Genomic DNA, 95,334 nt, shown 5'->3' with positions numbered 1-95,334 from the left:
CGCCCGGGCCCCCCTGGGGCCGCCCCCGGGTGTGTTGGGCCCCCGGGGCGGGGGGGGGGGGGGGGCCCGCCCCCCCCCCCCCCCCCCCCCCCCCCCCGCCCGGGGGGGGGGGGGGGGGCCCCCCCCCCCCCCCGCCTCCAGTGCGTCCACCGTCTGCTAGCATCTGATCAGCAGTGCGCTCCGGCGCGCTGACTTCGCGTGTCCACAGCGCCGTCACCGGCGCGGCACCCGACCATCGGTCTCGCTCTCACGAGCGGGCGGTCGCGTGCCAGGGCACCAGGGACCACGACCGACGGTCGTGATCGACACAACCGCAACAGGTCCGCAGCGACGTGCGAGAGCACGGCTGCGCGCCGAGAAGACAGAAGGAGGACGGCACATGGCCGTCGTCACCATCCGCCAGCTGCTCGACAGCGGCGTCCACTTCGGACACCAGACCCGTCGGTGGAACCCGAAGGTGAAGCGATTCATCCTCGCCGAGCGCTCCGGCATCCACATCATCGACCTGCAGCAGTCGCTGGCCTTCATCGACCGCGCGTACGACTTCGTCAAGGAGACGGTCGCGCACGGTGGCACGATCCTCTTCGTGGGCACCAAGAAGCAGGCCCAGGGCTCCATCGCCGAGCAGGCGACCCGCGTCGGCCAGCCGTACGTCAACCAGCGTTGGCTCGGCGGTCTGCTCACGAACTTCCAGACGGTCTCCAAGCGCCTCGCGCGCATGAAGGAGCTCGAGGAGATCGACTTCGACGACACGACGAAGGGCTTCACCAAGAAGGAGCTCCTCATCAAGAAGCGCGAGCTGGACAAGCTCCACAAGACCCTCGGTGGTATCCGCAACCTCACGCGGACCCCGAGCGCGCTCTGGATCGTCGACACCAAGAAGGAGCACCTCGCCGTCGACGAGGCGCAGAAGCTCGGTATCCCGATCATCGGCATCCTCGACACCAACTGCGACCCCGACGAGATCACGTACCCGATCCCGGGCAACGACGACGCGATCCGCTCCGTCGGTCTCCTCACCCGCATCGTCGCCGACGCCGCGGCCGAGGGCCTGAAGACCCGCCACAACGGTGGCGACGACGAGGCTGCGGCCGAGCCCCTCGCCGAGTGGGAGCAGGAGCTCCTCGGTGGCGAGACCGCCGCGCCGGCCGCTGCGACCGCGACGCCCGCCGCTGCCGAGGCCGAGACCCCGGTCGAAGAGAACGACGCTGACGCGCAGGTCGCCGCGAAGGAGATCGGCGAGCCGATCGCCGACGACGCGAAGAACGCAGAGCCGACGGCCGAGGCCGAGGCCGCTGCGGAGACCACCCCCGCCGAGTGACCATCGGGGGCGTCGGGCCGATCGGTCCGGCGCCCCTGCTCCACTCTCCACAAACGCTCAGTCCAGAAAGGACTCCAGTCAATGGCCAACTACAGCCTTGCTGACGTGAAGAAGCTCCGCGAGGACCTCGGGGCCGGCATGATGGACGCGAAGAACGCGCTCGTCGAGGCCGACGGCGACTACGACAAGGCCGTCGAGCTGCTCCGCATCAAGGGCGCGAAGGCCGTCGCCAAGCGCGACGACCGCGCGACCTCCGAGGGTGTCGTCGTCGCGTCGACCGACGGTGGCGCCGCGACCGTCGTCGAGCTCGCGAGCGAGACCGACTTCGTCGCGAAGAACGAGAAGTTCACCACCCTCGCCGACAAGGTCGTCGCCGCGGTCGCCGCCGCCGGTGCCGCCGACGTCGAGGCCGGCAACGCCGCGCCGCTGGACGGCAAGACGGTCGCCGAGGTCATCGACGAGGCCGCCGCCGCGCTCGGTGAGAAGCTCGCGCTCCGCACGGTCACCCGTGTCGAGGGCGACGCGTTCGAGGTCTACCTGCACAAGACCAGCCAGGACCTCCCGCCGCAGATCGCCGTCGTCATCGCCTACTCGGGCTCCGACGCGGCCGAGGCCCGTTCCATCGCGCAGCACGTCGCGTTCGCGAACCCGACCTACCTCACGCGGGACGAGATCCCGGCCGAGGCGATCGAGAAGGAGCGCGCGACCGTCGAGGCGATCACGCGCGAGGAGGGCAAGCCGGAGGCCGCCCTGCCGAAGATCGTCGAGGGTCGCCTCAACGCCTACCGCAAGCAGGTCGCGCTCCTCGACCAGGACTACGCGAAGGACAACAAGCTGTCCGTCGCGAAGGCCGCCGAGAACGCCGGCATCACGATCCAGGGCTTCGCCCGCGTCAAGGTCGGCGCGTAACGAACCCGTGACGGGGCTCGGAACCACCAGGTTCCGGGCCCCGTTTTCGCGCGCCGACACGCGCGAGCACCGACTGGAGGCGCGACCCGCCTCCGCCGGACCGGCTGCGGCCGGGTAGATTCCCACGAGACATTCGACGAAGGGTGCGACCACATGACGAACGAGAAGACCGGACGCCGCCGGGTCCTGCTGAAGCTGTCGGGGGAGGCGTTCGGTGCTGGTTCGCTCGGTGTGAACCCGGACGTCATCAGCACGATCGCGAAGGAGATCGCGGTCGCCGCGCAGGAGGTCGAGGTCGCGATCGTCGTCGGCGGCGGGAACTTCTTCCGCGGCGCCGAGCTCTCCCAGCGGGGCATGGACCGCGGGCGCGCCGACTACATGGGCATGCTCGGGACGGTCATGAACGCCCTCGCGCTGCAGGACTTCCTCGAGCAGGCCGGAGCCGCCACGCGGGTGCAGTCGGCGATCAGCATGACCCAGGTCGCCGAGCCGTACATCCCGCGGCGCGCCGAGCGGCACCTCGAGAAGGGGCGCATCGTCATCTTCGGTGCCGGGGCGGGCCTGCCCTACTTCTCGACCGACACGGTCGCCGCGCAGCGTGCCCTCGAGATCGACGCACAAGAGGTCCTCGTCGCCAAGAACGGCGTCGACGGCGTCTACACGGCGGACCCGAAGAAGGACGCCACGGCGGAGAAGCTCCATCACGTCACCTACCAGGACGCGCTCCTGAAGGGCCTCAAGGTCGTGGACGCCACCGCGTTCTCGCTCTGCATGGACAACGGCATGCCGATGCACGTCTTCGGCATGGAGGGCGACGGCAACGTCGCCGCCGCGATCCGGGGCGAGCGCATCGGCACGGTGGTCAGCAACTGACCCCGTCCGCTGACTAGACTCGACGCCAGTACCGAAGGAGTAAGACCGTGATCAGTGATGTCCTGACCGAAGCCACCGAGAAGATGGCGAAGGCGGTCGAGGTCGCCAAGGACGACTTCTCGACCGTCCGCACCGGCCGCATCAACGCGGCGCTCTTCCAGAAGATCCCGGTCGAGTACTACGGCACGCCGACGCCGCTCGCGCAGCTCGCGTCGCTGCAGACCCCCGAGGCCCGCACGCTCATCGTGACGCCGTACGACAAGACGGCGCTCAAGGAGATCGAGCGCGCGATCGCGACGTTCCCGAACCTCGGCGCCAGCCCGACGAACGACGGTGACATCGTCCGCGTGACGATCCCGGAGCTCACACAGGACCGCCGCAAGGAGTTCGTCAAGCTCGTCCGGAGCAAGGGCGAGGACCACAAGGTCGTCATCCGCAACATCCGCCGTAAGGCCAAGGACGACCTCGACGCGCTGAAGGGCGAGATCTCGGACGACGAGATCTCCCGTGGCGACAAGGACCTCGAGGCCCTGACGAAGAAGCACGTCGACCAGATCGACGACTCGCTGAAGAAGAAGGAAGCCGAACTCCTCGAGGTCTGATGCACCGTCCGGACCAGGGCGGTGACCGCCCCACAGCAGAGAAGCGTTCCGCCAAGGGGCTGCGTCAGGACTTCGACGCGCGCGCACGAGCCGCACGCACCGACTTCGAGGCGCAGCTCCGGCAGCGGAAGGCCGACTTCGGCGCCCGCAACGAGGCGCTGACGGCACGCACCGGACGCAACCTGCCGGCCGCGATCGGGATCGCCCTGGCGTTCGCGGTCGTGATGCTCGGCTCGTTGCTCATCTGGAAGCCGTCGTTCATGGTCGTCGGGGCGTTCCTGCTCGGCGTCGGCGTCTACGAGCTCGCGAGCGCCATGCGGTTCGCCGGGCGCGACGTGCCGCGCATCCCGAGCGTCATCGTGAGTGTGGCGATCGTTCCGGCGGCGTTCATCGGCGGTCAGATCCCGGCGCTGTTCACGCTCCTCGGCGGCATCGTGTTCATCAGCCTCTGGCGCCTGGTCGAGGTCGCGATCGCGCGTCCGAAGCCGGCCGTGGGGAACGTGGTGCGGGACCTCACGAACGGCTTGTTCGTACAGGCCTACATCACGCTCCTCGGCGCCTGCGTGGTGCTGCTGGCGGCACAGCCCAGCGGGCAGCTCTGGGTGATCGGCTTCATCCTCGTGGTCGTCGCGGTCGACACCGGCGCGTACGCCACCGGGCTCAACCTCGGCAAGCACCCGATGGCGCCCCGGATCAGCCCGAAGAAGACGTGGGAGGGATTCGCGGGCTCGGTCGCCGCCAGCATCATCGTCGGCATCCTCGTCTCGTGGCTCATGCTCGGGCTGCCCTGGTGGACGGGCATCATCCTCGGCGTGCTCATCTCCGGGTCCGCCACGCTCGGCGACCTCACCGAGTCGATGATCAAGCGCGACCTCGGCATCAAGGACATCTCGTCGTTCCTGCCCGGGCACGGTGGACTCCTGGACCGCATCGACAGCATCCTGCCGTCCGCCGCCGTCGCCTACGTGCTGTACCTCGTCGTCAACCACTGAACGGACCCCTGGCCCACGCCCCAGCGCGTCCAGGTCACACCATGGTCCGGTCCTGGCAGAATGTCGCCGTGGCCACCACCTTCCCGAACGCAGACCGCTCCGCCCTCGGATACGACGTCGACGAGGTCGAGCGCTTCCTCGAGGACGCCCGCCGCGCCTACACGGCGAACGACACCGCTCCGGCGATCGAGGCCGCGAAGATCCGGGCCACCGCCTTCTCGATGCGCAAGGGTGGCTACTCCACCGCGCACGTCGACGCCGCACTCGAACGGCTCGAGGACGCCTTCGCGGCTCGTGAGCGCGAGCGGGAGATCGCGGACATCGGGCAGAAGGCCTGGTACGCCGAAGCCCGGTCGAAGGCCTCCGACGTCGTGGCGCGTCTCGAGCGTCCGGACGGACAGCGGTTCGGTCGCGTCAGCTTCCTCGGCACCGGGTACCACCCGAAGGACGTCGACGCCTTCGCGAAGCGGCTCGAGGGCTACTTCCGCGACGGCAAGCCGCTCAGCCTGACCGAGGTCCGCTCGATCGTCTTCCGACCGAAGCACGGCGGCTACCGCGAAGCGCAGGTCGACGCGCTGCTCGACGCGGTCGTCGAGGTCATGCTCGCTGTCCGCTGACGACGCGCTGGTGGCGGGTGCTTCGCTTTCCGTGATCGTTCCGTTATCCTGGTCGAACTCATGGGCAGGCACACGGCAGACATCAGCTCCGACCGCGATACCCGCGAGCACCTCGGCCTCACGGCCGCCGGTGAGCGCCGCGCGGCACTGAACCGAACCCGCACGGCGGAGAACTCGGTCCTCCCGGCGAACCCGACGGTGGTCACGGCATCGGTGCCGACCGCTCCGGCCGTCGCCCCCAAGTCGGTCGCGGCGAACCGCGTGTCGGACACGACGGACGCGCAGGCGTCGGTCGCCCACACGGTGCCCGCCACCCCTGCCGACCCCCGCATCGTCAAGCAGCGTCGTGCCCGCGCCGTCGCCGCAGCCGCGAAGCCGTCGTCGTCTCCGCAGAGCATGAACACCTTCGTGCGCAAGCGCGCTGCAGTGCCGGTGCTGTCCTTCTTCGCGGTGTCCGGCATCGTCGTCGGCTCGCTGTTCAACCCGCTGCAGCCCGACGTGGCCCAGGCAGCGGTCTCCGCTCCGGTGCTCGTCAAGGCGCCGGCTGCCCCGCAGGAGTACACGGCGCACGGCACCTACGCCGCGTTCGACGTCTCCCGCGACGCGTACGGCGTGACGCTCCCGAAGCCCAAGGTCGTCGAGAAGCCGAAGACCGAGACCGAGACCACGGATGCCGACGCGGACACCGCCACGGACGACACCGCCTCGGTGAGCGCCTCGAACACCCTCGCGGCGACCGCTGCGACGCCGGACCCGGGCAGCGCCCAGGCCATCGCGCAGGAGATGGTGGCCGCGCGCGGCTGGGGGACCGACCAGTACAACTGCCTCGTCTCGCTCTGGAACAAGGAGTCGGGCTGGCGCGTGAACGCGTACAACCCGAGCGGTGCCTACGGAATCCCGCAGGCGCTCCCCGGCAGCAAGATGGCATCGGCCGGCGCTGACTGGCAGACGAACCCGGCGACGCAGATCACCTGGGGCCTCAACTACATCTCCGGCGTCTACGGCACGCCGTGCGGTGCCTGGGGCCACAGCGTCGCGAACAACTGGTACTGATCGGCTGAACGCAGGTGCCGCGGAGCAACCGGCCGCGACGCCCTCGGGGCCGCGGTCCCGAGCAGGACGACGAGCCCACCGGTCTCGACCGGATGATGAGCTCGTGGAAGCGCACCGAGGTGCGTCGCGGGCGTGAGTACCTCGTGCAGCCCATCTCCGCTGCCTCGGCGCAGAAGGAGTACATCTGCCCGGGCTGCGGGGGCACCGTGCTGCCCGGCGTGGCGCACGTCGTCGTCTGGCGTGCCGACGGTGTCCTCGGGGACGAGGCCGACCTGGCGTCCCGCCGCCACTGGCACAACCACTGCTGGAGCATCGCATGACCACCGAGATCCGGTCGAACACCGAGCTGCCGGCCCGACGCACCGACATCGAGCTCGTCACGGACGACCACCTCACCCTGGTCGGAGAGCTCGCCGAGCCGCTGGAGCACGCTGCTCGCGGCACGATCGTCACGCTGCACCCGCTGCCGACCGCGCACGGCTTCATGGACTCGCACGTGCTGAAGAAGGCGGCAGCTCGGCTCCCGGCCCTCGCGGACATCGCGGTGCTCCGGTTCAACTTCCGCTCGGTGACGTCCCCGCGCGGCACGTCCGAGGGTGTCTTCGGCGACGGCGTCTCCGAGGGGTTCGACCTGCGTGCCGCCGTCACGGACGTCGTTCACCGCGGTCTGCCGACACCGTGGCTCGTCGGGTGGTCGTTCGGCACCGAGGTGATCCTCAAGCACGCGCTCGAGCACGTCGAGGCCGGCCGGGTCGCCGGTGTCGTCCTGCTCTCGCCGCCGCTGCACCGCACCACCGACGACGAACTCGCCCGCTGGGCGGAGGTGTCCGTCCCCGTCGTGGCCCTCGTCCCCGAGCACGACGACTTCCTGCAGCCGGAAGAGGCGGCACGTCGGTTCGCCATCGCGCCGAACGTCCGTGTCGTCCCGGTCGAGGGGGCGAAGCACCTCTGGGTGGGGGAGAAGTACGTCCGCATCGTGCTCGACGCGATCGCGGACCTCGTCGTGCCGGGCAGTGCACCGCTGCCGACGCACGTCACCGACTGACGGACGGGCCGGGTCGCGGGGAACGGGTCGCGTCGATGACGCGGGCCGGTCCAGGAGGCGCGGGTCGCGCCTCCTGGACCGGCCGACGCTCAGCGCGTGGTCGCGTCCTCGTCGTCGGTGACCGTCGCGTCGTCGGTGACCGACTCGTCGTCGGGCTCGATGACGAGCTCGGCCGGCTCCGCGGTGTCGACCGACGGTGCCGTGCCGAGCAGGCCGGTCGCGTTGGTCAGGACCCCGCGGAGGTTCTCGAGGTAGCCGGCGACGGCGTCGCGTTCGGTCCGGATGGCCGCGAGGCGGTCCTCGGACTCGGCGATGATCGCGGCGGTGCGCTCCTCGGCGTCGGCGATCATCTTGTGCACGCGGTCCTGGGCGTCCGCGACGATCGTGCGTGCGTGCTCCTGCGCGTCCGAGGTGCTGGAGCGCTCGAGGTCGTCGGCCTCCTGCTGGAGGCGCTCGGCCCGTTCGCGTGCCTCGGTCGCGCGGCGCGTCGCCTCGGCGAGCTGCAGGTTCGCCTCGTCGAGGTACTTCTGCGTCTCGGTGACGGTGTCGTGGTGCTTCTGCAGGTAGTCCTGCTCGGCGTCGTCGCGGCGGGCGGCGAGTTCCGACTCGAGGGTCGTGCGGGCCTCGTCGCGTTCGCGGGCGATCTCGGCACGGACCTCGTCGCGCTCGCGGGTGAGGTCGGCACGGGCCGTGTCGATCTCCTGCCGGAGCGCCGTGCGCTCGGCCTCGAGCGTGCCGAGCTCGGCGGTGCGGCGGTCGGCGATCTCGGTGTCGACCTCGGCGTGTTCGCGTTCGCGGCGGGCGGCGAGTTCGTTCTCGTGCTCGCGGGCGGCGCGTTCCGCGGTCGTCTCGGCCTCGGCGCGCTCCCGCTCGATGCGCGTCGCGTGCTCGTCGAGTTCGCGGGCGATGCGGTCCGCGGTCTCCTGCACGAGCCGGGCGTTCTCGGTACGGGTCTGCTCCTCGTCGACGCGGAGCTGGGCTCGTGCCGCCTCGATCTCCTGTTCGAGCGCGGCGCGGGCCGAGGCGAGTTCGCGGTCCCACTCGGCGCGGGCGGCCGCGAGCTCCTCGTCGAGGACACGGCGGCGGTCGGCGAGCTCGGTGTCGAGTTCGGCGCGACGGCGGTCGACCTCGGCGGCGAGGTCGGCGCGTCCGGTCTCGAGCTCGAGCGCGTGGGCCTGCTGCTCGTCGTCGCGTTCACGGTGCCAGGCGGCGCGACCCTCGGCGATCTCGCGCTCGAGGGCGTCGCGGCGGGTGGTCTCGTCGCGGTCGAGGTCCTCGACACGGCGGGCGTGGTCGGCCTCGAACACGCTGCGGCGGTGCTCGGTCTCGCGGTCGAGGTCGGCGGCGGCGCGACGGGCCTCGGCGGACTCGCGCTGGGTGATCTCGCGGAGCTCGGCGACCTCGTGCTCGACCTGGGCGCGCAGCGCGTTCGTCTCGCGGATCGCGACCGAGCGGACCTCGGCCGCCTCGGTCACGGCGGCACCGCGGATCGCGGCGGCCTCGTTGCGGGCGTCCTGCGTCAGGAGCCCGGCCTCGGCGCGGGCGCGTTCGACGGTGTCGGCCGACTCGGCGCGGGCACGGGTGAGCTCGTTCGTCGACCGGGTGCGGGCGTCCTCGAGCGTGTCGCGGGCTTCGTCCTGCGCCTCGCGCAGGGTGCGGTCGGCCTCGGCACGGCTCGAGGCACGGAGCCGCTGCGCGTCGATGTCGGCCTGGCTGATGAGCCGCGTGGACTGTTCCTCGGCGACGCGGAGGGTCGACTCGAGACGGGTGCCGAGGCCGCTGTACGTGGGGGTGCCGGCTTCGTCCAGCTCGCCCTGCAGCTCGGAGACGCGCGCCTGCAGGAGGCGGATCTCCTTCGCGGCGTCGGCCCGGTCGTTGTTCGACTTGATGAGCTCGCGGCGCAGATCGTTCAGCGAGCGGTCCACGTCTTCGCGGCGGTACCCGCGCAGCTCGGTCCCGAACTCTGCCTCGTCGTTCGCCACGTGTTCGCTCCTGGGTGCTCGGCGGAGGGCACAGGGAAGGCCCGGCACGATTGTAGTGGCGTGCGGAGACGGTGGGCTGTGACCGCGGACAGCGGTGGGGGATGCGCCGTCCAGACTCCCTCGCTATCCTGGAGCGCTGATTCGCGCGCCGACACCCCCACCCCGGCGCGGTAGGGAGAAGATCCGTGCGATTCGTCCTGGCGATCGTCAGTTTCGTCATCGGGCTGCTGCTCGTCGCCCTCGCGGTCGGCCAGCGGACCGTGTTCGAGCCACCGTCGTCGCTCGTCGCGGCATCGTCCTCGAAGAGCTCCGCCCCGGTGACCGTGATCCCGGGCTCGACGCTCAACGCCAACCCCGGCTACCAGCGCATCAACGTCTCCGGCTCGGGCAAGGTGTTCGCGGCCTACGGCAAGACGAGCGACGTCGACGCCTGGATCGGCGACGCGAAGCACACGACGATGCGGTTCGACGCCGAGCAGGCGAAGCTCGTCGGCCGCACGACCGGCTCCGAGTCCACCGTGCCGGACCCCGCGGGAAGCGACCTCTGGTACCAGGAGTACGACAGTGCCGGACAGTTCACCGTCCGTCTGCCCGAGGACGTCAGCGTGATCATCGTCGGCGACGGCACGGCCGCGGCCCCGAGCGACGTCTCGGTCACGTGGCCGCGCGACACCGCGACGCCGTCGGTCGGTCCGCTCCTCGTCGCCGGTGGCGTGTTCCTGGTCGGCGGCATCGTCCTGCTCGTCTGGGCGTTCGTGCACCAGCGTCGTGGCCGCGGACCCCGCCGCCGCAGCGGGGGCTCCCGTCCGCCGCGCGTGCGTGCCTCGCGCCGTGCTGCGGCCGCCGGCGCCCAGGTACCGGTCCGCGGTCGTCGCGGGCGCCGGGCGTTCGTGGCGATCCCGGTCCTGCTCGTCGGGGCCCTCGGTCTCGCGGGATGTTCGTCCGACTACTGGCCGCAGGGGGCGTCCGCGGCCAGCCCGACGCCCACCGCGACGGCGACCGGGACGGCTGCGCAGACCGAGCCGACCGCCGCCACGAAGCAGCAGATCACCCGGATCGTCCAGCGCGTCGCGTACGTGGCCAAGCGTGCCGACGACGCTCGCGACGCGAAGCTCGCCGAGCAGCGCTTCACGGGTGCGGCGCTCGACCTGCGCGCGGCGAACTACACGATCCGCGGCAAGGACTCGGACGTCGACGCCCCGCCGACGATCTCGGGGGAGCAGGTGTGCGTGGCGTTGCCGCAGCAGACCGACTCGTGGCCGCGCACCGTGTTCGCGGTCGTCGCCGAGGACTGCGACGCGAAGTCGGCCCCGCAGGCGCTGACGCTCGTGCAGGACTCCGCCCGCGACGACTACAAGGTCGCCTACGACGTCTCGCTCGAGGCCGCGGCGAAGATCCCGAGCCTCGCGCCCACGTCGATCGGTGCCGCTCTGCTCGCGTCGAACACGAAGCTGCTCGCCATCGCACCCGACGAGATCGCGAAGGCGTACGGCGACATCCTCTCGAAGGACAAGGACAGCTCGTACGCGTCGCTGTTCCAGGCGGACGGCGACGGCCTCCGGTCGACCATCGGCAAGGCCTACAAGGACAAGAAGTCCGAGTCGCTGCCGGACACCGCGAAGATCGAGTACTCGTCCGAGGTGCCCGACGACAGCGCCGTGGCGATCGCGACGGACGGTGCCGGAGCGCTCGTGTCCGCCGACCTGAACGAGGTCGAGAAGGTCACGCCGACCGCGGCCGGCGCCGAGGTGAACACCGAGGGTGCTGTGAAGGCGCTCTCCGGTGTCGACTCCAGCACGAAGGGCATCAGCGCGACCTACGGCGTGCAGCTGCTCTTCTACGTGCCCCCGGTGGGCACCGATGACAAAGTGGTCCTGCTCGGGTTCACGCAGGGCCTGACAGCAGCGAGTGAGGTGCAATGACCAACGTCCCCCCGACCCCGTCCGGTCTCCGCGGAGCCGTCGACCTGTCGTCCCTGGTGGACCGCGCCCAGCGGCCGCCCCAGCCCGGCGGGGCCGCTGCCGGCGGCCCCGGGTCCGGCGTCGCCGCCGGTGCTCCCGGCAGCGAGACCGGTGCCGACCTGACCGTCCCGTCGCTCGTCCTCGACGTCACCGACCAGACCTTCCAGGACGTCCTGCAGCTCTCCACGATCGTCCCCGTGATCGTCGACATCTGGGCCGAGTGGTGCGGGCCGTGCAAGCAGCTCTCGCCGATCCTCGAGCAGCTCACCGCCGAGTACGACGGCCGCGTGCTGCTCGCCAAGGTCGACGCCGACACGAACCCGCAGCTCGTGCAGGCGTTCCAGGCGCAGTCGATCCCGACCGTGGCCGCGCTCATCGGCGGACGCCCCCTCGGGCTCTTCGTCGGTGCGCTGCCCGAGGCGCAGGTCCGTGACGTCTACGAGCAGGTCCTGGCCGCTGCCGCCGAGAACGGTGTCTCCGGCCGCGTCACGGTCGACGGAGCGGCCCCGGCCGACGCCGTCGAGCAGGGTGAGCCCGAGCCGGAGCCGCTGCCGCCGCACCACCAGGCCGCGTACGACGCGATCGAGCAGGGCGACTACGCCACCGCGATCCAGGAGTACAAGACCGCGATCGCGCAGGACCCGCACGACCAGATGGCCGTCGCCGGGCTCGCACAGGTGTCGCTGCTCGACCGGCTGAACGGTCGCACCGCTGACGACATCCGGGCTGCTGCGGCCGCCGGGCCCTCCGACGTGCAGGCGCAGCTCGCGGTCGCCGACCTCGACATCTCGGGCGGGCACGTCGACGACGCGTTCGGCCGGTTGCTCGACCTCGTCCCGACGGTGTTCGGGGACGAGCGCGAGGCGCTCCGCGTGCGGCTCGTCGAGTACTTCGAGCTGATCGGCACCGAAGACCCGCGCGTGGTCGCCGCGCGCCGGCGTCTGGCGAGCGCGCTGTACTGAGCGCCGACGCGCCGACGCGCCGGCGCCGGGCGCGCGGGGCGCGCCGGGCGCGCCGACGCGAGCGTCGAACCACGAAACCGACGTCGAACCACGGTCACACCCTGGTTCGACGTCGGTTTCGTGGTTCCACACCGTGGTCCTGCACCGCGGTCGTGGTCGCGTCCGGGACGCGACCGCACGACGGACGGGAGGCGCGGTGCCGACTGGCACCGCGCCTCCCGTCCGTGTCGTGCGCGCGGCTAGCGCGCCAGCTTCAGCCAGACCGCGCCGAGCGGCGGCACCACGAGGTGCGCGGACGCCGGACGCCCCGCCCACGGGGTGTCCTCGGCCGTGACCACGCCGAGGTTCCCCACGCCCGACCCGCCGTACTCGGAGGCGTCGGTGTTGAGGACCTCGTCCCAGGCACCGGCCGCCGGCAACCCGAAGCGTCGCTCGACCGGCACACCGGAGAAGTTCACGAACACCGCGAGCCGGTCGTCGCCGTCCTTCCGCAGGAACCCGAGCGTCGAGTGCGGTGCGTCGCCACCCTCGATCCACTCGAAGCCGTCGGCCGTGGCGTCGTGCGTCCAGAGCGCCGGCGTCTCGCGGTACACCCGGTTGAGCGAGGACACGAGGTCCTGCACACCGCGGTGCCCCGGGTCGTCGAGGAGCCACCAGTCCAGCCCGCGTGCCTCGGACCACTCGCTGGGCTGGGCGAACTCCTGCCCCATGAAGAGCAGCTGCTTGCCGGGGTGCGCCCACATGAACGCGAGGTAGGCCCGCACGTTCGCGAGCTTCTGCCACTCGTCGCCGGGCATCTTGCCGTAGAGCGATCCCTTGCCGTGCACGACCTCGTCGTGGCTGATCGGCAGGGTGAACTGCTCGCTGAACGCGTACACGAACGAGAAGGTGATCTCGTCGTGGTGGTAGCTCCGGTACGCCGGGTCGCGCTCGATGTACTGCAGGGTGTCGTGCATCCAGCCCATGTTCCACTTCTGGCCGAACCCGAGCCCGCCCGCGCTGGTCGGCTGCGTGACGCCCGGCCACGAGGTGCTCTCCTCGGCGATCATCACGATGCCCGGGTAGCGCTTGTACGCGGTCGCGTTCGTCTCCTGCAGGAACGAGATCGCCTCGAGGTTCTCGCGTCCGCCGTGGATGTTCGGCAGCCACTCGGTGCGGGAGTAGTCGAGGTACAGCATCGAGGCGACGGCGTCCACGCGGAGCCCGTCGATGTGGAACTCCTCGAGCCAGTAGAGCGCGTTCGCGACGAGGAAGTTGCGGACCTGCGGCTGCCCGAAGTCGAACACGTACGTGCCCCAGTCGAGCTGCTCGCCACGGCGGGGGTCCGGGTGCTCGAACAGCGCGTAGCCGTCGAACTTCGCCAGGGCCCACTCGTCCTTCGGGAAGTGCCCGGGGACCCAGTCCATGATCACGCCGATGCCGGCGGAGTGCAGCCGGTCGACGAGGTACCGGAGGTCGTCGGGGGAGCCGAACCGGGCCGTCGGGGCGTAGTAGCCCGTGACCTGGTAGCCCCACGATCCGCCGAAGGGGTGCTCGGCGAGCGGCAGGAACTGCACGTGGGTGAAGCCCGTGTACTGGACGTGGCCGATGAGCTGGTCGGCGACCTCGCGGTAGGACAGCCCCGGACGCCACGAACCGAGGTGGACCTCGTAGACGCTCATCGGACGGTCGTGCGTGGTCGTCCGTGCCCGGTGCTCCATCCACTGTGCGTCGCCGTCGGACCACTCGTGGTGCGACTCGTCGATCACGGAGGCGGTCAGCGGCGGGACCTCGGTCCGCCGGGCGAACGGGTCGGCCCGCTCCACCCAGCCGGAGTCGGTGAGGAGCTGGAACTTGTACCGCTGACCGACGAGGGCGCCGGGCCAGAACAGCTCCCAGACTCCGAGGTCGGTCAGGCGACGCATCGCGGTGGTGCGGCCTTCCCAGCCCTCGAAGTCACCGATCACCCGGGCTGCGGTCGCCCGCGGGGCCCAGAGCGTGAACGAGACGCCGTCCACGCCGTCGACCGTGGTGACGTGCGCGCCGAGGTGGTGCCACAGCTGCTCGTCACGGCCCTCGCCGAAGAGGTGCAGGTCGAGCTCGCCGATCGTCGGGGGGAACCGGTAGGCGTCGTCGGTCGTCCAGGTGATGTCGTCGCTGTCGGTCGACGGGTCCGGGTCGTAGTCGGCCTCGACCCGGTACCGTCCGAGCTCGCCGGGGGTCGCGCCGGCCCAGAGGCCGTCGCCCTCGTGCGTGAGCTCGACGTCGTCGCCGTCCGGTCGGACGATCCGCACGGCGGTCGCGAGGTGGCGGACCACCCGGACGCTCGTGCCGCCGTCGACGGGGTGGGGTCCGAGGACGTCGTGGGGCTGGGACCAGCGGGCCTCGGCGACCTGCTGGCGGAGCCACTCCTCGACGGGGGCGGGACGCGGGCCGGCCGTCTCCGGCGTGGTGTCGGTCGGTCGGGAGGCGCGGGTCGACCCCGCCTCGCTCGTCGCGGCGAGCGGGCTGCCGTCTTCGCTGGTGGGCGCGTCCGCCCCGTCGCCGGGGCCGTCCGTGTCGCCCGCGTCGGCCGACGTCGTGACGCCGGTCGCGCCTCCTGTGCCGTCACCGGCGGCCGCGGAACGCTCGACGGACTCGACCGCCTCGACCGTGACGTGCCGCGGGTGGGCCGCGTCGGACGCGTGTCCGGCGAGCGTGGCCGATTCGGCGACGTCGCGGTCCGGCGCTTCCCGTCGGGCCGGGGGTGCACCGGGCAGGTCCTCGCCGGGCGCCGAGACTCGCGGCTCGTAGCGGGGGGCAGCGGGCTCCGGGGAGGCGGACGGACGCGGTCCTCCGGCTGCCGGCGGCTCCGGTGCGACGTGCTGTGCCGGGTGCGTCGGGCGCGGGGTGTCGGCCGGCATGCGGCGGGGCAGCACGGGGGGCGGGGGCGGCGGCACCGGCGGAACGCTCGGCCCCTGCCCCCGGTCGTTCGGCGCTGCGGTCGGTGCGTCGTCCTCGGGGTGGGTGTCGGTCATCGGTGGGGTCCCTCCACGACGAGCAGGTGCACGGGTTCCTGGAACGCGTCCAGGCGGACGTAGTTCGACGATCCCCAGACCCAGCGCTGCCCGGTCACGACGTCGCGGACGTCGAACGCCTGCTCCGGGTCGAGGCCGAGGGCGGCGAGGTCGAGGTGGACCGTGGTCTCACGGGCCGAGTGGGGGTCGACGTTCGCGACGACGATCACGGTGTCGTCGCGCCCGGAGCGGATGAACCGTCCGGGCAGGTGCTTGGAGTACACGACGATCGCCGGGTCCTCGGCGTCGTGCACGTGCAGGTTCCGGAGCTGGCGGAGCGCCGGGTGCGCCTGCCGGAAGCGGTTGAGCATCGTGACGTACGGCGCAAGGCTCGCACCCTCGGCCTCGGCCAGGGCGAAGTCACGAGGCTTGTACTCGTACTTCTCGTTGTCGATGTTCTCTTCCGAGCCGGGGCGTGCGACGTCCTCGAACAGCTCGTACCCGGAGTACATCCCCCACGTCGGCGCACCGGTGGCCGCGAGCGCCGCACGGATCTTGTACCCGGCGCGGCCGCCGAACTGCAGGTACTCGGTGAGGATGTCGGGCGTGTTCACGAACAGGTTCGGACGCAGGTACGCGCTCGTCTCGTGCGAGAGCTCGTCGAAGTAGTCGGCGATCTCGTCCTTCGAGTTCCGCCACGTGAAGTACGAGTACGACTGCTGGAACCCGACCTCGGCGAGGGCCCGCATCATCGCCGGGCTCGTGAACGCCTCGGCGAGGAACACGGTGTCGGGGTGCTCGTCGCGGATCTCGCGGATGACCCGTTCCCAGAACCAGAGCGGCTTGGTGTGCGGGTTGTCCACGCGGAAGATGCGGATGCCGAGGGCGATCCAGTGGCGCAGGACCCGCAGAACCTCGGCGACGATCCCCTCGGGGTCGGTGTCGAACTGGATCGGGTAGATGTCCTGGTAGCGCTTCGGCGGGTTCTCGGCCGTGGCGATGGAGCCGTCCGCGCGCACCGTGAACCACTCGGGGTGCTCGGTGACCCAGGGGTGGTCGGGCGAGCACTGCAGGGCGAAGTCGAGCGCGACCTCCATCCCGGTGTTCTTCGCCGTCTCGACGAAGTCGCGGAAGTCGTCCTCGGTGCCGAGGTCCGGGTGGATGGCGTCGTGCCCGCCGTCGGGGCCGCCGATGGCCCACGGGCTGCCGGGGTCGTGCGGGCCGGGGGTGAGCGTGTTGTTCGGGCCCTTTCGCGCGGTCGTGCCGATGGGGTGGATCGGCGGCAGGTACACCACGTCGAAGCCCATGCGGGCGACACCCGGGAGCCGTCGTGCCGCGGTGCGGAAGTCGCCGCTCTTCCACGAGCCGTCGGGGTTCTTCTTCGCGCCTTCGCTGCGGGGGAAGAACTCGTACCAGGCGCCGACACCGGCGCGGGTGCGCTCGACGTCGAGCAGCTGCGTGGGCGAGTGCGTCCGGAGCGAGGTGAGCGGCGCTTCTTCGACCTCGCCCGTGATGCGCGGGTCGTCGACGGCGGCGAGTCGCTCGGCCGGGTCGAGGTCGGTGTCGCGGATGCGCGCCGCCGCACGCGTGGCGGCGGGGGAGTCGGTCTCGTCGGCGAGTCGGTCGAGGAGCGCCGCCCCGTCGAGCAGGGTGGCCTCGGTGTCGACGCCCGCGGCGATCTTCAGGCGGGCACCGTGCAGCCAGGACGACCAGTCGTCGGCGTAGGACTCGACGTGCCACGTCCACACGCCGGTGTGGTCGACCTGGACGGTCGCTTCGTAGCGGTCGGTGCCCGGGGCGACGAGCACCATCGGGACCGTCCGGGTGCCGCCGTCCGGTCGTTCGAGGACGAGGTCGGCGCCGATGACACCGTGCCCTTCGCGGAAGACGGTCGCACCGAACGTGATCACCTCGCCGTCGAACGCCTTGCCCGGGAACCCGTTGGGCGTCGTGGGGGCGAGCTCGGTGATCGGGATGCGCCCGATCTTCGGTCGGCGGGGTCGGTCTGCAGTGGCCACGGAGCCGACGTTACCCGGCGAGCGCCTCCGCGTTCCCCGGAACGTGCCGTCCGTGGAGACCCGGGCGCGCCGTGGCGCTGTGGAGGAGCACCGCGCGACCGTCGTGCCGGAGCCGACCCGCGCCTCCTGGACGGGCCGCCGTCAGGCGATCTCGAACACGTGGATGCCCGGCCCGTACGCCGTGAACACCTGACCCGCGGGCCGGAGCCGCTCGTGGTCGCGGTGCTTCTCGCTGGACCAGGCGAGCCGGTACCCGAGCACGTCCTCGCGCACGGGCAGCGTCATGTCCCGCGTGCGCCCGCTGCCGTGCACCACCACGAGGACGCGGTCGAACGGCTCGTGCTCCGGCGTCGACTCGACGAAGTACTGCAGTGCGCGGTGGATCGGCTGGTCCCACCCCTCGGCCGTCATCGGGTGGCCGTCGGGCCCGTACCAGGACATCCGGGACGCGCCGGGGGTCTCCTGCCCCTCGACGCCGAACCGGGTCGGCCGGAGCGCGGGGTGCGCGGCGCGGAGCCGTGCGAGCGCCGAGACGGCCTCGGTCATCGCCTCGGCGTCCTCGTCGTCCGACCAGTCGACCGGGGTGAGGTCCTCGGACACCACGTAGGCGTTGTTGTTGCCGTGCTGCGTCCGGCTCCGCTCGTCGCCGGCGGTGAGCATCGGCACGCCCGCGGAGAGCATGAGCGTCGCGACGAGGTTCCGCATCGACCGGCCCCGTGCCGCCCGCACGCCGCGGTCGGCGGTGTCGCCCTCGATGCCGTGGTTGAACGAGCGGTTGTCGTTCGAGCCGTCGCGGTTCTCCTCGCCGTTCGCCTCGTTGTGCTTGCCGTCGTACGACACCAGGTCGAGCAGGGTGAAGCCGTCGTGGGCGGTGACGAAGTTGATGCCGGCGAGCGGCCCGCGTGCCGTGTCGAAGAGGTGGCGCGAGCCGGTCAGGGCCCCGGCGAGCGCGCCGATGCCGGTGGCGGGGGCGCCGTGGCGTCGTTCCTCGGCGATGTCGGTGAGCCAGAACTGCCGCACGGTGTTCCGGAAGCCGTCGTTCCACTCGCTCGTGCGCGCGCCGAACGAGCCCGTCTTCCACCCGTCCGGTCCGACGTCCCACGGTTCGGCGACGAGCAGGGTGTCCTGCAGGTCCGGGTGGTTCCGGATCCGCTCGAGCAGCGGGTGCGACGGGTCGAACAGGTGGTCGGCGTCGCGGCCGAGCGCCGCCATCAGGTCGAACCGGAACCCGTCGACCTGCACCTCGCGCGCCCAGTAGCGCAGGCTGTCGACGATGAGGTCGGCCGTGGCCTCGACCGAGGTGTCGAGAGTGTTGCCGCAGCCGGTGGTGTCGTAGTACGAGGCGCCGTCGGCGGTCCACCGGTAGCGGTTCGCCCCGTCGATGCCCCGGAGCGAGGTCGTCGGGCCGCCGAGGCCCTCTTCTGCGGTGTGGTTGTAGACGACGTCGAGGACGACCTGGATACCGGCGGCGTGCAGGAGCCGGACCATGCCCTTGAACTCGCGCAGCACCGCGGAGGCGCCCTCGGCCCGCGCACCGGGGGAGGCGTGGGCGGCGTGCGGCGCGAAGAACCCGAGCGTGTTGTAGCCCCAGGCGTTCTCGCGTCCGGCGTCCCGCAGCCACCGTTCGGTGTCGAAGGCGTGCACGGGCAGCAGCTCCAGCGTGGTCACGCCGATCCGGTGCAGGTGCGCGATGGTGCTCTCGTGGGCGACGCCGGCGTACGTGCCGCGGAGGTCCTCCGGGACGGCCGGGTTCGTCGCGGTCAGGGTCCGGACGTTCGCCTCGTACACGACGACCCGGTCGAGCGGCGTCGTCGGCTTGACCACCCCGCCCCAGTCGAACGCGTCGTCGACCACGACACCCGTCCAGCGTGGTCCGACGCCGCGCACGATCCCACGGGCGTACGGGTCGAGCAGCGGACGCACCGCGTCGAACGCGTCGCGCGGACCGGCGGGACCGTCCACGAGCAGGTGGTACGTGTCCCCGGGTTCGACTCCCGGCACGGCACCCGCCCAGACGTCGCCGGACCGCGTCAGCGGGAACGTGCCGCGGCCGTCGACCACGACCGACACGGCCGTCGCCGTCGCCGACCGCACCGAGAACCGCGGGACGTCGGCGGTCAGGAGGAACCCCGGGGTCTCGTCGATCGCCGTCTCGTGCATGGCACCAAGGGTACGAGGACCGACGAGTATCCTGGAAACGCTCGTTCAGGGGGTGCAGATGCCGGTCTACCTCGACCACGCCGCGACGACGCCGATCCTGCCGGAGGCGCTCGCCGCGTTCACCGCCGCGCTCGGCACCGTCGGCAACCCGTCGTCGATCCACAGCGCGGGGCAGCAGGCGAAGATGCTGCTCGAGGACGGCCGCGCCGCCGTCGCCGCCTCGCTCGACGCCGACCCGGTCGAGGTCGTCTTCACCTCCGGCGGCACCGAGAGCATCAACCTCGCCGTGAAGGGCATGTTCTGGGCGCGGCAGCAGGACCGTCCGCGCCCGCGCATCGTCGTCCCCGGTGGGGAGCACCACGCGACGGTCGACACCGTCGAGTGGCTCGAGCGCCACGAGGGCGCGGTCGTCGACGTGGTCCCGTTGGACGCGCAGGGTCGCGTCGACCTGGTGGCCCTGGAGGCGCGGCTCGCCGACGCCTCGGACGTCGCCCTGGTCACGTTCCTGTGGGCGAACAACGAGGTCGGCACGATCGCGCCGGTGTCGCGGATCGTCGAGCTCGCGCACGCCGCGGGCGTGCCCGTCCACAGCGACGCGGTCGCCGCGTACGGCCAGGTACCGGTGTCGTTCGCCGCCTCCGGGCTCGACGCGTTGAGCGTGTCGGCGCACAAGATCGGCGGCCCGGTCGGCATCGGCGCGCTCGTCCTCGGCCGTCGTGCGACCGTCGAGCCGCTCATCCACGGGGGCGGGCAGCAGCGCCAGGTGCGGAGCGGGACGCAGGACGCCCCGGCAGCGGCGGCCTTCGGGGTCGCGGCCTCCATGCCGCACGCGGACGTCCGGGCACTGCGGGACCGGCTCGTCGCCGGGGTCCGGGCAGCGGTGCCCACCGCGGTGCTGATGGGGGACCCGGTCGACCGACTCCCCGGCAACGCGCACTTCACGTTCCCGGGCTGCGAGGGGGACTCGCTGCTCTTCCTGCTCGACGCCGCCGGGGTCGCGGTGTCGACCGGCTCCGCGTGCCAGGCCGGCGTGCCCGAGGCCTCGCACGTCCTGCTCGCCATGGGCCTGTCGGAGCAGGACGCCCGCGGTGCGCTCCGGATCACGCTCGGGCACACCACGACCGATGCCGACGTCGACGCGTTCCTCGCCGCCCTGCCGGACGCGGTGGCACGCGCCGGAGCCGCGGGGATGGCGTCGAGGGAACCGCTCCTGGGACGCTGACCGGTCCACCGGGGCCGAGCCGCGCCTCCTGGCCGGTCCGACGCGTCCGCCCTGGCCGGTAGGATCGGTGATCATGGTCGAACTGGACTTCACCGAGCAGCTCTCCGCCCTCCGCGAGACCTTCGGCAACATCCGCTCGGTGGTCGACGTCGACCGCCTGCAGCGTGAGATCGCCGACCTCAGCGAGCAGGCCGGGGCCCAGGACCTCTGGGACGACGTCGAGCACGCGCAGCAGGTGACGAGCGCGCTCTCGCACCGGCAGTCGGAGCTGAAGAAGATCACCGACACCGAGCGCCGCATCGACGACCTCGAGGTGTTGGTCGAGATGGCGAACGAGGCCGACGACCAGGACTCCGCCGACGAAGCTGCTGCCGAGCTCAAGGCGATCCAGAAGACGATGGGCGACCTCGAGGTGCAGACGCTCCTCGACGGTGAGTACGACGACCGCCCCGCGGTCATCACGATCCGTGCCGGTGCCGGTGGTGTCGACGCCGCGGACTTCGCCGAGATGCTGCTGCGCATGTACCTCCGCTACTCGGAGCAGCACGGCTACAAGACCACCGTGATGGACACGTCCTACGCGGAAGAAGCGGGCATCAAGTCCGCCACGTTCGAGGTCGACGCCCCGCACGCGTTCGGCACCCTGTCGGTCGAGGCCGGCACCCACCGCCTCGTCCGGATGTCGCCGTTCGGCGCCGCGGGCAAGCGGCAGACGTCGTTCGCCGCGGTCGAGGTCATCCCGCTCATGCCGGAGACCGAGTCGATCGACATCCCCGAGAACGACATCCGCGTCGACGTGTTCCGCTCGTCGGGCCCCGGTGGGCAGTCGGTCAACACGACGGACTCCGCGGTCCGCCTGACCCACATCCCGACCGGCACCGTCGTCTCGATGCAGAACGAGAAGTCGCAGATCCAGAACCGTGCGGCCGCCATGCGCGTGCTGCAGTCGCGCCTCCTGCTCCTCAAGAAGGAAGAGGAGAACGCGAAGAAGAAGGAACTGGCCGGCAACATCACGGCGAGCTGGGGCGACCAGATCCGCTCGTACGTGCTGGCGCCGTACCAGATGGTCAAGGACCTGCGGAGCGAGCACGAGGTGAACAACCCCTCAGCCGTGTTCGACGGTGACCTCGACGGGTTCATCAACGCGGGCATCCGCTGGCGCAAGCAATCCGACGATTCCTGAGCCGCGCGCCTCGGTTGATTTCCGGGCGACGCGACCTACCCTGATCCGGTCATGATCAAATTCGACCAGGTCACCAAGGTGTACTCGGGCAACCCGAGCCCCGCCCTCGACGCCATCTCCCTCGAGATCCTCAAGGGGGAGTTCGTCTTCCTCGTGGGCGCGTCCGGGTCCGGCAAGTCCAGCTTCCTCCGCCTCGTGCTGAAGGAGGAGAAGCCGTCGCGCGGGCAGATCCACGTGCTCGGGCAGCGGCTCGGCGCCCTGTCGTCGCGCAAGGTCCCGTACTTCCGTCGAAACCTCGGCGTGGTCTTCCAGGACTTCCGGCTCCTGCCGAACAAGAACGTGTTCGACAACGTCGCGTTCTCGCTGCAGGTGATCGGCAAGAGCAAGGGCTTCATCAGCGAGGCCGTCACCGACGTGCTGAAGCTCGTGGGCCTCGCCGGCAAGGCGACCCGCATGCCGCACGAACTCTCCGGCGGTGAGCAGCAGCGCGTGGCGATCGCCCGAGCCGTCGTCAACAAGCCGGCGATCCTCCTCGCCGACGAGCCCACCGGCAACCTCGACCCGACGACCTCGGCCGGGATCATGGCGCTCCTCGAACGCATCAACCAGGGAGGCACCACCGTGCTCATGGCGACCCACGACGCCAGCATCGTCAACCAGATGCAGCGCCGCGTCATCGAGCTCTCGAACGGGACCATCTTGCGCGACGAGCAGTCCGGCGGCTACCAGACCCAGGCTGTGCCGATCCAGCGCGCGGGCGTCTCGAACACCACCGGCATCCAGACCATCCCGGGGATCATCCGATGAGGCTCGGGCTCGTCATGTCCGAGGTCGGCTCGGGCCTGCGGCGCAACGCGTCCATGGTCGTGTCCGTCGTCCTCGTGACCTTCATCTCGCTCACCTTCGTCGGCACCGCGATCCTGCTCCAGATGCAGATCAACCAGATGAAGGGGTACTGGTACGACCGGGCGCAGGTCGCGGTCTACCTCTGCACCGACACCGACACCACTGGTAACTGCACGGGCGCCAAGGCCACCGACGACCAGCGCAAGCAGGTCCAGGAGCAGCTCGACTCGTCGACCCTCAAGCCGTACATCGAGAAGACGTACTACGAGGACCAGGACCAGGCGTACGACCGGTTCAAGCAGCAGTTCAAGGACTCGCCGGCGACGGAGTTCGTCAAGCCCGAGTACCTCAACGAGACGTTCTGGGTGAACCTGAAGAACCCGTCGCAGGCGGACGTCCTCGTCGAGAGCCTGTCGAAGGTCGCCGGCGTGCAGAGCGTGGTCGACCAGCGCGGGTACCTGCAACCGATCTTCAACCTGCTCAACGCCTCGTCGTACACGGCGATCGGGATCGCGGCGCTCATGCTCGTCGCCGCCGTGCTGCTCATCGCCACCACGATCCGGTTGTCCGCGTTCAGTCGACGGCGAGAGCTCGGCATCATGCGCCTGGTGGGGGCGTCGAACCGGTTCATCCAGACACCCTTCGTGCTCGAGGGGGTGATCGCCGCTGCCATCGGGGCCGTCCTGGCCGGTGGCGCGATCACTGCGGTGGTCTGGTTCTTCGTGCGGAACTACCTCGCGCAGCGGTTCTCGGGCACGGCGTTCATCGGCATGGGGGACGCGGCCGTCGTGGTGCCGTCGGTGATCGTGATCGGCATCGTGCTGGCGGGACTGTCCGCCTTCGTCGCGATCCGCCGCTACCTGAAGGTCTGACGCGTCGGCGGTCGTGCTGGCCGAGTCTCGGGCCGGCGGACACTTTCGTGCCTCCGGTGCCGCGAAAGTGTCCGCGTGGCCGAGTCTCGGCGGCAGCCGACACCGGCCCGGCGCGGGCGGCGCGCCGGGAAGGTGCGGTGGGTGCCGCGCGTTGGGTAGTCTGTAGGGCTGCGCATCAGCAGCGACCGCACGGAAGGAGACACGCATGGCGAAGGAACGCGGCGAGAAGATCGTGGCGACGAACCGTCGCGCGCGTCACGACTACCTGATCGAGGACACGTACGAGGCCGGCATGGTGTTGTCCGGCACCGAGGTGAAGTCCCTCCGCGAAGGGCGCGCCTCGCTCGTCGACGGGTACGCCTTCATCGACGGCGGTGAAGCCTGGCTCGACGCCGTGCACATCCCCGAGTACACCGAGGGCACGTGGAACAACCACGCTCCCCGGCGCAAGCGCAAGCTGCTCCTCCACAAGCAGCAGATCGTGAGGATCTCGCACAAGACGGCGCAGGGCGGCTACACGCTCGTGCCGCTGCAGATCTACTTCCACGACGGCCGGGCCAAGGTGGAGATCGCGGTCGCGAAGGGCAAGCGGGAGTTCGACAAGCGCCAGGCCCTGCGCGAGAAGACGGACAAGCGCGAGGCCGAGCGGGCCATGCGCACCCGGAACCGCGTCGGCGAGTAGCGCGGTCGCACCTCGGTCGGCTAGACTGAGGGACTGCTCCGATCGGAGCATTGGCAACTCAAGAGCGTGACAGCGGTTCGCACGTCCGGCCCGCATGGGGATGATCGGTTTCGACATTGCCTGTGTGCCGACGGGAAGCGGGCCGAGGACCCACGGTCATCTCGTCAACGATCCGTGGAAAACAACAAGTGCCAATTCCAAGCGCACTGACTTCGCTCTCGCTGCGTAAGCAGCCCAGCACATGAAGTCCGTCGGCCAGGTGATCGTCTTCTAACCTGAGTTCCGGCGTCATCCAGAGGACTTGCTGCACGGTTGCGCCTCAGGGCCGTGCGGGACTTGCACTGAGACTGGGCCCGTCGTCCTAGAAGCCGGTAGCAAAGGACGGGGCCGAGCAGAACGAACCATCCGGATACGCCCGTAGAAGACGTCGAATTGCAGCGATGGACGGGGGTTCGATTCCCCCCATCTCCACCATTCGCCGGACGCCGCACCGCTGTCACGCACTGCCACACCGAACGCCCCGACACCGTCCCCGGACGATGCCGGGGCGTTCGCTGTCCCGCCACCTCCGAGGACTACGATCCGCAGCAGGCGCGGGAACACGCCCGTGCCCACGAACGGGAGGTCCACGTGGTGCAGGAGATCGCGATCCGAGTCCGTCTGCGCGAGCAGGAGCGAGTGGTGCTCGCCGACTACGAGCGGGCGGTGGGCTCGGTCGCGACCGTCGCTGCGCTGGCCGCGTGGCTGCCGACGCCGGACGCCCGGTTGGTCATCCGTGGGCGTGGGGCCGAGCCGGTCCGCCTCGAGACGGTGACGTACGGCGCGGTGATCGAGATGCTCGTCGTGCTCGACCAGCGGTCCGCAGCCGTCGAGCGAGGGGCCGCCGCGATCGCCGCGCTCATCGAGTCCGTGCGGCACGAGCACGTCGAGGACGACGTGTCCGGTGTGGCCGGCGAGCTCGACCGCCTCGACCGTTCGGCGCCGCGGGGTCGTTCGGTGGTCGAACGGTCGCTCCGTGCCTTCCTCGAGGGTGCCCGCGCCGACGTGCTCGCCCGGAAGACGACGACCCGCGTCCGGGCAGCCCAGGCGCTCGTCCGGCTCGCCGAGGACGGTGCGTCGATCGTCGTCGAGCGGGTGGAGGACGCGCTCGCGCCGACGCTCGAGGAGCACGAGGTCGACGTCCTCGCCGACACGGGGAGCGCGGTGGTGGTCGAGCCCGTCGACGGGGTCGAGTCGCCCGAGCCCGAGCCGGACAAGAAGGGCAAGCAGAAGTCCGACAAGAAGAAGTCCGGCAAGAAGCAGGACGCGAAGAAGAAGTCGGACAAGAAGTCGGACAAGAAGCCGGACGACAAGAAGAAGTCGGACAAGAAGAGCAAGAAGAAGCACGACAAGAAGTAGCCTGAGGGCTTGTACAGCACGTTTGTTTCCATTGTGTTAAACAATCCGACCAAAGTGCTGTCACGGTGCCAGAGTCGATGAGCGCAGCCCCCGTCCGAGGGGCGGCGCTCATCGACAGGAGCAACAGTGGCTACAACGACACAGGCGCTGCCGGACTCCGGCCTCAAGCGCAACGTCGGCTTCATCGGGCTCATCTGGGCCTCGACGGGGTCGATCATCGGCTCCGGCTGGCTCTTCGGTTCGCAGGAGGCCCTGAAGACCGCCGGGCCCGCCGCGATCATCTCGTGGCTCATCGGTGGCGTGGCGATCCTCGTCCTCGCACTCGTGCACGCCGAGCTCGGCGGCATGTTCCCGATCGCGGGTGGAACAGCGCGGTTCCCCCACATCGCCTTCGGCGGCATCGCCGGAGCCTCCTTCGGGTGGTTCTCGTGGCTGCAGTCCGTGACGGTCGCCCCGATCGAGGTCGAGGCGATGATCAAGTACGCGCAGCACTGGCAGTTCGCCCACCCGTGGCTGCACACCGTGGTCATCGAGGGGGAGACCCAGCAGCTGCTGACCGGCGCCGGGATCGCGGTCGCGATCGTCCTGATGGCCGTCGTCACGGTGATCAACATGCTCAGCGTGAAGATCCTCGCGAACACGAACTCCGCGGCGACCTGGTGGAAGGTCGCCATCCCCCTGCTGGTCATCATCGTCCTGGCGTTCAGCGGGTTCCACGGCTCGAACTTCACGGCGGCGGACGGCTTCATGCCCGAGGGTGCGAAAGGCATCCTCGCCGCGGTGTCGACGTCGGGCATCATCTTCGCGTTCCTCGGCTTCGAGCAGGCGGACCAGCTCGCCGGCGAGGCCAAGAACCCGAAGCGCGACATCCCGCGCGCTGTCATCGGCTCGGTGCTCATCGGGCTCGTGATCTACCTGCTGCTGCAGATCGTGTTCCTCGGCGTCCTGCGCTCCGACGCGATCCAGGGCTCGTGGGCGACCGCGGACTTCACGAAGTACACCGGACCGTTCGCCGACATCGCGATGGCGGCCGGCATCACCTGGCTCGCCGTGGTCATCTTCATCGACGCGATCATCTCGCCCGCCGGCACCGGCCTCATCTACGTGACGGCCACGAGCCGCATCTCGTACGGCCTCAGCCGCAACGGGTACTTCCCGAAGGCCTTCGAGTGGACGACGAAGCAGGGCGTGCCCTGGGTCGGCCTGATCGTGGCGTTCGTCGTCGGGTGCGCGTGCTTCGCGCCGTTCCCATCGTGGCAGGGGCTGGTCAGCCTCATCACGAGTGCGTCCGTCCTGATGTACGCGGGTGCACCGTTGGCCCTCGGCGCGTTCCGGAAGCGGATCCCCGAGGTCGAGCGCCCCTACCGGATGCCGGCCGCGACGCTGCTCTCACCGATCGCGTTCGTCGTCGCGAACCTCATCATCCTCTGGACCGGGTGGGACACCGACTGGAAGCTCGGGGTCGCGATCCTCATCGGTGCCGTGGTGATCATCCTGAACAACGTGTTCCGCGGCGCCTCGAGCGTCCGCCCGCGCTGGGACTGGAAGGCGGCCCAGTGGCTGCTGCCGTACCTGATCGGCATGGGGCTCATCGTGTTCCTCAGCGACTTCGGCCCGCTGACGCACCCGGTGTTCCCGCTGTGGATCGACATCGTCGTGGTGGCGGTGTTCTCCCTGGTGATCTACTACTGGGCGATCAACTCGGCGTCCGACCGCGACGAGATCCTCCGCACCGCCGAGGACGTCCGAGACGTCGAGGAGAGCGGCGTCGTGGAGCCCGTCCACCACTAGGACCCGCGCCACGGGGCGCGCGGTCTCAGAAGTCGAACAGGTTCTGCCGGATGCCTCCGGCGCCGTACTCCCGTCGCAGGAGCCCACGGCGCCGGAGCACCGGCACGAGGTCGCCGAGCATCCGGTAGACCTGCGCCGGGTGCAGGTCGCCCGAGAAGATGATGCCGTCGTTGTCGGCGTCCTCGCCGAGATCCTCGATGAAGTCCGCGAACTCGTCGGCGGTGCCGACGAAGCCCTCGCGCGAGGACACCCGGCCCTTCCGGGCCTTGCGCTCCAGGAGCGTGCGCAGCGGTGCGTCGGGGGTGTCGCCGACGAGGCCGCGGATCGTCCCCGCCGAGACGTGGTCGCCGAACGTCCCCGCCGGGATCGGCGCGTCGAGGTCGAGCGCGAGCAGGTCCGTCTCGGAGTCGCTCGACCACGCGATCGCCGCGGTGCGGAGGTCGTCGTCGGACGGGTGCCGGGAGGCGTCGACGACGCGGTCCGCCTCGGCCGCCGACGACACGATCTCGGGCTTGAGGACGAACAGGATACGCAGGGCGTCGGCAGTGCGTCCGGCGTCGGCCGCGGCGGAGAGCACCCGCGCGCGGTAGTCCCGCACGGCTGCCGCGGACAGCGGTGCGAGCGCGAGCTGCACGTCCGAGTGCGTGCCGGCGAACCCGAGCCCCCGGCCGGAGCCGCCGGGGGAGACCACGATCGGGTCGGAGTCGAGCGGGAGGGCGTTGAGCGGGCCGTCCGCGGTGAAGTAGGCGCCCTCGTGGTGGAACGCGTCGAGGGCGTCGCCGTCGGCGAAGTGCCAGTCGGAGCGGTCCCCGACGTACCCGGAGCCCCACGAGTGCCAGAGCCGCCGCACGAGCTGCAACCACTCCTCGGCGCGGTCGTACGCGGCGTCGTGCGGGAGCGGGGCGAGCCCGGCGTGCCGAGCGCTCCCGGTGTCGGTCACGACGTTGACGCCGAAGCGGTCGCCGGAGAGGTGCGCGAGCGTCGCGAACTGCCGTGCGGCGAGGTACGGCGGGGTGAACCCGGCGTTCACGGTCGGGGCGATGCCGATGTGCGAGGTCGCGGCGAACAGGTACGGCGCGAGCAGGAGCGGGTCGTGCTTCGGGCCGCCGTACGCCTGCCGGATCCGCAGGTCGAGCGTCGACGGGTTGCCGAGCGAGATCGCGTCCTCGGCGATGACGAGGTCCATGCCGGCCTGCTCGAGGGCGCGGACGGACTGCTGGTACAGGTCGGGCTTCGTCCAGTCGTGCCCCCAGTCCCAGTCGGACCGGCCCCACGCCTGCGGGCCGAACCCGCGCGAGAAGAAGTACCCGAAGTGCTGCAGTCCGGCCATTGCCTAGAGTTCCTCCGCGATGACGTGGTTGCCGGGAACGGCGTGTTCGAGGGAGGCGAGCTCCGAGTCGGAGCCGACCCGCGCCTCCTGGCCCGCCCTCGCGCCGCGCAACGCCGCGAACCCGCGCGACAGGTCGCGGACCAGGTCCGCGACGTCCTCGATGCCGACCGACAGGCGGATGAGGCCGTCGTCGATGCCCTGGTCGGCGCGCTCCCGGGGCGTCTTGCCGGCGTGCGTCGTGGTGGCGGGGTGCAGGATCAGGGAGCGGACGTCACCGAGGTGGGTCATCCGGCTGAACAGCTGGACGCTGTCGATGAAAGTTCGCGCGGCGGCTTCGCCGCCGTCCAGCGTGAACGCGAAGACGGACCCGGCACCGCGCGGCAGGTAGCGCTGGGCGAGGTCGTGGAACGGACTGGAGGCGAGACCCGCGTAGTCGACGCTCGTCACCTCCGGCTGCTGCTCCAGGAAGGACGCGACGGCCAGCGCGTTCGCGCTGTGGCGTTCCACGCGCAGCGACAGCGTCTCGATGCCCTGGCGGAGCAGGAAGGAGTTGAAGGGGGAGGGCGTCGGGCCGATGCGCGAGGCGACGACGTCGCGTGCGAAGACGACGAACGCGCGGCTGCCGTAGCGCTCGACGTAGCTCTCGCCGCCGAGCGACCGTTCCGGGCTGGTCAGGTGCACCCAGCGGTCCGGAGTCGCCGACCAGTCGAAGGTGCCGCCGTCGACGACCACGCCGCCGAGCCCGGCACCGTGGCCGGAGAGGAACTTCGAGGCCGAGTGGACGACGATGTCGGCGCCGTGGTCGACCGGGCGCACGAGGTACGGCGTCGCGAGGGTGTTGTCGACGATGAGCGGCACACCCGCACGGTGCGCGGTGTCGGCGACGCCGGTGATGTCGAGGACGTCGTTCTTCGGGTTCGGGATCGTCTCGGCGAAGAACGCCTTCGTGTTCGGTCGGACGAGTCGCGCCCACTCGTCGAGGTCGCGCTGGTCCGCGACGAAGTCGACCTCGATCCCGAGGCGTCCGAGGTTCTGCACGAGCAGGCCCTTGGTGCCCTCGTAGATGCTGCGGGCCGCGACGACGTGGTCGCCGGACTGCAGGATGCCGAGGAACGCGACGGTGGCGGCGGCCTGCCCACTGCCCACCAGGATCGCCTCGACGCCGCGCTCGAGCAGCGCGACCCGGCGCTCGACGTCGGCGTTCGTGGGGTTGCCGAGCCGTGTGTAGGTGTAGCCGTCGTCGGTCCCGGCGAAGCGGTCGCGGGCCTGGTCGAAGTCGTCGAACAGGAAGCCCGAGGACATGTGGATCGCGGGGACCCTCGCACCGTGGCCCTGGTCGGGCTGGAACCCGCCGTGCACCTGCTCGGTCGCGAAACCGTGCGCCTCGTCCGTCAAGGGACACCTCCTGCCGTCGTCGTGCCGGTACTCTCGCAGGCTTCCCTCCCTGGTTCCCGTTTGCGGCGTTCCGTTACGGCGGGCGGCGGGCGCGTTCGCGCGGCGATCGCGACACTGCACCCGTCGATCGACGCGTGTGACGTCGGAAGGTGCGCACGCACCGGACTGGAGGCGCGGGTCGGCGCCGACCCGCGCCTCCCGTCCGGTGTCAGTCGCGGTGCGCGACCGTGGCGACCACCGCGGCCAGGCGTGCGGGCAGCCCGGGCGCGAGGCCCTCGGGCAGTGCGTCGAGGGCGAACCACCGGACGTCGTCGCTCTCGTCGCTGACGGTGGTCGCCCGAGCGGGATCGACCACGGCGACGAAGCCGACGTCCCAGTGCGCGGCGCAGGCGAAGCCCCCGTGCAGGTCGTGCCGGTCGAGGTCGGCCACGGAGGCGTCGAGCAGGTCGAGGTCGGCGATGCCGGACTCCTCGCGGGCCTCGCGACGGGCGGCATCGGCGAGGTCGCGGTCGCCCGGTTCGAGGTGTCCACCGAACTGCGCCCAGAACCGGCCCTTGCGGTGCAGGCACAGCAGCACGCTCCCGAGGTCGGGCGAGAACACGAAACACGACGCGGTGAGGTGCTCCGGGCCGCCGTCGCGTCGGAGTGCCGCGTCGCCGTTGGCCCGCACGAACGCGAGGAAGCGGTCGCGGTGCGGAGCGGTCGTCGCGGCGAGGGCGGTGGTCACGTCGTCGAGGTGCACCGTGCCATCGTCGCATCGGTCGTTGCGCGCGCGGGGTTGCGACGACGTCGATGTCGTACGACAGCGGGCTCGTCGTTGCCGCGCGTGCGCAACTGTTGCGCGCGCGGGGGTGCGACGACGTCGATGTCGTACGACGGCGACGATGTCGTTCCGAGTCGGCCACGGCCCACGGCCCACGGCCCACGGCCCGCCGCCCACCGCCGCACGCGTCAGAACAGCGCGCGGACCCCGTCTGAGACCGTCGCCCACACCTCGAGCAGCGGACCGCGCGCGAGCCACACCGCGGCGGCGTTCACGGCGACGAACAGCACGAACCACACCGTCGCCGGCACCCGCATCTCGGCCGCGGCGATGTGGAAGTCGGTCTGCACACGGGCCCCGGTCGCGAGCCACCGGGCGACCTGCACCACCGAGCGCAGCCCGTCCACGACGAAGAACGCACCGACCGCGGCGACGACGAGCACGGTCGTCTCGGACGGGCGCAGGGCGACCCAGAGCGCGAGCGCGTCGAAGCCGAGGACCACGAGGATCCCGAACCAGTTCCGCACGAACGCGAGCGCGACGAGCCCGACGACGCCGAGGACCACGACGGGCACCCACCTCGACCCGTGCAGCACCCCGGTCACGAGCAGCACGCCGGCCCAGAGCGGCGCGCTGTAGCCGGCGTAGAGGTTGACGATCCGCACGAGCCACCGGATCGCGCCGGGGACGCGGCCGAGCTGGACCCAGGCCTCGCCCGAGCCGTCCGGGTGCAGCTCGATGCGCTGGATGCGTCCGCCGAACGGCACGACGACGACGGCGTGCCCGACCTCGTGCGCGATCGTCGCGGCGATGCGCGCCACCCGGCCGACGAACGGCACGAACGGCAGGACCGCGCCCACGAGGAGCGCGGCGACGACGAGGGGCGGGGCTGCGGTGGTCAAGGGACCAGGATTGCAGCACCGCCCGGGACGAACCCGGCAAGACCCTGGGGGAGCAACGACGGCACCAGCGTCGCGGCGATCACGATGACCGTCGCGACGATGGCGAGCGCCGTGAGGACGGCGAGGAACACCGTCAGGCGGTTGAAGCGCGTGTGCCTGGCTATTCGACCGTCACCGACTTGGCGAGGTTCCTCGGCTTGTCCACGTCGCACCCCAGCTGGAGCGCGAGTTCGCGGGCGAGCATCTGCAGCGGGACGACGGCCTCGAGCGGACCCCACGGTGCGGTCGCGCGACCCCAGGCGAGGTCGCCGACGATGCGACGGCCGAGTGCGGGGATGTCCGACCCCTCGCCGCCGATCGTGATGACGAACCCGCCGCGGGCACGGACCTCGGCGATGTTCGCCTGCAGTCGGTGGTCGCCGTGGTCGATGACGACGACCGGGGTCCCCTCGTCGACGAGGGCGAGCGGGCCGTGCTTCAGCTCGCCGGCCGGGTAGGCCTCGGCCCAGCGGTAGCTGAGCTCCTTGAGCTTGAGCGCGCCCTCGGCCGCGTAGGGCAGCCCGGCACCGCGGCCGAGGAAGAGGAAGCCGGTCGCGTCCTTGACGCTCGAGACGAGCAGCGGGATGCGGTCGGCGGCGATCGCGGCGGCGTGGTCGATGCGGGCGGGGAGGTCGGAGAGCTCGCCGACGAGCGCGGCCGCGCGTTCGCCGTCGATCCGACCCGAGGCGACGAGCGCGGAGATCACCGCGGCGACGCCGACGACGACCTGCGCGGTGAACGTCTTCGTCGCGGCGACACCGATCTCCGGGCCGGCGTGGCAGTCGAGCACGGCGTCCGCCCGGCGGGCCAGGGACGAGTGCACGTTGTTCGTGAGGGCGAGCACCGGGTGCCGGTCCTCGAAGCGGTCGAGCGCGCGGAGGACGTCGGCGGTCTCGCCGGACTGGCTGATGGCGACCACGAGCGTGCCCGGGCCGAGCACCGCCTGGTCGGCCTCGCTCGCGACGACGATGTCCGTCGGCACGCCGCCGATGCCGCGCAGCGCGGTGGCGATCACCTGCCCGGCGTTGAGCGAGGTGCCGCACGCGACGATCGCCAGTCGGTGGAACCCGGGGAGCCCCAGGCCGACCCACATGCTGCCGTCGGCGGCCCGGCGGGCGACCCGGTCGAGGATCGAGGCGACGACCTCGGGCTGCTCCTCGATCTCCTTCGCCATGTGGTCCGGGTGGTCGCCGAGGTCGAGCGCGGTCGCGGCGAACGGGGACGGCGTCGGGAAGGGCACGGGGACCGTGACGCCGGAGGACGACCACGTCCAGGCCTCGCCGAGTTCGACGACGTCGCCGTCGCGGAGTGCCACGAAGGTCTCGCACCACTCGGCGATCGCCCCGATGTCGCTCGCAACGAAGTCGCCGCGGGCGGACCGTGCGACGACGAGGGGGGAGCGCTCGGCGGCGACGACCATGCGGCCGTCCCGGGCGTCGAGCACCACGATCGCCCACGAGCCCTCGAGCTGCGCGGTCGCGATCTGCACCGCGAGCATGAGGTCCGGGTCCACCGCGAGCGCTCGCTCGACGAGGTGCGCGATGACCTCGGAGTCGACGTCCGACGAGAACACGTGGCCCTGGCGCTCGAGCGTCGCACGGAGCCGGTCGGCGTTCTCGACGATGCCGTTGTGCACGATGCTGATCCGGCCGGAGCAGTCGGCGTGCGGGTGCGCGTTCGCCTCCCGCACGACGCCGTGCGTGGCCCACCGGGTGTGCCCGATCCCGACCCCCGTCAGCGCGTCGCCGGAGCGTGCGGCGACGAGCGTGCGCAGGTCACCGACGCGCGACACGGACCGGATGGTCTCGGTGCCGCCGTGGGCGGTCCGGACGGCGATGCCCGCCGAGTCGTACCCGCGGTACTCGAGTCGTTCGAGTCCGTCGAGCAGGTAGGGGGACGCGTCGTCGGTGACGCGGGCCGCGATGATGCCGCACATCTGGTTTCCCTTCGGGTGGGAGGAGCAGCTCGGGTGGGGGAGGGAGGGGCCTTGCGGCACCGACCGCCGTCGGGTCTGCCGTGCGTCCGGTCCGCCGGCCCGGGCCGCCGCCCGTCCTCGGATCAGGCGAGGACGGACGACGGCGTTCGTGGGCCGACGGTTCGGGTACCGGACGGGGTACCACGGGCGGGCTCCCGGAGGAGCACGGCGGTCGGTGCACGAGAAGCATCACCCGCCGGTCGGTGACACGGCAACGGTCGTCGCCCGCTCTTGCGGTTCACCGCGAGCGGTCCCCCGTTCGGAGGACAGGGCGTGCGGAGTCCCGCAACCCGCATCCACGGCCCGCACCGACGACGAACGGGAGGCGCGGTGCCAGCTGGCACCGCGCCTCCCGTCCGGTGGTGGGTGGTGGGTCGCGTCTCGACTACGTGAGCAGCGCGACCAGGTGCGAACGCGAGCGCGCTCCCACCTTGCGGTAGATCTGCGTCAGCCGCAGCTCCACCGTCCGCTGCGACATGAAGAGCGACGAGGCGATCTCGCGGTTGCGGTACCCCTCCGTCACCTTCTGCACGACGGCGCGCTCCTCCGCGGTGAGCGAGGTGAGCACCGCCGAGGCGTCCGGCGCGCTGCGCGGCGTCCCGGGCATCTGCGCGGACAGCACCGGCCCGGACCGGAGCGACGTCGGCGAGCCGAAGACCGGCATCGCGACCGTCGCGGCCGGGGTGGCCAGCGGACGCCGGAGCCCCGCCGCCTCGTACGCCGCCGCAGCGGCCGCACCGAGGCGCGGACGCTCCGTCGGGGTCCCCACGGCAGCGAGCGCCGCGAAGGTCCGAGCACGTTCGAACTGCGAGTCGTGCGGCTGGAACAGCTCCAGTGCACGGCGACGCGCGGTGTCACGGGTGGTGTCGTCCGCGACCAGCGCGAGGCTCCGTGCCAGGACGAGGGCGCCCCAGCGCGACGGGCGGGCGTGGTGGTCCGCCGCCAGCCGTGCGGCGATCGCCCGGGCGTCGTCGATCCGGTCGAGTCGCGTGTACGCCTCCACCAGGTCGCCGAGGTGCCGGAGCAGCGCCGGGTTCCGCAGGGAACGACCGATCGCGTCCGCCGCCTCGAGCGATGCCGCCGCCTCGTCGAGCCGACCGTCGAGCAGCAGCACCCGGCCGCGGAGGGCGTGCAGCTTGGCGGTCGCACCCCACAGTCGGTTCGTGGAGCGCTGCGCGAGGCACCGGTCGATGACCTCGAGCGCCTCGGGGGAGCGCCCCTCGGCGAAGTGCCGCCAGGCCAGGGCGATGGCACGGGACGGCTCGCGGAGCCGTTCGACCACCGACGACCCGGCTTCCCACACGTCGATCGCGCGGAGCGCCTGCCGGAAGTTCCCGGAGCGCACCTCGTTCTCGGCGGACAGGTAGCGCGCGGCCTCGGTCCAGACCGGCATGGCCTGCTGTCCCCGTGCGAGGACGAGGGCGAACACGCGGCGTGCGCTCCGGTACCGCTCGGCGATGCTCAACGCGTGGGCGAGCAGCAGCAGCGCCGGGTCGGACATGCCGACCAGCGTCGCGGTGGACAGCCCGTCGTGCAGGGCCGTGTCGGCCGGGAGGGTCCCGTCGACCGCGGCGATGAGCTCGTGCACGGTCCCGGTGATCTCCAGGGTGTGCGCGGACGCGGACCCCTTGAGCGGCTCGGCCCGGGCGAGGAGGTCCCTGGCGTGGTCGAGCTCCCAGGCCTCGGCCCGGAAGGAGGCGACCATCGCGAGGAGTCCGCTGAGCGCGTCCGCCTCGGCGGCGTTCTCGGGGTCGACCGGCACGAGGAGCTCGTCCGCGTGCACGGCGTCGCCGCTGAGGTACTGCACCGAGTACGACAGCCGGAGCCGCCGGGTCTCGTCCGCGGTCGCTCGGAACGGCCGGATCGCGGCGAGGTACCGCGCGGCGAAGCCGAGCAGCCGGTTCGCGAGCAGGGCCTCGGCGACACCGAGGAGCGCCGCGTGCTCGTCCTCGTGCCCGGAACCGATGTGCAGGGCGCGTTCGGTGAGCACGACCGCGGCCTGGGCGTTGCCGTCCACGACGTACGAGCGGGCTGCACGGAGCAGTGCGACCACGTCCGGGACGTCGTCGACGAAGCTGCGGTGCCACGCGGCCGCACGCGGGTCGGACTCGGCGCTCGCCGCGGCGAGTTCCGTGTGCGCGGCCCGACGGTCCCGTGCCGGCATCCGCCAGTACAGCGCGGAACGGACCAGGGGATCGCGGACCGAGACGGTCTGCCCCTTGACGGTCGTGAGTCCGGCGTGTGCCAGGTCGTCGAGCTCGTCGCGGTCCCAACCGGTGGTCTTCGCCACGGGGACGAGGGCCAACCGCGCCAGGACGTCCAGATCGCGTCCTGCTGCGGAACCGAGCACCAGGGCCGCGATGGCCTCGGTGGTCGGGGTCGGTCGGAGCGGCAGCACGAGCGGCTCGGAGCCGTTCAGCTGCTCGCGACTGAGCACGGCGAGCTGCTCGCGCAGTGCGCCGGGGTTGCCACCGGTCTCCTCGGCGAGGACGGCGAGGACACCCTCGTTCGCGTCTTCCGGAGCCATGTCACGGGCGAGCACGAGTGCTTCGTCCGAGGGCAGCGGTTCGATCCGGAGCGTCGGCAGGGCCGCGAGCGGTCCGGCCGGCGGCACGGTGCGGACCGTGGCGACGACGCGCAGTGCCGTACCGGCGAGCCGCGACGCGAGGAACGCGATGAGCTCCTGGCTCTCCACGTCCATGCGGTCGAGGTCGTCGATCAGCACGAGCGTCGGCGGCAGGGTGAGGGCGTGCACGGCGTCGAGGAAGTCGTGCGCTGCCGCCAGCCCCGGCGTCTGCCGGTCGACGGGTGCGCTCCCCTGGAGGAGGTGCGCGATGTGGGCCGTCGCACGGGGATCGTCGAGTGCGGTGAAGAGCGAGGTCACGCCGGCCAGGGGCCAGTGGGACTCACTCCCGTTCACTCCGACGCGTACGACGGGGAGGGAGACGCGGTTGGACACCGCGTCGAGGACGCTGCTGCGTCCGGAACCAGGGTCGCCGACGACGACCATCGCGGACTCACGAGGGAGTACAGCGAGGGTCGCGATCCGGTCGACCTCGAGACGGCGACCGGTGAGTGCCATGACTCACCGGCCTCCGGGCCCGGAAGCGGATGCAACGGAGGAGAGGGACCGGTCGGAGGCACGGCGGGTGACCGCGCGCAGAGCCGGACGTGGGGCACGCAGGGAAGAACGCGTGCCGGAGCAGTCGGAAACGGAATGCGGATGACGAGTGAGGGTGCACTCGGTTCCGCTCGGGAACGATGAAGTCATCGTCTGTATCACCCCTCGGGTTAGGGTCTTCGGACGAAGCACGACCGGTCTGGCATCCCGTTCGGAGCTAGGGACTCCGAAGCGGCACCTGACCTGTCGCCTGAAAGCAAGATAACTCAGGTTCTGGCTCGGATGGCCGGTCTCCGCAATCCGATGTCCACCCGCGGTGTCCCCAGTCCGGGGGGCCACGTGCCCCCCTCGGGGGGCGTTCCCGGATCGGCTCCGGCGATCCGCGGTACGAAACCGGGGTACAGCCGGTGTCCGCCGCAGGGCCGACCCGCGGGGTGGTCGTCGGTCGAGCGTTCGTGCCGACTCGGAACGACAACGCCGATGTCGTACGACGTCGATGATGTCGCTCCCGCGCGGCCGCAACGGTTGCGCGCGCGGGACTGCGACGAGGCCGCTGTCGTACGACGTCGACGATGTCGCACCGCGGCGCGTGCAACAGTTGCACGCGCCGGGCGTTCGGGGCCGTCAGCGGCGGATGACCTCGACCACGGCGTCGTGCACGAGTCCGTTCGTCGCGAGGGCGCTGCCGTGCCAGGGACCGGGATCGCCGTCGAGCGAGGTGAACCGGCCACCGGCCTCCTCGACGATCGGCACGAGCGCCGCCATGTCCCACGGCTTGAGGTCGGGTTCGCCGGCAACGTCGAGGACGCCCTCGGCCACGAGCATGTACGACCACATGTCGCCGTAGGCCCGGGTGCGCCAGACCCGACGGGAGAGCGTCACGAGGGCGTCCAGGCGGTCGTCGTCGTCCCACTGCTGGATGCTGTTGTAGCTCAGGCTGGCCTCGGCCAGGGAGTCGACGCCGGAGACGTGCAGTGGTCCGTCGAAGGAGTGCGCGCCGAGCCCCTCGGCCGCCCACCAGCGCTTGCCCAGGGCGGGGGCGCTCACGACGCCGAGGACCGGGCGCCCGTCCACCGCGAGCGCGATGAGGGTGGCCCAGACCGGGACGCCGCGGAGGTAGTTCGCGGTGCCGTCGATGGGGTCGACCACCCACTGGCGGTGGCCCTCGCTGACGGCCTCGGCGCCGGTGCCGGCGGTGGTCTCCTCGCCGAGGAAGGCGTCGTCGGGACGCTCGGCACCGAGCCGCTCGCGGAGCGCTCGTTCGACCGCCTGGTCGGCGTCGGTGACGTGCGTGCTGTCGGCCTTCTTCGACACGTGCAGGTCGGCGGCACGGAACCGCTCGAGGCTGATCGCGTCGGCGGTGTCGGCGAGGGAGCGGGCGAAGTGCAGGTCGGCGCTGAGGTCCACGGTCGCCAGCGTAGCGGGGGCTACGCCGCCACGACCTCTTCCTCCTCGAGGGCGGTGACCTCGCGCTCGCGGGCGATGCGGGCCCGGCGGGCGACGAGACCGTGCACGACGACGCAGAGCAGCACGGCTGCGGCGAGCCAGAGTGCCAGCACGAGCGACGACCGACCGAGCGAGGCGCCCGGGAAGTACTGCAGGTCCTGCGCTGCCTGGAGCCAGGCGGCGCCGCTCCAGAACGTGTTGAGACCGGCGAAGAACCCCGGCTGGAACGCCGGCTGGAAGATGCCACCGGACGACGTGAAGTTCAGCATCACGAACAGCATCGTGAGGATCGGGGTCGTCCACCGACCGAGCAGCGGGTGGAGGCCGACCCCGAGCGCGACGATGATCGCGTCGTACATCCAGGCGAACAGGAAGATCTCCCACCGGTTCGTCGTGATGATGCCGTACAGCGGACCGGCGATGAGGATGCCGATGCCCGCGACCACTCCGGCCGTCGCGAGGCCGGTGACGGCGGTCCACAGCGGTCGCAGCCGGGTGGCGAAGGCGGCCACCGCGATCGCGGACGCGTAGCCGCCGACGCTCAGGGCGACGAGCAGGAAGAACAGGCCCTGTCCGGTGGTGTCCTCGTCGCCGGAGGGCACGACGTCCTGCACCGTGAAGGGCAGGTGCGACCGGTAGGCGATCGGCATGAAGATCTTCTGGGCCGCGCTGGCGGTGGTCTCCGACGCCGCGGTCGAGACGTAGAGCGTCGCCCCGGTCGCGGTCGGCGCGTACACGGCAGCGAGGTCGCGGTCACGGACCTGGCGCTCGGCCTCGGCGGTGGAGGACACGACGTGGGTGACGAGTGCGCCGTCCGACTCGTCCGTGACGGTCTGCGCGAACACCTGCGTCGCCGCACCCTGTCCGACGATGCCGACCGGGAGGTCGTGCGGCGTCGGGGCGTGGAAGGCGCCGAGGTAGGCGAGACCCATGCCGATCGCGAGGAAGAGGGGCACGAGGATGTGCGAGCCGAAGCTCAGCAGGGTGCGGCCGAGTCCCTGCGGACGGAGCGTCGACGGGCCGTTCGGCTGACGCGGGGCCCTGGAGGCCCGAGGGGCGGCGTGCGAGTGGTTGTGGGGGGAGGTGGTGTGCACGTGCGACGTCGTTGTCGTCATGGGGGAGGACGGGGCGTCGACGGCGGGGGTCGGCGCAAAGTTGTACTTTGCAACTTCAGACACGAAGGGCAACTGTACAACGTCGGTGCACACCTGTCGACCCGGGTGCTGCGCGAGGCGCGAGGCGCGAGGCACGCCGGCGCGGCGCGCTACTCCGTGCCCGGGTCCTCGGCGCCCATGCCGGTCAGCAGCGCGCGGAACGAGTCGAGCCGCTCGACCCCGGTCGACCCGAGCTCGCCGGCCTGCACCCGGTCGACGATCTCCCAGTCGTGCGCCTGGGAGAGGGGGATCCCGTCCGCCGGCTCGCGGACGGGCACGGCGTGCGAGGCGAAGGCACGGAACACGTTCGCCGGGTCGACGTGTCCGAGCCCGAACGACCGGACACCCGGGGTGTCGATGATCCACCCGCCGTCCCGCACCTGCAGCGCGATCGACGACGACGAGGTGTGCCGTCCCCGACCGGTCACCGAGTTGACGACCCCGGTGGCCCGGGAGGACCCGGTCAGCGCGTTCACGAGCGTCGACTTGCCGACGCCCGAGTGCCCGACGGTCACGGTCACCTTGTCGTCGAGGACCTCGTGCAGGGCGTCGAACGGCACGTCGTCCGAGCGGCTCGTCACGATGCGCAGGTCGAGGCAGGCGAAGTGCGCGAGGAACTCGGTGGGATCGGCGAGGTCGGTCTTCGTGATGCAGAGGATCGGGTCGAGGCCGGCGTCGAACGCCGCCACGAGGTACCGGTCGATCAGTCGGGTGCGCGGCTCGGGGTCGGCGGCGGCCACGACGATGAGCATCTGGTCGGCGTTCGCCACGATGACGCGCTCGACCTCGTCGGTGTCGTCGGCGCTCCGGCGCAGCAGCGTGGTGCGCTCGGCGACCTTCACGATGCGCGCGAGGGAGCCCGGTTCACCGGAGACGTCGCCGGCGAGGTGGACCGTGTCGCCGGTGACGACGGACTTCTTCCCCAGCTCGCGGGCCTTCGTGGCCGTGATGACCCGGTCCCCGACGAGCACGCCGAAGCGCCCGCGGTCGACGTTCGTCACCCACCCCGTGGGGGCGTCCTCGTACGTCGGACGGACCTTCGTGCGGGGGCGGTTGCCCTTCGGGTTGGGCCGGACCCGGACGCTCGACTCGTCGTACTGCCCGTACGGCTCGTCCGCGTCGGAGTCGTCGCCGTCGACGTCGTCCCACCAGCTCATCGCGTCAGACCCCCGCGTCCCCGGTCGCGACCAGGGCCGCCCACAGCTCGGGGAACTGCGGCAGCGTCTTCGCGGTCGAGCCGATGTCGTCGACGGCGACGCCGTCGACGACGAGGCCCACGACCGCGCCGGCCGTCGCCATGCGGTGGTCGTCGTACGCGGCCCAGTCGCCGCCGTGGAGCGCGGCAGGCTCGATGCGGAGGCCGTCGTCGAGTTCGTGCACCGTGCCTCCCGAACGGTTGACGTCCAACGCGAGCGCGGCGAGACGGTCCGTCTCGTGCCCACGCAGGTGGCCGATCCCGGTGATCGCGGACGGGCCGTCGGCCAGGACCGCCAACGCGACCAGGGCCGGCGCGAGCTCGCCGCCGCGGCTGAGGTCGAGTTCGAGACCCGGGAGGGAGGCGCCACCCCGGACTCCGACGCCGCCGTCGAAGACGAGGTCGTCGCCGTCCCGCGTGACGGTCGCGCCCCACAGGGGGAGGAGCCGCTCGAGGTCGGCGCCCACCTGGGTCGTCGCCGTCGGCCAGGTGCGGATGCGGACGGTGCCGCCGGCGACGAGCGCCGCCACGGCGAACGGCGCGGCGTTCGACAGGTCGGGTTCGATGGTGACGTCGCGGGCGGCGATGGGTCCGGGGTGCACGACCCACTCGCCGACCGCGGGCTCGTCGACCCGGACGCCGCGGGCACGGAGGGCGGCGACGGTCATCTCGATGTGCGGCATGCTCGGCAGGCGCTCGCCGACGTGCGTGAGGTGCAGGCCCTCGTCGAAGCGCGGGGCGGAGAGCAGGAGCCCGGAGACGAACTGCGACGAGGCCGAGGCGTCGATCGAGAGCGATCCGCCGCGGACCGAGCCGGTACCGGTGAACGAGAACGGCATCGCGCCGCCGCCGTCGTCGGTGACGTCCACGCCGAGGTCGACGAGCGCCTGGATGATGGCGTGCATCGGCCGCTTGCGCGCGTACGGGTCGCCGTCGATCGTGACCGGCCCGACCGCGAGGGCGGCGAGGGGCGGCAGGAAGCGCATCACGGTGCCGGCGAGTCCGCAGTCCACCCGGACGTCGCCGTGCATCGGCGCCGGTGTGATCCGGAGGTCGGGGCCGTACGGGTTCGGGGCTGCGCCGGGCGCCGGCGGGACCTCGTCGATCCCGACGCCGAGCTGCCGGAGCGCCTCGACCATGAGCGCCGAGTCGCGCGAGTGCAGCGGCAGCCGGATGGTCGACGGACCGTCGGCGAGGGCGGCGAGCACGAGTTCGCGGTTGGTGAGCGACTTCGACCCGGGCAGCGACACGTCGCCGCGCAGCGGACCCCGCGCGTGCGGGGCGATCCAGGGCTCGGTCCGGGACTGGGAATGCGTCGTGACTGCCATCGGTTCACAAGGGTACTGAACGCACCGGGAGGATCAGTGGCGACAGCGACACTTGCACGACCGCGGACGACTCTGCCCGCCGTGCCGACGACGCTCGGGAGCACCGTCGGCCTAGACTCGACGGCGATGACGACCGACGAACCGCACGCAGCACCGCACGACCTGGTCGAGGAGACCGAGGCGCAGCTCGACGCGGTGTCCGGAGAAGCAGCTCTGCGCGAGGACGAGGCCAGCGACGACGAGGCCGGCGCGGTCGACGTCGTCGACGCGAAGACCGTCTCCGAGGCCGAGCTCCGTTCCCTCTTCGAGGACCAGGCGCTGCCCTTCATGGACCAGCTCTACGGTGCCGCGATGCGGATGACCCGCAACCCGGCCGACGCGTCCGACCTCGTGCAGGAGACCTTCGTCAAGGCCTTCGCCGCGTTCCGCCAGTTCAAGCAGGGCACGAACCTCAAGGCCTGGCTGTACCGCATCCTCACGAACACGTTCATCAACACGTACCGCAAGAACCAGCGCAACCCGTACCAGGGCACGATCGACGAGCTCGAGGACTGGCAGCTCGGCGGCGCGGAGAGCGTGACGCAGTCGATCTCGGCGCGCTCCGCCGAGGCCGACGCCATCGACCACCTGCCGTCCTCCGCCGTGAAGGACGCGCTGCAGGCCATCCCGGAGGACTTCCGGATGGCCGTCTACTTCGCCGATGTCGAGGGGTTCTCCTACCAGGAGATCGCCGACATCATGAAGACCCCCGTGGGGACGGTCATGAGCCGCCTCCACCGTGGCCGCCGGCTCCTCCGCGGGCTCCTGGCCGACCACGCACGTGAGACCGGCATCGTCCCGGACGCAGCGTCGACGGCGACGATGCGCGGACGAGGCCGGAAGGTTGCCGCGGCGTCGAGCCGCGTCGAAGGGAAGGAAGCGCGATGAGCGGCTGCGACTGCTCGAAGGCAAAGGCCGAGCTCGAGGAGTTCCTGCACGGGGAGCTCTGCCGCGAGGACGCGGCAGACATCCGTGAGCACATGGACGACTGCGAGGACTGCACGACCGAGCACCGCGTCGGCGTCGTCCTCATCGAGACGGTCCGTCGTGCGTGCAAGGAGACGGCACCCGAGGAACTCCGCACCGAGATCCTCGCCCGCATCCGCCTGGAGCAGGCCACCCACTGAACGTCCCGGCGGGAACGTCCCGGCAGCCGTCGTCACACGCACGGGGCTGTCGGTAGTGTCGCGGGCATGACCCTCTCCGTCGAGTCGATCACCACCTGGTCCGACACGGACGTCGCCGACGTCGCCGCCCTCGTCCGACTGCTCGGCCACGAGGTCGACGACGCCCCCATGCGCGCCCGCCTCGAGCGGCTCACGCCCGAGGCCGGACACCGCACCTGGGTGGTGCGGGACGACGACGGTCGTGCGATCGCGGTCGCCGGCGCGCAGGTCACGTGGGCGTACGCGAGCGACGAGCCGACGGCGCAGCTGCTGCTGATGGTGGTCGACGAGTCGGCCAGGAGGCTCGGCACCGGTTCGGCGCTCATCGGCACGTTCGAAGCATGGGCGGTCGAGCAGGGCGCGCGTCGCCTCAGCGCCGTCAGTGCTGCGGCCACGGACAGCGCGCACCGGTTCTACCAGAAGCGCGGGTACCACGACGCCGGGGTGCGCTACACGAAGATCGCGTAGCGCACCCCGGCGTCGGGCGTCAGCCCAGCGCTCGCGTGATGACGTCGGTCGCTTCCTGTGCGGAGCGCTTCGACGACCCCGTGGCCGGCGCGGCACTCGCAGGACGCGCGGCGACCGACAGCGGCCGACCGTCGAGGTGCGGCGACAGGTTCATGCACACGAACGGCCAGGCGCCCTGGTTCTCCGGCTCTTCCTGCGCCCACACGACGTCGGCGCCCGGGTAGCCCGCGAGCACCTGGAGGATCTGCTCGAGGGGGAGCGGGGCGAGCTGCTCGAGCCGGACGAGGGCGACGTCGGTGGCGCCGCGCTTGTCGAGCTCGGCGCGCAGGTCGTGGTGCACCTTGCCGGAGTGCAGGACCACCCGGCGCACCGCCGACTTGTCGGTCACGCGGTCGTCGTCGAGGACCTCGGAGAAGGTGCCGCTCGTGAACGCGTCCACCGGGCTCGTCGCCTGGCGGAGACGCAGCATCGCCTTCGGGGAGAACACGATGAGCGGCTTCTGCGGCCGCTCCCACGCCTGACGTCGCAGCAGGTGGAAGTACGACGCCGGGGTCGACGGCCGGGCCACGACCATGTTGTCCTCGGCGCAGAGCTGCAGGTACCGCTCGATGCGCGCCGACGAGTGGTCCGGTCCCTGGCCCTCGTAGCCGTGGGGGAGCAGGAGCACGAGGCCCGAGCGCTGTCCCCACTTCTGCTCGGCGGAGGAGATGAACTCGTCGATGACGGTCTGGGCGCCGTTCGCGAAGTCGCCGAACTGCGCCTCCCACAGGACGAGGGCCTCGGGACGCTCGACCGAGTACCCGTACTCGAACGCCATCGCCGCGTACTCGCTGAGCAGCGAGTCGTAGATGTACAGGCGGGCCTGGTCCTCGGTGAGGTTCGCGAGCGGCAGCCACTCCTGGCCGTTCACCCGGTCGTGGAAGACGGCCTGGCGCTGTACGAAGGTGCCACGGCGGGCGTCCTGCCCGGCGAGCCGGACCGGCTTGCCCTCGACGAGGATCGACCCGATGGCCATGAGCTCCGCCATCGCCCAGTCGACGCCGCCGTTGCGGGTCATGTCGGTGCGCTTGGACAGGAGCTGCTGGAGCTTCGGGTGCACTTGGAAGCCCGCGGGCGGGTTGCTGTGCGCGTCGCCGATGGCCCGGACGAGTTCCGCGGACACGGCTGTCTCGTGCACCTCGACCTCGGAGTCGTCGCGCTGCGCTGCCGGTCGTTCGAGGCCCTGCACGGCGCCGTCATCGTCGACCGTGATGACCGGGATCGTGCCGGTCTGTGCCTCATGCGTCTCGGCGAAGGCGCGTTCCAGGCGGTCCTGGAAGTCGCGGTGCGCCTCGTCGTACTCCTCTTGCGTGATGTCGCCGCGGCCGACGAGGGCCTCGGTGTAGAGGGTGCGGACGGAGCGCTTCGCCTCGATGAGGTTGTACATGAGCGGCTGCGTCATCGACGGGTCGTCGCCCTCGTTGTGTCCGCGGCGGCGGTAGCAGATGAGGTCGATGACGACGTCGCGGTGGAACTCCTGCCGGTAGGCGAAGGCGAGCTCGGCGACGCGGGCGACGGCCTCGGGGTCGTCCCCGTTCACGTGGAAGATCGGCGCCTGGATCGTCTTCGCCACGTCGGTGGAGTACACCGAGCTGCGGGCCGACTCCGGCGGGGTGGTGAACCCGACCTGGTTGTTGATCACGAGGTGCACGGTGCCGCCGGTGCGGTAGCCGCGCAGCTGCGACATCTGCAGGGTCTCGACCACGACGCCCTGACCGGCCATCGCGGCGTCGCCGTGGACCAGCACGGGCAGGACGCCGAACGTGCCGGGGGCCTGCCGGTCCTGCTTCGCGCGGACGATGCCCTCGAGCACGCTGTCGACGGCCTCGAGGTGGGACGGGTTCGCGGCGATCGTCACCGGGATGGCGGTGCCGTCGCTGGCGCGGAACACGCCCTCGGTGCCGACGTGGTACTTCACGTCGCCCGAACCCTGGCCGGAGACGGCGCCGGGGAGCGACGACCCCTCGAACTCGCGGAAGATCTGGCCGTAGGTCTTGCCGGCGATGTTCGTCAGCACGTTGAGCCGGCCGCGGTGGGCCATGCCGATCGCGACTTCTTCGAGGCCGGCGGTCGCCGCGCGCTGGATGAGCGAGTCGAGGAACGCGATGGTGGACTCGCCGCCCTCGAGCGAGAAGCGCTTCTGGCCGACGTACTTCGTCTGCAGGAAGGTCTCGAACGCCTCGGCCTCGTTGAGCTTGCCGAGGACGCGGAGCTGGTCGTCCTTCGACGGCTTCGAGTACGGGACCTCGATGTGGGCCTGCACCCAGCGACGCTGTTCCGGGTCCTGGATGTGCATGTACTCGATGCCCACCGTGCGGCAGTAGGCGTCGCGGAGGATCCCGAGCACGTCGCGCAGCGGGGCGTTCGTCGTGCCGGCGAGGCCGCCGGTGACGAACTCGCGGTCGAGGTCCCAGAAGGTCAGCCCGTGGCTCTCGATCTCGAGGTCGGGGTGGGTGCGCTGCCGGTACTCGAGCGGGTCGATGTCCGCCATGAGGTGCCCGCGGACACGGAAGCTGTTGATGAGCTCCTGCACGCGTGCCGTCTTGTTCACCCGGTGCGCGAGGTCGACGTTGATGTCGTTCGCCCACTGGATCGGCTTGTAGGGGATCCGGAGCGCCGCGAAGATGCCCTCGTAGAAGCCGTGCTCGCCGATGAGCCGCTCGTGCACCTTCTTGAGGTACTCGCCCGACCCGGCGCCCTGGATGACGCGGTGGTCGTAGGTGCTCGTGAGCGTGATGGTCTTGCCGATGCCGAGCTCGACGAGGGTCTTCGCCGCCGAGCCCTGGAACTGCGCCGGGTACTCGAGGGCACCGGCGCCGATGATGGCACCCTGCCCCTTCGTCAGGCGCGGCACCGAGTGGACCGTGCCGATGCCGCCCGGGTTCGTCAGCGAGATCGTCGTGCCCTGGAAGTCGGCCGGCGTGAGCTTGTTGTCACGGGCACGCTTGACGAGGTCCTCGTAGGCGGAGAGGAACTGGCCGAACGTGAGGGTCTCGGCGCGCTTGATGCTCGGGACGAGCAGGGAGCGCGAGCCGTCCTTCTTCGGGACGTCGATCGCGATGCCGAGGTTGACGTGCGCGGGAGCCACCACGAAGGGCTTGCCGTCGCGCTCCTCGTAGAAGACGTTCTGACTCGGGAAGTCCTTGAGTGCCTGCACCATCGCCCACCCGATGAGGTGCGTGAACGAGATCTTGCCGCCGCGGGCCCGGCGCAGGTGGTTGTTCACGACGATGCGGTTGTCGATCATCAGCTTCGCCGGGATCGTCCGCACGCTCGTCGCGGTCGGGACCGTGAGCGAGGCGTCCATGTTCGAGGCGAGCGTCTTCGCCATGCCCCGGAGCGGGGTCGCCACGTCCTCGTGGGTCTCCTCGTGGTCGTCGGCCTCGTCGTTGGCCTCGGCCGGGATCGGCTGCGGCGTGGGCTGGCGCGACGTGGTCTTCGCCTGGATCGGCCCGGACTTCGCCTCGCCGGGGGCGTCACCGGTCGCGGGCTGCTGGGTCGTGGACTGCTGCTGCTCCGAGGCGGCCGGAGCAGCGGGGGCGGAGGGGGACGGAGCCGGTGCGGACGCGTCGCCGCCCTGGGTGCGGTGGTAGCTCTCGAGGACCGGCCACCAGGACTTGTCGACGGACTCCTTGTCGGCGACGAACTGCTCGTAGAGCTCGTCGACGAGCCACTCGTTCGCCCCGAATTCGCCCGCGGTCTCGTCCGTTCCGGTCAGATGGCTCGACACAGCCGATCGCCCACTCTCCGTCGATAGATGCTCGTGTGTGTCGTGCGTGGCAACCCTGCCTCGCACAGGTCCCAAGCCTAGCCGCTCGCAGATGACCGTTCGGTGTCAGGCGGAGGCGGGTCGCGCCTCCCGACCGGGTGTCGCGCGTGTCGCACCGGAGGCGTGCCGAGCCGCCCAGACCGGCCACCCTGCGGAGCCGTACAGTGGGGCCCATGAGGTTCTACGAGACGCGGCCGACACACGACCTGACCTACTCCGACGTCTTCCTCGTCCCCAGCCGGTCGGCGGTGACGAGCCGGTTCGACGTGGACCTCTCGGCGAACGACGGGTCGGGTGCGACCATCCCGATCGTCAGCGCCAACATGAACTCGGTCACCGGACCGCGCCTCGCCGCGACGCTCGCCCGGCGCGGCGGCCTCGGCGTCCTGCCGCAGGACATGCACCTGCAGGACCTCGACGCCGCGATCCGCTGGGTCAAGGACCAGCCGGTCGACTTCGACACCGCCTACGACATGGGCGCGCACACCACGGTCGCCGAGGCCCTCGAGCAGCTCCTGCCCGTCGCGGGACGGGGCGTGGTCGTCCGCGACGCCGCCGGCGAGTACCTCGGCTGCGTCCCCGCCGGGCGCCTCGGCGACGCGGGTCCCGACGCCACGCTCGGCGACCTGCTGCACGGCGCCTCCACCGCGATCGACGCCGAGGACGCCGGTACGCCCCGGCACGTGTACGACGTGCTGACCGCGGCCGAGGTCGACTTCGCGCCCGTCATGCGGCACGGCAAGGTCGTCGGCACGGTCAGCCAGACCAGCGCGATCCGCTCCGACATCTACCGGCCCGCCGTCGACGCGTCCGGACGCCTGCGGGTCGCCGCTGCGATCGGCATCAACGGCGACGTCGCCGCGAAGGCACAGGCCCTCGCGGCCGCCGGCGTCGACGTGCTCGTCCTCGACACCGCGCACGGACACCAGGAGGGCATGCTCCGCGCCCTCCGCACCGTCGCCGCCCTCGGCCTCGACATCCCGCTCGTCGCGGGCAACGTCGTCACCGCCGACGCGGTCGCCCACCTCGTCGAGGCCGGCGCGACCATCATCAAGGTCGGCGTCGGACCCGGCGCCATGTGCACCACGCGCATGATGACCGCCGTCGGTCGCCCGCAGTTCTCCGCCGTGCTCGAGACCGCCGCCGCGGCCCGGTCGCTCGGCGCGCACGTGTGGGCCGACGGCGGCGTCCGGTACCCGCGCGACGTGGCGCTCGCCCTCGCCGCCGGCGCGTCCGCCGTGATGATCGGCTCGTGGTTCGCGGGCACGCTCGAGGCGCCCGGAGTCCTCCGTCGCGACGTCGCGGGCAAGGCGTACAAGGAGAGCTGGGGCATGGCCAGTGCCAAGGCCGTCCGGGAGCGCTTCGAGCGCCTCGACCCCTACGAGCGGGCCCGGAAGGCGCTCTTCGCCGAGGGGATCTCGTCGTCGACGATCTACCTCGACCCGGAGCGGCCGAGCGTCGAGGACCTGCTCGACATGATCACCACCGGTGTCCGCAGCTCGGCGACGTACGCGGGGGCGTCGTCCCTCGCGGAGTTCTCCGAGCGGGCGCTCGTCGGCATCCAGTCGGCCGCCGGCTACGAGGAGGGCAAGCCGCTCCCCGTCAGCTGGTAGCGCAGCGCCGCGGCGCAGGCGGCGGCGCCGACGCGCCGCGCGCGGGGGCGGCGAGACTCGGCGCCGCGGACAGTTTCGTGGCACACAGGCCGCGAAACTGTCCGCCCAGCCGAGTCTCGGGTGGCGACCACGGACGGACGGGAGGCGCGGTGCCGGCTGGCACCGCGCCTCCCGTCTGCCGGTGCGCGCGTCTACCGCCGTCGGGTCGCGTCCTCGACGGTGCCGACGAGCTCCTCGAGGATGTCCTCGAGGAAGAGCACACCGAGCGTCCGGCCCTCGGCGTCGAACGCCCGCGCCACGTGCCGACCGGCGGCGCGCATGGTCGCGAGGGCGTCCTCGAGGTCCATCTCCGTGTACAGCGAGATGAGCTGCCGGATCCGCTTCGGCGGCACCGGGTCGTCGTACTCGTCCGGTCGGAGGTCGATGACGTCCTTCACGTGCACGTACCCCGTGGGGGAGCCGTCCTCGGCCACGAGCACGTACCGCGAGAACCCGCGCTGGGCCACGGCCCGCTCGACATCACCCGGGGTGGCGTCCTCGGGAAGGGTGACGAGCTCGGCCATCGGCACGGCGACGTCCTTGACCTTCTTCTCGGTGAACTCGAACGCCAGGGCGAGCTTGCCGTCGTCGGTGAGGGTGCCCTCGCGGCGGGACTGCTCGACGATGGTCTGGACCTCCTCGACGGTGAACGCGCTCACGGCCTCGTCCTTCGGCTCGACCCGGAAGAGCCGGAGCACGGCGTTCGCGACCTCGTTCAGGCCGACGACGACCCAGTGCAGGGCGTGGCCGATGTACCAGAGCGTCGGCACGAGGAGGAGCGCCGCACGGTCGGGCATCGAGAACGAGATGTTCTTCGGGACCATCTCGCCGAACACCACGTGCAGGAACGACACGAGCAGCAGCGTGAACACGAACGCCACGACGCCGATGACCTCGACGCTCCAGCCGGTGAGGTGCAGCGGGACCTCGAGCAGGTGGTGGATCGCCGGCTCGGAGACGTTGAGGATGAGCAGCGAGCACACCGTGATGCCGAGCTGGGTGGTGGCGAGCATGCGGGTGGCGTGCTCCATCGCCCAGAGCGTCATCTGTGCGGCGCGCGAGCCCTCTTCTGCGCGCGGCTCGATCTGGGAGCGGCGTGCGGAGATGACGGCGAACTCGGCCGCGACGAAGTAGGCGTTGCCCATCAGGAGGACGACGAGCCAGAAGATGCCCCACCAGTCGGAGCTCATCGGGTGCCGCCCTTCGCAGAGGCCTTCGAGGCCGTGGCCTTCGTGGCCGGGATGATGATGCCGGTCGCCGGGGTCTCCGGCGGTGTGGGCGTCCAGCGGATCCGGTCGATGCGGCGCCCGTCGAGGCGTTCGACGCGGAACACGCCGTCCTCGAGCGGTACCTCGTCACCGACGGCCGGGAGCCGCCCGAGGGTCGACATGATGAACCCGCCGACGGTCTCGTACGGGCCGTCCTCGGGGACCTTCACACCGGCGCGGTCCTCGAGCTCGTCCGGGCGGAGGAGCCCCGGGAACGTCAGCCAGTTGCGCGACCGGACGACGTCGATCCGTGCACGGTCGTGCTCGTCGGACACCTCGCCGACGATCTCCTCGATGAGGTCCTCGAGCGTCACGACCCCCGCGGTGCCGCCGTACTCGTCCACGACGATCACCATCTGGTAGCCGCGACCGCGGACCTCGGCGAGCAGCGTGTCGCCGGGCATGGTCTCGGGGACGCGCTCGGCGTCGGTCATGAGGGCGCCGACGGGGACCTCGGGGCGCTTCTCGCGGGGCACGGCGACGGCCTGCTTCACGTGCACGATGCCGACGACGTCGTCCGCGTCCTCCTCGATGACGGGGAAGCGGCTGAACCCGGTCTTCCGGGCGAGCGCGATGACGTCGTCGGCGGACTCGGACACGCGGATCGTGGAGAGCCGGGGGCGCGGGGTCATCACGTCGCTGGCGCTCAGTTCGGAGAACGAGATCGTCCGTTCGAGCAGCGTCGCGGTGTCCTGCTCGAGGGAACCCTCGGACGCGGACCGACGCAGCAGCGAGGTGAGCTCCTCGGCGCTGCGCGCACCGGACAGTTCCTCTTGCGGCTCGATGCCCATCGCCCGGAGCACGGCGTTGGCGGTGCCGTTCAGCACCGCGACGGCCGGCTTGAACACCGTGGTGAACGCGATCTGCAGCGGCACGACGAGCTTCGCGGTCTGCAGGGGGAGCGCGAGCGCGAAGTTCTTCGGCACGAGCTCACCGAGGATCATCGACAACAAGGTCGCGATGACGAGCGCCACGATCGAGCCGACGGTCTCGACGATCGCTTCGGGCAGCCGCATCGCGAGGAACGGCGCTTCGAGCAGCTTGGCGATCGACGGCTCGAGCAGGTAGCCGGTCAGCAGGGTCGTCAGCGTGATGCCGAGCTGCGCGCTGGAGAGGTGCGTCGAGGTGACCTTCAACGCACCGATGACGGGTACGAGGCCGGTCTCACCGCGGTCTCGTCGGGCCTCGACGTCGGCGCGGTCGAGGTTGACCAGCGCGAACTCGGACGCGACGAAGACACCGGTGCCGAGTGTCAGCAGGATGCCGCCGATCAGCATGACGATGTCGATCGGACTCATGATTCACCTCCCGCAGGGCGCGAGGCAGTGCAGCTCACCGAGTGAGCGGCGGATGAGTGAGGCGAAGAACTGTTCGGGGGATCGTCCACAGTGAGGCAATCGTACTGCCTGGCGCGCGGCCAAGCCGAGAGAACGTACAGAACGGCCTACGCCGTGACGCGCGCGCGGTGGTACTGCTGCGGCTCGTAGTCCACGGAGACGCCGAGCTCGACGGCGGCACGGAGCGGGAAGCCCGGGTCGCGCAGGAACTCGCGGCCCACCATGACGACGTCCGCCTGGCCGGTCGCCACGATCTGCTCGGCCTGGAACGCCTCCGAGATCATGCCGACCGCGATCGTGCCGATGCCGGCGTCGCGCTTGATCGCGTCGGCGAAGGGCACCTGGTAGCCCGGGCCGACCGGGATCGGCGCGCTCGCGACGTTGCCACCGGTCGAGACGTCGGCGAGGTCGGCACCGTGTTCGGCGGCCCAGCGCGCGACCTGCGTGGTCTCCTCGAGCGTCAGGCCGCCCGAGGTCCAGTCGGTCGCCGAGAAGCGGACGACGACCGGGAAGCCCGCGCCGACCTCGGCACGGACGGCGTCCAGCACCTCGAGCAGCGCGCGGGCGCGGTTCTCGAGCGAGCCGCCGTACGAGTCGGTCCGGTGGTTGCTCAACGGCGACAGGAACTGGTGCAGCAGGTAGCCGTGCGCGGCGTGGATCTCGACGAGGTCGAAGCCGGCCTCGACCGAGCGTCGAGCGGCAGCGGCGAACGCCAGGGCCACCACGCGGATGTCCTCGGTGGCGAGCTCGCGCGGCTCGGCGTACCCGTCGAATGCGACCGCGGACGGTGCCACGGTGTTCCAGCCGCCCTGGTCCGCCGGGACGGAGCCGTGCGTCGACTCCCACGGGCGGAACGTCGACGCCTTGCGGCCGGCGTGCGCGAGCTGGACGCCCGCGGCGGCGCCCTGCGAGTGGATGAAGTCGACGATCGGGCGGAACGCGTCGCGCTGCTCGTCGTTCCACAGCCCGAGGTCCTGCGGGCTGATCCGCCCCTCCGGCACGACGCCCGTGGCCTCGACCACGACCGCGCCGGCACCGCCCTTGGCGAAGCCGCCGAGGTGCACGAGGTGCCACGGCGTCGGCACGCCGTCCTGCGCCTCGACCGAGTACTGGCACATCGGGGAGACCCAGATGCGGTTGCGGACGGTCAGGTCGCGGATGGTGATCGGTTCGAACAGGGCGTGCGTCACGCGGGCTCCTTCTCGGCGGTCGCCCTGGTCGCGAGTTCCTGCAGGAACGCGCGGAGTCCGGCGGGCGACGTGTAGTGGTGGCCGACCGCCCCGATCGCTTCCGCGCCGGCGGCGTTCTCGGCCCTGTTGTCGACGAACACCATCTGCGCGGCGTCGATTCCCAGGCGCGCGCACGTGTCCAGGTAGATCGAGGCGTCCGGCTTCAGGACGTGCTCCTCGGCGCTCACCACGACGGTCTCGAACAGGGACCCCATCGGGGACCGGCGGTACGGGTCACCGAAGTCGAACCCGGCGTTCGACAGCAGGGCGACCCGGGTGCCGGCGTCGTGCAGCTCCTCGACGATCGCGAGGGTCTCCGGCTCGACCTCGAACCAGCCGGTGAAGTCGATCGCCCAGAACCGGTGGATGTCGGTGATGCGCCAGGTCCGGCCGGTGCGCTCGGCGATCGCCCGCCAGTAGTCCACGACGGAGAGGTCGCCGCGGTCCAGGTCGTGCCGGAGCTCCTGGTAGACGGGGAAGAGCTCGTCCGCCGGCACACCGGTCGCCGCGACGAGGGCGTCCCGCGAGGCGTGCGGCGTCCGGCTGATCACCTCGCCGTAGTCGAAGACCACCACACGACCGGGCAGGAACAGACTCATGCGCTCCACCGTAACGTGGCGTCTCGTGAACGACTTCGTCCCCTTCGCCCCGACCGACGCCGCCGCCTGGACCACCGCCCCGCACGGCGACTCCACCAAGTACCGGCGGGGTGTCCTCGGCGTCGCGACCGGCTCCGACCAGTACCCGGGTGCCGCCGTGCTCGGCGTCGACGCCGCCGTGCACACCGGCGTCGGGATGGTCCGGTACGTGGGACCGTCCCGCGCGTCGGACCACGTGCTCGCGCGGCGTCCCGAGGTCGTCGCCGGGGTCGGACGGGTGCAGGCGTGGCTCGTCGGCTCCGGGATCTCGGCGGGCTCGCTCGGCGACCTGGACGACGTGACGGCGGAGGGGTTCCGGCACGCCTCGGACGACGGGGTCCCCTTGGTCGTCGACGCCGGGGCGATCCCGCTCGTCGAGCTCGGGCCCCTGGCGGTGCTGACGCCGCACGCGGGGGAGCTCGCCGGCGTCCTGCACGAGTCGCGGGAGGCCGTCGAGCAGGACCCGGCCGCGGCCGCGCTCCGTGCCGCCGCGCAGACCGGGAGCGTCGTGCTCCTGAAGGGGTCCGCCACGCACGTCGCGACACCCGACGGGTCGGTGCGGCTCGTGGCCTCGTCGGCGACGCCGTGGCTCGCGGCCGCCGGTGCCGGTGACGTCCTCGGCGGGGTGCTCGGGGCGCTCGTGGCGGCTCGGCAGGGTGCGGCGGAGGCGTCCGGGTCGTCGCTGTCGCCGTCCGACCTGGCGCACCTGGCCGCTTCGGCTGCGGTGGTGCACGGGATCGCGGCGCGACGGGCGTCCGGGGGTGGGCCGTTCACGATGGCGGCGCTGGTCGAGCAGCTGCCGGGCGTGGTGCGCGACCTCGTCGTCGAGGGCGACGCGCGGGGGTAGCCGCGAGCGGCGACGGACGGGAGGCGCGGTGCGGGCCGGCACCGCGCCTCCTGGCCGTCGGGTGGTCACGTCCGGGGCGTGACGCGCGTCGTGCGCGTCAGCTCGCGGGGGTGGCGTGCACGAGGAACTCGACCGCACCCGCGTCGTCGACCTGCACGAAGCCGAGGCTCGGGGCCTGCACGCCGAAGTCCGAGAACGTGATCGGGATCGAGCCGGAGACGTCGACGCCGTCGCCGTTCAGCCCGACCTCGAGCGTCGCGGTGACCGACTTCGTGACGCCGTGCAGGGTGAGGTCCCCGGTGGCCTCGACCTTCGTCGTGCCGGTGCCGGAGCCGGACGGGACCGCGTCCGCGATCGGCTCGGTGAGCGTGAAGGTCGCAGTGGGGAACGCCGACGTGTCGAGCGCGGAGTCGCGGAAGTAGGAGTCGCGCTGGGCCGAGTCCGTGGCGATGTCGGCGACCTGCACGGTGATGGTCGCTTTCGTGATGGCGGCGCCGTCGACGGTCGCGCTGCCGGTGACGCTGTCGGTGCGCCCGGTGACGGTGACGTCCGAGCCGTTCAGGACCTCGTGGACGCGGTACCCGGCCTCGGAGTCCCCGCCGACCGTCCATGCGCCGGACAGGTCCGCGGCGTCGAGCGTGGACGGGGCGCGGCTCGCGGCGACGCTCGGGGCGGCGGAGGCCTTGGCGTTCTCGCTGCTCGCGTAGAGGTTCGTGCCGACGATCGCGGCGACGACGCCGATGACGACGACCGCGGCGACGACCGCGATCCAGATGACGGCTCTGCGGCGCGTGCGCGGGGTGTCGGAGGTCACGAGGGGAACGGTGACACGTCATGCTCGGGGGGAACCTGTGACGGACGTGCCGCTACGCTCGTCCGGTGCAGAGGACGGTGCAGCGGCCGGTGTGGGCTTCGCGGTGGTTCGAGGTCGCGGTCTTCGTCGTGGCGTTCGTCGCCGTGCACGCGGTCCTCTGGTGGTTGACGACCGTGTCGGGCAACCTGCCGCTCGGCGACGTGACGATCACCTACCGGCGGTGGATCGAGACCGGCCACCTGTCCGGGTTCTGGGTCGGGATCGACGAGGACTGGGTGTACCCGATCCTCGCGATCGTGCCGATGGCGGCAGCAGCGGTCGGGGGTGTGGCCTCGATCGGCACCGGGTGGATCGTGCTCATGATCCTGCTCGACGCCGTCGCTTGTGCGTTCCTGTGGCGCTTCCGCGGGCTCGGCGTGCGCGTCGTGTGGTGGTGGCTCGCCTTCCTGCTCGCTCTCGGACCGATCGGCCTCGGGCGCATCGACACCGTCGCGACCGTGCTCGCCCTGGTCGGGGTCGCCTTCGTCGCGTCGCGGCCGGCCGTCGCGTCGGTGCTGTTCACCGCCGGCGCATGGACGAAGGTGTGGCCCGCGGCGCTCGTGGGCGTGCTCCTGCTGCTCCGCCGTGGCCACCGCCGCGGGGTGCTCGTCGGCGCACTCGTGCTGACTACGCTCATCGTCCTCGTCGACGTCCTGTACGGGGGTGCGGCCCACCTGCTCTCGTTCGTGGGGCAGCAGAGCGGCCGTGCGCTGCAGATCGAGGCGCCGCTCGCGACCCCCTTCATGTGGGCGGCGGCGCTCGGCGTCCCCGGTGCCGCGGTCTACTACGACCAGCAGATCCTGACGTTCGAGGTGTCCGGCGCGGGGACGCACGCGGCAGCCGCGGTGTCGACGCCGCTCATGGCCGTGGTCGTCGTCGGTGGGGTGCTGCTCGCGCTCTGGGCCGTGCACCGCGGCGCGCACCGGGCCGAGGCCGCGCCGCTGCTGGCACTGCTCCTGGTGGCCGCGCTGGTCGCCGCGAACAAGGTCGGGTCGCCGCAGTACATCGGGTGGTTCGCCGTGCCGATCGTGTGGGGGCTCGTCGCCGGGCGTCCGAGCGCCCGGCGCTTCCTCCCGGTCGCCGTCGCCGCGATCCCGATGGCTGTGCTGACGCAGGTGATCTACCCCGGGTTCTACGACCAGGTGCTCACCGTGCAGCCCTGGGTGCTCGTGGTCCTCACGCTCCGGAACGCGCTCGAGGTCGGGGTGCTGGTCTGGAGCGTCGTCGCGATCGTCCGGCTCGGCGTGCGGGCCCGTGCCGCCGCTGTGCCGGGCGTCCCGGCAGGGGGCAGGATGGACGCATGATCGTCGCGTTCTCCGTCGCCCCGTCCGGTGGTCCTTCCGCGAGCTCGGACGGGTCCGTGCACGACGCCGTCGCGGCTGCCGTGCGGATCGTCCGCGAGAGCGGGTTGCCGAACCGCACCTCGTCGATGTTCACCGAGGTCGAGGGGGAGTGGGACGAGGTCATGGACGTCGTCAAGCGCGCCACCGAGGCCGTCGGGGCGTACGGCACGCGGGTGTCCCTCGTGCTCAAGGCCGACATCCGCCCGGGGTACACCGGCGAGATCGACGGCAAGCTCGAGCGGCTCGAGGCTGCGCTCGACGACTGAGCGACACGCCGAGCGCCTCCCACGGATGTCGGTGGTCGGGTGTGTCCTGTCGGTGTCGGACGGAACGCGTCCGCACGACGACGAGGAGCACGTGATGATGCACGACGGCTGGTGCCCCGACTGCGACCTGCGGACGGTCGTCATCGACTCGGACGAGCACGGCGACACCGCCTGGGCGAGCTGCACCGAGTGCGGCGCCGGGTGGGTCCACCGTGACGAACTCCCGGGGCTCGTCGTCACGGCCCACGCGGAGCCGGAGCGTCGCGCCGCCTGACGTGGGTCGAATCGATTCGGCCGGGCGACTTCCGTTCGGCCTTTGGAGCGGTCTACACTGCTGAGACCGGTCGCTCTCGGTGGCCGGTCGTCCACATTCGCCGCTGAACCAGGACCACCCTCCGCCCGTTCCCGGTCGCACCGTCAGCGACGTCGACGCGACGGAGGCACGGTGCGGCGACCACGCGCACCGACGGTCCCAGCCGACTCACGCGAGTCGACGTCCGGAACCCGTCCCGCTCCTCCCGTCCCGAAACAGGCACCATGTCCCAGCTCACGCCTGCGCGTCGCGCACTCGCGCTCATCGCCCTCGCCCTCGGCGGGTTCGCCATCGGTTCGACCGAGTTCGTCGCGATGGGGCTCCTGCCGAACATCGCCGAGGCACTCCTGCCGCGCCAGTACGGCCTCGACCCGGACGCCGGGATCGCGCACGCCGGCTGGCTCGTGAGCGCGTACGCCCTCGGTGTCGTCGTCGGTGCTCCCACGATCGCGGCGATGTCGGCGAAGTTCCCGCGCAAGGGCCTGATCCTCGTGCTGCTCGTCGGGTTCGTCCTGGCGACGGTCGCGAGCGCGATCCTGCCGTCGTTCGGCCTCGTGCTCGTGGCGCGGTTCGTCGCGGGACTCCCGCACGGTGCGTACTTCGGCATCGCGTCCATCGTGGCGGGCGACATCATGGGTCCGGGCAAGCGCGGCAAGGGCATCGCGATGGTGCTGCTCGGTCTGTCGGTCGCGAACGTCGTGGGCGTCCCGGCGATCACCTGGGTCGGGCAGGTCGCCAGCTGGCGCATCGCGTACGGCGTCGTCGCCGTCCTGTTCGCCCTGACCTTCCTCGCGGTGTGGGCCTTCGTGCCGCGCAGCGCCCGTGACGAGCACGCGACGATCGGCCGCGAGCTGCGGGCGTTCCGCGTGCCGCAGGTCTGGATGGTCATGGGCCTCGGAGCAGTCGGCTTCGGCGGCTTCTTCGCGGTCTACTCGTACATCTCGCCGCTCGTGCAGAACGTCACGGGGCTGTCGGAGTCGTTCGTGCCGCTCGTCCTCGTGGTCGTCGGCATCGGCATGGTCATCGGCGGCGTGCTCGGCGGGCACCTGGCCGACCACAGCGTCAAGCGCACGATCTACGTCGGCATGTTCGCGCTGATCGGCGCCCTGCTCGTCACCGTCCTCACCGCGCAGTGGGTGTGGGGGGTCTTCCTCGGGGCGTTCCTGCTCGGTGCGACCTCGTCCGCGATCCCGCCGGCCGTGCAGTCCCGCCTGATGGACGTCGCCGGAGACGCACGGACCATCGCGGCGGCGCTCAACCACTCGGCGTTCAACATCGGCAACTCGATCGGTGCGGCCCTGGGCGGCGCCGTCATCGCTGCCGGGTTCGGCTTCAAGGCGCCGGGGTGGCTCGGCATCGTGCTGGCGCTGCTCGGTGTCCTCATGACGATGGTGAGCTACGGCGCCGAGCGCCGCAGCACCCGCCGTGCGTCGCTCCGGTCGTCGTCGCCGTCCACCGGCCCGATCACCGCGCCCGTCCCGCTGGGCTGACGCGGGTCCCACCGGCCAGGAGGCGCGGGGCGGCCCCGTGCCGCGCCTCCAGCCCGTCGACGGTGCGGCAGACCGCCGATCGTGAGCAGAAGAGGTCGGGTCCTGTGACGGGACCCGACCTCTTCTGCTCACGAAGCGTGCGGCGCGTGGCGCGTGCGACGCGCGGCGCGCTACAGACCCAGCGGGCTGCCGTCCTGGACGATGATGCCGTCGGTGATCGCGCGCTTCCGCAGCGCCACCTTCGTGCCGACGTCGAAGCCCGCGACGCGGTACTTCTCGCGGATGCGCTTGAGGTAGCTCTTCGCGGTCTCCTCGGAGATGCCGAGCTGGTACGCGACGCTCTTCACCGGCTCGCCGCCGCCGTACAGCGCCATGACGCGACGCTCCTGGGCGCTGAGCTTCGGAACGCCACCGACGTCACCGCTGTTGATCGCCAGGTCGAGCTCGGCGGAGACGTACTGCTCGCCGCGCTGGGCGGAGCGGATGGCCTCGACGATCATCTCGGCATCCTCGCTCTTCACGAGGTAGCCGAGGGCGCCGGAGGCGAGGGCCTCGCGGACGACGTTCGGCTCCGAGTAGGTGCTCATCACGACGGTCTTCACACCGGCGGTCTTGAGCGTCGAGATCTTCAGCGAGACCGGGATCGAGTCCTTGAGGTCGAGGTCGAGCAGCACGACGTCGACCGGGAACGCCGGGCTCGTGAGGAGCTCGGGCCAGGTGGTGACGGCGGCGACGAGCGTGATGTCGTCGGCTGCGTTCCGGATCCACTCGGTGAGCGCGCCGAGGAGCATCCTGTGGTCGTCGACGAGTGCGAGTCGGATCGGTTCCTCTGGAGTCGCCATGGTGGCGTCCTTTCTCGGGGGCGGTCGTGGGCCGATCCTAGGGGGACGAACCACGGGGCACGGGCAGGCTGGTCAGGGTGTCCGGCAGTCGGGCCAGCCGGTTCCGTGCGACGACTACATCGACGGATGTCGGTCGACGACGCAGTGCGCGACGACGTGCAGCACGCCGTCGCGGACGGAGTCCTGGTACGGGCCGATCCGCTGCAGGGCGCTCCACGCGGTCGGGCCGAGTCGACGCCGGGGGACACCGCGCGACTCGAAGACGACCGGGACGTCCATCGTCTCGTCGGTGACGGGGTGCCCGTCCGAGCCGACGGGGCCGAGCGTCACGGACACGACGGGCGATCCGGCCTGGGTCTGCTTGCCGTCGCCGACCATCTGCCAGAGCGTCTGCAGCAGCCCGTCGCGCTGCGCGGGGGAGAGGTGGCCCGCGAGCGACTGCGGATCCGCGACGCTGACCGAGCGGCCGAGGTTGTCGGACTCCGTGATCGCGTGGTACAGCCAGGTCTCGCGGCGGCCCTCGATGAGGTGCAGACGCAGCTCGGTGGCGAGCGAGGCGGCGACCGAGGCGGACGCGTCCGAGAGCGGGAGGGGGTCGCTGCCGTTGGCGACGGCGTCGAGGAGCTTCTCGGCGGCGAGGTCGAGCCGGGCGAGTTCGTCGGACGCGAGCATGCCCACGGCGAACTGCGGTGCCTGCACGTTGCTCTGCACGAGGACCCGGTCGAGTTCACGCTGCACGAGCTGGCGGAACCGGTGCACCACGAAGAGCGCGATCGACGGCGGGACGGTCACGAGCGCCACGGTGGACACGATCGCGGGCAGGGTGTCGCTCGTGATCGGCGTCGAGGCGACCGCCATCCCGACGAACGCGAGGCCGAGGACGGCGATGGCGGCGGCGACTTCGCGGGCCGGGCGCAGGGTCGCGACGGGCAGGAGCGCGAACCCGGCGGCGACGGACGCGGACGCCGAGTGGGCGATGTCGTGCTCGGGCCAGATGCCGATGAAGTCGAGGGTCACGACGCAGCCGAGGACGACGCAGATCAGCGCGAAGGCGAGTCCGGTCAGTCGTTCGCCGTAGGTGAGCAGGCTGAGCCCGACCCCGACGGCGGCGACGAGGTAGAGCGCCCAGGCCGCCGCGGGCAGCCACGGGTCGGTGAACTCCGTCCAGCGGATGAGGAAGAAGACGATCCCCGCGACGGCTTCGATGCCGGTGAGGACCGCGGCGCCGAGTCCGAGGTAGCCGGCGCCGAGCGAGGCGCCGGGCTTGGCGGCCTGCCGCAGCGAGCGCGCGCCGGTGGAGGTGGAGGGGAGGCCGCGCGCCTGCCGACGTTCGCTGCCCCGGTACCGCTCCCGCGCCTCCCGTCGGGTCCGCGGAGCGGGCTGCACGGTCTCGCCGGGGAGCCCGCGGCTGATGGTGTCCTCGGGGACGCGGCTCATCTGGGGGCCTCCAGGACGACGGTCGTGCCGGATCCCGGCGCGGAGAAGAGCTTCGCATCACCGCCGACCTCGCGGAGGCGGTTCACCACGCTCTCCTTGAAGCCGAGCCGTTCGGCACTGACGTGGGTGAGGTCGAAGCCGACGCCGGAGTCGGTGACCATCGCGCGGACCATCTCGTTGTCGTGCACGATCGTGACGTGCGCCTCGCCGACCCCGGCGTGCCGACGGACGTTCTCGAGGCACTCGCCGAGCGCGAGCAGGAAGGCGTCGAGCACGTTCGACGGCAGGAGGACCTGCCCGGTGCCGTGCCAGCTCACCTCGAGGCCCATGCGGCCGAAGCGCTGCTTGACGGACTCGAGGGTCTGGCCGAGCGGGGACTCTTCCTCGCGGGTGAGCGAGTAGTCACCGGACTGCTGCGGCTGCGGCGTCGCACCGAGGCGGAGGTGGCGGAGGAGTCGGGCGTCCTCGGCGGCCTGCTCACGCATCGCCTGCTCGGAGACGCCCACGCCGGAGTGCGCGAGGAGGGTCAGCGTGGCGAGCACGGTGTCGTGCAGGAGCCGGGCACCCTGTCGTCGCTGCGCCTCGGTCTCGCTCGCCTGGCGTTCGGCGCGGTGCGCGGTGCCGATGCTGTAGATCCGGCGGGCGACGCGGGGGATGCTCCGGGAGATCCAGATCGTCACGACGGCGATGAGCACCCACCCGAGCAGCGCGCCGGTGACCGGGGCGGCGAGGACGCTGCCGCTCGCCCACACGATCGCGACGACGACGATCGCCCCGGCGAGGATGGTCAGCCCGAGGCCCACAGGGCTCCCGCGCTGGGACATGAGCGGTGCCGAGATGCTGCCGGCGGCGAGGGGCACCACCGCGGAGGCGATGATCGGACGCGCTGCCTCGTCGACGCCGAGCAGCAGGAGTGCGAGCGCGCCGAGGCCGGAGGCGAGGATGAGCGCCGTCCACCACACGGACGCGTTCCACCCGAAGACCAGGAAGCCGGCGATCATGATCGCGATGCAGGCGAGCCCGCCGAGCAGCGGGACGACCGGGACCGCGAGGGCGCAGATCACCGCGACGACCGACACCAGGGCACAGACGATGCCGACGACACGGGTCGTCGACCGGAGCAAGCGGTCGCGTTCCTGTGCGATGAAGTCCATCGGTGTCCTGGTCGTGGCGGTGTGGCTGAGGGAAAACCGAGCCTGGTTCAGGCTGGGCACCACGCCATCATTCCACGCGCGACACCCGTTGGGGGGTGTTCGGCGCGCCATCCCGTGTCGGATGGTGCCGCGATCGTCATTGCAAGCGTTATGCGTCCAAGAGCCGCCGGAGGTGCGCCCCCACGGCCTCGTGCTCGATCAGGAACCCGTCGTGCCCGAACTCGCTCTCGATCACGGCCGCGCGGTCACCGTCGAGGGTGTCCGGCACGCCGGCCGCGATGCGGTGCTGGTCCTCGATCGGGAACAGCCGATCGCTCGACACCCCGACCACGAGCGTGCGGGCCGTCACCTGCGCCAGCGCCGCCGCGATCCCGCCCCGACCGGCTCCGACGTCGTGCGAGTCCATCGCGTGGGTGAGCGTGATGTAGGAGCTCGCGTCGAACCGACGGGTGAACTTGTTGCCGTGGAAGTCGAGGTAGCTCTCGACCGAGAAGCGGCCGTCGTCGCCGAGCGGTGAGACGTCGCTCTGCCACGAGCGGGCGAACCGGCCGTTCAGCTCGTCGGACGCCCGGTAGGTCATCAACGCCATCCGCCGAGCCAGCGCCAGCCCGCGGTGGGGGCCCTCGCCGGCGTCGGCCTCGTAGTAGTCGCCGCCCGCGAACGCCGGGTCCATCTGGATCGCAGCGCGCTGCAGCGAGTTCGCGGCGATCTGGTCGGCGGTGGTCTGCGCCGTGCTCGCCAGCACCGCGAGCCGGGACACCCGTGCAGGGTGGGTGACGGCGAACTCGAGCGCGTGCATGCCGCCCATCGACCCGCCGACGACGGCCGCGAAGACGTCGATGCCGAGCCGGTCGGCCAGCTGTGCCTGCACCGCCACCTGGTCGCGCACGGTGACGAACGGGAAGCGGGATCCCCACTCGAGGCCGTCCGGCGACACCGACGACGGCCCGGTCGTGCCCTGGCAGCCGCCGAGCATGTTCGGTGCGACGACGAACCACCGGTCGGTGTCGATCGCCCGGCCGGGGCCGACGACGTCGCCCCACCAGCCGGCGGTGCGGTGTCCGGGCCCGGGTGCTCCGGCGACGTGCGAGTCGCCGGTCAGCGCGTGGAACACCAGGACCGCGTTGTCGCGGTCGGCGTTGAGCGTGCCCCAGATCTCGTACGCCACGCGCACGGCGGGGATGCGTCCACCCCGCACCCACTGCTCACCGAGGGACGCGAAGTGCCGGGAGCCGGGGTGGTCGCCCGGGCGCCAGGCGCCGGTCACCGGGGGCTTGCCGAGCGTGCCGAGTTCGGTTCCGGGCACGAGGGTGGACGGCACGGAGTCCTCGGGGGTCGTCTGCCAGTCCATCGGGTCCAGTCTGCCGGGAGGCGCGGCGCGGGCCGCCAGTGTTACGTCACGTCCGGCGCGTCGCGGGTCCACTGCGGCGGGTCGCGGGTGCTCGCGGGGGCTCGCGTGCGGGCGTGCCTGCGCGCGGCTGCGTGCGTGCGGTCGGGCGCCGAGTCGGAACGACTTCGTCGACGTCGTACGACATCGACGTTGTCGCTCCCGGGCGCACGCAAGTGTTGCGCGTGCAACGAACGACGTGGCCGTTGTCGTACGACAACGACCACGTCGTTCCGAGTCGCCCCCGCGACCGCCCCCGCGCCCCGCGCCCGGGGCCGCTACGCGCGCTGGCCCTCCTGCGCGACCGCACGGGCAGCGGCGAGCCCGGCCTCGAGGTCAGCCTTGAGGTCCTCGACGTTCTCGATCCCCACCGACAGCCGCACCAGCCCCGGCGTGACACCAGTGGTGAGCTGCTGCTCGGGCGTCAGCTGCGAGTGCGTGGTCGACGCCGGGTGGATGACGAGGGAGCGCACGTCGCCGATGTTCGCGAGGTGCGAGAACAGCTGCAGGCTGTCGACGAACGCCTTGCCGGCGGGTACACCGCCCTTGAGCTCGAACGACAGCACGGCCCCGACGCCCTTCGGCGCGTAGCGGTTCGCCGCGGCGTACCACGGCGAGGTCGGCAGCCCGGCGTAGGCGACGGTCGCGACGTCCGGGTGCCGGTCGAGCCACTCGGCGATCTCCTGCGCGTTCGACACGTGACGCTCGATGCGGAGCGAAAGCGTCTCGATGCCCTGCAGCAGCGCGAACGCGGTGTCCGCCGAGTTCGACGCACCGAGGTCGCGGAGCAGCTGCACCCGGGCCTTGACGATGTAGGCGAGCTCGTTGCCGACGGCCTCGGCGAAGACCGCGCCGTGGTACGAGGGGTCCGGCGTGTTGAACTCGGGGAACTTGTCCGGGTGCTGCGACCACGCGAACTTCCCGGAGTCGACGATGATCCCGCCGATGACGGTGCCGTGCCCGCCGAGGAACTTCGTCGCCGAGTGCACGACGATGTCGGCGCCGTGCTCGAACGGACGGATGAGGTACGGCGTCGCGATCGTGTTGTCGACGATGAGCGGCACGCCGGACTCGTGGGCGACCTCGCTGACGCCGGTGATGTCGAGCACGTTGATCTTCGGGTTGCCGATCGTCTCGGCGAAGAACAGCTTCGTGTTCGGTCGGATCGCGCGGCGCCACTCGTCGAGGTCGTCCTGGTCCTCGACGAACGTGGTCTCGATGCCGAGCTTCGCGAGCGTGTACTTGAACAGGTTGTACGTGCCGCCGTAGATCGACGACGAGGACACGATGTGGTCCCCGGCGCCCGCGATGTTGAGCACCGCGTAGGTCTCCGCCGCCTGGCCGCTCGACACCAGGAGCGCCCCGGAGCCGCCTTCGAGCGCCGCGATCCGCTGCTCCACGACGTCGTTCGTCGGGTTCATGATGCGCGAGTAGATGTTGCCCGGCTTGGCCAGGGCGAAGAGGTCACGGGCCTCGTCGGAGTTCGCGAAGACGTACGAGGTCGTCTTGTAGATCGGCGTCGCGCGGGCCCCCGTGGTCGGGTCGGGCTGTGCGCCGGCGTGGATCTGCGTGGTCTCGAACCGCCACTGGGCGGCGTCGTTCTGGGTCATCTCGTGCTCCTGTCCGGTGGCGGTCGTCGGGTCGTCGGGTCGCCCAGCGCTCGGCCCAGGAGGCGCGGCGCGGCTGTGCGTCGCCCGTCACGGTACGCAGGTGGTCGCGTCGGCACCAGCGCGCCCGCCTCGGGACGTAACGACCGAGGCTGGGGCGAGCCGCGCCTCCTGGCCCGCGCGTGCGCACTCACACGCTGGCGGCGACCACGGGGGAAGGTCGCGGCCTGCCGCGACGTCGCGCGCCGCCGACTGAGCGCAGCGAAGACGACGGCTTGCGCGGGGATGTCACTGCTCGCGGCGGAACAGCCAGCGCACGTTCGGTTCGAGGAGCCAGCGCATCCCCCGGCGGACGAACGGCTGGGCGAGGAACAGGCTCACCGCGCAGGCGATCGCCACCATGAGCAGCACGTACGGCCATGCCGAGTGCTGCCCGGCGAGCACCCCGGACTCGCGGATCGGGTAGAGCACGAACGTGTGCAGCAGGTACACGTACATCGTCGCCGCGCCGAACTGCGTGATCCAGACGTTCCGACGGGGCACGAGCAGCAGGAACGACGCGGTGAGGAGGGTCGCCAGCAGCATCAGCCCGAAGCGGACCGCACCGGCCCACCAGGCGTCCTCGCCGAGTCCCGAGTACGAGTCGTCGTAGAAGAACCAGTGGTGCAGGTCGAACTGCTTGAACTGCGGGATCCAGATCGCACACGCCACCGCCCACGCCACGAACACGGCACCGGCCGCGATGCGCACCCGGACCACGACCCGCCGCGGAGCCTCGTACCAGCGGTCGAAGACGCCCCACTGCTTCACCTGCCAGCCGAGCAGGAAGAACGGCAGGAGGCTGATCGCCCGCGACAGCGAGAGCGTGGAGTCGACGTTGTCGAAGTAGCCGACGCCGATGCTGAACACGACGGCCCAGAACAGCGGCCACCGGAGCTGTGCGAGGTACGGGAGGATCAGCTTGAAGATCCCCAGCGCGAGCAGGAACCAGAGCGTCCAGGTCGGCTGCGTCGGGTTGAACTTCTTCCCGCCCTCGACCAGGGCCTGCACGACGGTCCAGATCGTCTGCATGATGATGTACGGCACGACGATGTCCGTGATCGTCCGACGCATGCGCTTCGCGGTCGGGGTGTCGGCGGAGGAGAAGTACCCGCTGATGACACCGAACGCCGGCATGTGGAACGCGTAGATGAAGGTGTACAGCGCAAGGGCGTGCTCGCTCGCCGCCGTCTGGCGCTGGATCGCATGGCCGATCACCACGAGCGTGACCGCCAGGAACCGCGCCGTGTCCCACATCGGGATACGGCGCTTCGCACGTCCGGGCTCGAGCTGCGAGGCGGGCGCCGAGGGCGCGGGAGGGGCGGCGTCCGTCGTCATCGCCGGTCACGTTACCCGATCGTGACCTTGCCGGATCGGTACGGTTGGGACATCCCACCCCGTCCCCTGGAGGAAGCACATGGCATCTCGTCGCGCAGTCGTCACCGGAGCGAGCTCGGGCATCGGAGCAGCGACCGTCCGACTGTTCCGCGCACACGGGTGGGACGTGCTCGCCGTCGCCCGCCGTGCCTCGAAGCTCGAGGCGCTCGCCGGGTCGACCGGAGCCGACGTCCTCGTCGCGGACATCACCAGCGCCTCCGACGTCGAGGCGCTGGCCGCCCGTGTCGACGAGCTCGGGGGAGCGGACGTGCTCGTGAACAACGCCGGCGGCGCCTTCGGGTCCGCGTCGGTCGAGGAGTCGGACGTCGAGGACTGGCGCGCCATGTTCGAGGTGAACGTGATCGGCACGAAGCGGGTCGTCGCGGCGTTGCTCCCGCACCTCCGTCGGCGTGCGGCGGCTGCCGGGAGCGCCGACATCGTCACGGTGACGAGCACGGCCGGGCACGTCGCGTACGAGAACGGTGGCGGGTACAACGCCGCGAAGTTCGCCGAGCACGCCCTCGTGGCCGCGCTCCGGCTCGAGCTGAACGGTGAACCGATCCGGGTCGTCGAGATCGCGCCGGGCCTCGTGAAGACCGACGAGTTCGCCCTGACCCGGTTCCGTGGCGACGCGGAGAAGGCCGCGGCGGTCTACGACGACGTGCCGGAGCCGCTCGTGGCCGAGGACGTCGCCGAGGCGATCGTGCACGCGGTCGAGCTGCCGGCGCACGTGAACCTCGACCTCGTCACGATCCGCCCGGTGGCGCAGTCGGCCCAGCACAAGCTCGCGCGGGGGAAGCTGACGCCGCGGGTGTGATCCCCGCGGGTGCCGCGCACCCGGCCCGCACCCGGCCCGCACGCGCCCGGGCCGCACGTGCGGGTCGCGGGCGCGGGGTCCGTGCCGGTACCGTTGTCGGATGCCGATCAGCAGCGAATCCGGGTCACCCGCCCAGGCTCCCTCGACCGTGACCGTGACGAGCGGGCCCGAGGTGCTCGGATGGCTCGAGTTCGGTGACGCAGCACGCCTGCTCGCCAAGGACGTCTTGTCCTCCGGCTTCGAACCCGAGGTCGTCGTCGCCGTGGCCCGCGGCGGGCTCATCATCGCCGGCGCGGTCGCCTACGCCCTCGGCACCAAGGAGTGCGGTTCGATCAACGTCGAGTTCTACACCGACGTCGAGCAGCGCCTCGAGGAGCCGGTCATCCTGTCGCCGGCGCTCGACGCCCCGAGCCTCGCCGGCAAGCGCGTCCTCGTCGTCGACGACGTGTCGGACTCCGGCCGGACCCTGCGCCTGGTGGTCGACATCATCCGGAACGCCGGCGCCGACGTCCGCAGTGCCTGCCTCTACTCGAAGCCCGGCACCGTGCTCGAGCCGGACCACGTCTGGCGTCGTGTCGACGGCTGGATCACCTTCCCGTGGAGCGCCCTCGCCCCGGTGACGGCCGAGTCGTGAGCATCCACCTCGTCGGCGGCGGACCCTTCGCTGCCTCGGACGCCGCCGCGCCCTTCGTCGCCGAGGCCACGGTCCGCTCCGCAGCCGTCGGTCGAACCGTCCCACGCATCGCCCTGCTCTCCGTCGCCGACGGGTCCGGGGTGAGCCCGTCCGGCACCGCCGACATCGCCGGGGTGCTGACCGGCCCGCGCACGGCCGAGGTCCTCGTCACCGAGGTCGCCGCCGGCCAGGTGTTCGACACCACGGTCCTCAGCGACGTCGACGCCCTCGTGGTCGGCGGCGGGGTCACGCCGGACTACCTCGACGCCGTCGCCCCGCTCGTCGACCAGATCCGCCTGCTCGTCTCCGACGGCCTGCCCTACCTCGGCTACTCGGCCGGCGCGATGATCGCCGCCGATCGTGCCCTCGTCGGCGGCTGGCGCATCGGCGGCGTCGAGATCTGCCCCGAGGAAGCCTCCGAGGGCCTCGACGAGGTCGAACTCCGCGAGGGGCTCGGCCTGGTCGACCTGACGATCGACGTGCACGCCGTCCAGGCCGGCACGCTCGCCCGGCTCATCGCGAGCGCCGAGGCCGAGTTCGTGACCGCCGGCCTGGCGATCGACGAGGACACCACGCTGGTCGTGGGCGAGGGCGCGCTCGAGGTCCGCGGCACCGGCAGCGTCTGGCGCGTCGTCGCGGGCGAGGACTCGGTCGCCGTCGCCACGATGGGCGCCTAGCCCCGTGCAGGCCCGACCGCTCGCCGACCTGATCGACCCCGGCTGGGCCGAGGCACTCGCCCCCGTCGAGGACGACGTCCACCGGATGGGCGACTGGCTCCGCGCCGAGACCGGTGCCGGTCGGCAGTACCTCCCGGCTGGCGAGCACGTCCTCCGGGCCTTCGCCGAGCCGTTCGACGACGTGAAGGTCCTCGTCGTCGGACAGGACCCGTACCCGACGCCCGGGCACCCGATCGGCCTGTCGTTCGCGGTCGACCCGCACGTGCGACCCGTCCCGCGCAGCCTGGCGAACATCTACCGCGAGCTCGAGGCCGACCTCGGCGTGACGCCGCCGGCACACGGGGACCTGCGGGCGTGGTCGGCCCAGGGCGTCCTGCTGCTCAACCGCGTCCTCACCGTCGAGGCCCGAGCCGCCGGCAGCCACCGCGGGAAGGGCTGGGAGGCCGTCACCGACCAGGCAGTCCGTGCCCTCGTCGCCCGTGGGAAGCCCCTCGTCGCCGTCCTCTGGGGTGCGCAGGCGGCCTCGGTCCGGCCGCTCCTCGGGGACACCCCGGTCGTCGCGTCCGCCCACCCGAGCCCGCTCAGCGCCTCGCGCGGGTTCTTCGGCAGCCGCCCGTTCTCGCAGGTGAACGAGCTGCTCGTCGCGCAGGGCGCCGAACCGGTCGACTGGACCCTGCCCGCGGCATAGGCTCGGACCCGTGCTCGAGGAGGAATACCAGCGACGGCGGGTCCTGCCGCGACACCTGCGCGCCCCGGTCCCCGCCGAGGCCGCGTTCACCTACACGATCCGCGCTGCCGAGCCCAGCGACCTCCCCGACGTCCGCGAGATCCACACGCACTACGTCCGGAACTCCTCGGTGACCTTCGACCCGTCGGCGTTCACGTTCGCCGCGTGGAAGCGCCGCTACGACGAGATCCGTCGTCGGGGTCTGCCGTTCCTGGTCGCCGAGAACCCCTCGGGGCAGGTGCTCGGCTACGCGCTCGTCGACCCGTGGAACCCCCGCGACCGGTCGAACCGCGTCGTCGAGGACTCGATCTACCTCGGTGCCGCGTCCGGCGGGAAGGGGCTCGGGAGGGCCCTGATGGAGGCGCTGATCGATGAGTGCCGGTCGGCCGGCGTCCGCGAGGTCGTCGCCGTCATCGCCGACCGCCAGGCCGAGGCGTCGATCCGGCTCCACGAGCGGCTCGGCTTCGAAGAGGTCGGCCGCATGGGGAAGGTCGGGTACAAGTACGACCGGTGGCTCGGCACGGTGACGATGCGGCTGCGCCTGCGCGGTCCGCGCCTCTTCGCGCGCGGGTAGCGCGCGCGGCCGGGCGGGCCGCGGCCGAGGTCGAGGTCGCACGATCGGCCGCTTCCGGCGTGCGCGCGCGGCGTGTTGCGCGACCTCGGCGGAGAACGTGCGGCGTGTCGCGCGACCTGGCCACGGTCGGACGGGAGGCGCGGGTCGGCCCCGCACCGCGCCTCCGGTCCGTCCGTCGATCGGTCGCGTCCCGGGCACGCGAGGTCGCGCGATCTGCCGCTCCCGTCGCGCGCGCGCGGCGTGTTGCGCGACCTCGGCGGAGAGCGTGCGGCGTGTCCTGCGACCCGGCCACGGTCGGACGGGAGGCGCGCGGGTCGGCCCCGCACTGCGCCTCCCGTCCGCCCGTCGGTCGCGTCCCGGGCACGCGAGGTCGCGCGATCGGCCGCTTCCGGCGCGCGCGTGCGGCGTGTCGAGCGACCTCGGCGACCCGCACGCGGCGTGTCCCGCGCCCTCGGGTCAGGACGCCGGCGCCTCCGCGATGAACTCGTCCCGCGTCACCCGCACGAGCTCGCGCGCCGCAGCCGACGCGGCCGCGCCGTCGCCCGCGACGAGCGCCAGCCCCACGGCCTCGTGCCGGGCCGCCGCGTCGCGGGTCCAGCGTGTGATGGTGTCCCGCGACTCCGAGGTGCGGGTCCGCAGCAGCGCCTCGACGGTCCCGGCGAAGTGTGCGAAGACGGCGTTGCCGGAACCGGTCAGGAGCGCTCGGTGGAAGCGGACGTCGGCCTCGAGGTAGGCGCGGCTGTCCTCCCGACCGCAGGCGTCGGTCATGTCGGTGGCGGCGGCGAGCACCGCTGCGGCACCCGGTGTCCCCGCCGTGAGCGATGCGGCGACGGGCTCGACGCCGAGGCGCAGCTCGAGCAGTTCCCGCTGCTGGGCGAAGTACCAGGGCGAGGCGCCGCGCCACCGGATCACGGTCGGCGCGAGCAGCTCCCACGACACGATGTCGAGCACCAGCGTGCCGACGCGCTGGCGGGGTTCGACGAGCCCGAGCGACTGCAGGACACGCAGCGCCTCGCGGACGACCGACCTCGACACGCCGAACTCCGCCGCGACGGCCTCGGGCCGGACGACGGTGCCCGGGGCGAGCACGCCGTCGACGATCCGCTGCCCGAGCGTCTCGAGCACCTGGGCGTGCAGTCCGCGACCGGTCGCCATCGTTCCTCCGTGCAGTACGCGGCACGCACGGCGCGTGACACGGTGTCCATCGAATCGGCAGACTGCCCCGGAGGGCGGATGCCGCGCGGTGGATCGTCGTATAGTCTGATTAATCAGATTATTGACGGTCGAAGCGCAGCACGCCAGACCGTCCGCGACACGAAGGCGACGGAGCCGCGCGGCAGCGGCTCCAGGAAGGGGCACCGATGCCTCACGCTCTCCCGGCCGATCCGGCCACGGTCCACGCGGCCGCGGCCCACGCGGTCACCGTCCTGGCGGCGGAACCAGCCGGCACCGAAGCCGTCGACCCGTCGGGGCCGGTCGCGCAGCTGATCATCGCGGCGATCATCGGCATCGTCGTGATCATCGCCCTCATCACCTGGCTGAAGGTGCACCCGTTCATCGCGCTCACGATCGGGGCGCTCGGCGTCGGGATCGGTGCGGGTCTCGCTCCGGACAAGGCGGTGACGAGCTTCGGCAACGGCTTCGGTGCGACGATGACGAGCGTCGGCATCCTCGTCGGCCTCGGGTCGATGTTCGGCAAGATGCTCGTCGACTCCGGGGCGGCCGACCGCGTGGTCGACACCCTCGTGCGGAGGTCGTCGAAGGCGGCGCTGCCGTGGACGATGGCGCTGATCGGCGCGCTCATCGGCCTGCCGATGTTCTTCGAGGTCGGCCTCGTCCTGCTCATCCCGATCATCGTCCTGGTGGCGAAGCGCAGCTCCGTCCCGATCATGAAGATCGCCGTGCCCGCCCTCGTCGGCCTCTCCACGATGCACGCGTTCGTGCCGCCGCACCCCGGCCCGCTCGTCGCCATCTCGACGGTCGGTGCGAACCTCGGCACGACGCTCGCCTTCGGCATCGTGCTCGCGATCCCCGTCATCGTCCTCGCCGGTCCGGTCTTCGCCCGCTTCGCGGCGCGCTGGGTCGACATCCCAGCGCCCGACATGTTCGGGTCGCGCGGTTCCGACGCAGGTCCCGTCGGCGACGACCCGGCACACGCGGGTCGGGAGGCGCGGCGCGGCCCCGCCACGCAGGACACCGCATCCCTGCCCCACGGCAAGAGCGACTTCACCCGCGTCATCAGCGAGCCGCGCAGCCCGTCCTTCACGGTCGCGCTGGTCGGCATCCTGCTGCCCGTCGTCCTGATGCTCGCGCAGGCCATCCGCGAGGCCACCGTCCCGGACGCCTCGGGCTCGTGGGTCAGCCTGCTCGACTTCCTCGGGTCGCCGATGATCGCGATCGGCATCGCCGCGGTCTACGCGATGATCTTCTTCGCCATCGGCGGCGGCATGGACCGTTCCGCTGTGTCGAAGTCCCTCGAGAGTGCCCTGCCGCCGGTCGCGGGCGTCCTGCTCATCGTCGGCGCCGGCGGTGGCTTCAAGCAGGTGCTCATCGACACCGGGATCGGCGGGGTGATCGCCGACGCCGTGAAGGACTCCGGCATCTCGGTGCTGCTCGTCGCCTGGGTGGTGTCTGCCCTCGTGCGCGTCGCCACCGGGTCGGCCACGGTCGCCACCGTCACGGCCGCGGGCATCATGGCGCCGATCGCGCACGACCTGTCCTCGCCGATGACCTCGCTGCTCGTGCTCGCGATCGGCGCCGGGTCGGTCTTCCTGTCGCACGTGAACGACGCCGGGTTCTGGCTCGTGAAGGGGTACCTCAACACCACGGTCGGGCAGACCTTCAAGACGTGGACGATGCTCGAGTGCCTCATCTCGGTGTTCGGCCTCGCCGGGGTCATGCTCGCGGGGGTGTTCATCCATTGAGCGACGACACCGCACTCGATGCCCGCGTCCTCGTGGTGATGGGGGTCTCCGGATCGGGCAAGTCGACCGTCGCCGCGATGGTCGCCGAGCAGCTCGGGTGGGACTTCGCCGAGGGCGACGCCATGCACCCGCAGGCGAACGTGGACAAGATGCACGCCGGCACCCCGCTGACCGACGAGGACCGCTGGCCCTGGCTCGACGTCATCGCGGCGTGGATCCGGTCGCACCTCGACGGTGGCACCCCCGGCGTGGTGACCTGCTCGGCGCTGAAGCGCTCCTACCGCGACGTCCTCCGGGCACCCGGAGTGGTGTTCGTGCACGTCGCCGGGGACGGGTCCCTCATCGAGGACCGGATGTCGAAGCGCTCCGGGCACTTCATGCCGACCTCGCTCCTGCAGTCCCAGCTCGCCACCCTCGAGCCGCCGCAGGACGACGAGGCCCACATCACCGTCGCGGCGGACCGGACCCCGCAGGAGGAGAGCGCCGAGGTCATCGAGCGGCTGGCGCTCCGCCGCTGACCACGCACGGAGCGTCCGGCCACGGTGTAGGCCTGGCGCATGCCGCACTTCGTCGTCCTCATCCACGGTGGCCCGGGCGAGGCGTCGCCCGACGAGCTCGCCGCCCACGACCGGCACGCCTCGGACCTCATCGACTCCGGCGCGCTCGTCGCGGCGTTCGCGTTCGGCCCTGCCTCCGAGGTGGTGCGCATCGACGGCGACGGTCCGTCAGCCCGTCCCGAGGCGACGACCGCGCTCGACGGCATCGGGGTCATCGAGGCGCGGGACCTCGACGCCGCGGTCGCGATCGCCCGCCGGAACCCCGCCACGGAGCAGGGCGGCTTCGTCGAGGTGCGCCCGGTCGCCGGTTCGTGGACGCGGGACGGTGGTGCGGCCACGGGTTCCGCGCCCGGCGTGCCGACGCCCTGACGGGGCTCGGCAGTCACGACCCCGAGCGATCAGACGACCGGTCAGGCCTCGGTGACGCGACCGGCCTCGACGCGCCACTGCCGGTCGAGGCGGACGGTCTCGAGCATGCGGCGGTCGTGCGTGACGAGGAGCAGGGTGCCGTCGTACGAGTCGAGGGCCTGTTCGAGCTGCTCGATCGCGGCGAGGTCGAGGTGGTTCGTGGGCTCGTCGAGCACGAGCACGTTCACCCCGCGGGCTTGCAGGAGCGCGAGGCCGGCGCGCGTCCGCTCACCGGGGGAGAGCGCGTTCGCCGGACGGCCGACGTGGTCCGCCTTCAGCCCGAACTTCGCGAGCAGGGTCCGGACGTCGGCCGTCGTGTACTCGGGCACGATCGCCTCGAACGCGTCGGCCAGCGGCTGGTCACCCGTGAAGGCCGCGCGTGCCTGGTCGATCTCGCCGACCTCGACGCTGGAGCCGAGCGACGCCGTGCCCGTCGTCGGCGCCTGCTTGCCGAGCAGCGCCCGGAGGAGCGTGGACTTGCCGGCACCGTTCGGACCCGTGATGCCGATGCGGTCACCGCCGTCGATCTGCAGGGAGACCGGCCCGAGCGTGAAGTCGCCCTGGGTGAACGTCGCGTCGGACAGGGTAGCGACGACCGCCGAGGACCGGGGCGCGCTGCCGATCGTGAACTCGAGCTGCCACTCCTTGCGCGGCTCCTCGACCTCGTCCAGCCGGGCGATGCGGGACTCCATCTGCCGGACCTTCTGCGCCTGCTTCTCACTCGACTCGGAGGCGGCACGACGGCGGATCTTGTCGTTGTCGGGACTCTTCCGCATCGCGTTCCGGACGCCCTGGCTCGACCACTCGCGCTGGGTCCGGGCCCGGGAGACGAGGTCGGCCTTGGTGGACGCGTACTCCTCGTAGGCGTCGCGCTTGTGCTGCCGTGCGATCTCGCGCTCCTCGAGGTAGGAGTCGTAGCCGCCGCCGAAGAGCCGGTTGGTGGACTGCGCGAGGTCGAGCTCCAGGACGGCGGTCACCGAGCGCGCCAGGAACTCGCGGTCGTGGCTGACGAGCACGACACCGCCGCGGAGGCCCCGGACGAAGCCCTCCAACCGGTCGAGGCCGTCCAGGTCGAGGTCGTTCGTCGGTTCGTCGAGCAGCACGATGTCGAACCGCGAGAGCAGCAGTGCGGCGAGCCCGACGCGGGCCGCCTGCCCGCCGGACAACGCGGTCATGAGCGACTCCGGCCCGACGCCGTCCTCCTCCGACCCGACGGCCAGGCCGAGGTCGGCGAGCACGACGGGGATGCGGTCGTCGAGGTCGGCCGCACCTGCCGCGAGCCAGCGGTCGAGCGCCGCCGAGTAGGCGTCCGCCGCGGCGTCACCGGCGTCGGGGTCGCCGAGCGCAGCGGCTGCGGCGTCCATCGTCGCGGTGGCCTCGGCGCACCCGGTCCGCCGGGCGATGTACGCGGCGACGGTCTCACCCGCGAGGCGTTCGTGCTCCTGCGGCAGGAAGCCGACGAACGCGTCCGTCGGTGCGAGCGACACGGTGCCGGCCAGCGGCTCGTCCACCCCGGCGAGGAGCCGGAGCAGGGTGGACTTGCCGGCGCCGTTCACCCCCACGACGCCGATGACGTCCCCCGGGGCGACGGTGAGGTCGAGGGAGTCGAAGAGCGTGCGTGCGGCGTACCCGCCGGAGAGTCCCTTGGCGACGAGCGTGGCGGTCATGCCCCAATCGTCCCATCCCCGCGGCGGACCATCGACCGGAGCGGGGCCGGGTCAGCGGTGTCGCGTCAGTCGAGCGTGATCGTCCGACCGAACCGGCGCGTGACCGGCGGGGCGGCGACGACGGCGGCGAGGGCGTTCGCCGCGCCCTCCGGCGTGCCGCGCCAGGCGACGTAGGCGTCGTGGGCCTCAGGCGTCGTCCAGCGCTCGACGACGACCACCCGCGACGGGTCGCTGTCGTCGACGAGGACCTCGAGCGACTCGTTGCCGGCGAACGCACCGGTCTGGGCGAGGGTCTCGCGGATCGCGGCCTCGGTGGTCTCCTCGGGGAGGTCGCTCCGGAGCTGGACCTCGAGCAGGACGGTCATCGACATGGTGCACCTTTCGTCGTCGTTGCCGGATGCAACCGCACCCGGCAGCGGGGTGTTCCGGACTCGCCGTCGACCGGTGCGGCGGGGTGGAACCGATCCGGTCGTCCCGGACACTGCAGGGTATGGACAGCGGGGACTGGGCGATGGCGCTCGAGGGTGACGGCGAGGCGTTCGGGCGGGTGTTCGACCGGCACCGCCACCGGGTGCAGCGCCACTGCATGCGGCTCGTGCCGGTCGACACGGACGCGGCCGACTCGGTCGCGATCGTGTTCCTCGAGGCCTGGCGGAACCGGGCTCGGGTCCGCCTCGTCGACGGGTCGCTCCTGCCGTGGCTGCTCGTCACGGCCACGAACGTCGCCCGCAACCAGACCCGTGCGGCCCGGCGGTACCGGGCCGCGCTCGACCGGTTGCCGCCACCCGAACACGTCCCCGACCACGCGGACCGGGACGATGACGGGGACGCCGTCCGGGCGCTCCGGCAGCTCGGGCACCGCGACCAGGAGATCATCACGCTGTCGGTCCTCGAGGGCTACAGCGAGCGGGAGATCGCCGCCGCACTCGGCATCGCGCCGGGAACGGTGAAGTCGCGCCTCTCCCGCGCACGGACCCGGCTCGCCGCGGCACTCACCGCGAGCGGGCCCACGACACAGCCGGCCGTCGAACGGAACGGAGCACGATCATGAGCACCTCCACGAACAGGGACACCGACGACCGCGACCGGGCACTGCGGGCATTGCTCGTCGACACGGTCGAGCACACACCTCGGCGGCGTCGACGGTGGCGGGCGGCGACGATCGCGGGAGCGGTGGTGTGCGTCCTCGGTGGCGCCGCCGCCGGTGGTGCGATCACCGCGGCGGCGAGTCCGGACCCGGCCGCCCTCGAGGCGCAGAGCCAGGCCGCGACGGTCGTCGGCGGGTCGGGCGCGACGTACCTGCGGGTCGTCGGCAGCCCGGTCGGGCGGGTCGGGTCGTCGAACGAGACGATCTCGGTCGGACGCGCTCCCGCCCGTGCCGACACGTTCACCTGGGTCGCCACGTGTCGCACCGGGAGCGGCGAGATCACCGAGCGCGGGTCCGGTGTCGATGACGGTAAAGCGTCGTGCGCCGCCGGGTCGCACGTCACGGGCTCGTACGCGGCGTCGGAGATCGCCGGGCACCGGATCCGGCTCAGCGTGGACGGGGACCTGGGGTGGACGCTGTCGTACGGCTGGCTGCGCACACCCCCGATGCCCGCGGCGAGCGCGGCGCAGGACCAGGCGACCGAGGACGGCGTCGTCACCCGGAGCGAGTACCTCGCGGCCTTCGACCGCCTGCAGGGGTGCATGACCGCACGGGGGGAGTCGCTCGGCCGGATCCCGAGGTCGTCGTTGTTCGTGGCGCCGACGGCCCACGACGCGTACGTGCTCGACTGGTGCAGCGCATCGGAGTGGTCCGCGGTCGACGTCCTCTGGCAGAACGAGCACCCGGCCCCGTCGTCGGACGACGACTCGTGGGGATGGCAGCCGTACGACCCCGCGTCCGATCCGCGCTACGCCGGCTGAGTCAGTCGAGGACGCGGAAGCGGACCGCGTCGCCCGGTCGGAGCTGGGCGGCGCGGTCGACCGACGCGGGGGTGAGCACCGTGACGACGGGGTAGCCGCCCGTGACGGGGTGGTCGGCGAGGAACAGGACGGGGTGCCCCGCCGGCGGGACCTGCAGCGACCCGGTCTCGACGCCCTCGCTCGGCAGCTCACGGGTCACGGCGCGGACGAGTGGCCGGGCAGCGGTGGTCCGTACGCCGACCCGGTCACTGTCGGGGGTGACGTGGTGGACCTGGCCGGCCAGGACCGTCCGCCACTCCGGGGTGAACCAGTCGTCGCGGGGTCCGGCGGTGACGTCGAGCACGACCGCCTCGCCCGGTGGTGACCAGCGCGGCGGGGCGACGGCGTCGACGAGCGGCCAGGCATCCGCGGCGTCCCCGATCGGCAGGACGTCCCCGATCGTGACGGGAGGCGGACCGAGGCGCGCGAGGGAGTCCCACGAGCGGCTGCCGAGCACGGGTTCGACGGCGAGGCCTCCGCGGACCGCCAGGTACGTGCGCAGTCCCGCGGTGGCAGTACCCACCCGGAGCACGTCGCCCGGTGCGAGCGTGACGACCTCGAAGCAGGCCGCGCCGCGGACCCGGCCGTCCGCGGACTCGACCGTCACCGGGCAGGGTGCGCCGGTCAGGGACGCGACCACGTGCGCGTCCGAGCGGAGCGTGACGGAGCCGAGCAGCGCCTCCAGGACCGCCGCGTCGGGACGGTTGCCGACCAGCCGGTTGGCGAGTGCGGCTGCCCCGCGGTCGGCGGCACCCGCGGCGCCGAGGCCCGTGTCGCTGAACCCGGGCCGGCCGAGGTCCTGCGTCGACGTGCCGGGGCCGACCTGCAGGACGGTGAGGGTGCTCATGCTCGGCCGGCGTCGACGAACCGGATCCGGGTGCCGGCCGGCGCGAGCGCGGGCCGGTCGCGGTCGAGCGACCACATCGCCACGTCGGTGCGGCCGATGAGCTGCCAGCCGCCGGGCGACGCTCGCGGGTAGACGGCGCTGAACTCGCCGGCGAGGGCGACGCTGCCGGCGGGCACGGACGTGCGGGCGCTGGTGCGTCGGGGCAGGTCGAGCGACGGGGCGGAGCCGGTGAGGTAGCTGAAGCCGGGTGCGAAGCCGCAGAACGCGCTCGTCCAGGTCTGGCCGGTGTGCCAGGCGACGAGCTGGGCGGCTGTGGTGCCGACCAGTGCGGCGACGGTGTCGAGGTCCTCGCCGTCGTAGGTGACGGGGATCGCGGTCACCTCGCCGACGTCGGCTCGGGTGGGCACGACGGGCTCGACGGCCTGGAGGCGCGGTGCGAGTCGCGTGGGATCGGTGCGTTCCGGGTCGAAGCGGACGAGCAGCGTGCGGGCTCCGGACACGAGTTCGGTCACGCCCGGCACGGGTTCGGCCTCGAGTCCGGCGCGGAACGCGGTGACGTCGGCGAGCGTCCCGAAGGTCACGAGCACCGCGCGGGTACCCGCGCGACGTACGTCGAGGGCGGGGCCGGCGTGCTCGACCGGCGCGCTCACGGTGTGGGGGCGAACGGGGTGGTCGCGACCCCGTGCCGGTCGAGGAGCGCACGGATCGCCCGGGCCATCGCGACGGCGTCGGGGGAGTCGCCGTGCACGCACACCGAGTCCGCCCGGACCGGGACGACCGAGCCGTCCACCGCGGTCACGGTGCCGTCGGTGACCATCCGGAGGACCCGATCGGCGACCGCGGTCGGGTCGTGCACGACGGCGCCCGGTCGGCTGCGCGGGACGAGGGATCCGTCGGGTTCGTACGCCCGGTCGGCGAAGACCTCGGAGACGGCGCGGAGCCCGTGCGCGGTCGCTGCGCGGAGGAGCTCCGAGTCCGGCAGCGCGAGGACCGCGAGCGACGGGTCCACGTCGGCCGTGGCACGGACGACGACCTCGGCCTGGACCGGGTCGGCGCACGCGGTGTTGTACAGGGCGCCGTGGGGCTTCACGTACGTCACCGCGGTGCCGGCGACCCGGGCCGTGGCGAGCAGGGCGCCGAGTTGGTGGACGACGTCGGCGTAGAGCGCCTCGGGTGTGACCTCGACCGCGCGACGACCGAACCCGACGAGGTCGCGGTAGGCGACGTGCGCCCCGACCGCGACGCCCCGTTCGGCGGCGAGGCGGCAGGTGTCGAGCATGATCGCGGGGTCGCCGGCGTGGAACCCGCAGGCGACGTTCGCCGAGGAGACGACGTCGAGCATCGCCCGGTCGTCGCCCATCGTCCAGGCGCCGAAGCCCTCGCCGAGGTCGCTGTTGAGGTCGATCGTCGTCACGTTGTCAACCTACCGGCGGGGTCCGTCACGAACGGTGGACCACCACCGGGCAGGATGCGTGCTGTGCGCACTCCTGTGTGACCGAGCCGACGAGCAGCCCGCGGAACCCGCCGAGGCCACGACTGCCGAGCACGAGGAGTGCGGCGTCGCGGCTGGCGTCGAGCAGAACCTCGGCGGGGCGGCCCTCGACGAGGTCGGACGTGACGTCGACGTCGTCGTCGATGAGGTCCTCGGCGGCGTCGAGCGCGGGGGAGGCGGTCGCGAGGGCGTCCTGCTCGGGGGACCAGTGGTCGAACGGGGGTTCGTCGCGGTTGAGGGCCTCCGGCCACTGCCACGTCGTGATCGTCCGGACGGGGAGCCCGAGGCCGCGGGCCAGGGTGATCGCGAACCGCAGGGCGCGGCCGGACTCCGGGGAGCCGTCGACACCCACCACGACGGCCCCGCCGGCACCGGACGCACCGCCGTCGTCCGTCCCGGTCGCAGCTCGCCCGCGGTCCACGAGCACGGGGCACGTCGCGTGCTGGATGCAGGCGGCGCTCACCGAACCGAGCAGCAGCCCCCGGAACCCACCGCGTCCGCGGCTGCCGACGACGAGCAGCCCGGCGTCGGACGCGGCGTCGAGGAGCACCTCCGGCGTACCGCCCTCCGCCGAGCGGGTCGTGACCTCGACGGGGAGCGGGCCGTGTCGCTCGACGAGGTCGACGGCCTGCTGCCGGATCTCCTCGGCGTCGTGCAGCGGTGACCAGCTGTTCGCGACCGGCAGGGTGCTCCAGGTGATCGGCCACCGCCAGGACGTCACGACCTCGACCGGGCTGCCGAGCCGTGCGGCGAGGCCGAGGCTGCGCTCGAGCGCGGCGTCGGCCGGCTCCGATCCGTCGTACCCGACGACGATGCGTCCGATGGCTGCTGTGCTCATGTGCCCGTGCTCCCTGTGTTCCCGGTGTTCTCGGTGTTCCTCGTGCCGGGGATGTTCCCCCACGTGAAGGCGATGACGAGCTGGACGATGCCGGAGACGATGAGGACGCCGCCGACCACCGCGACGACGAACACCGCGCCGAGTGCCGGCAGCGTGATGAGGACGAGTCCGCTCACGAAGCTCAGTGAGGCCGCGACGACCGTGAGCGCTCGGTGGCCGGTGTCCGGCGCGTAGAGCAGGGTGATGCCCTCGAGCAGCCACGCGAACCCGATGGCGAAGGCCAGCCACCGGGCGCCGACGGGCGGGTGCACGATGGCGAAGACGCCCGCCACGACGACGAGCGCGCCGACGACGACGAGCGCGACGCGTCGCCAGGCCGGCGCCCCGCCCGGGACGGCGCGCACGAGGAGCGTGCCCCCGGCGACGACGAGGTAGATGCCGAACACCCAGACCACGGCGACGAGCGTCGCGTGCGGGAGCAGCAAGGCCGCGATCCCCGCTGCGAGCGCGACGGCGCCGAGGACCGCGACGGCCGTCCGCAACCGTCGATGCGGAGCACGGTTCCCTGACATGGCGTCCACAGCGTCCACCGACCTTCCCTGAAAGGTGCTTCCTGGCCTACACCCCTCGGTGGTGCGCCGGTCCGGGAACTGGCGACGGCGAACCGTCCCGGTACGGTCGAGGGCATGACCGACGACCACGACTGCGACTTCTGCGCCGCCCTCGCGGCCGACTCCTTCGAGGTCGTCGTCCGCGGCCACCTCGTCGTCGCGGTCCTCGACCGGCACCCGATCAACCCGGGGCACCTGCTCGTGCTGCCCCTCCGGCACGCGACCGACCTCGCCGCGCTCGACACCCGCGAGGTCACCGAGCTCGCCCTCGTCGCCCAGCGCGCCGACCGTGCACTGCGCCAGGTACTCGGCGCGGCCGTCGAGGGGACGAACCTGGTGATGTCGAACGGCTCCGTGGCCGACCAGGGCGTCCCCCACGCACACCTGCACGTCATCCCGCGCGCCTCCGGGGACGGGTACGAGTTCCGCGAGGACACGAGCCGGTACCCGGTGGCGCCGCTCGACCCCGCCGACCGCGCGGCGATCGCGGCGCACATGCGCGACGGCTGAGTCCGGACCGACCGGCAGGCTGTCGCGCGCGGCGGCCCCGTATCCTGCGACGGTGGAAACGACACAGCCGTCCGGCACGACCAAGCGTCGCGTGGAACTCGAGATCACCCGCCCGATGCTCACCTGGTTCGCCCGACCGACCGTGACGATCGACGGCGTCGGACACCCGGCGCAGTGGGGGACGGGCACGTGGGCGGTCCCGGACGACGGCGGCACGGAGATCGGCGTCTACCTCTACAACCGCGTGTGGCGCTTCGGCGCAGCCGCCAGGACGGTGACCGCGACCGACGTGTCGCTCGTGTACCGCGCCGGACCGCTGCCGGTCGGCGCCGGTCGGATGGCCCCCGCCTGAGCATGGCCGGCATCACCTACCCGAGGCCCCTGGTCGCCGGCGGGCGCGTCGAGGTCCCCGCACACCGTCGATGGGCGTCCCCGAGCACCTGCACGGCCGACTGCAGGACGGTGCGGACGCCCTGACGGCTCGCGGACTCAGCGTGCACGTGCGGCCGCACGCCACCACCCCGGGGCTCGTCCCGGCCAGCGTCACCGAACGCGTCGCCGACCTGCACGACGCGTTCCGGAGCGCCGACGTCGTCCTCCCGCCGTGGGGTGGTGAGCTCGCGATCGAACTCGTCGGGTCGGTCGACTGGCACGCCCTCGCCGCCTCGCGCGCCTGGTTCGCCGGCTGGTCGGACATCTCGACCCTGCTCCTCCCGCTCACGACGATGACGGGCCTCGCGACCCTGCACGGTGCGAACCTGATGGACGAGCCGTACGAGCTCCCCGCCGAGTTCGCCCGCTGGACCGACATCGCAGCGCTCCCAGCCGCCGGCACGGTCGAGCAGCGCAGTGCCCCGCGTCGTCGCAGCCGCCCGTGGGGCGCCTGGGCCGACGAGGTCCTCGACCGCGACGGCGCCTACGACACCCCGACCCGCTGGCGCGCCCTCGACGGCGCGTCCCAGGTCGCGATCCGCGGACGCCTCATCGGCGGGTGCCTCGAGACCGTGTCACTGCTCGCCGGCACCCCCTACGGCGACGTCCCCGGCTTCGCCCGGCGGGACGCGCCGGAGGGCACGATCGTGTACCTCGAGGTCGCGGAGTCGAACGCGGTCACCGCGCTGCGGATGCTCACGTCGCTGCGGCTCGCCGGCTGGTTCGACGACGCGAACGGCGTCCTCATCGGGCGCACCGAGGGAGCGGCGGTTCCCCAGCTGGACCAGGACGAGGCCGTCCGGCACGCACTCGGCGACCTCGGCATCCCCGTGGTGCTCGACTTCGACACCGGCCACCAGCCGCCGCAGATGCCGCTGGTGAACAGCGCGCTCGCCGAGGTCGTGCTCGACGGACCGGTCGGCAGCATCACTCAGCGGTTGGTCTGACGGACGGGAGGCGCGGTGCGGGCCCGACCCGCGCCTCCCGTCCGACGGTGCGCACGTCCTCACCGAGGGCGCGGCTCGAGCGTCACCCACTCCTCGTCGCGGACGTAGCCGAGGGCGGCGTTCGACGCCGTGATCGCGGTGTTCTCCGCGGAACCGCCGGTGCGGAACCGGGTCGTGCCCGCGTCCGCCAACGCGAGCACTGACGCAGCCTTGACCGCCTGTCCGAGCCCGCGGCCGCGCAGGCCGGGGTGCACGACCGTGAAGTGGGTCTCCGTGTGGGCACCGTCCGTGTCGACGAACGTCATCGCGACGAGTTCGCCGGCCGGCGTGACCGTGCCGAACGCGGGCCTCGACGTCGTCGGGGTCGCTGCCCCGCGGTCGAGCGGCTCGTGCTGGGTCGCGACGCCGCCGGGGTAGTCGTGGGCCGTCAGCGCGTCGAGCCGCAGGACCGCGTCGACGTCGTCGGGACCGAGCGGCCGCGTCGTCCCGATGTCGGCGGTGCGGTCCACGAGCGACTGCAGCCGCTGCCGGTCGATCCGGTCGGCGTCGAGCTGGGCGCCGAACGACCGGGCGGTGACGCTCCAGCCCTGCGCTTCGAGTTCCGCGACCTCGGGCGCGTCCGCTGGCAACACTCTCGTTTCCCCCACGGCTCCGATCCTCGCACGGCCGCTCCGGTAGCGTGCTGCGGGTGGAGTCGCTGAACCTGCCCGTCGTCTCGTGCAGCCTCGATCCCGCGAGCGTCAGCCGCCGTCTTGCCGACCGTGCCGCGGAACGCCTCCGGAGCGCGGGACACCGGGGCGGTGTCATCGACCTCGTCGATGCAGGGCTCGGAGCGTTCGACAACGACCGGGTGTTCGGCACACGCGCGTTCGAGGAGCTGCACCGGGCGATCAGCGGTGCGGACGGCGTCGTCCTCGCGTTCCCGATATACAACTGGGCGCCCTCGTCGACGGTGAAGGCGCTCGTGGAAGCCACCGGCGCGACGGGCAACGGACGCCGCGCGGCCTGGTTCGACAAGGTCGTCACCTTCGTCTGCGCAGCGGGTCTTCCGCACAGCACGATGGCGACCGGGGCACTCGCGCAGTCCCTGATGCTCGACTTCAAGTGCGTCGTCAACCCGTACACCGCGTACTTCTCGGAGCGCGACTGGGAGGGCGAGCAGCTGCGCCCGGGCCGGTCCGAGCGGATGGACAAGACCATGGACGTGCACGTCGAGCTCGCGCACCTGTTGCAGGGCCGGACGTACTCGTCGGACTGGGAGATCTGACGGCGCCGATTGCCCGTCGCCGGCCTCTGTGTGATGGCCTGGTGCAGCCGACTCGTTCATGGGAGCTTGTGACGATGCAGCACGACGACGTGACCCTGACCTGGCGCTCGACCATCGGCGACGACGAGCTCGCAGACCTCACCGCGGCGCACGGAGGGACGCCCGAGGCGGGGTGGTGGGATCGGGTCCGTCCGCACTCCCTCGGCTGGGTCGCAGCCCGGGACACGCACGGGTCCCTGGTCGGGTTCGTGAACGTCGCGTGGGACGGTGCGGACCACGCGTTCCTCATCGACACGAAGACGCATCCCGCTCATCAGCACCGGGGCCTCGGGACCGCGGTCGTCCGCGCCGCGGTGGAAGCGGTCCGCGCTGCCGGCTGCGAGTGGTTGTTCGTCGACTACGGCGAGGACCTGGTGCCGTTCTACGAGGGGGCCTCCGGCTTCCTCCCGACGCGCGCTGGACTCGTGCACCTGCGCTGATCCCGCGTCTCGGTCGTCGGTCGTCGGTCGCGGTCGTCGAGAAGAACCCAGTTGCTCGCGTCGCGATCAGGACCGCGTCTCACCCGGCATACTCGTCTCGTGGAGTTCTCGTGAAGTTCTCGTGGTGGACGTGGTGGGGCTTCATGATCATCATGCTGGCGGGGCTCGGGTTGATGGGGCGTGCTGCAGTCATCGCGATCCGCCGAGACGGGATCGGCCGGGCGAGGGCGGAGCGTGGGACCAGTGCTCCGTGGTTCTGGTCCGGGATCGGCGTGCTGATCGTCGCGGGCCTCCTGCTGATCCCGTGGGTCATCGCACTCGACAGCTGACTGCTCGGACGACCGACCTGGCGCGGTGGAAGCTCCTCCGAAGAGGCGCGAGCCGGGCCGGGTCCGTAGGCCTCACTTCGCTGCGGGCGATGTCGGAGGTCACCAACAGCGAGGCCGCCGACCCGCGCGCCAGCGGATGGGGCAGCGATTGGTCGCCGACAGGCGTGGACGGCCTCGACCGAAGATCCCGCTGTGGTCGACCTTCGGTAGCCGTTCGGCAGCCGGACGCCTCCACGCGGTACGTTGCGGTCGTGCAGGTCGTCGAAGGCGTTTGTGTTTGGTGGAGTGACGACGACGGCTGGGGCGCCCTCCGTTCGGAAGCGCTCGAGTCTGACGTCTTCGTGCACTTCTCCGTCCTGGATGGTCCCGGCTTCCTCTCGCTGCGGCCCGGCCAGGCCGTGCGGTTCGAGGTGGAGCCCTACCCTGCCGGACAGGACGGGTACTTCTTCCGAGCGCACAGCGTCACGGGCATCTGATCACTGACCGATGGTCGAACTGACGGCCGTGCGCGAACCGAGCGGCCCCCGTTCACGGTGCTGTGCGGACGGTCGAGCGCCGCTAGTGTTCGGGGACATCGACGTGAGGGAGGGCGCGCATGGCGAGCACGGATGTCGTGACGGGCACGATCGACCCACGGTGGGCGAGAGTCCGTCCACTGGTGTTCCGGACGATCATCGGTGCCGTCGTCGCTGCCGGCCTGGCCGGCATCGTCGCGGTGCTCCTCGGAGACTTCGGCCGGGTCGCCGTGCAACTCCTGCTGACCGTCGTCGTGGTCGTCGTGTTCGCGCTCCTGTCCTGGTACGACGCCGACGTGTCGTCGCGGCGGTCCGGGAGGTTCGCGTTCGCGAGCATCGTCGTCTCGCTGTACTTGCTCGTGACCGGCTTGGTCAAGGTCTGGATCGTGCCGGTCGACACGCTCGGCGGGGACGGGATCTGGCTCGTCGGCGAACGGTTCATGCAGTGGATCGGCATCGTGTTCGTCGCACGCTTCGCGCTGCTGCACGTGCACCTGCTCCTCGTCATCCACCGGCGCTACCCGACCCCGCTGCTGCAGCTCGTCGCGAAGGCGACCGTCGGGGTGATCGCGCTCCTCGCCCTGCTGCTGTCGGTGCCCCTCCTCGCTCCCGACCTCGACCTCGACAGCGGGTACTGGCGACTGGTGTGGGTCGTGGTCATCCTCGACCTGCTCGGAACCGTCGTCGTGCCGCTGAGCAACGCGCTGTTCCGACCGCGTGACCACGACCGCGGGGGCCAGGGTGGGTCCTCCGAGCCGTCCGCAGCCGTGTGGCCTCGACCGTCCTCGACGCCGGACGGTGCGGCCTCCACCACGCCACCGGTGGGGGAGCCCACGGGGGTGTCCGGTTCGGATAAGCACGCTGCAGCCGTTCCGCCCGTCGGCGAGTGGACGAGCGTGCCCGGACCTGCCGTCCCTCCAGTGGCATCCGGGCGGCTCGTCGACCACGAGGTGCCTCCGGCTGAGGCGGCCTGGTCGGCCCGAGCGGACGGCGCTTCGACGACCCATGAAACGGCGCTGACGGTCACGGGCAGCGACGGTCTGCTCTACGAACGTCGACCGGACGGCGCCCGCGCGCTCGCGTGGCCGCGCTACGTCGACGGGACGCCGGTGCCGGCGGCGCCGGACGGCTCCCCGGACTTCAGCGGCGTCGCTCGCCCCTGACCCGCCGGCTCGAAACCAAGCGACGAGGAACTCTGGGTCGAGCGCGAGCAGCCGACGAGTCAGACCTCTCCGAGCACCTTGCGCCAGACGGCCGTCAGCGTGGCGTACTCGTCGTCCGAGACGAGGTCGCGCACACCGGCCGCGAGGACCGCGGACCGGACTGCTTCCTCGGCCCCCGCACGATCCCGGAGGTGCGCCCCCGAGTGCCGCACCGCGCGTCCAGCCTCCTGCGCGGCCTCGATCTCCTCGACGCGTCCCGCTGCGCCAGCGGCCTCGAGCGCGTGCTGCCAAGCGGCCACGAGATCGGCGTTCGTGACCATCCGCCCGTCAGCGCCTCCCTGGATCGCGAGGGAGGCACTCGGTTCCGGCAGCAGGATCGCCTCGTCGGCTTTCCACGCGATGTCGAGCGACTCTGCCTCGTCGGCGGTGATCTGCCCGGCTCGGTCGATCATTGCCTGCAGTCCGGCATCGCTGATGTCGTTCGTCACGGTGTCCTCTCCGACCGACGCGCTCGCGCGGTCCGATCCATCCTGCTGGCCGTCCCCGTCTCGCGCTCAGCCGCCACCCAGAGGAGCGCGGACGGACGACCGGTCGGCCCGCAGCTGCGGTCTCCATCCGCATCACAATGGGAGGGTGGACACCAACATGGTCGACGACGCCTGGCTCAGCGCGGTGATGCGGAGCATCGGTGGAACGCCCACACGTCTCGAACCGCTCCCGGGCGGCACGGTCAACCACACGTTCCGCGTCGAACGCGCAGGAGGCAACCCCGTCGTCCTCCGGTACCCGGTGGATCCGCTCCGCGCCGATGAGTTCCCAGTGGAGGCCTGGGCGGCGGACACAGCGTCCCGAACGGGCATCGCCACTGCGGAACCCCTCGCTCACGGAGTGGAGGGCGGGGTGCCGTTCTCGCTGTCGACCTACGTCGCACCTGACGACCGCGCGGTCCTGCGGCCGTGGTCATGGCTCGGCGTCTACGCCCGCACGGTCGGCAGGGTGCCCCTGCACGACGCGCCGCTGTCCCTCTACTCACGGTTCGGGAAGGACCTCCACACCGCGTGGGCCGCGCACCTCGACTACAACCGCACTTCCCTCGGGCCGGATGACGTGCTCTTCACAGACGGCGCCTACGAGCAACCAGCAGTCGTCGATCGCATGTTCACCCACCTGGCTCGTGGGATCTACGAACACGGCCTGGCACACGGCGACCTCGCGCCCCGCAACCTCATCTCCCGCGGCCCGGAGGCCCCACCCGTCCTGATCGACTGGGGAGGCGCTGAGACCGGACCAACTCCTTGGACCGACGCTCGGCGGGTCTTCGAGTGGTGCTTCATCGACGAGTCGGTCGATCGGCAGGACTACGACGACTTCGTGGAAGCCGCCGGCCTCGGCTCGGACCGGGCGCGGGATGAACTCGCGATGATGACCGCTCTGCACCTCGTCGACGTCACGCGCTGGGCGCTCGACAACCGTGCGGATCTGTACGCCGGGTACGTCCAGCGCTGCCACGACGGCCTCGATGTGATCCAGCAGTTCATCCGGTAGCCGATCCGTCAGGGACCGGGCGCGAATTCCACTCGGTCGTGTGGCTCGGCGGTGTAGTGCCGGCCGGGGTACCTGAGCCCGCCGAAGTACATGTTCGTGTGGGCGACGATCTGCTCCCCACTGATGCGGACACCGTCGTGCTCTGCGTCCGTGGTCGTGTGTGCATCGGACACCAGCGTCACGTCGAAGCCGCGCGCTGCCGCGGCCTGGGTCGTCGTCCGGATGCAGTAGTCGCTCTGCGCACCCGCGACGATGAGATGCCGCACGCCCAAGCGATCGAGGACCTCGTCGAGGTCCGTGTCCGAGAACGAGTCCCGGTACTCCTTCTTCACCAGTGGCTCGTTCGATCGCCGCTCCAGCGGCGCCGCCAGTTGCCAGTCTGCGGACCCCTCCGCGAAGTCGTCGTGATCCTGCACCCACACGACAGGCACATCGCTTGCTCGGGCACGATCAACGAGTCGGGCAGTCCGCGCGAGCACACCCTCCGCGTCGAAACAGTCCCTCATCACGCCCCGCTGCAGATCGATGACAAGAAGCGCACTCATGGTCGGCATGACCAGCATCCTGTCACCCATGTGCGATCCGGATGACGGTTCGGACAAGCGTGGGGCCCTGAGCACGGTCTCGACATCTGATCCGCAACCGGTCGCCGCCACAAGCGCGTGGCTTCAGTACTCGATCCGGGGCCACTCCTGCAATCGCGGGAAGCGCGGACGCCGGGGCATCGACCCGTGTTCGGGAGGCGGGGCGGGGCGTTCTGATGATGAGTGTCACGCTGAGTTGCGCTGCTCCGACCAGATTCGCACTCGTAGAACGCTGCCCTGTGGAGAAACGAGAGCCCCAGCACCGATGGGCGTTGGGGCTCTCGTTGTCTCAACGGCGTGCTGACGTCTGCCGCTTGTGTCGAGCGATCAGGGCGTCTCCGGCGATGAGGGCGAGTGCCGAGGCGGCTCCGAGGATGGCGAGCAACCACCAACTGATGTCGGCGAGGAAACCGATCAAGCCGAGGATGATGATCGGGATCGGGATGAACTTCAGCAACATCGGTTGCACCTCAACTGCAGTTGTTCCGGGCGGTCTTCACGAAGGTCGTGCGTCGAAGTGCGTGTGTTCTCGTGTTCACGTTCGATCCCCTCATCGGTACGACGCGGTGCGCCGGTCGGAGCCTGACAGCTGCACGAGAGCCCGCGCATCCACCCAGAGGGGGAGGTGCGCCACCGGTCGGCCAGCCCGCGGTCCGCCTGGGTAGGTGTGCGTGTGACACTCGCCGCGTCCAGCCACAGGCCTGCGAGCTCGGCTCGTCAGCCGATCGGCCACCGAGGCGGGCGGCCGAGGGCTCGCTGGGGTCAGCCCTAACGCACGAGTTGGCGTCGCATCGCGGACCAGAACCACTCCGAACCACCCGGCGCCGAGTCGAACGCGACGGAGACGCGTGCGCGCGCAGCGACGAGATCCGACCCCTCCGGACGGCGACAGCGACGAGGGAGAACACTGGCCCCATGACGACCAAGATCACCCTCATCATCGACAACCCGGCCGACCCCGCGGCATTCGAGCAGGCGTACCCCGCACTCGAGGAAGCAGCCGGCGCCCTGCCGCAGCTCCGCCGCCTCGAGGCCGGCAAGGTCTGGCCGAAGGAGGACGGCACGCCCACGCCGGCGCACCGGACGCTCGACCTGTACTTCGACTCCTACGACGACGCCTCCGCAGCCGTCGCCGGCGAGGAAGCGGGCGCGTTCTTCGGCCAGCTCGGCGCCACCGGAGCGACCTTCACCGGGCTCTTCTCCGACGTCGAGCAGGCGTGACCACCACCGCCCTCGTCGCCGGCGCGACCGGTGACCTCGGCGGACGCATCGTCCGGGCACTCCGCAGGCACGACACCCACGTCCGCGTCCTGACCCGCCCCGGGTCCACGGCGACGGCACCGACCGAGGACGACGACCACGTCGAGGTGGTCCGAGCGGACTACGGCGACCACGCAGCGTTGACGTCGGCGCTCGCCGGGGCCGAGGTCGTGGTGTCCGCGGTCAGCGGCACGCGCTCGGTCATCGTCGACGCGCAGCGCGCCCTGCTCCGGGCAGCGGTGGACGCCGGCGTCGAACGGTTCATCCCGTCGGACTACGCCGCCGACTACCGGTCCATCACCCCGGGGACGAACCGGAATTTCGAGCTGCGTCGCGAGTTCGCCGCCGACCTCGACGCCGCACGCATCCGGGCGACCTCGGTGCTGAACGGCGCGTTCACGGACATGCTCACCGGGCAGGCGCCGCTCATCCTGTTCGACCGACAGCGGGTGCTCTACTGGTCCTCGGCCGACCAGGTGCTCGACTTCACCACGAAGGACGACGTCGCCCGCACCACCGCCCTCGTCGCGCTCGACCCGGTTGCACCGCGCTTCGTCGAGGTCGCGGGGGACCGGGTGACCTCGCGGAGCATCGCCGACACGATGTCCCGGCTCACCGGCACCCCCTTCCGACTGCAGTGGGCGGGGACCGCGTCGACGCTCTCGGCGATGGCCCGGGTCGGACGACGCCTGTCGAAGGCCGGCGACGACGAGCCGTTCCCGGCGTGGCAGGGCATGCAGTACTTCGTCAGCATGTTCAGCGGCGAGGCCACACTGCGCCACGTCGACGACGAGCGGTACGGTGCAGAGGGCTGGACGACGGTGCGGGACGTGCTCGCCGAACACGTCGGAGCCGGAGCCCTCGACGGAGCTGAGCCCCGAGCCTGAGCCCCCGAACGGAAGCGCACCTGATGACCGACACCACCTGCCACATGTCGATCTCCCTCGACGGCTTCGTCGCAGGGCCCGACCAGCGCCTCGACCAACCCCTCGGACGCCGGGGCGGGGAGCTCCACACCTGGCACATGCCCGGCGCCGACGTCGGCGAGGCGGACCGCACGGCAGCGGGCTGGCTCATGCGCCCCCGCGGCGCGTACGTGATGGGCCAGAACATGTTCGGGCCGCCCAGCACCGAGCGGCCCGACGACTGGACGGGCTGGTGGGGCGACGAACCGCCGTACCACGCACCCGTCTTCGTGCTCTCGCACACGGCCCACGACCCGATCGAGCTCGACGGCGGCACGACCTTCCACTTCGTCACCGACGGCTTCGACGCCGCCTACGCCCGCGCCGTCGAGGCGGCCGGAGATGCCGGGGTCGACATCGCCGGCGGCGCCTCGACGGTCCGCCAGGCGCTCGCCGCCGGGGTCGTCGACGAACTCACGCTCGACGTCGCGCCGGTGCTGCTCGGCTCCGGGGAGCGGATCTTCGAGGACGGCGCCGAGTCGTTCGACTTCGAGCCCGTCGAGGTCCTGCACTCGCCGCTGACGACCCACATCCGGTACCGCCGCCGCGCCTGACCATCGCCGCAGAACACGGCCGGGAGCACGAACAGACGCACGAGCACGCGCCGAGGCCGTCAGGACCCGTCCGGCACCGTCACGATCCGGTTCTGGTACGCCCACACAACGGCCTGCAACCGCGACCGCACCCCGAGCTTCGGCAGCATCCGGGCGAGGTGCGACTTCACCGTGGAGACCTCGACGACGAGCGCGGCGGCGATCTCCTCGTTCGACATCCCCTGGGCGAGCAGCAGGAGCACGTCCCGCTCGCGAGCCGTGAGGACCTCGTCCGCCCGGTCGCCCGACACCGGCTGCAGGCTTCGCCGCGCGACGAACTCGCGCAGCACGCGACGGGTGAGCGCCTGGTCGATGGTGCCGTTCCCGGCGGCGACCTGCCGCACGGCCCCGACGATCACGTCCGGCTCGGCGTCCTTCAGGAGGAAGCCCGACGCACCCGCCTCGAGCGCACCGAACACGAGGTCGTCGAGGTCGAACGTGGTGAGCACGAGCACCGGGACCGAAGGGTCGGCCCCGGGGGCGCAGAGTTCGCGCGTGACCTCGATGCCGTTCCGCACCGGCATCCGGATGTCGAGGCACGCGACGTCGGGCCGGGTGCTCCGGGCGAGCGCGAGGGCCTCGCCGCCGTCGGCGGCGACCCCGACGACCTCGATGTCGGGCTCTGCGGACAGCAGGGCGGAGACACCGGCGCGGACCAGCGGCTGGTCGTCCGCCACCAGCACGCGGATCACCCGGCCACCTCCGGCGCGTCGGCCGACGTGTCGGCGGCGGGTCGCGCCTCCCGAGCCGTCACCAGCTCGACCGTCCAGCCACCGTCACCGGTGGGTCCGACCTGGAGGCGCGCCCCGACCAGTTCTGCCCGCTCGCGCATGCCGCGCAGTCCGTTCCCACCCGACGGCGAGCTGCCGACGGACGGTGCGGTGGGCACCCCGTTCTCGACGCGGACCGTCAGGTGGTCGGGGTCGCGGTCGTCGACGGTCACCCGGCACGGTGCGCCGGCGGCGTGGAGCGCGACGTTGGCGAGGGCCTCCTGCACGGTGCGGTAGGCGACGAGCTGGGTGAGCGGACCGATGCCGTCCGCCAGCGGGTGGTCGCCCGGCTGCACGGAGAGCTCGACCGCGCTGCGGGTGCGGGCGGCCTCGACGAGGTCGACGATGCCGGCGACGGTCTCGACCAGGGTCTCGGCGGGGGTGTCGTCGCGGAGGAGTCCGACGAGGCGGCGGAGGTCCTCGAGGACGGCCGTGCTCTGCTCGCGAACCTGCCGGACACCCTCGTGCGCGCCGTCCGGGTCGGTGTCGATCTGCCGGTCGACGACGGCCGACATCAGGGCGATCCCGGACAGGTGGTGGGCGGCGATGTCGTGCAGCTCGCGGGCCATCGCGGCGCGTTCCCGGGAGACGGCCGCCTCGACGCGGGCGTCCTGCTCCCGGGCGAGGGCGGCTGCCTCGGCGGTCCGGGCGTCGGCTGCCGCGGTCCGGGCGTCGGCTGCTGCGGTGCGGGCGTCGGCTGCTGCGGTGCGGGCGTCCGACTCGGCCCGACGTGCGGCACGGAGCTCGCGGCGGGACCGGACGATGAGCGTCACCACGAGGGGGAGTCCGACTGCACCGACGGCCTGCAGCACGCCCTGCCCGGCCGACGCGCCGAGCCCGGACACGACGCCGCTCCGCATCGCGCCGGAGCCGTGGGCCCACGTGATCCCCGTGCCGACCGCCACGAGCACCGCCGATCCCGCGACGGCCGGCCAGAGGCGGGGGAGCGGGACCCGGAGCGTGGCGAGCACGACCGCCACGACGACGGGCAGTGCGGTGAGGCCGAACGCGGCACTCGTCGACACGAGGGCCAGGAGGATCGGCAGCGCACCGACGGCGAGGAGTACGGAGCGGGGTGCCCGGCGGGCGCCGAGCAGCAGGGCCGACTGGGCGACCAGGGTGATCGCGAGGAGGGTCCACGCGGTCCCGCCGACATCGGGGAACCCGGGGCCCGCTCCCATCGTGCCGGCGGTGTCCGGGTCCAGGGCGTCGAGTGGCGGCAGGCCGAACAGGAGTCCGAGCGTGACCACGGCGGTGCCGGGGGCGACGAGCAGGTCGGTCCAGCGGCGTCGTCGGGTGGGCACGCCGCGTGCGTCGCGTCGGTCGGGCGCGTCAGCGGGTGCCATCGTTCGATCCTACGAGTCGGGGCGTGCCGACGGTGCGGCCGCTGCCGCCGCGTCCGCCGCCGGGGTAGCCGAGCCGCCCCCGTGTCACCACGAGCAGGACGAGGGCCGCGACGGTGGACACGATCGCGAGGCCGTGCATCATCGTGCCGGCGGTCATCCCCGGGTACATGTCGGCCCACAGTGTCGAGATGGTGTTGTTGACGCCGACGTGCAGGAGGAGGGCGACCGGCAGGCTCTCGCCGGTGCGGTTGAACACCCACGTCATCACGACGTTGAAGGTGATGGTGAACAGGGCGAACACGACCGGCTCCGTCCAGTGCGCGTCCGGCCACCCGCCCCAGTCGCTGAGGTAGAGCGGCATGTGCCAGAGCGCCCACAGCGGACCGAGCACGGCGGCGGCGCCCAGCGGGCCGAACCGCTCCTGCAATCGAGGCAGGGCGAAGTCGCGCCAGCCGGGCTCCTCGGACAGCCCGGTGGAGAAGAGCTGCACCACGAGGCCGGGAACGAGGGCGAGCAGCGCGAGCGCACTCGGCGCCTGCACCTGGCCGCCGGCGAAGGGCAGCCCGGTGGCGACGATGATCGCGGGCACGCCGACGAGGGCGAGGGCGTACCAGTACCAGGCGACCCGCCAGCGCCAGAGCCGACCGACCCAGCGGCGGAGTCCGGGGCGGCCGTCGGCGATCGCCGTCACGAGGAAGGCACCGCCGAGGGGGCCGAGCAACGCTCCCGGCAGGACGCCGGTGAACTGCGCCGTGCCGAGGAACTCGGGGAAGTGGAGGTCCCAGACGCCGAGGCCGTGCGGCGACAGGATGTAGGGGATCCACGCCAGCCAGCTGAGGCCGAGGGCGAGGGTGGCGAAGGAGGCCAGCGGGTGCCGCGTGATGACCCCGCGGACCCCGGTCCGACGGGCGGTGCCGGTGCGGGCGGTGTGCCGGTCTTCGGTGGTGATCGTCATGGCATCGACGCTACGAACGGGGCGTCCGACGGACGACCGGCGAAGGGACGCACTCCGCGGGGTTCCTCCGAAGGATGCAAGGACGTGGACGCGAGGACCACGGACTGGAGGCGGGGGGGGGGCGGGGGGCCCCCCCCCCCCCCCGCGGGGGGGGGGGGGGGGGCCCCCGGGGGGGGGGGGGGGGGGGGGGGGGGGGGGCCGCCCCGCCCCCGCGCGGGGGGGGGGCACCGGCCTGGGCGGGCC

91 protein-coding genes and 1 other RNA gene are annotated in these 95,334 nt (G+C 71.8%); 50 read left to right on the top strand and 42 right to left on the bottom strand.

The annotated features are described in order from the left end of the window. The first annotated feature begins 379 nt into the window (after positions 1 to 379). The 9 genes from rpsB (at position 380) to J2X60_RS15850 (ending at position 7,412) form a co-directional block, all read left to right on the top strand. Positions 380 to 1,321, top strand: a complete 942-nt coding sequence (gene rpsB, locus J2X60_RS15890; RefSeq protein ID WP_070416392.1) for a 30S ribosomal protein S2 — start codon at positions 380 to 382, stop codon at positions 1,319 to 1,321. A gap of 81 nt (positions 1,322 to 1,402) precedes the next feature. Next, entirely contained in the window at positions 1,403 to 2,230 is an 828-nt protein-coding gene (gene tsf, locus J2X60_RS15885; protein WP_309888856.1) for a translation elongation factor Ts, read from the top strand. A gap of 153 nt (positions 2,231 to 2,383) precedes the next feature. After that, complete coding sequence (pyrH, locus tag J2X60_RS15880; RefSeq protein ID WP_070416390.1) at positions 2,384 to 3,103, top strand: UMP kinase; 720 nt, start codon at positions 2,384 to 2,386, stop codon at positions 3,101 to 3,103. A gap of 47 nt (positions 3,104 to 3,150) precedes the next feature. Continuing rightward, positions 3,151 to 3,705: a ribosome recycling factor gene (frr, locus tag J2X60_RS15875; protein WP_070416389.1), complete on the top strand. Its 555-nt coding sequence runs from the start codon at positions 3,151 to 3,153 to the stop codon at positions 3,703 to 3,705. Continuing rightward, a complete protein-coding gene (locus J2X60_RS15870) occupies positions 3,705 to 4,697 on the top strand; it encodes a phosphatidate cytidylyltransferase (RefSeq protein WP_309888854.1) in 993 nt (330 codons plus the stop codon). Before frr ends, J2X60_RS15870 begins: the two co-directional genes overlap by 1 nt. Positions 4,698 to 4,765: 68 nt before the next feature. After that, positions 4,766 to 5,314, top strand: a complete 549-nt coding sequence (locus J2X60_RS15865) for a DivIVA domain-containing protein (RefSeq protein ID WP_070419098.1) — start codon at positions 4,766 to 4,768, stop codon at positions 5,312 to 5,314. 60 nt (positions 5,315 to 5,374) lie between these two features. Further along, complete coding sequence (locus J2X60_RS15860; protein ID WP_309888851.1) at positions 5,375 to 6,367, top strand: transglycosylase SLT domain-containing protein; 993 nt, start codon at positions 5,375 to 5,377, stop codon at positions 6,365 to 6,367. A 14-nt stretch (positions 6,368 to 6,381) separates the two neighbouring features. Continuing rightward, positions 6,382 to 6,687: a hypothetical protein gene (locus J2X60_RS15855; RefSeq protein WP_070416388.1), complete on the top strand. Its 306-nt coding sequence runs from the start codon at positions 6,382 to 6,384 to the stop codon at positions 6,685 to 6,687. Continuing rightward, on the top strand, positions 6,684 to 7,412 hold the full coding sequence (locus J2X60_RS15850; RefSeq protein WP_309888849.1) for an alpha/beta family hydrolase: 729 nt from the start codon (positions 6,684 to 6,686) through the stop codon (positions 7,410 to 7,412). The genes J2X60_RS15855 and J2X60_RS15850 overlap by 4 nt, the downstream gene beginning before the upstream one ends. Positions 7,413 to 7,501: 89 nt before the next feature. Here J2X60_RS15850 and J2X60_RS15845 read toward each other — a convergent pair whose 3' ends face one another. Beyond that, entirely contained in the window at positions 7,502 to 9,394 is a 1,893-nt protein-coding gene (locus J2X60_RS15845; RefSeq protein WP_309888847.1) for a hypothetical protein, read from the bottom strand. Positions 9,395 to 9,579: 185 nt separating this feature from the next. Between J2X60_RS15845 and J2X60_RS15840 the strand changes: the two genes are divergently transcribed. Next, a complete protein-coding gene (locus J2X60_RS15840) occupies positions 9,580 to 11,316 on the top strand; it encodes a hypothetical protein (RefSeq protein WP_071296164.1) in 1,737 nt (578 codons plus the stop codon). Beyond that, a complete protein-coding gene (locus J2X60_RS15835) occupies positions 11,313 to 12,317 on the top strand; it encodes a tetratricopeptide repeat protein (protein WP_309779823.1) in 1,005 nt (334 codons plus the stop codon). Before J2X60_RS15840 ends, J2X60_RS15835 begins: the two co-directional genes overlap by 4 nt. Before the next feature lie 239 nt (positions 12,318 to 12,556). On the opposite strand, the gene glgB is transcribed toward J2X60_RS15835, so the two are convergent. The 3 genes from glgB to J2X60_RS15820 all read right to left on the bottom strand — a co-directional run bounded on the left by glgB (position 12,557) and on the right by J2X60_RS15820 (position 19,470). Then, positions 12,557 to 15,313 carry a 1,4-alpha-glucan branching protein GlgB gene (gene glgB / locus J2X60_RS15830; RefSeq protein WP_309888844.1) on the bottom strand — a complete coding sequence of 919 codons (2,757 nt, stop codon included), beginning with the start codon at positions 15,311 to 15,313 and terminating at the stop codon, positions 12,557 to 12,559. Continuing rightward, positions 15,310 to 17,310, bottom strand: coding sequence for an alpha-1,4-glucan--maltose-1-phosphate maltosyltransferase (locus J2X60_RS15825; protein WP_309888842.1), 2,001 nt, complete (start codon positions 17,308 to 17,310; stop codon positions 15,310 to 15,312). The genes glgB and J2X60_RS15825 overlap by 4 nt, the downstream gene beginning before the upstream one ends. A 141-nt stretch (positions 17,311 to 17,451) precedes the next feature. Continuing rightward, positions 17,452 to 19,470, bottom strand: a complete 2,019-nt coding sequence (locus tag J2X60_RS15820) for a glycogen debranching enzyme (RefSeq protein ID WP_309888841.1) — start codon at positions 19,468 to 19,470, stop codon at positions 17,452 to 17,454. Positions 19,471 to 19,528: 58 nt separating this feature from the next. Between J2X60_RS15820 and J2X60_RS15815 the strand changes: the two genes are divergently transcribed. The 8 genes from J2X60_RS15815 (at position 19,529) to J2X60_RS15780 (ending at position 27,464) form a co-directional block, all read left to right on the top strand. After that, entirely contained in the window at positions 19,529 to 20,692 is a 1,164-nt protein-coding gene (locus J2X60_RS15815; protein ID WP_309888839.1) for a cysteine desulfurase family protein, read from the top strand. A gap of 73 nt (positions 20,693 to 20,765) precedes the next feature. Then, positions 20,766 to 21,875, top strand: coding sequence for a peptide chain release factor 2 (gene prfB, locus J2X60_RS15810; protein ID WP_070419094.1), 1,110 nt, complete (start codon positions 20,766 to 20,768; stop codon positions 21,873 to 21,875). Positions 21,876 to 21,926: 51 nt separating this feature from the next. Next, the gene (ftsE, locus tag J2X60_RS15805; RefSeq protein ID WP_070416382.1) at positions 21,927 to 22,682 is read left to right on the top strand and encodes a cell division ATP-binding protein FtsE; all 756 of its coding nucleotides are present in this window, start codon (positions 21,927 to 21,929) and stop codon (positions 22,680 to 22,682) included. After that, positions 22,679 to 23,593, top strand: coding sequence for a permease-like cell division protein FtsX (gene ftsX / locus J2X60_RS15800; RefSeq protein ID WP_070416381.1), 915 nt, complete (start codon positions 22,679 to 22,681; stop codon positions 23,591 to 23,593). Before ftsE ends, ftsX begins: the two co-directional genes overlap by 4 nt. Before the next feature lie 205 nt (positions 23,594 to 23,798). After that, positions 23,799 to 24,275 carry an SsrA-binding protein SmpB gene (gene smpB / locus J2X60_RS15795; RefSeq protein ID WP_309888837.1) on the top strand — a complete coding sequence of 159 codons (477 nt, stop codon included), beginning with the start codon at positions 23,799 to 23,801 and terminating at the stop codon, positions 24,273 to 24,275. 96 nt (positions 24,276 to 24,371) lie between these two features. Continuing rightward, positions 24,372 to 24,749, top strand: a transfer-messenger RNA (tmRNA) gene (ssrA, locus tag J2X60_RS15790). 156 nt (positions 24,750 to 24,905) lie between these two features. Then, on the top strand, positions 24,906 to 25,673 hold the full coding sequence (locus J2X60_RS15785) for a hypothetical protein (protein ID WP_309888835.1): 768 nt from the start codon (positions 24,906 to 24,908) through the stop codon (positions 25,671 to 25,673). 126 nt (positions 25,674 to 25,799) lie between these two features. Beyond that, a complete protein-coding gene (locus J2X60_RS15780) occupies positions 25,800 to 27,464 on the top strand; it encodes an APC family permease (RefSeq protein WP_070416379.1) in 1,665 nt (554 codons plus the stop codon). Between the two features lie 25 nt (positions 27,465 to 27,489). Here J2X60_RS15780 and J2X60_RS15775 read toward each other — a convergent pair whose 3' ends face one another. The 11 genes from J2X60_RS15775 to aroA all read right to left on the bottom strand — a co-directional run bounded on the left by J2X60_RS15775 (position 27,490) and on the right by aroA (position 42,112). Further along, positions 27,490 to 28,794 carry an LLM class flavin-dependent oxidoreductase gene (locus tag J2X60_RS15775; RefSeq protein WP_309888833.1) on the bottom strand — a complete coding sequence of 435 codons (1,305 nt, stop codon included), beginning with the start codon at positions 28,792 to 28,794 and terminating at the stop codon, positions 27,490 to 27,492. Between the two features lie 3 nt (positions 28,795 to 28,797). Beyond that, positions 28,798 to 30,189 (bottom strand): PLP-dependent transferase, encoded by a 1,392-nt coding sequence (locus tag J2X60_RS15770; RefSeq protein WP_309888831.1) that lies wholly within the window; start codon positions 30,187 to 30,189, stop codon positions 28,798 to 28,800. Between the two features lie 208 nt (positions 30,190 to 30,397). Beyond that, on the bottom strand, positions 30,398 to 30,931 hold the full coding sequence (locus tag J2X60_RS15765) for an NUDIX domain-containing protein (RefSeq protein ID WP_309888829.1): 534 nt from the start codon (positions 30,929 to 30,931) through the stop codon (positions 30,398 to 30,400). A 209-nt stretch (positions 30,932 to 31,140) separates the two neighbouring features. Then, a complete protein-coding gene (locus J2X60_RS15760) occupies positions 31,141 to 31,854 on the bottom strand; it encodes a M50 family metallopeptidase (protein ID WP_309888826.1) in 714 nt (237 codons plus the stop codon). After that, positions 31,851 to 31,985: a hypothetical protein gene (locus tag J2X60_RS15755; protein ID WP_309888824.1), complete on the bottom strand. Its 135-nt coding sequence runs from the start codon at positions 31,983 to 31,985 to the stop codon at positions 31,851 to 31,853. Before J2X60_RS15755 ends, J2X60_RS15760 begins: the two co-directional genes overlap by 4 nt. A 29-nt stretch (positions 31,986 to 32,014) precedes the next feature. Beyond that, positions 32,015 to 33,829 (bottom strand): glutamine--fructose-6-phosphate transaminase (isomerizing), encoded by a 1,815-nt coding sequence (gene glmS / locus J2X60_RS15750; RefSeq protein ID WP_309888822.1) that lies wholly within the window; start codon positions 33,827 to 33,829, stop codon positions 32,015 to 32,017. Positions 33,830 to 34,253: 424 nt separating this feature from the next. Beyond that, positions 34,254 to 36,950 (bottom strand): LuxR C-terminal-related transcriptional regulator, encoded by a 2,697-nt coding sequence (locus J2X60_RS15745; RefSeq protein WP_309888820.1) that lies wholly within the window; start codon positions 36,948 to 36,950, stop codon positions 34,254 to 34,256. A gap of 663 nt (positions 36,951 to 37,613) precedes the next feature. Further along, positions 37,614 to 38,396, bottom strand: coding sequence for an inositol monophosphatase family protein (locus J2X60_RS15740; protein ID WP_309888819.1), 783 nt, complete (start codon positions 38,394 to 38,396; stop codon positions 37,614 to 37,616). 20 nt (positions 38,397 to 38,416) lie between these two features. Further along, on the bottom strand, positions 38,417 to 39,613 hold the full coding sequence (locus J2X60_RS15735) for a hypothetical protein (protein ID WP_309888816.1): 1,197 nt from the start codon (positions 39,611 to 39,613) through the stop codon (positions 38,417 to 38,419). An 86-nt stretch (positions 39,614 to 39,699) separates the two neighbouring features. After that, on the bottom strand, positions 39,700 to 40,746 hold the full coding sequence (rsgA, locus tag J2X60_RS15730) for a ribosome small subunit-dependent GTPase A (protein WP_070416372.1): 1,047 nt from the start codon (positions 40,744 to 40,746) through the stop codon (positions 39,700 to 39,702). A 4-nt stretch (positions 40,747 to 40,750) separates the two neighbouring features. Further along, complete coding sequence (gene aroA, locus J2X60_RS15725) at positions 40,751 to 42,112, bottom strand: 3-phosphoshikimate 1-carboxyvinyltransferase (protein ID WP_309888814.1); 1,362 nt, start codon at positions 42,110 to 42,112, stop codon at positions 40,751 to 40,753. A 126-nt stretch (positions 42,113 to 42,238) separates the two neighbouring features. On the opposite strand from aroA, the gene J2X60_RS15720 reads away from it, so the two are divergent. The 3 genes from J2X60_RS15720 to J2X60_RS15710 all read left to right on the top strand — a co-directional run bounded on the left by J2X60_RS15720 (position 42,239) and on the right by J2X60_RS15710 (position 43,785). Then, positions 42,239 to 43,039, top strand: coding sequence for a sigma-70 family RNA polymerase sigma factor (locus J2X60_RS15720; protein WP_309888812.1), 801 nt, complete (start codon positions 42,239 to 42,241; stop codon positions 43,037 to 43,039). After that, a complete protein-coding gene (locus J2X60_RS15715; protein ID WP_070416370.1) occupies positions 43,036 to 43,278 on the top strand; it encodes a zf-HC2 domain-containing protein in 243 nt (80 codons plus the stop codon). The genes J2X60_RS15720 and J2X60_RS15715 overlap by 4 nt, the downstream gene beginning before the upstream one ends. Before the next feature lie 66 nt (positions 43,279 to 43,344). Then, a complete protein-coding gene (locus J2X60_RS15710; protein WP_309888810.1) occupies positions 43,345 to 43,785 on the top strand; it encodes a GNAT family N-acetyltransferase in 441 nt (146 codons plus the stop codon). 19 nt (positions 43,786 to 43,804) lie between these two features. Here the strand turns inward: J2X60_RS15710 and J2X60_RS15705 are convergent, their stop codons facing one another. Then, the gene (locus J2X60_RS15705) at positions 43,805 to 47,554 is read right to left on the bottom strand and encodes a multifunctional oxoglutarate decarboxylase/oxoglutarate dehydrogenase thiamine pyrophosphate-binding subunit/dihydrolipoyllysine-residue succinyltransferase subunit (RefSeq protein WP_309888808.1); all 3,750 of its coding nucleotides are present in this window, start codon (positions 47,552 to 47,554) and stop codon (positions 43,805 to 43,807) included. A 212-nt stretch (positions 47,555 to 47,766) separates the two neighbouring features. On the opposite strand from J2X60_RS15705, the gene J2X60_RS15700 reads away from it, so the two are divergent. Continuing rightward, positions 47,767 to 49,206: a GuaB1 family IMP dehydrogenase-related protein gene (locus J2X60_RS15700; protein ID WP_309888806.1), complete on the top strand. Its 1,440-nt coding sequence runs from the start codon at positions 47,767 to 47,769 to the stop codon at positions 49,204 to 49,206. Positions 49,207 to 49,397: 191 nt separating this feature from the next. Here J2X60_RS15700 and J2X60_RS15695 read toward each other — a convergent pair whose 3' ends face one another. The 4 genes from J2X60_RS15695 to J2X60_RS15680 form a co-directional block, all read right to left on the bottom strand. Beyond that, complete coding sequence (locus tag J2X60_RS15695; protein ID WP_309888804.1) at positions 49,398 to 50,435, bottom strand: hemolysin family protein; 1,038 nt, start codon at positions 50,433 to 50,435, stop codon at positions 49,398 to 49,400. After that, positions 50,432 to 51,811 carry a hemolysin family protein gene (locus J2X60_RS15690; RefSeq protein ID WP_309888801.1) on the bottom strand — a complete coding sequence of 460 codons (1,380 nt, stop codon included), beginning with the start codon at positions 51,809 to 51,811 and terminating at the stop codon, positions 50,432 to 50,434. The genes J2X60_RS15695 and J2X60_RS15690 overlap by 4 nt, the downstream gene beginning before the upstream one ends. Before the next feature lie 146 nt (positions 51,812 to 51,957). Then, positions 51,958 to 53,040 carry an NADH:flavin oxidoreductase/NADH oxidase gene (locus J2X60_RS15685; RefSeq protein ID WP_309888799.1) on the bottom strand — a complete coding sequence of 361 codons (1,083 nt, stop codon included), beginning with the start codon at positions 53,038 to 53,040 and terminating at the stop codon, positions 51,958 to 51,960. After that, positions 53,037 to 53,678 carry an HAD family phosphatase gene (locus tag J2X60_RS15680; protein ID WP_309888798.1) on the bottom strand — a complete coding sequence of 214 codons (642 nt, stop codon included), beginning with the start codon at positions 53,676 to 53,678 and terminating at the stop codon, positions 53,037 to 53,039. The genes J2X60_RS15685 and J2X60_RS15680 overlap by 4 nt, the downstream gene beginning before the upstream one ends. Here J2X60_RS15680 and J2X60_RS15675 point away from each other — a divergent pair. Continuing rightward, positions 53,677 to 54,564, top strand: coding sequence for an ADP/ATP-dependent (S)-NAD(P)H-hydrate dehydratase (locus J2X60_RS15675; protein WP_309888795.1), 888 nt, complete (start codon positions 53,677 to 53,679; stop codon positions 54,562 to 54,564). The two genes, J2X60_RS15680 and J2X60_RS15675, sit on opposite strands and share 2 nt — an antisense overlap. Positions 54,565 to 54,661: 97 nt before the next feature. Here J2X60_RS15675 and J2X60_RS15670 read toward each other — a convergent pair whose 3' ends face one another. Further along, positions 54,662 to 55,378, bottom strand: coding sequence for a YceI family protein (locus J2X60_RS15670; RefSeq protein WP_309888793.1), 717 nt, complete (start codon positions 55,376 to 55,378; stop codon positions 54,662 to 54,664). A 65-nt stretch (positions 55,379 to 55,443) separates the two neighbouring features. On the opposite strand from J2X60_RS15670, the gene J2X60_RS15665 reads away from it, so the two are divergent. From J2X60_RS15665 to J2X60_RS15650, 4 genes are all read left to right on the top strand, one after another. After that, positions 55,444 to 56,721, top strand: a complete 1,278-nt coding sequence (locus J2X60_RS15665) for a glycosyltransferase 87 family protein (RefSeq protein WP_309888791.1) — start codon at positions 55,444 to 55,446, stop codon at positions 56,719 to 56,721. Beyond that, entirely contained in the window at positions 56,718 to 57,026 is a 309-nt protein-coding gene (locus tag J2X60_RS15660; protein WP_309888790.1) for a thiamine-binding protein, read from the top strand. The genes J2X60_RS15665 and J2X60_RS15660 overlap by 4 nt, the downstream gene beginning before the upstream one ends. A gap of 94 nt (positions 57,027 to 57,120) precedes the next feature. Next, a complete protein-coding gene (locus J2X60_RS15655; RefSeq protein ID WP_139219818.1) occupies positions 57,121 to 57,300 on the top strand; it encodes a hypothetical protein in 180 nt (59 codons plus the stop codon). Positions 57,301 to 57,563: 263 nt separating this feature from the next. After that, positions 57,564 to 58,829, top strand: coding sequence for an MFS transporter (locus J2X60_RS15650; protein WP_070416360.1), 1,266 nt, complete (start codon positions 57,564 to 57,566; stop codon positions 58,827 to 58,829). A gap of 170 nt (positions 58,830 to 58,999) precedes the next feature. Here the strand turns inward: J2X60_RS15650 and J2X60_RS15645 are convergent, their stop codons facing one another. From J2X60_RS15645 to J2X60_RS15620, 6 genes are all read right to left on the bottom strand, one after another. After that, entirely contained in the window at positions 59,000 to 59,671 is a 672-nt protein-coding gene (locus J2X60_RS15645; RefSeq protein WP_070416359.1) for a response regulator transcription factor, read from the bottom strand. Between the two features lie 114 nt (positions 59,672 to 59,785). After that, a complete protein-coding gene (locus J2X60_RS15640; protein ID WP_083294960.1) occupies positions 59,786 to 61,108 on the bottom strand; it encodes a hypothetical protein in 1,323 nt (440 codons plus the stop codon). Then, a complete protein-coding gene (locus tag J2X60_RS15635; protein WP_309779788.1) occupies positions 61,105 to 62,262 on the bottom strand; it encodes an ATP-binding protein in 1,158 nt (385 codons plus the stop codon). Before J2X60_RS15635 ends, J2X60_RS15640 begins: the two co-directional genes overlap by 4 nt. 148 nt (positions 62,263 to 62,410) lie before the next feature. Beyond that, the gene (locus tag J2X60_RS15630) at positions 62,411 to 63,613 is read right to left on the bottom strand and encodes a homoserine O-acetyltransferase (protein WP_309888785.1); all 1,203 of its coding nucleotides are present in this window, start codon (positions 63,611 to 63,613) and stop codon (positions 62,411 to 62,413) included. 314 nt (positions 63,614 to 63,927) lie between these two features. Beyond that, a complete protein-coding gene (locus J2X60_RS15625; RefSeq protein WP_309888783.1) occupies positions 63,928 to 65,259 on the bottom strand; it encodes a bifunctional o-acetylhomoserine/o-acetylserine sulfhydrylase in 1,332 nt (443 codons plus the stop codon). A gap of 285 nt (positions 65,260 to 65,544) precedes the next feature. Next, positions 65,545 to 66,633 (bottom strand): acyltransferase family protein, encoded by a 1,089-nt coding sequence (locus J2X60_RS15620; protein ID WP_309779786.1) that lies wholly within the window; start codon positions 66,631 to 66,633, stop codon positions 65,545 to 65,547. Positions 66,634 to 66,712: 79 nt separating this feature from the next. Here J2X60_RS15620 and J2X60_RS15615 point away from each other — a divergent pair, with 79 nt between their 5' ends. The 5 genes from J2X60_RS15615 (at position 66,713) to J2X60_RS15595 (ending at position 70,140) form a co-directional block, all read left to right on the top strand. Beyond that, complete coding sequence (locus J2X60_RS15615; protein WP_071296185.1) at positions 66,713 to 67,489, top strand: SDR family oxidoreductase; 777 nt, start codon at positions 66,713 to 66,715, stop codon at positions 67,487 to 67,489. Positions 67,490 to 67,589: 100 nt separating this feature from the next. After that, positions 67,590 to 68,123: a phosphoribosyltransferase gene (locus J2X60_RS15610; RefSeq protein WP_175473674.1), complete on the top strand. Its 534-nt coding sequence runs from the start codon at positions 67,590 to 67,592 to the stop codon at positions 68,121 to 68,123. Next, positions 68,120 to 68,839, top strand: a complete 720-nt coding sequence (locus J2X60_RS15605; RefSeq protein ID WP_309779784.1) for a Type 1 glutamine amidotransferase-like domain-containing protein — start codon at positions 68,120 to 68,122, stop codon at positions 68,837 to 68,839. Before J2X60_RS15610 ends, J2X60_RS15605 begins: the two co-directional genes overlap by 4 nt. Positions 68,840 to 68,843: 4 nt before the next feature. Continuing rightward, entirely contained in the window at positions 68,844 to 69,527 is a 684-nt protein-coding gene (locus J2X60_RS15600) for a uracil-DNA glycosylase (protein WP_309888780.1), read from the top strand. A gap of 10 nt (positions 69,528 to 69,537) precedes the next feature. Continuing rightward, positions 69,538 to 70,140, top strand: coding sequence for a GNAT family N-acetyltransferase (locus tag J2X60_RS15595; protein WP_070416352.1), 603 nt, complete (start codon positions 69,538 to 69,540; stop codon positions 70,138 to 70,140). A 456-nt stretch (positions 70,141 to 70,596) separates the two neighbouring features. Here J2X60_RS15595 and J2X60_RS15590 read toward each other — a convergent pair whose 3' ends face one another. Then, positions 70,597 to 71,295 (bottom strand): FCD domain-containing protein, encoded by a 699-nt coding sequence (locus tag J2X60_RS15590; protein ID WP_309888778.1) that lies wholly within the window; start codon positions 71,293 to 71,295, stop codon positions 70,597 to 70,599. A gap of 206 nt (positions 71,296 to 71,501) precedes the next feature. Between J2X60_RS15590 and J2X60_RS15585 the strand changes: the two genes are divergently transcribed. The 3 genes from J2X60_RS15585 to J2X60_RS15575 are packed head-to-tail and all read left to right on the top strand — an operon-like array spanning position 71,502 to position 73,990. Continuing rightward, the gene (locus J2X60_RS15585) at positions 71,502 to 73,064 is read left to right on the top strand and encodes a GntP family permease (RefSeq protein ID WP_258027675.1); all 1,563 of its coding nucleotides are present in this window, start codon (positions 71,502 to 71,504) and stop codon (positions 73,062 to 73,064) included. A 38-nt stretch (positions 73,065 to 73,102) separates the two neighbouring features. Next, positions 73,103 to 73,582: a gluconokinase gene (locus tag J2X60_RS15580; protein ID WP_309780442.1), complete on the top strand. Its 480-nt coding sequence runs from the start codon at positions 73,103 to 73,105 to the stop codon at positions 73,580 to 73,582. Between the two features lie 39 nt (positions 73,583 to 73,621). Then, on the top strand, positions 73,622 to 73,990 hold the full coding sequence (locus tag J2X60_RS15575) for a YciI family protein (protein ID WP_309888775.1): 369 nt from the start codon (positions 73,622 to 73,624) through the stop codon (positions 73,988 to 73,990). Positions 73,991 to 74,031: 41 nt separating this feature from the next. On the opposite strand, the gene J2X60_RS15570 is transcribed toward J2X60_RS15575, so the two are convergent. After that, entirely contained in the window at positions 74,032 to 75,696 is a 1,665-nt protein-coding gene (locus J2X60_RS15570; RefSeq protein WP_309888773.1) for an ABC-F family ATP-binding cassette domain-containing protein, read from the bottom strand. A 65-nt stretch (positions 75,697 to 75,761) separates the two neighbouring features. Further along, a complete protein-coding gene (locus tag J2X60_RS15565; RefSeq protein ID WP_309888771.1) occupies positions 75,762 to 76,067 on the bottom strand; it encodes an antibiotic biosynthesis monooxygenase family protein in 306 nt (101 codons plus the stop codon). A gap of 119 nt (positions 76,068 to 76,186) precedes the next feature. Here J2X60_RS15565 and J2X60_RS15560 point away from each other — a divergent pair, with 119 nt between their 5' ends. Next, on the top strand, positions 76,187 to 76,747 hold the full coding sequence (locus J2X60_RS15560) for a sigma-70 family RNA polymerase sigma factor (RefSeq protein WP_309888769.1): 561 nt from the start codon (positions 76,187 to 76,189) through the stop codon (positions 76,745 to 76,747). Then, positions 76,744 to 77,604: a hypothetical protein gene (locus tag J2X60_RS15555; protein WP_309779778.1), complete on the top strand. Its 861-nt coding sequence runs from the start codon at positions 76,744 to 76,746 to the stop codon at positions 77,602 to 77,604. The genes J2X60_RS15560 and J2X60_RS15555 overlap by 4 nt, the downstream gene beginning before the upstream one ends. 1 nt (position 77,605) lies before the next feature. Here the strand turns inward: J2X60_RS15555 and J2X60_RS15550 are convergent, their stop codons facing one another. Genes J2X60_RS15550 through J2X60_RS15530 form a run of 5 tightly spaced genes read right to left on the bottom strand, consistent with a single transcriptional unit; the run spans position 77,606 to position 81,392 of the window. After that, positions 77,606 to 78,490: a biotin-dependent carboxyltransferase family protein gene (locus J2X60_RS15550; RefSeq protein ID WP_309888768.1), complete on the bottom strand. Its 885-nt coding sequence runs from the start codon at positions 78,488 to 78,490 to the stop codon at positions 77,606 to 77,608. Beyond that, the gene (locus tag J2X60_RS15545) at positions 78,487 to 79,140 is read right to left on the bottom strand and encodes an allophanate hydrolase subunit 1 (protein WP_309888766.1); all 654 of its coding nucleotides are present in this window, start codon (positions 79,138 to 79,140) and stop codon (positions 78,487 to 78,489) included. Before J2X60_RS15545 ends, J2X60_RS15550 begins: the two co-directional genes overlap by 4 nt. Continuing rightward, a complete protein-coding gene (locus tag J2X60_RS15540; protein WP_309888764.1) occupies positions 79,137 to 79,904 on the bottom strand; it encodes a 5-oxoprolinase subunit PxpA in 768 nt (255 codons plus the stop codon). The genes J2X60_RS15545 and J2X60_RS15540 overlap by 4 nt, the downstream gene beginning before the upstream one ends. 25 nt (positions 79,905 to 79,929) lie before the next feature. Continuing rightward, on the bottom strand, positions 79,930 to 80,820 hold the full coding sequence (locus J2X60_RS15535) for a universal stress protein (protein WP_309888762.1): 891 nt from the start codon (positions 80,818 to 80,820) through the stop codon (positions 79,930 to 79,932). Next, positions 80,817 to 81,392 carry a DUF308 domain-containing protein gene (locus J2X60_RS15530; RefSeq protein WP_309888760.1) on the bottom strand — a complete coding sequence of 192 codons (576 nt, stop codon included), beginning with the start codon at positions 81,390 to 81,392 and terminating at the stop codon, positions 80,817 to 80,819. Before J2X60_RS15530 ends, J2X60_RS15535 begins: the two co-directional genes overlap by 4 nt. A gap of 114 nt (positions 81,393 to 81,506) precedes the next feature. On the opposite strand from J2X60_RS15530, the gene J2X60_RS15525 reads away from it, so the two are divergent. The 3 genes from J2X60_RS15525 (at position 81,507) to J2X60_RS15515 (ending at position 83,320) form a co-directional block, all read left to right on the top strand. Then, entirely contained in the window at positions 81,507 to 81,941 is a 435-nt protein-coding gene (locus J2X60_RS15525; RefSeq protein WP_309888758.1) for an HIT family protein, read from the top strand. A 52-nt stretch (positions 81,942 to 81,993) separates the two neighbouring features. After that, on the top strand, positions 81,994 to 82,293 hold the full coding sequence (locus tag J2X60_RS15520; RefSeq protein ID WP_309888756.1) for a hypothetical protein: 300 nt from the start codon (positions 81,994 to 81,996) through the stop codon (positions 82,291 to 82,293). A 70-nt stretch (positions 82,294 to 82,363) separates the two neighbouring features. Next, a complete protein-coding gene (locus tag J2X60_RS15515; RefSeq protein WP_309888754.1) occupies positions 82,364 to 83,320 on the top strand; it encodes an LD-carboxypeptidase in 957 nt (318 codons plus the stop codon). A 59-nt stretch (positions 83,321 to 83,379) separates the two neighbouring features. Here the strand turns inward: J2X60_RS15515 and J2X60_RS15510 are convergent, their stop codons facing one another. Further along, positions 83,380 to 83,967 carry an acetyltransferase gene (locus tag J2X60_RS15510; protein WP_309888752.1) on the bottom strand — a complete coding sequence of 196 codons (588 nt, stop codon included), beginning with the start codon at positions 83,965 to 83,967 and terminating at the stop codon, positions 83,380 to 83,382. Between the two features lie 41 nt (positions 83,968 to 84,008). On the opposite strand from J2X60_RS15510, the gene J2X60_RS15505 reads away from it, so the two are divergent. The 5 genes from J2X60_RS15505 (at position 84,009) to J2X60_RS15485 (ending at position 87,073) form a co-directional block, all read left to right on the top strand. Continuing rightward, complete coding sequence (locus tag J2X60_RS15505) at positions 84,009 to 84,587, top strand: NADPH-dependent FMN reductase (RefSeq protein ID WP_309888750.1); 579 nt, start codon at positions 84,009 to 84,011, stop codon at positions 84,585 to 84,587. A gap of 74 nt (positions 84,588 to 84,661) precedes the next feature. After that, positions 84,662 to 85,066 (top strand): GNAT family N-acetyltransferase, encoded by a 405-nt coding sequence (locus J2X60_RS15500; protein ID WP_309888748.1) that lies wholly within the window; start codon positions 84,662 to 84,664, stop codon positions 85,064 to 85,066. Between the two features lie 110 nt (positions 85,067 to 85,176). Then, positions 85,177 to 85,395 carry a hypothetical protein gene (locus J2X60_RS15495; protein WP_309888746.1) on the top strand — a complete coding sequence of 73 codons (219 nt, stop codon included), beginning with the start codon at positions 85,177 to 85,179 and terminating at the stop codon, positions 85,393 to 85,395. Between the two features lie 251 nt (positions 85,396 to 85,646). After that, on the top strand, positions 85,647 to 85,871 hold the full coding sequence (locus J2X60_RS15490; protein WP_309888744.1) for a cold shock domain-containing protein: 225 nt from the start codon (positions 85,647 to 85,649) through the stop codon (positions 85,869 to 85,871). Positions 85,872 to 85,990: 119 nt separating this feature from the next. Beyond that, positions 85,991 to 87,073 carry a hypothetical protein gene (locus tag J2X60_RS15485; protein ID WP_309888741.1) on the top strand — a complete coding sequence of 361 codons (1,083 nt, stop codon included), beginning with the start codon at positions 85,991 to 85,993 and terminating at the stop codon, positions 87,071 to 87,073. 59 nt (positions 87,074 to 87,132) lie between these two features. Here J2X60_RS15485 and J2X60_RS15480 read toward each other — a convergent pair whose 3' ends face one another. Then, positions 87,133 to 87,561, bottom strand: a complete 429-nt coding sequence (locus J2X60_RS15480) for a hypothetical protein (RefSeq protein ID WP_309888739.1) — start codon at positions 87,559 to 87,561, stop codon at positions 87,133 to 87,135. A gap of 145 nt (positions 87,562 to 87,706) precedes the next feature. On the opposite strand from J2X60_RS15480, the gene J2X60_RS15475 reads away from it, so the two are divergent. After that, positions 87,707 to 88,618 carry a phosphotransferase gene (locus J2X60_RS15475; RefSeq protein WP_309888733.1) on the top strand — a complete coding sequence of 304 codons (912 nt, stop codon included), beginning with the start codon at positions 87,707 to 87,709 and terminating at the stop codon, positions 88,616 to 88,618. A gap of 8 nt (positions 88,619 to 88,626) precedes the next feature. On the opposite strand, the gene J2X60_RS15470 is transcribed toward J2X60_RS15475, so the two are convergent. Beyond that, positions 88,627 to 89,172, bottom strand: a complete 546-nt coding sequence (locus tag J2X60_RS15470; protein ID WP_309888731.1) for a cysteine hydrolase family protein — start codon at positions 89,170 to 89,172, stop codon at positions 88,627 to 88,629. 319 nt (positions 89,173 to 89,491) lie between these two features. Beyond that, positions 89,492 to 89,662, bottom strand: coding sequence for a hypothetical protein (locus tag J2X60_RS15465; protein ID WP_175473671.1), 171 nt, complete (start codon positions 89,660 to 89,662; stop codon positions 89,492 to 89,494). 455 nt (positions 89,663 to 90,117) lie between these two features. On the opposite strand from J2X60_RS15465, the gene J2X60_RS15460 reads away from it, so the two are divergent. The 3 genes from J2X60_RS15460 to J2X60_RS15450 are packed head-to-tail and all read left to right on the top strand — an operon-like array spanning position 90,118 to position 91,981. After that, a complete protein-coding gene (locus J2X60_RS15460; protein ID WP_309888729.1) occupies positions 90,118 to 90,423 on the top strand; it encodes an EthD family reductase in 306 nt (101 codons plus the stop codon). Further along, entirely contained in the window at positions 90,420 to 91,349 is a 930-nt protein-coding gene (locus J2X60_RS15455) for an NmrA family NAD(P)-binding protein (RefSeq protein WP_309888727.1), read from the top strand. Before J2X60_RS15460 ends, J2X60_RS15455 begins: the two co-directional genes overlap by 4 nt. Before the next feature lie 23 nt (positions 91,350 to 91,372). Further along, the gene (locus J2X60_RS15450; RefSeq protein WP_309779755.1) at positions 91,373 to 91,981 is read left to right on the top strand and encodes a dihydrofolate reductase family protein; all 609 of its coding nucleotides are present in this window, start codon (positions 91,373 to 91,375) and stop codon (positions 91,979 to 91,981) included. Between the two features lie 59 nt (positions 91,982 to 92,040). Here the strand turns inward: J2X60_RS15450 and J2X60_RS15445 are convergent, their stop codons facing one another. From J2X60_RS15445 to J2X60_RS15435, 3 genes are read right to left on the bottom strand one after another with little or no spacing between them, the layout of a single operon-like run. Beyond that, positions 92,041 to 92,712 (bottom strand): response regulator transcription factor, encoded by a 672-nt coding sequence (locus J2X60_RS15445; RefSeq protein WP_071302542.1) that lies wholly within the window; start codon positions 92,710 to 92,712, stop codon positions 92,041 to 92,043. After that, a complete protein-coding gene (locus J2X60_RS15440; RefSeq protein WP_309888724.1) occupies positions 92,709 to 94,136 on the bottom strand; it encodes a histidine kinase in 1,428 nt (475 codons plus the stop codon). The genes J2X60_RS15445 and J2X60_RS15440 overlap by 4 nt, the downstream gene beginning before the upstream one ends. Then, a complete protein-coding gene (locus J2X60_RS15435; protein WP_309888722.1) occupies positions 94,123 to 95,091 on the bottom strand; it encodes a CPBP family intramembrane glutamic endopeptidase in 969 nt (322 codons plus the stop codon). Before J2X60_RS15435 ends, J2X60_RS15440 begins: the two co-directional genes overlap by 14 nt. Between the last annotated feature and the right edge of the window lie 243 nt (positions 95,092 to 95,334).

It is taken from the genome of Curtobacterium sp. 320 (assembly GCF_031455235.1).
Taxonomy (GTDB): domain Bacteria; phylum Actinomycetota; class Actinomycetes; order Actinomycetales; family Microbacteriaceae; genus Curtobacterium.
Note: the sequence above shows the minus strand (reverse complement) of the source record. Positions and strands in the feature narration are given on the sequence as shown.

Bases quoted from the DNA above. Each gene is read 5' to 3' on its own strand.
- rpsB (WP_070416392.1), top strand. From the start codon at position 380: ATGGCCGTCGTCACCATCCGCCAGCTGCTCGACAGCGGCGTCCACTTC.
- tsf (WP_309888856.1), top strand. From the start codon at position 1,403: ATGGCCAACTACAGCCTTGCTGACGTGAAGAAGCTCCGCGAGGACCTC.
- pyrH (WP_070416390.1), top strand. From the start codon at position 2,384: ATGACGAACGAGAAGACCGGACGCCGCCGGGTCCTGCTGAAGCTGTCG.
- J2X60_RS15870 (WP_309888854.1), top strand. From the start codon at position 3,705: ATGCACCGTCCGGACCAGGGCGGTGACCGCCCCACAGCAGAGAAGCGT.
- J2X60_RS15860 (WP_309888851.1), top strand. From the start codon at position 5,375: ATGGGCAGGCACACGGCAGACATCAGCTCCGACCGCGATACCCGCGAG.
- J2X60_RS15850 (WP_309888849.1), top strand. From the start codon at position 6,684: ATGACCACCGAGATCCGGTCGAACACCGAGCTGCCGGCCCGACGCACC.
- J2X60_RS15835 (WP_309779823.1), top strand. From the start codon at position 11,313: ATGACCAACGTCCCCCCGACCCCGTCCGGTCTCCGCGGAGCCGTCGAC.
- glgB (WP_309888844.1), bottom strand. From the start codon at position 15,313: ATGACCGACACCCACCCCGAGGACGACGCACCGACCGCAGCGCCGAAC.
- J2X60_RS15820 (WP_309888841.1), bottom strand. From the start codon at position 19,470: ATGCACGAGACGGCGATCGACGAGACCCCGGGGTTCCTCCTGACCGCC.
- J2X60_RS15815 (WP_309888839.1), top strand. From the start codon at position 19,529: ATGCCGGTCTACCTCGACCACGCCGCGACGACGCCGATCCTGCCGGAG.
- prfB (WP_070419094.1), top strand. From the start codon at position 20,766: ATGGTCGAACTGGACTTCACCGAGCAGCTCTCCGCCCTCCGCGAGACC.
- ftsE (WP_070416382.1), top strand. From the start codon at position 21,927: ATGATCAAATTCGACCAGGTCACCAAGGTGTACTCGGGCAACCCGAGC.
- ftsX (WP_070416381.1), top strand. From the start codon at position 22,679: ATGAGGCTCGGGCTCGTCATGTCCGAGGTCGGCTCGGGCCTGCGGCGC.
- smpB (WP_309888837.1), top strand. From the start codon at position 23,799: ATGGCGAAGGAACGCGGCGAGAAGATCGTGGCGACGAACCGTCGCGCG.
- J2X60_RS15775 (WP_309888833.1), bottom strand. From the start codon at position 28,794: ATGGCCGGACTGCAGCACTTCGGGTACTTCTTCTCGCGCGGGTTCGGC.
- glmS (WP_309888822.1), bottom strand. From the start codon at position 33,829: ATGTGCGGCATCATCGCGGCCCGCGTCACCGACGACGCGTCCCCCTAC.
- J2X60_RS15745 (WP_309888820.1), bottom strand. From the start codon at position 36,950: ATGGCACTCACCGGTCGCCGTCTCGAGGTCGACCGGATCGCGACCCTC.
- rsgA (WP_070416372.1), bottom strand. From the start codon at position 40,746: ATGAGCTGGTGGGACGACGTCGACGGCGACGACTCCGACGCGGACGAG.
- aroA (WP_309888814.1), bottom strand. From the start codon at position 42,112: ATGGCAGTCACGACGCATTCCCAGTCCCGGACCGAGCCCTGGATCGCC.
- J2X60_RS15720 (WP_309888812.1), top strand. From the start codon at position 42,239: ATGACGACCGACGAACCGCACGCAGCACCGCACGACCTGGTCGAGGAG.
- J2X60_RS15715 (WP_070416370.1), top strand. From the start codon at position 43,036: ATGAGCGGCTGCGACTGCTCGAAGGCAAAGGCCGAGCTCGAGGAGTTC.
- J2X60_RS15710 (WP_309888810.1), top strand. From the start codon at position 43,345: ATGACCCTCTCCGTCGAGTCGATCACCACCTGGTCCGACACGGACGTC.
- J2X60_RS15700 (WP_309888806.1), top strand. From the start codon at position 47,767: ATGAGGTTCTACGAGACGCGGCCGACACACGACCTGACCTACTCCGAC.
- J2X60_RS15695 (WP_309888804.1), bottom strand. From the start codon at position 50,435: ATGAGCTCCGACTGGTGGGGCATCTTCTGGCTCGTCGTCCTCCTGATG.
- J2X60_RS15690 (WP_309888801.1), bottom strand. From the start codon at position 51,811: ATGAGTCCGATCGACATCGTCATGCTGATCGGCGGCATCCTGCTGACA.
- J2X60_RS15675 (WP_309888795.1), top strand. From the start codon at position 53,677: ATGCGCTCCACCGTAACGTGGCGTCTCGTGAACGACTTCGTCCCCTTC.
- J2X60_RS15680 (WP_309888798.1), bottom strand. From the start codon at position 53,678: ATGAGTCTGTTCCTGCCCGGTCGTGTGGTGGTCTTCGACTACGGCGAG.
- J2X60_RS15660 (WP_309888790.1), top strand. From the start codon at position 56,718: ATGATCGTCGCGTTCTCCGTCGCCCCGTCCGGTGGTCCTTCCGCGAGC.
- J2X60_RS15655 (WP_139219818.1), top strand. From the start codon at position 57,121: ATGATGCACGACGGCTGGTGCCCCGACTGCGACCTGCGGACGGTCGTC.
- J2X60_RS15650 (WP_070416360.1), top strand. From the start codon at position 57,564: ATGTCCCAGCTCACGCCTGCGCGTCGCGCACTCGCGCTCATCGCCCTC.
- J2X60_RS15645 (WP_070416359.1), bottom strand. From the start codon at position 59,671: ATGGCGACTCCAGAGGAACCGATCCGACTCGCACTCGTCGACGACCAC.
- J2X60_RS15640 (WP_083294960.1), bottom strand. From the start codon at position 61,108: ATGAGCCGCGTCCCCGAGGACACCATCAGCCGCGGGCTCCCCGGCGAG.
- J2X60_RS15635 (WP_309779788.1), bottom strand. From the start codon at position 62,262: ATGGACTTCATCGCACAGGAACGCGACCGCTTGCTCCGGTCGACGACC.
- J2X60_RS15630 (WP_309888785.1), bottom strand. From the start codon at position 63,613: ATGGACTGGCAGACGACCCCCGAGGACTCCGTGCCGTCCACCCTCGTG.
- J2X60_RS15625 (WP_309888783.1), bottom strand. From the start codon at position 65,259: ATGACCCAGAACGACGCCGCCCAGTGGCGGTTCGAGACCACGCAGATC.
- J2X60_RS15620 (WP_309779786.1), bottom strand. From the start codon at position 66,633: ATGACGACGGACGCCGCCCCTCCCGCGCCCTCGGCGCCCGCCTCGCAG.
- J2X60_RS15615 (WP_071296185.1), top strand. From the start codon at position 66,713: ATGGCATCTCGTCGCGCAGTCGTCACCGGAGCGAGCTCGGGCATCGGA.
- J2X60_RS15610 (WP_175473674.1), top strand. From the start codon at position 67,590: ATGCCGATCAGCAGCGAATCCGGGTCACCCGCCCAGGCTCCCTCGACC.
- J2X60_RS15590 (WP_309888778.1), bottom strand. From the start codon at position 71,295: ATGGCGACCGGTCGCGGACTGCACGCCCAGGTGCTCGAGACGCTCGGG.
- J2X60_RS15585 (WP_258027675.1), top strand. From the start codon at position 71,502: ATGCCTCACGCTCTCCCGGCCGATCCGGCCACGGTCCACGCGGCCGCG.
- J2X60_RS15580 (WP_309780442.1), top strand. From the start codon at position 73,103: ATGGGGGTCTCCGGATCGGGCAAGTCGACCGTCGCCGCGATGGTCGCC.
- J2X60_RS15575 (WP_309888775.1), top strand. From the start codon at position 73,622: ATGCCGCACTTCGTCGTCCTCATCCACGGTGGCCCGGGCGAGGCGTCG.
- J2X60_RS15570 (WP_309888773.1), bottom strand. From the start codon at position 75,696: ATGACCGCCACGCTCGTCGCCAAGGGACTCTCCGGCGGGTACGCCGCA.
- J2X60_RS15565 (WP_309888771.1), bottom strand. From the start codon at position 76,067: ATGTCGATGACCGTCCTGCTCGAGGTCCAGCTCCGGAGCGACCTCCCC.
- J2X60_RS15560 (WP_309888769.1), top strand. From the start codon at position 76,187: ATGGACAGCGGGGACTGGGCGATGGCGCTCGAGGGTGACGGCGAGGCG.
- J2X60_RS15555 (WP_309779778.1), top strand. From the start codon at position 76,744: ATGAGCACCTCCACGAACAGGGACACCGACGACCGCGACCGGGCACTG.
- J2X60_RS15550 (WP_309888768.1), bottom strand. From the start codon at position 78,490: ATGAGCACCCTCACCGTCCTGCAGGTCGGCCCCGGCACGTCGACGCAG.
- J2X60_RS15535 (WP_309888762.1), bottom strand. From the start codon at position 80,820: ATGAGCACAGCAGCCATCGGACGCATCGTCGTCGGGTACGACGGATCG.
- J2X60_RS15530 (WP_309888760.1), bottom strand. From the start codon at position 81,392: ATGTCAGGGAACCGTGCTCCGCATCGACGGTTGCGGACGGCCGTCGCG.
- J2X60_RS15525 (WP_309888758.1), top strand. From the start codon at position 81,507: ATGACCGACGACCACGACTGCGACTTCTGCGCCGCCCTCGCGGCCGAC.
- J2X60_RS15515 (WP_309888754.1), top strand. From the start codon at position 82,364: ATGGGCGTCCCCGAGCACCTGCACGGCCGACTGCAGGACGGTGCGGAC.
- J2X60_RS15500 (WP_309888748.1), top strand. From the start codon at position 84,662: ATGCAGCACGACGACGTGACCCTGACCTGGCGCTCGACCATCGGCGAC.
- J2X60_RS15485 (WP_309888741.1), top strand. From the start codon at position 85,991: ATGGCGAGCACGGATGTCGTGACGGGCACGATCGACCCACGGTGGGCG.
- J2X60_RS15470 (WP_309888731.1), bottom strand. From the start codon at position 89,172: ATGCCGACCATGAGTGCGCTTCTTGTCATCGATCTGCAGCGGGGCGTG.
- J2X60_RS15465 (WP_175473671.1), bottom strand. From the start codon at position 89,662: ATGTTGCTGAAGTTCATCCCGATCCCGATCATCATCCTCGGCTTGATC.
- J2X60_RS15460 (WP_309888729.1), top strand. From the start codon at position 90,118: ATGACGACCAAGATCACCCTCATCATCGACAACCCGGCCGACCCCGCG.
- J2X60_RS15450 (WP_309779755.1), top strand. From the start codon at position 91,373: ATGACCGACACCACCTGCCACATGTCGATCTCCCTCGACGGCTTCGTC.
- J2X60_RS15440 (WP_309888724.1), bottom strand. From the start codon at position 94,136: ATGGCACCCGCTGACGCGCCCGACCGACGCGACGCACGCGGCGTGCCC.
- J2X60_RS15435 (WP_309888722.1), bottom strand. From the start codon at position 95,091: ATGACGATCACCACCGAAGACCGGCACACCGCCCGCACCGGCACCGCC.